The 108470-nt window shown below is 62.2% G+C and carries 124 protein-coding genes and 1 other annotated feature (2 of these 125 cut by a window edge); of the genes, 44 read left to right on the top strand and 80 right to left on the bottom strand.

From position 1 onward, the window contains the following. The 11 genes from IEV82_RS01480 to IEV82_RS01430 all read left to right on the top strand — a co-directional run. Positions 1–2: a 2-nt sliver of a 2-hydroxychromene-2-carboxylate isomerase gene (locus tag IEV82_RS01480; RefSeq protein ID WP_188480175.1), read on the top strand. Its footprint begins 598 nt before the window's first position; a 2-nt sliver of its 600-nt coding sequence is all that appears in the window; the start codon falls outside the window, past its left edge; its stop codon straddles the left edge of the window (only 2 of its three bases are visible, at positions 1–2). Beyond that, positions 2–805, top strand: coding sequence for an alpha/beta fold hydrolase (locus IEV82_RS01475; protein ID WP_188480174.1), 804 nt, complete (start codon positions 2–4; stop codon positions 803–805). Before IEV82_RS01480 ends, IEV82_RS01475 begins: the two co-directional genes overlap by 1 nt. A 70-nt stretch (positions 806–875) precedes the next feature. Then, on the top strand, positions 876–1799 hold the full coding sequence (locus IEV82_RS01470; RefSeq protein ID WP_188480173.1) for a thioredoxin family protein: 924 nt from the start codon (positions 876–878) through the stop codon (positions 1797–1799). A 27-nt stretch (positions 1800–1826) separates the two neighbouring features. Beyond that, positions 1827–2471 carry an LON peptidase substrate-binding domain-containing protein gene (locus IEV82_RS01465; RefSeq protein ID WP_188480172.1) on the top strand — a complete coding sequence of 215 codons (645 nt, stop codon included), beginning with the start codon at positions 1827–1829 and terminating at the stop codon, positions 2469–2471. Then, a complete protein-coding gene (locus IEV82_RS01460; RefSeq protein WP_188480171.1) occupies positions 2468–2650 on the top strand; it encodes a Trm112 family protein in 183 nt (60 codons plus the stop codon). The genes IEV82_RS01465 and IEV82_RS01460 overlap by 4 nt, the downstream gene beginning before the upstream one ends. Positions 2651–2723: 73 nt before the next feature. Then, positions 2724–3632 carry a tRNA pseudouridine(55) synthase TruB gene (truB, locus tag IEV82_RS01455; protein ID WP_188480170.1) on the top strand — a complete coding sequence of 303 codons (909 nt, stop codon included), beginning with the start codon at positions 2724–2726 and terminating at the stop codon, positions 3630–3632. Beyond that, positions 3629–4180 (top strand): DUF1643 domain-containing protein, encoded by a 552-nt coding sequence (locus IEV82_RS01450; RefSeq protein WP_188480169.1) that lies wholly within the window; start codon positions 3629–3631, stop codon positions 4178–4180. Before truB ends, IEV82_RS01450 begins: the two co-directional genes overlap by 4 nt. A 108-nt stretch (positions 4181–4288) precedes the next feature. After that, positions 4289–4747: a hypothetical protein gene (locus IEV82_RS01445; protein ID WP_188480168.1), complete on the top strand. Its 459-nt coding sequence runs from the start codon at positions 4289–4291 to the stop codon at positions 4745–4747. A gap of 109 nt (positions 4748–4856) precedes the next feature. Continuing rightward, positions 4857–5126 carry a 30S ribosomal protein S15 gene (gene rpsO, locus IEV82_RS01440; RefSeq protein ID WP_188480167.1) on the top strand — a complete coding sequence of 90 codons (270 nt, stop codon included), beginning with the start codon at positions 4857–4859 and terminating at the stop codon, positions 5124–5126. Between the two features lie 285 nt (positions 5127–5411). Continuing rightward, positions 5412–7553, top strand: coding sequence for a polyribonucleotide nucleotidyltransferase (gene pnp / locus IEV82_RS01435; RefSeq protein WP_188480166.1), 2142 nt, complete (start codon positions 5412–5414; stop codon positions 7551–7553). Positions 7554–7632: 79 nt separating this feature from the next. Continuing rightward, a complete protein-coding gene (locus IEV82_RS01430; protein WP_188480165.1) occupies positions 7633–8172 on the top strand; it encodes a CIA30 family protein in 540 nt (179 codons plus the stop codon). Between the two features lie 172 nt (positions 8173–8344). Here IEV82_RS01430 and IEV82_RS01425 read toward each other — a convergent pair whose 3' ends face one another. Further along, positions 8345–9031, bottom strand: coding sequence for a response regulator transcription factor (locus IEV82_RS01425; protein WP_188480164.1), 687 nt, complete (start codon positions 9029–9031; stop codon positions 8345–8347). A 159-nt stretch (positions 9032–9190) separates the two neighbouring features. On the opposite strand from IEV82_RS01425, the gene ribA reads away from it, so the two are divergent. From ribA to IEV82_RS01405, 4 genes are read left to right on the top strand one after another with little or no spacing between them, the layout of a single operon-like run. Continuing rightward, the gene (gene ribA / locus IEV82_RS01420; RefSeq protein ID WP_188480163.1) at positions 9191–10279 is read left to right on the top strand and encodes a GTP cyclohydrolase II; all 1089 of its coding nucleotides are present in this window, start codon (positions 9191–9193) and stop codon (positions 10277–10279) included. Continuing rightward, positions 10276–10782: a L,D-transpeptidase family protein gene (locus IEV82_RS01415; protein ID WP_188480162.1), complete on the top strand. Its 507-nt coding sequence runs from the start codon at positions 10276–10278 to the stop codon at positions 10780–10782. The genes ribA and IEV82_RS01415 overlap by 4 nt, the downstream gene beginning before the upstream one ends. 25 nt (positions 10783–10807) lie before the next feature. Further along, positions 10808–11389, top strand: coding sequence for a uracil-DNA glycosylase family protein (locus IEV82_RS01410; RefSeq protein ID WP_188480161.1), 582 nt, complete (start codon positions 10808–10810; stop codon positions 11387–11389). Then, positions 11386–12177, top strand: a complete 792-nt coding sequence (locus IEV82_RS01405) for an SseB family protein (protein ID WP_188480160.1) — start codon at positions 11386–11388, stop codon at positions 12175–12177. The genes IEV82_RS01410 and IEV82_RS01405 overlap by 4 nt, the downstream gene beginning before the upstream one ends. A gap of 35 nt (positions 12178–12212) precedes the next feature. Here IEV82_RS01405 and IEV82_RS01400 read toward each other — a convergent pair whose 3' ends face one another. The 11 genes from IEV82_RS01400 to IEV82_RS01350 all read right to left on the bottom strand — a co-directional run bounded on the left by IEV82_RS01400 (position 12213) and on the right by IEV82_RS01350 (position 23949). After that, entirely contained in the window at positions 12213–13220 is a 1008-nt protein-coding gene (locus tag IEV82_RS01400) for a P1 family peptidase (protein ID WP_188480159.1), read from the bottom strand. Positions 13221–13305: 85 nt separating this feature from the next. Next, positions 13306–14046 carry an SDR family oxidoreductase gene (locus IEV82_RS01395; RefSeq protein WP_188480158.1) on the bottom strand — a complete coding sequence of 247 codons (741 nt, stop codon included), beginning with the start codon at positions 14044–14046 and terminating at the stop codon, positions 13306–13308. Between the two features lie 15 nt (positions 14047–14061). Beyond that, complete coding sequence (locus tag IEV82_RS01390; protein ID WP_188480157.1) at positions 14062–15507, bottom strand: aldehyde dehydrogenase family protein; 1446 nt, start codon at positions 15505–15507, stop codon at positions 14062–14064. Then, complete coding sequence (locus IEV82_RS01385) at positions 15485–17101, bottom strand: ABC transporter ATP-binding protein (RefSeq protein WP_188480156.1); 1617 nt, start codon at positions 17099–17101, stop codon at positions 15485–15487. The genes IEV82_RS01390 and IEV82_RS01385 overlap by 23 nt, the downstream gene beginning before the upstream one ends. Next, complete coding sequence (locus IEV82_RS01380) at positions 17098–17913, bottom strand: ABC transporter permease (RefSeq protein WP_188480155.1); 816 nt, start codon at positions 17911–17913, stop codon at positions 17098–17100. Before IEV82_RS01380 ends, IEV82_RS01385 begins: the two co-directional genes overlap by 4 nt. Beyond that, the gene (locus tag IEV82_RS01375) at positions 17910–18857 is read right to left on the bottom strand and encodes an ABC transporter permease (RefSeq protein WP_188480154.1); all 948 of its coding nucleotides are present in this window, start codon (positions 18855–18857) and stop codon (positions 17910–17912) included. The genes IEV82_RS01380 and IEV82_RS01375 overlap by 4 nt, the downstream gene beginning before the upstream one ends. Positions 18858–18947: 90 nt before the next feature. Continuing rightward, complete coding sequence (locus IEV82_RS01370; protein ID WP_188480153.1) at positions 18948–19238, bottom strand: 4a-hydroxytetrahydrobiopterin dehydratase; 291 nt, start codon at positions 19236–19238, stop codon at positions 18948–18950. Next, entirely contained in the window at positions 19235–20434 is a 1200-nt protein-coding gene (locus tag IEV82_RS01365; RefSeq protein WP_188480152.1) for a GNAT family N-acetyltransferase, read from the bottom strand. Before IEV82_RS01365 ends, IEV82_RS01370 begins: the two co-directional genes overlap by 4 nt. Positions 20435–20482: 48 nt before the next feature. Then, on the bottom strand, positions 20483–21238 hold the full coding sequence (locus IEV82_RS01360) for a glycerophosphodiester phosphodiesterase family protein (RefSeq protein ID WP_188480151.1): 756 nt from the start codon (positions 21236–21238) through the stop codon (positions 20483–20485). Beyond that, on the bottom strand, positions 21235–21696 hold the full coding sequence (locus IEV82_RS01355) for a RidA family protein (RefSeq protein WP_188480150.1): 462 nt from the start codon (positions 21694–21696) through the stop codon (positions 21235–21237). The genes IEV82_RS01360 and IEV82_RS01355 overlap by 4 nt, the downstream gene beginning before the upstream one ends. 81 nt (positions 21697–21777) lie before the next feature. Then, on the bottom strand, positions 21778–23949 hold the full coding sequence (locus tag IEV82_RS01350; RefSeq protein WP_188480149.1) for a transglycosylase domain-containing protein: 2172 nt from the start codon (positions 23947–23949) through the stop codon (positions 21778–21780). Between the two features lie 250 nt (positions 23950–24199). On the opposite strand from IEV82_RS01350, the gene IEV82_RS01345 reads away from it, so the two are divergent. The 3 genes from IEV82_RS01345 to IEV82_RS01335 all read left to right on the top strand — a co-directional run bounded on the left by IEV82_RS01345 (position 24200) and on the right by IEV82_RS01335 (position 26688). After that, complete coding sequence (locus tag IEV82_RS01345; protein WP_188480148.1) at positions 24200–24538, top strand: P-II family nitrogen regulator; 339 nt, start codon at positions 24200–24202, stop codon at positions 24536–24538. Between the two features lie 36 nt (positions 24539–24574). Next, positions 24575–25891 carry an ammonium transporter AmtB gene (gene amtB / locus IEV82_RS01340; RefSeq protein ID WP_188480147.1) on the top strand — a complete coding sequence of 439 codons (1317 nt, stop codon included), beginning with the start codon at positions 24575–24577 and terminating at the stop codon, positions 25889–25891. 155 nt (positions 25892–26046) lie between these two features. Beyond that, entirely contained in the window at positions 26047–26688 is a 642-nt protein-coding gene (locus IEV82_RS01335; protein ID WP_188480146.1) for a TetR/AcrR family transcriptional regulator, read from the top strand. On the opposite strand, the gene IEV82_RS01330 is transcribed toward IEV82_RS01335, so the two are convergent. The 4 genes from IEV82_RS01330 to IEV82_RS01315 form a co-directional block, all read right to left on the bottom strand. Further along, a complete protein-coding gene (locus IEV82_RS01330) occupies positions 26652–27467 on the bottom strand; it encodes a cobalamin B12-binding domain-containing protein (protein ID WP_188480145.1) in 816 nt (271 codons plus the stop codon). The genes IEV82_RS01335 and IEV82_RS01330 overlap by 37 nt on opposite strands. 118 nt (positions 27468–27585) lie before the next feature. Continuing rightward, positions 27586–28296: an NYN domain-containing protein gene (locus IEV82_RS01325; protein WP_188480144.1), complete on the bottom strand. Its 711-nt coding sequence runs from the start codon at positions 28294–28296 to the stop codon at positions 27586–27588. A gap of 107 nt (positions 28297–28403) precedes the next feature. After that, entirely contained in the window at positions 28404–30209 is a 1806-nt protein-coding gene (gene ggt / locus IEV82_RS01320) for a gamma-glutamyltransferase (protein WP_188480143.1), read from the bottom strand. Between the two features lie 108 nt (positions 30210–30317). Continuing rightward, complete coding sequence (locus tag IEV82_RS01315; RefSeq protein ID WP_188480142.1) at positions 30318–31430, bottom strand: S-(hydroxymethyl)glutathione dehydrogenase/class III alcohol dehydrogenase; 1113 nt, start codon at positions 31428–31430, stop codon at positions 30318–30320. Between the two features lie 87 nt (positions 31431–31517). Between IEV82_RS01315 and IEV82_RS01310 the strand changes: the two genes are divergently transcribed. The 3 genes from IEV82_RS01310 (at position 31518) to IEV82_RS01300 (ending at position 34132) form a co-directional block, all read left to right on the top strand. Continuing rightward, positions 31518–31784 carry an I78 family peptidase inhibitor gene (locus IEV82_RS01310; RefSeq protein ID WP_188480141.1) on the top strand — a complete coding sequence of 89 codons (267 nt, stop codon included), beginning with the start codon at positions 31518–31520 and terminating at the stop codon, positions 31782–31784. Between the two features lie 101 nt (positions 31785–31885). After that, positions 31886–33553 carry a DUF6504 family protein gene (locus tag IEV82_RS01305; protein WP_188480140.1) on the top strand — a complete coding sequence of 556 codons (1668 nt, stop codon included), beginning with the start codon at positions 31886–31888 and terminating at the stop codon, positions 33551–33553. Positions 33554–33676: 123 nt separating this feature from the next. Further along, a complete protein-coding gene (locus tag IEV82_RS01300; protein WP_229747629.1) occupies positions 33677–34132 on the top strand; it encodes a DsrE family protein in 456 nt (151 codons plus the stop codon). Positions 34133–34313: 181 nt separating this feature from the next. Here the strand turns inward: IEV82_RS01300 and IEV82_RS01295 are convergent, their stop codons facing one another. Continuing rightward, on the bottom strand, positions 34314–34496 hold the full coding sequence (locus IEV82_RS01295; protein WP_188480139.1) for a hypothetical protein: 183 nt from the start codon (positions 34494–34496) through the stop codon (positions 34314–34316). A 266-nt stretch (positions 34497–34762) separates the two neighbouring features. On the opposite strand from IEV82_RS01295, the gene IEV82_RS01290 reads away from it, so the two are divergent. Together IEV82_RS01290 and zapE are read left to right on the top strand one after the other, a co-directional pair. Continuing rightward, a complete protein-coding gene (locus tag IEV82_RS01290; protein ID WP_188480138.1) occupies positions 34763–35104 on the top strand; it encodes a DUF2794 domain-containing protein in 342 nt (113 codons plus the stop codon). 41 nt (positions 35105–35145) lie between these two features. Next, a complete protein-coding gene (zapE, locus tag IEV82_RS01285; RefSeq protein ID WP_188480137.1) occupies positions 35146–36204 on the top strand; it encodes a cell division protein ZapE in 1059 nt (352 codons plus the stop codon). A 337-nt stretch (positions 36205–36541) separates the two neighbouring features. Here zapE and IEV82_RS01280 read toward each other — a convergent pair whose 3' ends face one another. Both IEV82_RS01280 and IEV82_RS01275 read right to left on the bottom strand, forming a co-directional pair. After that, the gene (locus IEV82_RS01280) at positions 36542–37198 is read right to left on the bottom strand and encodes a LysM peptidoglycan-binding domain-containing protein (protein WP_229747628.1); all 657 of its coding nucleotides are present in this window, start codon (positions 37196–37198) and stop codon (positions 36542–36544) included. Further along, positions 37198–37608 carry a rhodanese-like domain-containing protein gene (locus IEV82_RS01275; RefSeq protein ID WP_188480135.1) on the bottom strand — a complete coding sequence of 137 codons (411 nt, stop codon included), beginning with the start codon at positions 37606–37608 and terminating at the stop codon, positions 37198–37200. Before IEV82_RS01275 ends, IEV82_RS01280 begins: the two co-directional genes overlap by 1 nt. A 34-nt stretch (positions 37609–37642) precedes the next feature. Here IEV82_RS01275 and IEV82_RS01270 point away from each other — a divergent pair, with 34 nt between their 5' ends. Next, complete coding sequence (locus IEV82_RS01270; protein WP_188480134.1) at positions 37643–37876, top strand: hypothetical protein; 234 nt, start codon at positions 37643–37645, stop codon at positions 37874–37876. A gap of 12 nt (positions 37877–37888) precedes the next feature. On the opposite strand, the gene IEV82_RS01265 is transcribed toward IEV82_RS01270, so the two are convergent. From IEV82_RS01265 to IEV82_RS01205, 13 genes are all read right to left on the bottom strand, one after another. Further along, positions 37889–39166 carry a bifunctional folylpolyglutamate synthase/dihydrofolate synthase gene (locus tag IEV82_RS01265; protein WP_188480133.1) on the bottom strand — a complete coding sequence of 426 codons (1278 nt, stop codon included), beginning with the start codon at positions 39164–39166 and terminating at the stop codon, positions 37889–37891. Beyond that, complete coding sequence (accD, locus tag IEV82_RS01260) at positions 39166–40095, bottom strand: acetyl-CoA carboxylase, carboxyltransferase subunit beta (protein ID WP_188480132.1); 930 nt, start codon at positions 40093–40095, stop codon at positions 39166–39168. The genes IEV82_RS01265 and accD overlap by 1 nt, the downstream gene beginning before the upstream one ends. Before the next feature lie 66 nt (positions 40096–40161). After that, a complete protein-coding gene (locus tag IEV82_RS01255; RefSeq protein ID WP_188480131.1) occupies positions 40162–41076 on the bottom strand; it encodes a DMT family transporter in 915 nt (304 codons plus the stop codon). An 84-nt stretch (positions 41077–41160) separates the two neighbouring features. Next, a complete protein-coding gene (locus IEV82_RS01250; protein WP_229747627.1) occupies positions 41161–41901 on the bottom strand; it encodes a sulfite exporter TauE/SafE family protein in 741 nt (246 codons plus the stop codon). 96 nt (positions 41902–41997) lie between these two features. Next, positions 41998–42375 (bottom strand): hypothetical protein, encoded by a 378-nt coding sequence (locus IEV82_RS01245; protein WP_188480130.1) that lies wholly within the window; start codon positions 42373–42375, stop codon positions 41998–42000. Between the two features lie 10 nt (positions 42376–42385). Beyond that, entirely contained in the window at positions 42386–43159 is a 774-nt protein-coding gene (locus tag IEV82_RS01240; RefSeq protein ID WP_188480129.1) for a DUF6478 family protein, read from the bottom strand. A 62-nt stretch (positions 43160–43221) separates the two neighbouring features. Continuing rightward, entirely contained in the window at positions 43222–43824 is a 603-nt protein-coding gene (locus IEV82_RS01235) for a dihydroxy-acid dehydratase (RefSeq protein WP_188480128.1), read from the bottom strand. A gap of 83 nt (positions 43825–43907) precedes the next feature. Continuing rightward, positions 43908–45671 (bottom strand): dihydroxy-acid dehydratase, encoded by a 1764-nt coding sequence (gene ilvD, locus IEV82_RS01230; RefSeq protein ID WP_188480127.1) that lies wholly within the window; start codon positions 45669–45671, stop codon positions 43908–43910. A 123-nt stretch (positions 45672–45794) separates the two neighbouring features. Beyond that, the gene (locus tag IEV82_RS01225) at positions 45795–47117 is read right to left on the bottom strand and encodes an NAD(P)/FAD-dependent oxidoreductase (RefSeq protein ID WP_188480126.1); all 1323 of its coding nucleotides are present in this window, start codon (positions 47115–47117) and stop codon (positions 45795–45797) included. Further along, entirely contained in the window at positions 47114–47932 is an 819-nt protein-coding gene (locus tag IEV82_RS01220; protein WP_188480125.1) for an ABC transporter permease, read from the bottom strand. Before IEV82_RS01220 ends, IEV82_RS01225 begins: the two co-directional genes overlap by 4 nt. After that, on the bottom strand, positions 47929–48819 hold the full coding sequence (locus IEV82_RS01215) for an ABC transporter permease subunit (protein WP_188480124.1): 891 nt from the start codon (positions 48817–48819) through the stop codon (positions 47929–47931). Before IEV82_RS01215 ends, IEV82_RS01220 begins: the two co-directional genes overlap by 4 nt. Before the next feature lie 3 nt (positions 48820–48822). Continuing rightward, entirely contained in the window at positions 48823–49947 is a 1125-nt protein-coding gene (locus IEV82_RS01210; protein WP_188480123.1) for an ABC transporter ATP-binding protein, read from the bottom strand. A 68-nt stretch (positions 49948–50015) separates the two neighbouring features. Further along, positions 50016–51101 carry a polyamine ABC transporter substrate-binding protein gene (locus tag IEV82_RS01205; protein ID WP_188480122.1) on the bottom strand — a complete coding sequence of 362 codons (1086 nt, stop codon included), beginning with the start codon at positions 51099–51101 and terminating at the stop codon, positions 50016–50018. A 179-nt stretch (positions 51102–51280) separates the two neighbouring features. Here IEV82_RS01205 and IEV82_RS01200 point away from each other — a divergent pair, with 179 nt between their 5' ends. After that, entirely contained in the window at positions 51281–51952 is a 672-nt protein-coding gene (locus IEV82_RS01200) for a GntR family transcriptional regulator (RefSeq protein WP_188480121.1), read from the top strand. Positions 51953–52016: 64 nt separating this feature from the next. Continuing rightward, the gene (locus IEV82_RS01195) at positions 52017–53420 is read left to right on the top strand and encodes an aspartate aminotransferase family protein (protein ID WP_188480120.1); all 1404 of its coding nucleotides are present in this window, start codon (positions 52017–52019) and stop codon (positions 53418–53420) included. 6 nt (positions 53421–53426) lie between these two features. On the opposite strand, the gene IEV82_RS01190 is transcribed toward IEV82_RS01195, so the two are convergent. The 17 genes from IEV82_RS01190 to folK form a co-directional block, all read right to left on the bottom strand. Continuing rightward, the gene (locus tag IEV82_RS01190) at positions 53427–54197 is read right to left on the bottom strand and encodes an FCD domain-containing protein (protein WP_188480119.1); all 771 of its coding nucleotides are present in this window, start codon (positions 54195–54197) and stop codon (positions 53427–53429) included. 58 nt (positions 54198–54255) lie between these two features. Further along, positions 54256–54702: a molybdenum cofactor biosynthesis protein MoaE gene (locus IEV82_RS01185; RefSeq protein WP_188480118.1), complete on the bottom strand. Its 447-nt coding sequence runs from the start codon at positions 54700–54702 to the stop codon at positions 54256–54258. Next, positions 54702–54947 carry a molybdopterin converting factor subunit 1 gene (moaD, locus tag IEV82_RS01180; RefSeq protein WP_188480117.1) on the bottom strand — a complete coding sequence of 82 codons (246 nt, stop codon included), beginning with the start codon at positions 54945–54947 and terminating at the stop codon, positions 54702–54704. The genes IEV82_RS01185 and moaD overlap by 1 nt, the downstream gene beginning before the upstream one ends. Before the next feature lie 4 nt (positions 54948–54951). Beyond that, complete coding sequence (gene pgsA / locus IEV82_RS01175) at positions 54952–55611, bottom strand: CDP-diacylglycerol--glycerol-3-phosphate 3-phosphatidyltransferase (protein WP_188480116.1); 660 nt, start codon at positions 55609–55611, stop codon at positions 54952–54954. 90 nt (positions 55612–55701) lie between these two features. Beyond that, positions 55702–56448: a DNA repair protein RecO gene (recO, locus tag IEV82_RS01170; protein WP_188480115.1), complete on the bottom strand. Its 747-nt coding sequence runs from the start codon at positions 56446–56448 to the stop codon at positions 55702–55704. A 9-nt stretch (positions 56449–56457) separates the two neighbouring features. Beyond that, entirely contained in the window at positions 56458–56796 is a 339-nt protein-coding gene (locus IEV82_RS01165) for a DUF1491 family protein (RefSeq protein WP_188480114.1), read from the bottom strand. Beyond that, positions 56789–57697, bottom strand: a complete 909-nt coding sequence (era, locus tag IEV82_RS01160; RefSeq protein WP_188480113.1) for a GTPase Era — start codon at positions 57695–57697, stop codon at positions 56789–56791. The genes IEV82_RS01165 and era overlap by 8 nt, the downstream gene beginning before the upstream one ends. A gap of 28 nt (positions 57698–57725) precedes the next feature. Then, a complete protein-coding gene (locus IEV82_RS01155) occupies positions 57726–58625 on the bottom strand; it encodes a DMT family transporter (RefSeq protein WP_188480112.1) in 900 nt (299 codons plus the stop codon). Beyond that, a complete protein-coding gene (gene rnc / locus IEV82_RS01150; protein ID WP_188480111.1) occupies positions 58622–59311 on the bottom strand; it encodes a ribonuclease III in 690 nt (229 codons plus the stop codon). Before rnc ends, IEV82_RS01155 begins: the two co-directional genes overlap by 4 nt. Beyond that, entirely contained in the window at positions 59311–60147 is an 837-nt protein-coding gene (gene lepB / locus IEV82_RS01145; RefSeq protein ID WP_188480110.1) for a signal peptidase I, read from the bottom strand. Before lepB ends, rnc begins: the two co-directional genes overlap by 1 nt. Positions 60148–60218: 71 nt before the next feature. Continuing rightward, on the bottom strand, positions 60219–60617 hold the full coding sequence (gene acpS / locus IEV82_RS01140) for a holo-ACP synthase (RefSeq protein ID WP_188480109.1): 399 nt from the start codon (positions 60615–60617) through the stop codon (positions 60219–60221). Further along, the gene (locus IEV82_RS01135; RefSeq protein WP_188480108.1) at positions 60614–62098 is read right to left on the bottom strand and encodes an alpha/beta hydrolase; all 1485 of its coding nucleotides are present in this window, start codon (positions 62096–62098) and stop codon (positions 60614–60616) included. Before IEV82_RS01135 ends, acpS begins: the two co-directional genes overlap by 4 nt. A 9-nt stretch (positions 62099–62107) precedes the next feature. Then, entirely contained in the window at positions 62108–62860 is a 753-nt protein-coding gene (locus tag IEV82_RS01130) for a pyridoxine 5'-phosphate synthase (protein WP_188480107.1), read from the bottom strand. 39 nt (positions 62861–62899) lie between these two features. After that, positions 62900–63541 (bottom strand): DUF2062 domain-containing protein, encoded by a 642-nt coding sequence (locus tag IEV82_RS01125; RefSeq protein WP_188480106.1) that lies wholly within the window; start codon positions 63539–63541, stop codon positions 62900–62902. Between the two features lie 20 nt (positions 63542–63561). Continuing rightward, positions 63562–65700 carry a RelA/SpoT family protein gene (locus tag IEV82_RS01120; protein ID WP_188480105.1) on the bottom strand — a complete coding sequence of 713 codons (2139 nt, stop codon included), beginning with the start codon at positions 65698–65700 and terminating at the stop codon, positions 63562–63564. 39 nt (positions 65701–65739) lie between these two features. Further along, on the bottom strand, positions 65740–66093 hold the full coding sequence (gene rpoZ / locus IEV82_RS01115; RefSeq protein WP_188480104.1) for a DNA-directed RNA polymerase subunit omega: 354 nt from the start codon (positions 66091–66093) through the stop codon (positions 65740–65742). 73 nt (positions 66094–66166) lie between these two features. Beyond that, entirely contained in the window at positions 66167–66730 is a 564-nt protein-coding gene (gene folK / locus IEV82_RS01110; protein WP_188480103.1) for a 2-amino-4-hydroxy-6-hydroxymethyldihydropteridine diphosphokinase, read from the bottom strand. 153 nt (positions 66731–66883) lie between these two features. On the opposite strand from folK, the gene IEV82_RS01105 reads away from it, so the two are divergent. Both IEV82_RS01105 and IEV82_RS01100 read left to right on the top strand, forming a co-directional pair. Then, positions 66884–67456: a LabA-like NYN domain-containing protein gene (locus IEV82_RS01105; RefSeq protein WP_188480102.1), complete on the top strand. Its 573-nt coding sequence runs from the start codon at positions 66884–66886 to the stop codon at positions 67454–67456. Between the two features lie 25 nt (positions 67457–67481). Further along, positions 67482–67919, top strand: a complete 438-nt coding sequence (locus tag IEV82_RS01100; RefSeq protein WP_188480101.1) for a YqaA family protein — start codon at positions 67482–67484, stop codon at positions 67917–67919. A gap of 2 nt (positions 67920–67921) precedes the next feature. Here the strand turns inward: IEV82_RS01100 and IEV82_RS01095 are convergent, their stop codons facing one another. Beyond that, positions 67922–69154, bottom strand: a complete 1233-nt coding sequence (locus tag IEV82_RS01095; RefSeq protein WP_188480100.1) for an MFS transporter — start codon at positions 69152–69154, stop codon at positions 67922–67924. Between the two features lie 87 nt (positions 69155–69241). Continuing rightward, positions 69242–69712, bottom strand: coding sequence for a c-type cytochrome (locus IEV82_RS01090; protein ID WP_188480099.1), 471 nt, complete (start codon positions 69710–69712; stop codon positions 69242–69244). Between the two features lie 136 nt (positions 69713–69848). Here IEV82_RS01090 and ispH point away from each other — a divergent pair, with 136 nt between their 5' ends. Next, positions 69849–70799, top strand: a complete 951-nt coding sequence (gene ispH, locus IEV82_RS01085; RefSeq protein WP_188480098.1) for a 4-hydroxy-3-methylbut-2-enyl diphosphate reductase — start codon at positions 69849–69851, stop codon at positions 70797–70799. A gap of 30 nt (positions 70800–70829) precedes the next feature. On the opposite strand, the gene IEV82_RS01080 is transcribed toward ispH, so the two are convergent. Further along, positions 70830–73145 carry a DEAD/DEAH box helicase gene (locus IEV82_RS01080; protein ID WP_188480097.1) on the bottom strand — a complete coding sequence of 772 codons (2316 nt, stop codon included), beginning with the start codon at positions 73143–73145 and terminating at the stop codon, positions 70830–70832. 223 nt (positions 73146–73368) lie between these two features. Between IEV82_RS01080 and IEV82_RS01075 the strand changes: the two genes are divergently transcribed. From IEV82_RS01075 to IEV82_RS01060, 4 genes are read left to right on the top strand one after another with little or no spacing between them, the layout of a single operon-like run. Beyond that, entirely contained in the window at positions 73369–73821 is a 453-nt protein-coding gene (locus tag IEV82_RS01075; RefSeq protein WP_188480096.1) for a DUF3429 domain-containing protein, read from the top strand. Beyond that, complete coding sequence (locus IEV82_RS01070; protein WP_188480095.1) at positions 73818–74408, top strand: class I SAM-dependent DNA methyltransferase; 591 nt, start codon at positions 73818–73820, stop codon at positions 74406–74408. The genes IEV82_RS01075 and IEV82_RS01070 overlap by 4 nt, the downstream gene beginning before the upstream one ends. Then, on the top strand, positions 74401–74862 hold the full coding sequence (gene rnhA / locus IEV82_RS01065) for a ribonuclease HI (RefSeq protein ID WP_188480094.1): 462 nt from the start codon (positions 74401–74403) through the stop codon (positions 74860–74862). Before IEV82_RS01070 ends, rnhA begins: the two co-directional genes overlap by 8 nt. Beyond that, the gene (locus tag IEV82_RS01060) at positions 74859–75482 is read left to right on the top strand and encodes a trimeric intracellular cation channel family protein (protein WP_188480093.1); all 624 of its coding nucleotides are present in this window, start codon (positions 74859–74861) and stop codon (positions 75480–75482) included. Before rnhA ends, IEV82_RS01060 begins: the two co-directional genes overlap by 4 nt. Positions 75483–75484: 2 nt before the next feature. On the opposite strand, the gene IEV82_RS01055 is transcribed toward IEV82_RS01060, so the two are convergent. Further along, positions 75485–76663 (bottom strand): MalY/PatB family protein, encoded by a 1179-nt coding sequence (locus IEV82_RS01055; RefSeq protein ID WP_188480092.1) that lies wholly within the window; start codon positions 76661–76663, stop codon positions 75485–75487. A 103-nt stretch (positions 76664–76766) separates the two neighbouring features. Between IEV82_RS01055 and def (IEV82_RS01050) the strand changes: the two genes are divergently transcribed. The 6 genes from def (IEV82_RS01050) to IEV82_RS01025 are packed head-to-tail and all read left to right on the top strand — an operon-like array spanning position 76767 to position 79688. Then, positions 76767–77285, top strand: a complete 519-nt coding sequence (def, locus tag IEV82_RS01050) for a peptide deformylase (protein ID WP_188480776.1) — start codon at positions 76767–76769, stop codon at positions 77283–77285. Continuing rightward, on the top strand, positions 77282–77779 hold the full coding sequence (gene def, locus IEV82_RS01045) for a peptide deformylase (RefSeq protein ID WP_188480091.1): 498 nt from the start codon (positions 77282–77284) through the stop codon (positions 77777–77779). The genes def (IEV82_RS01050) and def (IEV82_RS01045) overlap by 4 nt, the downstream gene beginning before the upstream one ends. Next, entirely contained in the window at positions 77776–78273 is a 498-nt protein-coding gene (gene def / locus IEV82_RS01040) for a peptide deformylase (RefSeq protein WP_188480090.1), read from the top strand. The genes def (IEV82_RS01045) and def (IEV82_RS01040) overlap by 4 nt, the downstream gene beginning before the upstream one ends. 3 nt (positions 78274–78276) lie before the next feature. Continuing rightward, positions 78277–79188: a methionyl-tRNA formyltransferase gene (gene fmt / locus IEV82_RS01035; protein ID WP_188480089.1), complete on the top strand. Its 912-nt coding sequence runs from the start codon at positions 78277–78279 to the stop codon at positions 79186–79188. A gap of 2 nt (positions 79189–79190) precedes the next feature. Then, positions 79191–79451 carry a hypothetical protein gene (locus tag IEV82_RS01030; RefSeq protein WP_188480088.1) on the top strand — a complete coding sequence of 87 codons (261 nt, stop codon included), beginning with the start codon at positions 79191–79193 and terminating at the stop codon, positions 79449–79451. A 3-nt stretch (positions 79452–79454) separates the two neighbouring features. Continuing rightward, complete coding sequence (locus tag IEV82_RS01025) at positions 79455–79688, top strand: GlsB/YeaQ/YmgE family stress response membrane protein (protein WP_188480087.1); 234 nt, start codon at positions 79455–79457, stop codon at positions 79686–79688. Between the two features lie 11 nt (positions 79689–79699). On the opposite strand, the gene IEV82_RS01020 is transcribed toward IEV82_RS01025, so the two are convergent. Next, positions 79700–80557: a universal stress protein gene (locus IEV82_RS01020; protein ID WP_188480086.1), complete on the bottom strand. Its 858-nt coding sequence runs from the start codon at positions 80555–80557 to the stop codon at positions 79700–79702. Positions 80558–80569: 12 nt separating this feature from the next. Then, positions 80570–82060, bottom strand: coding sequence for a SulP family inorganic anion transporter (locus IEV82_RS01015; protein WP_188480085.1), 1491 nt, complete (start codon positions 82058–82060; stop codon positions 80570–80572). A gap of 65 nt (positions 82061–82125) precedes the next feature. Beyond that, positions 82126–82182 (bottom strand) — a sequence feature (sul1 is cis-regulatory element that is thought to sense ions involved in sulfur or methionine metabolism; They are found in Alphaproteobacteria). Between the two features lie 177 nt (positions 82183–82359). Between IEV82_RS01015 and IEV82_RS01010 the strand changes: the two genes are divergently transcribed. Then, a complete protein-coding gene (locus tag IEV82_RS01010; RefSeq protein ID WP_188480084.1) occupies positions 82360–83349 on the top strand; it encodes a glutathione S-transferase family protein in 990 nt (329 codons plus the stop codon). Here IEV82_RS01010 and IEV82_RS01005 read toward each other — a convergent pair. From IEV82_RS01005 to smc, 3 genes are all read right to left on the bottom strand, one after another. Further along, the gene (locus tag IEV82_RS01005) at positions 83346–83708 is read right to left on the bottom strand and encodes a response regulator (protein ID WP_188480083.1); all 363 of its coding nucleotides are present in this window, start codon (positions 83706–83708) and stop codon (positions 83346–83348) included. The genes IEV82_RS01010 and IEV82_RS01005 overlap by 4 nt on opposite strands. A 184-nt stretch (positions 83709–83892) precedes the next feature. After that, complete coding sequence (locus IEV82_RS01000; protein WP_188480082.1) at positions 83893–84249, bottom strand: hypothetical protein; 357 nt, start codon at positions 84247–84249, stop codon at positions 83893–83895. 41 nt (positions 84250–84290) lie between these two features. Further along, positions 84291–87746 (bottom strand): chromosome segregation protein SMC, encoded by a 3456-nt coding sequence (smc, locus tag IEV82_RS00995; RefSeq protein ID WP_188480081.1) that lies wholly within the window; start codon positions 87744–87746, stop codon positions 84291–84293. 241 nt (positions 87747–87987) lie between these two features. Here smc and IEV82_RS00990 point away from each other — a divergent pair, with 241 nt between their 5' ends. After that, positions 87988–89205 (top strand): TsoY family (seleno)protein, encoded by a 1218-nt coding sequence (locus tag IEV82_RS00990; protein ID WP_188480080.1) that lies wholly within the window; start codon positions 87988–87990, stop codon positions 89203–89205. 41 nt (positions 89206–89246) lie between these two features. On the opposite strand, the gene IEV82_RS00985 is transcribed toward IEV82_RS00990, so the two are convergent. From IEV82_RS00985 to IEV82_RS00890, 20 genes are all read right to left on the bottom strand, one after another. After that, positions 89247–90023: an aldolase/citrate lyase family protein gene (locus tag IEV82_RS00985; RefSeq protein ID WP_188480079.1), complete on the bottom strand. Its 777-nt coding sequence runs from the start codon at positions 90021–90023 to the stop codon at positions 89247–89249. 51 nt (positions 90024–90074) lie between these two features. Beyond that, complete coding sequence (locus tag IEV82_RS00980; protein WP_188480078.1) at positions 90075–90272, bottom strand: hypothetical protein; 198 nt, start codon at positions 90270–90272, stop codon at positions 90075–90077. 66 nt (positions 90273–90338) lie between these two features. Next, positions 90339–91148 carry a division plane positioning ATPase MipZ gene (locus IEV82_RS00975; protein WP_188480077.1) on the bottom strand — a complete coding sequence of 270 codons (810 nt, stop codon included), beginning with the start codon at positions 91146–91148 and terminating at the stop codon, positions 90339–90341. 145 nt (positions 91149–91293) lie between these two features. Next, entirely contained in the window at positions 91294–92340 is a 1047-nt protein-coding gene (locus IEV82_RS00970) for a hypothetical protein (protein WP_188480076.1), read from the bottom strand. Next, the gene (locus IEV82_RS00965) at positions 92337–92648 is read right to left on the bottom strand and encodes a hypothetical protein (RefSeq protein ID WP_188480075.1); all 312 of its coding nucleotides are present in this window, start codon (positions 92646–92648) and stop codon (positions 92337–92339) included. The genes IEV82_RS00970 and IEV82_RS00965 overlap by 4 nt, the downstream gene beginning before the upstream one ends. Before the next feature lie 187 nt (positions 92649–92835). Next, positions 92836–93057: a 50S ribosomal protein L31 gene (rpmE, locus tag IEV82_RS00960; protein WP_188480074.1), complete on the bottom strand. Its 222-nt coding sequence runs from the start codon at positions 93055–93057 to the stop codon at positions 92836–92838. Between the two features lie 11 nt (positions 93058–93068). Continuing rightward, a complete protein-coding gene (gene rplS / locus IEV82_RS00955; RefSeq protein ID WP_188480073.1) occupies positions 93069–93452 on the bottom strand; it encodes a 50S ribosomal protein L19 in 384 nt (127 codons plus the stop codon). Positions 93453–93711: 259 nt separating this feature from the next. Next, the gene (trmD, locus tag IEV82_RS00950; protein ID WP_188480072.1) at positions 93712–94524 is read right to left on the bottom strand and encodes a tRNA (guanosine(37)-N1)-methyltransferase TrmD; all 813 of its coding nucleotides are present in this window, start codon (positions 94522–94524) and stop codon (positions 93712–93714) included. Positions 94525–94584: 60 nt separating this feature from the next. After that, entirely contained in the window at positions 94585–95133 is a 549-nt protein-coding gene (locus IEV82_RS00945) for a hypothetical protein (RefSeq protein WP_188480071.1), read from the bottom strand. A 107-nt stretch (positions 95134–95240) separates the two neighbouring features. Then, positions 95241–96041 carry a hypothetical protein gene (locus IEV82_RS00940; protein ID WP_229747626.1) on the bottom strand — a complete coding sequence of 267 codons (801 nt, stop codon included), beginning with the start codon at positions 96039–96041 and terminating at the stop codon, positions 95241–95243. Continuing rightward, positions 96038–96544 (bottom strand): ribosome maturation factor RimM, encoded by a 507-nt coding sequence (gene rimM, locus IEV82_RS00935; RefSeq protein WP_188480070.1) that lies wholly within the window; start codon positions 96542–96544, stop codon positions 96038–96040. Before rimM ends, IEV82_RS00940 begins: the two co-directional genes overlap by 4 nt. Positions 96545–96619: 75 nt before the next feature. Next, on the bottom strand, positions 96620–97447 hold the full coding sequence (locus tag IEV82_RS00930) for a MipA/OmpV family protein (RefSeq protein WP_188480069.1): 828 nt from the start codon (positions 97445–97447) through the stop codon (positions 96620–96622). Between the two features lie 221 nt (positions 97448–97668). After that, positions 97669–98058: a 30S ribosomal protein S16 gene (rpsP, locus tag IEV82_RS00925; protein ID WP_188480068.1), complete on the bottom strand. Its 390-nt coding sequence runs from the start codon at positions 98056–98058 to the stop codon at positions 97669–97671. Positions 98059–98099: 41 nt separating this feature from the next. Continuing rightward, positions 98100–98399 carry a chorismate mutase gene (locus IEV82_RS00920; protein WP_188480067.1) on the bottom strand — a complete coding sequence of 100 codons (300 nt, stop codon included), beginning with the start codon at positions 98397–98399 and terminating at the stop codon, positions 98100–98102. 13 nt (positions 98400–98412) lie between these two features. Next, positions 98413–99021 carry a GNAT family N-acetyltransferase gene (locus tag IEV82_RS00915; RefSeq protein ID WP_188480066.1) on the bottom strand — a complete coding sequence of 203 codons (609 nt, stop codon included), beginning with the start codon at positions 99019–99021 and terminating at the stop codon, positions 98413–98415. Continuing rightward, a complete protein-coding gene (locus IEV82_RS00910) occupies positions 99018–99533 on the bottom strand; it encodes a GNAT family N-acetyltransferase (protein ID WP_188480065.1) in 516 nt (171 codons plus the stop codon). The genes IEV82_RS00915 and IEV82_RS00910 overlap by 4 nt, the downstream gene beginning before the upstream one ends. Further along, on the bottom strand, positions 99530–100057 hold the full coding sequence (locus IEV82_RS00905) for a GNAT family N-acetyltransferase (protein WP_188480064.1): 528 nt from the start codon (positions 100055–100057) through the stop codon (positions 99530–99532). The genes IEV82_RS00910 and IEV82_RS00905 overlap by 4 nt, the downstream gene beginning before the upstream one ends. After that, the gene (locus IEV82_RS00900) at positions 100054–100590 is read right to left on the bottom strand and encodes a GNAT family N-acetyltransferase (protein ID WP_188480063.1); all 537 of its coding nucleotides are present in this window, start codon (positions 100588–100590) and stop codon (positions 100054–100056) included. Before IEV82_RS00900 ends, IEV82_RS00905 begins: the two co-directional genes overlap by 4 nt. Before the next feature lie 6 nt (positions 100591–100596). Next, the gene (gene ffh / locus IEV82_RS00895; RefSeq protein WP_188480062.1) at positions 100597–102099 is read right to left on the bottom strand and encodes a signal recognition particle protein; all 1503 of its coding nucleotides are present in this window, start codon (positions 102097–102099) and stop codon (positions 100597–100599) included. Between the two features lie 240 nt (positions 102100–102339). Next, positions 102340–102921 (bottom strand): FMN-dependent NADH-azoreductase, encoded by a 582-nt coding sequence (locus IEV82_RS00890; protein ID WP_188480061.1) that lies wholly within the window; start codon positions 102919–102921, stop codon positions 102340–102342. A gap of 114 nt (positions 102922–103035) precedes the next feature. On the opposite strand from IEV82_RS00890, the gene IEV82_RS00885 reads away from it, so the two are divergent. Beyond that, entirely contained in the window at positions 103036–103923 is an 888-nt protein-coding gene (locus IEV82_RS00885) for a LysR family transcriptional regulator (protein ID WP_188480060.1), read from the top strand. A 1-nt stretch (position 103924) separates the two neighbouring features. After that, on the top strand, positions 103925–104836 hold the full coding sequence (locus IEV82_RS00880) for a DMT family transporter (RefSeq protein ID WP_188480774.1): 912 nt from the start codon (positions 103925–103927) through the stop codon (positions 104834–104836). Here the strand turns inward: IEV82_RS00880 and IEV82_RS00875 are convergent. Continuing rightward, positions 104825–105820 carry a TraB/GumN family protein gene (locus IEV82_RS00875; RefSeq protein WP_188480059.1) on the bottom strand — a complete coding sequence of 332 codons (996 nt, stop codon included), beginning with the start codon at positions 105818–105820 and terminating at the stop codon, positions 104825–104827. The genes IEV82_RS00880 and IEV82_RS00875 overlap by 12 nt on opposite strands. An 81-nt stretch (positions 105821–105901) precedes the next feature. Here IEV82_RS00875 and IEV82_RS00870 point away from each other — a divergent pair, with 81 nt between their 5' ends. Then, a complete protein-coding gene (locus IEV82_RS00870) occupies positions 105902–106567 on the top strand; it encodes a DUF2161 domain-containing phosphodiesterase (RefSeq protein WP_188480058.1) in 666 nt (221 codons plus the stop codon). A gap of 11 nt (positions 106568–106578) precedes the next feature. Here IEV82_RS00870 and IEV82_RS00865 read toward each other — a convergent pair whose 3' ends face one another. After that, on the bottom strand, positions 106579–108470 hold the 3' portion of the coding sequence (locus IEV82_RS00865; protein ID WP_188480057.1) for a vWA domain-containing protein. 337 nt of this gene lie beyond the right edge of the window; only the last 1892 of its 2229 coding nucleotides appear in the window; its start codon lies beyond the right edge, outside the window; it ends in the stop codon at positions 106579–106581.

The following is a 108470-nucleotide window of genomic DNA, read 5'->3' as shown; positions in this document are numbered from 1 at the left end:
GATGCTGGATGCTCTTAGGGGCGGGTTTCCGGTCTACACCCGGTCTTTCGGGACCGGTCCGGAACCGGCCCTCCTCCTGCATTGCGCTCTTGCCCATTCAAAGATCTGGTTGCCTCTTGCAACGCGATTGTCCGACCGTCTGACGATGGTTGCACCGGATATGCCCGGGCACGGTCGCAGCGCGCCATGGGACGGCCGGAGCGATCTGCTTGGTCAGGTGACAGCCATCGCGCGGGATTGTCTGGGCGACGGCGGGCATGTGATCGGCCACAGCTTCGGGGCGACAGTCGCGCTCAGGCTGGCGATGGAGATACCCGAAAAGGTGCACAGCCTGACGCTGATCGAACCGGTGCTTTTCGCGGCTGCCCGAGAAAGCGATGAAGCAGCGTTTCAAACCTACCTCGACACATCGCGCGGGTTTGGCACCGCTTTGGAGCAGGAAGACTGGGCGACAGCGGCGGCTGAGTTCATTCGTATCTGGGGCGACGGACGCCCGTGGACCGAGTTGAGTGAAAAGGAGCGCAGCCAATTCAGTGCGCAGATGCCGTTCATTCGGGAAACCGAACCCTGTCTGGTGGAGGATTCCAACGGGCTGCTGGCGGCCGGTCGACCCGAAGCGATCCGCTGTCCCACGCGCTTGATCCGGGGGGCAGAGTCCGAACCGGTGATCGCGGCAATCCATGCGACGCTTGCGCGGCGGATACCCGGTGCAAATGACAGCGTCGTCCCCGGAGCGGGGCATATGGTGCCGATCACGCACCCGGATGCGGTTGCGGCCCTGATCGACGACCTGATCACGGGCTGACCCCTTGCAAGACGGGGTCCGGTGCGCCATTTACGCCGTGACCGGACGGTAACCGCGACAGGAGATGCAGATGATCGAACTCGGACAAAGCCCGGCACAGGCCGACCTGATCAAGGACGTATCCCAAGAGGACTTCATGGCCGAAGTGATCGACGGCAGCATGGAGACCCCTGTGATCGTCGATTTCTGGGCGCCGTGGTGCGGACCCTGCAAGACGCTTGGACCGATGCTCGAAGCCGAGGTGACGGGCGCACGCGGCGCGGTCAAGATGGCCAAGGTCAACGTGGACGAGGCGCAAGGCCTCGTGCAGGCGCTGGGGCAGCAGGGTCTGCCGATCCAGTCGATCCCGACCGTCGTGGCCTTTGTCAAAGGGCGTCCCGTCGACATGTTCCAGGGCGCGCAGCCCGGATCAGAGGTCAAGGCTTTTGTCGAACGTGTCGTCAAGGCGGGTGGTGGCGATGCCAGCGGTGGTCTGGATGACGCTGTCGAGGCTGCAGAAGACATGCTCGAGGCCGGTGCCGCAGCGGATGCGATGCAGACCTTCGCGGCGGTACTCGAAGAAGACCCCACACATGCCCGCGCCTATGCTGGTCTGGTGCGCTGTGCGATTGCCGCAGGCGATCTGGAACAGGCCGAAGCCATCCTGAACGGTGCCCCCGCGGAGATCTCCGGCAAGCCGGAGCTTGAGGCGGTGCACGCGCAGCTCGAGCTTGCCAAGCAGGCCAGCAACTCCGGCCCGGTGGCCGAATTGGAGGCGGCGGTCGAGGCTGATCCCGACGATCACCAGGCGCGTTTCGATCTTGCGCAGGCGCTTTATGCCAAGGGCGATGGGCAGGCCGCTGTCGATCACCTGCTCGAGCTGTTCCGCCGTGATCGGGAGTGGAAAGAGCAGGCTGCAAAGGCACAGTTGATGACGATTTTCGAGGCGCTGAAACCGAATGATCCGATTGCCCTGAACGGACGTCGTCGTTTGAGCTCGATGATATTTGCCTGATCGTATCCTCAGGCTAGGTCGTCTCGCATGATACGAGTCACCGAATTGCCGGGGTCCATCCCCGTGTTCCCGCTGCCCGGGGCGCTTTTGCTGCCCCGCGCACGGCTTCCGCTGCATCTGTTCGAGCCGCGCTACCTGCAAATGCTTGAAGATGCTCTCAAAACCCCTGCTCGATTGATCGGCATGGTGCAACCGAACGCCCGCCCCAAGGGCGACAAGGATGCACTGCACCGGATCGGCTGCGCCGGGCGGGTCACGCAGTTTTCGGAAACCGAAGACGGCCGCTACATGGTGACCCTGTCGGGCATCTCCCGGTTTCGGCTCGGTTCCGAGGTGGAAGGCTTCACGCCCTACCGCCGCTTCGATGTGAATTGGGACGGGTTCGACCGCGATCAGGGCGGGCCCGAGCATGACCGCAATTTCGACCGGGACAAGTTTCTGAACCTGTTGGATCGGTATTTTGCGGCGCGCGATCTGTCTGCAGACTGGGACACCCTCAAGGACGCGGACAACGAGCTGCTGATCAACTCGCTGTCCATGCTGCTGGATTTCGAACCCGAAGAGAAACAGGCACTGCTTGAAGCTCCGTCGTTGTCGACACGGCGCGAAACGCTTGTGACGCTGATCGAATACGCCCTGCGCGGTGGCCAGTCCGAGGACATCCTGCAATGACAGAAACGCCGGGATATGACCGCAAGATGCTAGAGGCTCTGGTCTGCCCGCAAACGCAGGGGCGGCTCGAATACGATGCCGCCCGGCAGGAACTGATCAGCCGCTCCGCGCATCTGGCCTATCCGATCCGCGACGGTATTCCGATCATGCTGATCGACGAGGCCCGCGAGATCGACTGAACGACCCTTGCCGAATTGACAGGACTTGCCCCCTGCGATACCTCGCCGGTCTTTCAGGCAGGCAAGGGGCAGTATGGGACGCAAACGCAAGGGCCGTGACATTTCCGGATGGCTGGTGGTGGACAAGCCGGCGGGCCTGACTTCGACCGCCGTGGTCAACAAGGTCCGCTGGGCGTTCGACGCGAAAAAGGCGGGTCATGCCGGAACGCTTGATCCCGATGCGACCGGTGTGCTGGCCGTGGCACTGGGCGAGGCGACCAAGACCGTTCCCTATATCACCGACGCTCTCAAGGCCTACGAGTTTACCGTACGGTTCGGGCAGGCGACCCGTACGGATGATGCCGAAGGTGACGTGATCGCCACCTCCGATCTGCGCCCCACGGATGACGAGATCAAGGAAGCGCTGCACAAATTCGTTGGCGACATCCTGCAGGTGCCGCCCCAGTTCTCGGCTGTCATGATCGACGGCGAACGCGCCTATAAACGTGCCCGCGATGGCGAAGAAATGGACATTGCGGCGCGCCCCTTGTTCGTCGACGAATTGACTCTTCTGGACCGTCCCGATGCAGACCATGCGGTGCTCATGCTGGTCTGTGGCAAGGGTGGATATGTCCGGTCCGTCGCCCGCGATCTGGGTGAGGCGCTTGGCTGCCTTGGCCACGTGCTGCGGCTGCGCAGGGTGTGGTCCGGCCCGTTTGACGCCGAAGACGGTCTGACCCTCGACCAGATCGACGCGATGGCGCGCACGGCGGAACTGGACAGCTATCTCAGACCGTTGGAGCAGGGGCTTGTCGACCTGCCCGAACTGACCTGCACGCCCGAGGCAGCGGTAAAACTGCGCAACGGCAATCCGGCGATGGTGATCGCCTCGGGTGTCGAATACGGGGATGAGTGCTGGGTGTCCTGCGGCGGGGTGCCTGTGGCGGTCGGGCAGTACAAGTCCGGCGAAGTGCACCCGTCGCGAGTGTTCGTCATCGAATGACGGACCTGCCGCGTGCCATTCACGAGTCCTTGGTCCACCGCGCGCACGAGGCGGATGGGTGTCTGTCGCGGGTCTGGTATTCGAAGTGTGACCTTTATCGCTATGGTCTCTCGCGGGTCTGGGATGTTGCCCAACCAGCTGTCTTGTTCATCATGCTCAACCCCTCGACGGCGGATGAGCTCACCAATGACCCGACCGTTGCGCGCTGTGAAACCCGGGCGCGGTCCATGGGGTTCGGCGGCGTCATGATCGCCAATCTTTTTGCCTATCGCGCCACGCGCCCGCAGGATCTCAAGCGTGCTAAAACGCCTGTGGGTGAGGCGAATGATGCAGTTTTGGCGCACTGGACAGCGCGCGCCGGTCTGACGATCGCGGCATGGGGGGTGCATGGCGGGCATCAGGGCCGGGCGGCAGCCATGGCGCGCGGGCTGGACGGGTCGATGTCTCATCTGGGCCTGACCAAGGACGGACACCCGCGCCATCCGCTCTACGTGTCTTTTGCCACCGCACCTCGGGAATGGCGGTTGGCGGATCGCTATCCGGAATGACAATCCGTCGAATTTGAAGGGGATTTCCCCTTGGCGGTGGCTGGCGACAATCGTTTCTTTACGGCTTCGGACTAACGTGGATCGGCACAGTTCACGGTGTTGGTCTCCATGCTTGTCTTCACGCTCTCCCTTCTTGGTCTGGTCGGCCTGTCGTTGCTGACCTTCCTGGCCCCGGCTCCAATACGGATGCCGGGGCGCGCCAAGTATGCCCGGCCGCCCGCGGATTGGCCTGACATTCCGGTGGACACCCTTGGTCTGTTTCGGGCCTCCGGCCGGATCAATCAGCCCGGCGCGCGACCGTCCCCGCCCATTCGGCTGGCGTCGTTCGATGCGGCGCAGGATCATGTGCTCGGTCTGGTGAACCCAAGCGCGCCCGATCCGCCACGCATTGCCCTGCGCCTGTCCGCTGACGGGCCTGACTGGACGGATGTGCTGCTGGATGACATCTGTGTCGCGCAGGTCGCAACCGGCAGTCTGATTGCGCGACAAGGGCAGATGGCCGCCTGCACGACCAGCAGCGAAAAGCGCAGCCTCAATCGGAACGCAAAAGGCTTTCCAAGGGTGTGATTATCGCCTATACGCCCGCATCCGCACTGGCTGCGGAGATTCTCCATGGGCCCTGCTGGACGACATCCCGGCTTGCGCCATTCACTCCAACCTTCGAAAGGAGATCCCGATGTCGATCACCGTTGAAGAAAAGAACCGCCTGATCAAGGAATTCGCGACGAAAGACGGCGACACAGGGTCGCCCGAAGTTCAGGTCGCCATCCTGACCAGCCGCATTTCCACCCTGACCGAGCATTTCAAGACCCACAAAAAAGACAACCATTCGCGTCGTGGTCTTCTCAAGCTCGTTGCCCTGCGTCGTAAGCTGCTGGACTACACCAAGGTCAAGGACGAAGCGCGCTATCAGAACCTGATCCAGCGCCTGGGCATTCGCCGCTAAGGCTTGCCGACATAACATTTCGAAGGGGCTCGCTGTGCGGGCCCTTTTCTTTTTCGCACGCTTTGGCTGCGACCTTGTTTTGCCAAGATTTCGCGCCGGATCACCCTTCAGTGCAGCGACAAAAGGAAGTGTTTTCTTTGATCCCGATTTCCTGTAAGGCCCACCTATCTGAGACGTGACGCTTCGACCTTGGCGCATGGCATGATGAAAGGGTCGGCGGCAATGGGGCCGCCATGAAAACGGGAGACCCGGAGGGCCGGGAGTGCTCCCTTACAGGAAACGATGATGTTCAACATTACGACGAAAACAATGCAGTGGGGCGAGGAAACGCTCACGCTGGAAACGGGCAAGGTTGCCCGTCAGGCCGATGGCAGCGTGATTGCCACCCTCGGTGAGACCTCGGTCATGGCCAACGTGACGTTCGCCAAGCAGCCGAAACCCGGTCAGGATTTCTTTCCGCTGACCGTCCACTACCAGGAAAAATACTATGCTGCCGGCAAGGTGCCGGGTGGCTTCTTCAAGCGCGAGGCGCGTCCTTCCGAAAAGGAAACGCTGACCGCGCGCCTGATCGACCGTCCGATCCGTCCGCTTTTCGTGCCGGGCTTCAAGAACGAAGTGCTGGTCATGTGTACCGTGCTGAGCCACGATCTGGTCAATGACCCGGATATCGTGGCGATGATCGCCGCCTCCGCCGCGCTGACCATTTCCGGCGCGCCGTTCATGGGCCCGATTGCCGGTTGCCGCGTCGGTTATGTCGATGGCGAATACATCCTCAACCCCGAAGTCGAGGATATGGACCAGCTGCGCAACAACCCCGAGCAGCGGCTCGATCTGGTTGTCGCGGGCACCAAGGACGCCGTGATGATGGTGGAATCGGAAGCTTACGAGCTGACCGAGGACGAGATGCTGGGTGCCGTAACCTTTGCGCACGAGCAGATCCAGCCGGTGATCGACCTGATCATCGACCTGGCCGAAGACGCCGCGAAAGAGCCGTTCGATTTCCAGCCGCCGGATTATTCGATCCTCTATGCCGATGTGAAAAAGCATGGCGAGGACAAGATCCGTGCCGCCTATGCAATCGCGGACAAGCAGGAGCGCACCAGCGCCGTGTCCAAGGCCAAGGAAGAGATCGTCCAGGCGCTGAACGAAGAGCAGCGCGAAGATGCGAACCTCGGGTCGGCGTTGAAAAAGCTCGAAGCCTCCGTGCTGCGCGGCGATGTCGTGAAAACCGGCAAGCGGATCGACGGTCGTGCACTTGATAAAGTGCGCGACATCGTGTGTGAAACCGGCCTGCTGCCGAGGACGCACGGGTCTGCCCTGTTCACCCGAGGTGAAACGCAAGGGCTCGTGGTGACCACGCTGGGCACCGGCGACGATGAGCAGATCATCGACGCGCTGCACGGCAATCACCGGTCGAACTTCCTGCTGCATTACAACTTCCCGCCCTATTCGGTTGGTGAAGCCGGTCGCGTGGGCCCTCCGGGACGTCGCGAAATCGGTCACGGCAAACTCGCATGGCGCGCGCTTCAGGCGGTTCTGCCTGCGACTACGGATTTCCCGTATACCGTGCGTGTGGTGTCCGAGATCACGGAATCCAACGGCTCGTCCTCGATGGCGTCGGTCTGCGGTGGCTCCCTGTCGATGATGGATGCGGGCGTTCCGCTCAAATCCGCGGTGGCCGGTGTCGCAATGGGCCTCATCCTCGAAGAGGATGGATCCTATGCGGTTCTGACCGATATCCTGGGTGACGAAGACCACCTTGGCGACATGGACTTCAAGGTGGCCGGTACCGAGAACGGTATCACGTCGCTCCAGATGGACATCAAGGTGGCGGGCATCACGCCCGAGATCATGAAGAAGGCCCTTGCGCAAGCCAGGGAAGGCCGTCTGCATATCCTCGGCGAAATGTCCAAGGCCCTCACGGGTGCCGCGGAATTCAGCGTTCACGCGCCGCGCATCGAGACCATGCAGATCCCGACCGACAAGATCCGTGAAGTGATCGGGTCGGGCGGCAAGGTCATCCGCGAGATCGTCGAGGTTTCCGGCGCCAAGGTCGACATCAACGATGACGGCATCATCAAGATCGCGTCCCCGAACGGCGAAGCCATCAAGACGGCCTATGACATGATCTACTCGATCGTGGCAGAGCCGGAGGAAGGCAATGTCTACAAGGGCAAGGTCGTGAAGATTGTCGATTTCGGCGCCTTCGTGAACTTCTTCGGCAAGCGCGATGGTCTGGTGCACGTGTCCCAGATCGAGAACCGCCGCCTGAACCATCCGTCGGATGTTCTCAAGGAAGGTCAGGAAGTCTATGTGAAGCTTCTGGGCTTTGACGACCGTGGCAAGGTTCGCCTTGCGATGAAGATGGTCGATCAGGAAACCGGCGAAGAAGTCGAGCAGGAAAAAAAGACCGAAGACGCCGAATGATCGGCTGATCAGGTTACGTTTGAAAGGCGTCCCGACCGGGGCGCCTTTTTTCGTTGCGGCTTTGTGCTAGGTTCCGGCCATGCGGATGATGACACTGATCTTTGCGACAACACTGGCGGGGCATGCGATGGCGGACGTGATTTTTGACGACTTTTCCGGTGATGCCGGGACGCGATGGGATTATGTCGCGGACCGCGTGATGGGCGGGGTGTCGTCAGGCCGGGCCGAGATCAACGGGGCCGGAGCCGATGCGCAAATCCGACTGATGGGGACCGTGAGCACCGACAACAATGGCGGCTTCATCCAGGTCAGGCGCAGGTTCTCCGATCCGTGGCCAAGTTCCGCACAGGGGCTGGAATTGCAGGTGCGCGGCAATGAAGAGACCTATTTCGTCTTTCTCAAGACACCCAACCTGTCACGCGTCTGGTATTCCTACCGGGCGTCTTTCGTTGCCGCCGAGGGCTGGCGGACCGTTAAGCTGCCGTTCCGGGACTTCATGGCGTCCCACGACGGGATGCCGCAATCCTTCGACCCGTCACAGGTGAACAGCCTTGCCATCGTCGCCTATGGCGCGGATTACGAGGCGGATGTGACGGTGGGCCGGATCACGCTCTATTGAGGCAACGGCAGACGCCGAGCCTCCGCAAAAAAAAGACCCCGGATCAAATCCGGGGCCAGGTCCAACAGGGAGGTGCATATGATAACCCGCATATGCGACGGGAACTGTCAGGCTCCAGATAAAAGATGTGCATCCCATGCTTCTTTGATCTGGATCAAAATAGACCAAGGTCTCATGACACGAGGCGATAGCCACCTGACTCTGTGACCAGCAAACGCGCGTTGGAGGGATCTGGTTCAATTTTCTGTCTCAGGCGGTAGATGTGGGTTTCCAGCGTGTGGGTCGTGACACCGGCATTGTAACCCCAGACCTCGTGCAGGAGCGTGTCGCGGGCCACCACACCATCGGTGGAGCGATAGAGGAACTTGAGGATGTTGGTCTCTTTTTCGGTCAGACGGATTTTCTTGTCGTCTTCGGTCATCAACAGCTTCATCGAAGGCTTGAACGTGTACGGCCCAAGCGTGAACACCGCGTCTTCGGATTGCTCGTGCTGGCGCAACTGGGCGCGGATGCGGGCCAGCAACACCGGGAACTTGAAGGGCTTGGTCACGTAATCATTGGCCCCGGCATCCAGGCCCAGGATCGTGTCCGCGTCCGAATCGTGGCCGGTCAGCATGAGGATCGGAGCCTTGACACCCTGCTTGCGCATCAGGCGGCACAGCTCGCGGCCATCGGTATCGGGAAGGCCGACATCAAGGATGACGAGGTCGTAAAGCTGTTCCTTGATGCGGCCCATGGCGGCGGTGCCGCAATCGGCTTCGAACACTTCGAAGTCTTCGGTCATCACAAGCTGCTCGGCCAACGCCTCGCGCAGATCGTCGTCGTCGTCGACCAGAAGGATATTCTTGAGCTGTGCCATCGTGTTGTCTCTCCGTCGGTTTCAAGACAGATGGTCAAGACGTTGCACGTGGACAAGAATTGCTGCAAGTGTTTCACGGCCTCGTGTATGCAGGGGCCAATTGTTACATAAATCTGGGTCTTTTGTTGCAAACGGCCCCTCTGGGAAGCCTTGGATTTCATGACACTTGCGCCTGACATCACCGATCTGCTGGCCCGTGCGCGGTCTGATCTGCGCATGGGCGTGCCGATCGTGCTGGGCGGTGTGCACGGTCTTCTGGTGCTGGCTGTCGAATCTCTTGGTGCTGAACGACTGGCGGATGTGATCGCTTTGGGCACCGAGGCCGATCTGGTGCTGACCGGACGCAGGGCGGCAACGCTCAAGGCGCGGGCTTATGATGGTGACGTCGCACGGGTGGCGCTGCCCAAGGATGCGACGCTGCGCTGGGTACAGGCGGTCGCGGACCCCGCCGATGATCTGTCGCATCCGATGAAGGGGCCGCTGGTCACGCGCCGCGAAGGCGATCCGACGCTGCACCGTCTGGCGGTCACCCTTGCCAAATCGGCCCGTTTGTTGCCGGCGGTGATCGTGGCACCTCTGACCGACGTGAGGGCGTTCGCGGCGGACCATGCGCTGACCCTGATCGATCCCGTTGCTGCCGCGCCGAGGCTCGGGGCATCGGTGGTCTTTGACAGCGTCGTGTCGGCACGGGTGCCGCTGCGTGCGGCGCAGAACGCGCGGTTGCACGTGTTTCGCCCCGAAGACGGATCGGAAGAGCATTACGCCATCGAGATCGGACGCCCGGATCGCGCCAAGCCAGTGCTGGCGCGCCTGCATTCCGCCTGTTTCACCGGGGACCTGCTGGGCAGCCTGAAATGCGATTGCGGGCCGCAACTGAACGGTGCCTTGGCAGCGATGGGGGCTTCGGGCGAAGGCGTTCTGCTCTATCTCAACCAGGAAGGGCGCGGCATCGGTCTGGCCAACAAGATGCGCGCCTATGCGTTGCAGGATCAGGGCTTTGACACGGTTGAGGCCAATCACCGCCTCGGGTTCGAGGATGACGAACGCGATTTCCGCATCGGGGCCGAATTGTTGCGCAAGCTTGGCTTTGGCGCGGTGCGGCTGATGACCAACAACCCTGCAAAGATCACGATGATGGAAAAGCACGGCATCACCGTTGCAGAACGCGTGCCCCTGAAGGTTGGCGAGAACCCGCACAACAGCGGCTATCTGGCCACCAAGGCCCGCAAGTCCGGGCATCTGCTGTGACGCGGTCCGACATGGTCCTGAAGCGGCAGGGTCTTCGCTTCATGGGGCGGATGTGGCCCTGTAGCATCGGCAAGGGGGGCATCCGTGCTGACAAGCGCGAGGGGGATGGCGCAACGCCAGTTGGCGTGCACCGGATCGTCGGCCTGCTCTACCGCCCCGACCGCATGGCGCGGCCTACCGATTGGGCGGTGCCGATCCGGCCCGGTGACCTGTGGTCGGACGATCCGACCCACGAGGATTACAACCTTATGGTCCGCGCGCCTTATCCGCACAGCTTTGAGGCTCTGCGCCGGGGGGATCGGCTTTATGATCTGGTACTCTTGACCGACTGGAACTGGCCGCGCGCGGAAAAGGGCCGGGGATCGGCGATCTTTCTGCACCGCTGGCGCAGGCCCGGCTATCCTACTGAGGGCTGCGTCGCGTTTCGCCCCGATCACCTGCTGCGGATCGCGCAATTGATCCGCTACGAGACACGTCTGATCGTGCCCGCATCTTTGATCTGAGCCTCGGCACATTACATCTGACCGCATGACCGTTCAGCAACGACTTACCAACTGCGTGCTGTGCGCAGACCGCTTTGCCGCAACCGCCACCCGTCACAGGCCGAAACCCGTTGTCTGGTTCCGACCCGGAGCGCGGCTCATGATCTGTTCGCAGGCGCCGGGGCTGCGCGCCCATACCAGCCGCATCCCGTTCGATGACCCCTCGGGGGACCGCCTGCGCGACTGGCTGGGGCTGGACCGGGATGCGTTCTACGATCAGGATCGCGTGGCGATCGTGCCGATGGGCTTCTGCTTTCCCGGCTATGACGCAGCTGGGTCGGACCTGCCACCTCCCGCGATCTGCCGGCAGACCTGGCATTCCGAAGTGCTGGATCATGTTGGCGATGTCCCGCTGAAGCTCGTGATTGGCGGTTATGCGCAAAAGTATCATCTTGGCACCAAGGCGGGTGTGACCGAGATTGTGCGCAACTGGCGCGACCATTGGCCGGGCGTTCTGCCCTTGCCGCATCCAAGCTGGCGCAATACCGCTTGGCTGAAGAAAAACCCGTGGTTCGAGGCCGAGGTCCTGCCTGCCTTGCGCGCGCGGGTACAAGAGGTGATGAGATGATGTTGCAAACCCCGCTGGATCACGCCCATGCGGCAATGGAGGCGGCACCCGACGCCGATGCTCCGCGTCTGCGGTTCTACGACCGGCTGGCCGAGGCGGAACTGTTCCTGATGCTGGCGCGCGAGGCCGAGGGGGATCAGGCAGAGCCTGAGCTGTTCGATCTGGGCGATGCCCGCTTCGTGCTTGTCTTTGATACCGAGGACCGGCTGAGCGGATTTGCCGGGCGCGCCGTGCCCTACGCAGCGCTGTCCGGGCGGTCCGTTGTCGGCATGCTGGCCGGGCAGGGCATCGGCATCGCCTTGAACCCCGAGGTGGCACCCTCGTCGATCCTGTTGCCGTCGGAGGCGGTGGATTGGCTGGCGGAGACCGTCGCGCAAGGCCCATCAGAGGCCGAAGCGCGCCCGGAAGAGTTTCGTGCACCCGGGGGCCTGCCCGACGGGTTGCTGGAGGCAATCGATGCCAAGCTGCGCACAACAACCGGTCTGGCCCGGCGCGGGTATCTGGCCGAAGTGAAGTACGACACCGGAGTGCGCGGGCACCTGATCGGGTTCACGGGCGCTGTGCCCGGTGCGGAAGGCGCCTTGGCGCGGGCCATTCAGGAGGCGCTGGTGTTCTCGGGGCTGGAGGCGGCCGCGCTCGACGTGGTGTTCCTGCGCGACAGCGACCCGGTGACGGCCCAGCTGGCGCGGGTCGGATTGCGGTTCGACCTGCCAGAGCCCGAGCAACCTGTCCGGATGGAGCGGTTGGCCCCGGGCGGTGATCCGGCGAAACCGCCGATCCTGCGCTGACTGCGGCAAGGCGATAGAGTTTGCAAACTTGCGGGTCAGGTTTGCAAACTCTGCTGCCGAAAGATCGGCAAGGCATCCCCGTCGCTCGGCGTGGCTTCCCAGACAGCCCGCGCAATGGCACGGGCCATGCAGACCGCCGCGTAGTGGCCCAGCATCGGCATCACCTCCACTGACGGCGGACCGCGCCGCGCGGTGCTTGAGGCAAAGATCAGATCGCCGTCATAAGGCGTGTGCGACGGCACCAGCGCGCGGGCAAACCCGTCATGCGCGGCCGTGGCGAGCCGTTTGCAGCCTGCCTTGTCGAGTGTGGCATCTGTTGCAACGATGCCGATGGTCGTGTTGCCATGCTGCGCCATCGCGGCGGCTTTGCGACTTGGGCGCAACGGTTGCAAGCCCTTTGCTGTGTCAGGGCCAAGCCCGCCGAACTCCTCCCCGATTTCAAAAGGGGCGGCCCAGAAATGCGTGCCGGATGGTGTTGTCGCGCTTCCTAACGCGTTGACCACCACCAGTGCGCCGATTATGGTGCCACCGGGCAACACGAGGGACGCAGAGCCAAGCCCGCCTTTGAATTGCGCCTCGGTCGCGCCGGTGCCCGCACCGATGGTGCCAAGGGTGAAGTCGTGGCGGGCATGCGCCAGCGCCTTGCGGCCAAGCGCGGGATAGGGGTTTTGTGACCAGCCCTTTTCGCCGTTGTTCAGCAGATCGAAGATGATCGCGGCAGGAACGATGGGCACGCGGGCGGAATGGATCTGAAACCCGCGCCCCTGTTCGGCCAGCGCATCCATCACGCCCTGTGCCGCGGCCAGACCAAAGGCCGATCCACCCGAGAGCACGATGGCATCGATGCCGGGAACCGTCTTGTCCGGCTCCAGCAGGTCTGTGTCGCGCGTGCCCGGCGCGCCGCCCATCACGGCGTAGCTGGTGGTCATGGGGCCGTCTTCGGACAAAAGGACAGTGCTGCCGGATTTGAGCCTGTCGTCCTGTGCATTGCCAACGGCGAGGCCCGGAACATCGGTGATCAGGTTGCGGGCGCCGGGGATCATGCCAGCGTGCCGCCTTTGGTCGCGTCGGAGTGAGGGGCCAGCCCCTCACACTCCCCGCGGTATTTGGGAACCAGAGAAGCCGGGGTCATATGCAGCGGCCCCCGTCCACTTCCATGCAGACGCCGGTGATCATGCTGGCCTCATCGGAGCAGAGAAACGCAGCGGCATTGCCAAGGTCCTCGGGTTGGGAAAAGCGGCCCAGCGGGATTGTGGAGAGGAACTTGGCGCGGATTTCCGGTGTGTCCTCACCCATGAAGCTTTTGAGCAGCGGCGTTTCGCCCGCCACCGGGTTGAGCGCGTTCACGCGGATGCCGTCCGGTGCGAGTTCGACCGCCATCGTGCGCGTCGCGGTGATCATCCACCCCTTGGAGGCGTTGTACCAGTTCAGGCGCGGCCGCGGCGAAACACCTGCGGTGGAGGCGATGTTGAGGATGTTGCCTGATCCGCGGTGCTTGAAATGCGGCACAAGGCTGCGCGCGCTGAGATAGACGGATTTGCAGTTCACCGCAAAGACGCGGTCGAAATCCTCTTCGGTGATGTCTTCCATCCGTGCGGGCAGGTGGGTGATGCCGGCGTTGTTGACCATGATGTCGACATGGCCCATCTGGCGGATCGCCGTTTCGATCATGTCGGCCACCTGATCGCCATTGGACACATCCGTCCTGTGGGCGATGCCGCCGATTTCATCTGCGATGGCCGTGGCCGCGTCGGTGTTCAGATCGACCACCATGACGGTTGCGCCTTCGGCGGCGAATTTGCGCGCGATGCCTGCGCCAAAGCCGGAGGCGCCCCCGGTGACGATGGCGGTTTTGCCGTTGAGCCTCATGTGTTTCCTCCCGATCTATCCGTGTTTCGCGGCGACGGTTTTGAGGGTCGAGAAGCCGTAGAGCGCCTCGAACCCCTTTTCGCGGCCATGGCCAGATTTGCCGACACCGCCGAAGGGCAGTTCCACCCCACCGCCCGCGCCGTAATTGTTGAGGAAAACCTGCCCGGTTTTCAGAGCCTTGGCCAGCCGCATCTGCCGCGCGCCATTGGCGGTCCAGACCCCGGCGACAAGGCCGTAGATCGTGCCGTTGGCGATGCGGATCGCCTCGTCTTCAGTGTCGAAGGGGATGAGCACCTGCACCGGGCCGAAAAGCTCGTCCTGCGCCATCGGGTGATCTGGCGGCACAGGGCCGTAGAGGCGCGGTTGAACATAGGCGCCATCTGGAGGCAGGTCATCCGGCATGGGTGTTTCGGCAAGGCAGGTCAGGTCGTGGTCCGCTTGCAGCAGGCTTTCGAGCCGCGCCTTTTGTTTGGTTGAAATCAAGGGCCCGATATCGGGGTCGCTGCTGGCCGGACCCATGGTCTTGCCGCGGTAGGCGTCGGCCATGCGGCGGGCGACGGTCTCGTAAACACTTCGCTGGATCAGGATGCGCGAGGCGGCTGAACAGGTCTGACCCGCATTCTGAAGGCCTGCATTGACAAGGAAAGGCAGCGCGTCGTCCAGATCGGCATCGTCGAACACGATCTGGGGGGATTTTCCGCCAAGCTCCAGCGTGACCGGCACGACGTTTTGCGCGGCAAGCCCCTGGATCGTCTTGCCGGTCTCGACCGAGCCGGTAAAGCTCAGGTGGTGAACGCCGGGATGGCGGGCCAATGCCGCACCCGCTTCGATGCCGAGGCCTGGAACCACGTTCAGTGCGCCATTGGGAAAGCCAGCCTCCCTGGCCAGATAGGCGAACATCAGCGCGGTCAGGCAGGCATCCTCGGCGGGTTTCAGAACGCAGGCATTGCCCATGGCAAGGGCTGCGCCGACCGATCGGCCGATGATCTGCATCGGATAATTCCACGGCACGATATGCCCCGTCACGCCATGCGGTTCGCGCAGGGTATAGACGGTGTAGCCGTCGAGATAAGGGATGGTCTGGCCATGTACCTTATCCGCCGCGCCGCCGTAGAATTCGCAGTAGCGCGCAAGGGCGATTGCATCGGCGCGGGCTTGGGTGACGGGTTTTCCGACGTCGAGGGTTTCAAGTGTCGTCAGCAGGTCAGCGTGGTCCAGCACAAGCTGGCCGAGGCGGGTGAGGCAACGGCCTCGCTCCAGCGCGCTCATCTTGCCCCAAGGGCCGTCCAAAGCGGTCTGGGCGGCGCTGACAGCAGTGTCCACATCCGCATCAGTGCTGCGGGCGATCCGGCACAGCGTGCTGCCATCGGAGGGGTTGACGAGCGGCAGCGTGTCGGGCGTGGCGCGCCATGCGCCACCGATCAGGACGTGACTGGGGTCAAAGGGCAGGCTGGGGAGCATCTTGGGCCTCCGGGAATTCGGGCAAGCGGGGGGCGGCCTCCATCAGGGTCCGGGTGTACGGGTGCTGGGGCGCGTCGAAGATGGCCTTTGTGGGCCGGTCCTCTACGATCTCTCCCGCGCGCATCACCATGACGCGGTCGGTGATCGAACGCACGACGCTCAGGTCGTGGCTGATGAAGAGATAGGTGAGGCCATAGGCGCGGCTGAGCTCTGCCATCAGGTCTAGGATCTGTGCCCGCACGCGCACGTCGAGGGCCGACACGGCTTCGTCGAAAACGATCAGGTCAGGCTTGATGATGAGCGCGCGGGCGATGGCGATGCGTTGACGCTGACCACCCGAGAAAGCGTGGATGTGGCGGTCGGCATCCTCGGGTTTCAGGCCAACGGCGGTAAGGGCCTCGGCAATCGCGGCATCCCGTGCGGCCCCTTGGGGTGGATCGGGCAGCAGGTGGAAAGGTTCGGTGATCAGGCGTGCCACCCGGTGGCGGGGGTTGAAGCTGCCATAGGGGTCCTGGAACACAACCTGCATCTTGCGGCGTACAGTGAGGTTGGGGTGGCCGTCCTGCCAGACCGGGTCGCCGTCGAGCGTGATCTGTCCCTCCTGCACCGGCTCCAACCCAAGGATGGCGCGGGTGAGGGTGGATTTGCCACAGCCGGATTCGCCCACGAGGCCAACACGTTCGCCGCGACGGATCTCGAAGCTGACAGTCTTGACCGCGCGGAAGATCGGGCGGGGGCCGAAGGGGGATTTGCGGGGCAGGGGATAATCACGGCTGACGTTCTGAACGGAAAGCATAGGGGCATCGGCTTTGGCGTCGCCCAGATCGGCCTGATGGCGCGATGCTTCGAAGAGTTGCCGGGTATAGGGGTGGCGCATCTCGCGCAGCACGTCTGAGGTCGGGCCGCTTTCGACAATCTCTCCGTGGCGCATGACGTTGAGCCTGTCGGCCATGTCGCTGACCACGGCCAGATCATGGGTGATCATCATCAGGGCCATGCCGTCTTCCTTGACCAGCCGCTTGAGCAGGTCGAGGATCTGCGCCTGTGTCGTGACATCGAGGGCGGTTGTCGGCTCATCCGCGATCAGCAGGCGGGGGCGCAAGGCGATGGCCATTGCGATGACCACGCGCTGACGCTGACCGCCGCTGAGTTCGTGCGGGTAGCGTGACAGGGGAAACCGATCAGGCGGCAGACCGACACGGTCCAAGACCTCGCGGGCGCGCTCTTCCGCCCTTTCGGGCGTCATCGCTTTATGCACGAGGATCGTCTCCATCACCTGCGCACCGATGGTCTGGACCGGGTTGAGCGCGGTCATCGGTTCCTGAAAGACCATGCCGATCTCGCGACCGCGCAGGTCGCACATCTTTGGTTCGGGCAGGGTGAGCAGGTTGGTGCCGTCGAAACGAATGGCGCCACTGGTCGTCGCGCCCTTGGGCAACAGGCCCATCGTGGCAAACGCGGTCATGGATTTGCCCGACCCGCTTTCGCCGGTCAGCGCGGAGATTTCGCCTTCACCGATCTTCAGCGATATACCATGCAGGATCGGCGTGCCGTTTATCGCAAGGGACAGATCCTCAATGCTCAGGAGGCTCATGCGCGCACCACCTTGAGGCGGGGATCAAGCGCGTCGCGCAGCCCGTCGCCCAAAAGGTTGAGCCCCAGCACCATCGCCACGATGGTCAGGCCGGGGATCAGCGCCACATGCGGGGCGAGCGACGCCATGGTCTGCGCATCGGCCAGCATGCGCCCCCAGCTTGGGGTCGGGGGCTGTGCGCCAAGGCCCACATAGCTCAGCCCCGCTTCGGCGAGGATGCCAAGGCTGAACTGGATGGTGCCCTGCACGATCAGCAGGTTGGCCACGTTGGGCAGAATGTGTTCGACGCTGATGCGGGTGCGGGTCTTGCCTGCCACCCGTGCTGCCATGATGAATTCGCGTTTCCAAAGGCTGAGCGCTGCACCGCGCGTGATGCGGGCGAAGACGGGAATGTTGAAGATGCCGATGGCGATGATCGCGTTGGTGGCCGAGGGACCGAACACGGCGGTGATCAGGATCGCGATGACCAGCGACGGAAAGGCGAAGATCAGGTCGTTCAGGCGCATGATCACCTCGTCCAGCATCCCTCCGCGCCGCGCGGCGGCGGCAAGTCCCACAGGCACGCCGAGGCCCATGCCGATGCCCACCGCCACCAGTGCCACGGCAATCGATGTGCGCGCGCCGACCATCAGCATCGACAGGATGTCGCGTCCGAAATGGTCAGTGCCCAACAGGTTGTCGGCGCTGGGCGGTTTCAGGCGGCCCGCGATGTTCATCGCCTCGACGCTGTCGGGCGTCCAGACGAAGGACAGAAGCGCCGCAATGACAAAGACGCTGGTGAGCAGTCCGCCAAGGACAAGATTGCGGCTCATGTGCGGGTTCTCAGCCGGGGATCAACGGCGGCATAGGCCAGATCGACAAGGAAATTCACCATGATGACGGCAAAGACGAGCAGCATCACAACGGATTCCACCACGATCAGGTCGCGCTGGGTGATGGCCTGAAAGATCAACCGCCCGAGGCCGGGCAGAAAGAACACCTGTTCGATGATGATGGCCCCGGCCATCAGGAAGGCGAATTGCAGCCCGATGATGGTCAGCACCGGGATCAGCGCATTGCGCAGCCCGTGCCGCCAAAGCGCCTGCCGCGCCGTAAGCCCCTTGGCGCGGGCGGTGCGCATGAAATCCTCGCCCAGAATGTCGAGCAAGGAGGACCGCATCACCCGCGTCAGGATCGCGGCTTGCGGCAGCGCCAGCGCGATGGCGGGCAGGGTCAGCGCTTTCATCCCGGCCCAGAACCCCGCCTCCCAGCCGGGAAAGCCTCCGGCGTTGAACCAGCGCAGATTGATGGCAAAGATCAGGACCAGCATCATGGCGAACCAGAAATTCGGGATCGCGACGCCAAGCTGTGTCGCCCCCGTGACCGCCAGATCGCTCGGAGCGCCCCGACGCGCGGCTGCGAAGATGCCTGCCGGGAAGGCGATGAGCGTCGACAGCGTCAGCGCGAAGAGCGCCAGCGGCAGCGACACCCACATCCGGTCCGCGATCATCTGGGCGACGGGCGTGCGGTATGTGTACGACGTGCCGAAATCGCCGGTCAGCATTCCACCGACCCAGCTGAGGTAGCGTTCGACTTTCGACTGATCGAGCCCCAGTTCAGCACGCAGCGCCGCAACCGTGTCGGGCTGTGCGTTGAGGCCCAGCATGAAGCTTGCCGGATCGCCGGGGGCCACTTCGACAACGACAAAGATGACCACCGAGGCCACGATCAGGCTGATGGCAAGTGAGACCAGTCGTTTGACGATGTAGCCCAGCATTGCGCGCAGGTTAGGCCAAGCGAGGTCCGATGGGAACGGCAAAGAAATGGGGTCCGCAGCGGACCCCGAAGGCGCCAGACCTGCGCCTTCTCAAAGCGCGTCGAGCTTGCGCGCCAGTTTCGCATCGAGCGAGGACAGACCGTCCACGTCATGCGTCGTCAGCGTTACCTCGACGCGGTTATAGACGTTGGACCATTCCGGGTGATGGTTCCATTTTTCCGCCCACATCGCGGCCCGTGTCATCCAGCCGAACGCCTCGGTGAAATCCTCGAACTTGTACGTCTTGGAAATCGCATCGCGGTCTTCCAAGAGCGTCCATCCGGCCTCCAGCAACGGGTCCAGAACGGTCTTGCGGGCTGTGTCGGATAGCTTTTCGGTCATTGGTCGTCCTCCGTGGTGACTTTGCGGAAGGGGCCATAGCTGGTGAGGACTTCGATGTCCTGATCCACGGCCTCTGCCTCTGCCTCAAGATAACGCGCGATGGCCTCGGTGAAACCGGGGTCGCGGATCCAGTGCAGCGAATGGGTGTAAACCGGCAGATATCCGCGTGCCAGCTTGTGTTCCCCCTGCGCGCCCGCCTCGACGCGCGAGAGGTCATGCGCAATCGCGTAATCCATCGCCTGATAGTAGCACAGTTCAAAATGCAGACAGGGATGGTCTTCGGTGCAGCCCCAGTAGCGCCCGTAGAGCGTGTCGCGTCCGATCACGTTCAGCGCTCCTGCGACCCATGCGCCATCGCGTTCGGCCAGCACCAGAAGGATGTCGTCGCGCAGATGCTCCTGCGCGATGTCGAAGAACTTGCGCGTCAGGTAGGGCGTGCCCCATTTGCGCGCGCCGGTGTCCTGGTAGAACTCCCAGAACGCATCCCAGTGATCGGGCTTGATCTGGTCTCCGGTGAAGTGATGGATGGTGCCGCCGAAAGCTTGTGCGCGTTCGCGTTCCTTGCGGATGGTCTTGCGTTTGCGCGAACTCAGGTCGCCCAGGAAGCCGTCGAAATCGGCATAGCCCCGGTTTTCCCAATGGTATTGCTGGGTGCGCCTTCGCAGGAGGCCGACCCGTTCACCGGCAATCGCCTCGGCTTCTGTGCAGAAGGTGACATGCAGCGAGGACAGCTGGTTCTCGGAGGCCACCTGAACAGCGCCCTGCACCAGCGCGCTCATGCCTTCGACCTCGAAACCTGGACGGGTCAGGAACCGGCGTCCAGTGGCAGGGGTGAACGGCACGGCGATCTGCAGTTTGGGATAGTAGCGCCCGCCCGCGCGTTCCCACGCATTGGCCCAGTTGTGGTCGAAGATGTATTCGCCCTGACTGTGGCTTTTCGCGTAAAGCGGCGTGCAGGCGATGATCTGACCGTCCATCTCGGCGGTCATGTAACGTGGATCCCAGCCGGTGCCTGCGCCCACGGAGCGGCTGTCCTCGAAGGCCTTGAGGAACCTGTAGGTGGTGAACGGGTCATGGGCCCGCCCGCCATCCGCGACCTCGGGGCAGGCGCAGGCATCCCAGTCCTCCGGTGCGATCTGCGACAGGGAGCCGTGCATCGAAATGGCGATTGTGGGCGCGTCGGTTGGGTCGGACATGTCCGTTCCTTGGTTACGCAGGTTTACTTGGTTTGCTTCAGCCGAGGATCAAGCCGCGTAATTCTCGAAGGTGATGTTATCGGCGATGCGGCGCGCCTGCTGTTCCTGCTCCGGGCTGCGAATGGTCCAGCACAGAATCTGCACGCCACGGGACTTGAGTTGCTCGACCCGCGCCGCATCCAGATTGGTGTGATCATGGCTGAGGAAATCCGCGCCGACACGGTCGAAATCCGGGATCGTCGCCAGTTCGGCGCGCCGGTCCACCGAAACATCCGGCTCGTCGATCTTGCGCCAGGCGCATCCGATCAGACCGCGTGGAATGTCCGGAGACAGCTCCGCCACCTTGGCGACCATATGCGGATTGAACGACATCAGCGCCACGGGGCCGCGATAATCGTCGAGGGCGCGCAGAGTTGCCGTTTCCAGCGCACCATCTGTTTCGCCCATCGCGCCATGCTGGTCCTTGAGTTCGATCAGCAGGGGGACTGCACCGTTCACCTGTTTGAGAACGGTGGCAAGGGTGGCGATCCGGTCGGTCCCGCCCTTGAGCCCCATCGTTTCCAGTTCGGCGGCATCCCGCGCGCGGACAGGGCCGGTTTCGGATGTCAGCCGGTCCAGCCGGTCATCGTGAAACACCATGGCCACGCCATCGCGGGACAGTTGCAGGTCCAGTTCGATCGGATAGCGCGCCGCAATAGCCGCAGCAAATGCCGAAAGGCTGTTTTCGACAACCCCCTCGGCCTTGTTGTGATACCCGCGATGCGCAATTGGGCGCGTCAGGAAATCGGTTGGCAACCGTGTCATAGAAGTTCGAAGATCCCTTCGATCTCGACCGCGACGCCAAATGGCAAGGATGCGGCGGACACGGCAGACCGCGCATGACGCCCGTTTTCGCCCAGCACGTTGACCATCAGGTCGGACGCGCCGTTCACCACCTTGGGCTGGTCTCCGAAATCGGCGGTGGAGTTCACGAAGCCCACCAGCTTGACCACGCGCACCCGGCTCAGATCGCCCCCCGCTGCCTTGCGCGCCTGCGACAGAAGCGCGAGGGCACAGTATTTCGCGGCTTCGGCACCTGCCTGAGCGTCCAGATCATCGCCCAGCTTGCCCTTGATCAGCCCGTCCGGGCCGGTCGGCAACTGGCCCGAGACATAGATCTGCGCGCCGGTCTGCACGAAAGGCACGTAGTTCGCGGCCGGTGCGGGCGCGTCGGGCAAGGTCAGGCCAAGCTCTGCAAGGCGGGCTTCGATGGCGTCGGTCATGGTGTCTCCCCTGTTCATGTGCCGGGACGCTATTGCGCGCGGTACGAAATGGGAAGAGGCGATTCCACCGAGGGGCCGATCTCAGTTCTGGCCAAAGATGCTCTGCAGCAAGTCGTTGATCGTGTTCTCGAGAGCATTGCCGCCCTGCGATCCCGGCTGGGCCGGTTGTTGCTGCTGCTGGGGCTGAGGTTGCGCGACCTGTCGCGGCGGCGTGGGTTCGATCATCGGCAAGGGGCGCACCGGCAATCCTTCGTGAACGCGCAGCATCGCTTCGTGCCAGATCTCGGCAGGCAGGCCGCTTCCGGTGACGCCCGCCAGCGGCGTGTTGTCATCGTAGCCCATCCAGACACCGGCCACGTAATCGGCGGTAAAGCCGATGAACCACGCGTCGCGCGCCTCTTGGGATGTGCCGGTCTTGCCCGCGGCCTGGCGATCCGGCAGCTTGGCCCGCCCCCCTGTGCCCTGGGTGATGACCTTTTCCATCATCCAGATCAGCTGGCGCGCCGCCTCTTCGTTGATGACCCGTTCCCCAATGCCGCCGCCTGCACCCATCATCGGCTGGTCTTCACCCACAAGCCGCAATTCGCGCAAGCCGTACGGCGTGACCGATGATCCGCCATTCAGAATGCCCGCATAGGCACCGGTCATTTCCAGCAGCGATGCCTCGGACGCACCAAGTGCGAGGGCCGGTGTGTCCCTCAGGGCGCTCACGATGCCAAAGTCTTCGGACACTTTGCGCACGAGGTCGCGGCCGACGGATTCGGACACCTTGACCGCCGGGACGTTCAAGCTTCTTGCCAGCGCATCGAAAAGCGTCACCTGCCCGTAATGCTGGTTGGAATAGTTCCCCGGGCACCATCGACCCGAGCCGGGGATGTTCATGCAGAACGGCTCATCCAACACCGTGTCATAAGGGCTGTATCCAAGCTCCAGCGCGGTGGCATAGACGAAGGGTTTGAAAGCCGATCCGGTCTGTCGCTGAGCCTGCGTCGCGCGATTGAAGACACCGGACACGTTGGTCTCTCGTCCGCCCACCATGCCCCGCACGGCGCCATCGGCGGACATGACGACAATTGCGGCCTGCGCCTTCGATCCTTCACGGACCTTTGTGGCGAAGACCTCCTTTATGGTCTCGTCGAGCGCTTTCTGGATACGCTGGTCGAGCGTCGTCGAGATGATAACGTCCTCGGTCGTGTCGCGGGTAAAGAAATCCGGCCCGGACTGCATCACCCAATCGGCAAAGTACCCGCCGGTCTGGGTCTTGGCCTTGTCCGACAGCATCGCGGGATTGGCCTGCGCCGCGCGGGTCTGCTCGTCCGAGAGATAGCCTTGCTCATTCATCAACCGCAACACGGTGGCGGCCCTTGCCTGCGACCGTTCGAGGTTCGATGTCGGTGCCAGCGTTGACGGGGCGGTCAAAAGACCCGCGATCATCGCACCTTCCTGCGGGGTCAGCGCCGATGCCGGTTTCGAGAAATACCGCTCTGCGGCCGCCGAGGCACCATAGGCACCGCCGCCCATATAGGCGCGGTTCAGATAGATCGAAAGGATCTCGTCCTTTGTGTATTTCAGTTCCATCGCAATCGCGTAGACCGCTTCTTTGCCTTTGCGGTAAAGCGACCCCCGACGGCAGTCGGCAATGTACTCAGCCTCGTTTGTCCAATTGTCTGGATCGTACCTCACTCCCAGGCACAGCAGTTTCGCTGTCTGTTGCGTGATCGTCGACCCGCCATGCCCGGACAAGGGCCCGCGCCCTTCGGACAGGTTTATCCTGACGGCAGACGCAACGCCGCGCGGGGAAATGCCGAGATGGCTGTAGAACCGTTGGTCTTCGGTGGCGATCACCGCGTTCTTGAGGTGTGGCGAGACCGTATCCGCCGTCACGACGCCGCCGAACTGGTCCCCGCGCCACGCAAATGCCACGCCGTCCCGATCCAGAAGCTGAACCGAACCGCGGGCGCGCCCGTCCAGCGCTTCGCTGACATTTGGCAGCGTCGAGTATTCGTACCCTACAAAGGCCGCGAGGATCAGGCCCGCGACGATCCCGGCGCGAATAAACAGGCGCAGGAAGAAGCGGAAGACCCAGCCGATGATGCCGGTGAAAAACCCGATGATCCCGCCGCGCTTTGGTGTGGCACGCCGCGTCCGGCGCTTGGCGGGGGCCGCCTTGCGTGACTTGGACGTCTTGGTCTGTGTCTTGGAATAACGTCGGTCCGCGACCAGACGACTTTTCCCGCGTCGTGAATCAGTCATGGCGCCCGCCTGTATTGCTGCTCTTTTTTATCAATTTAATGACTTTTGCTGTCGATGTGGACCGCTCAAGAAGACGTTATCTTGTTTTTTAATCGCACAAAAAAGCATCAAACTTATTAAATTGTGCAAAATTTGTGCAATTTACCGATGTGCGGCCCGATCCTCCTGGTCCCAGACCTTCCCTTACCCTCCCTTGTGCCTCTTTTCTGCGCTTGCAAACAAGATCGACCTGCAAGGGAAAGGGACCAAGGTGAAGTTCATCATAGCGACGATCAAGCCGTTCAAGCTTGAAGAAGTCCGCGAGGCGCTCACAGACATTGGCGTCCGCGGCATGATGGTAACCGAGATCAAGGGGTTCGGCTCTCAGTCCGGCCATACCGAGATTTACCGTGGCGCGGAATATGCCGTGAACTTCGTGCCGAAAATCAAGCTCGAAATCGTGGTCGCCTCGGACATGGCGGATCAGGTGATCGAGACCATCACCAAGACAGCCCGGACCGGCAAGATCGGCGACGGCAAGATCTTCGTACTCGATGCGCAGCAGGCCATCCGCGTGCGCACAGGCGAAACCAATGGGGATGCGCTCTGAACCGGCGCTGTGACAGAGATTAGGGGACACATACAGATGAAACTACTCAAGACACTCCTGCCCGCCGCTGCGCTGATCGCGTTGCCGGTCATGGGCATGGCTCAGGAAGCTGAGGCCGCCGCGCCGACAATGGACGAAGTCGGTCCGTATATCTTCACAACGCTGCTGTTCCTGATGGCAGGCTTCCTCGTGTTCTTCATGGCCGCAGGCTTTGCGATGCTCGAAGCGGGCCTCGTGCGCTCCAAGAACGTGGCGATGCAGCTGACCAAGAACATCGCGCTCTTCTCGATCGCGGCCATCATGTACTGGCTCGTTGGCTTCAACACGATGTATCCGGGCGACTTCAACGGCTACTTCGCCATCGGCGGCCAGACCGTGCTTGATGCGGTGGGCGTCTCGGCAGCCGATGCAGCACTTGACTATGCGTCCGTCGGGTCCGACTTCTTCTTCCAGTTGGTTTTCGTTGCCGCAACCGCGTCCATCGTGTCCGGTGCCGTGGCCGAACGCATCAAGCTGTGGCCCTTCCTTGCCTTCGTGGTTGTCCTGACCGGCCTCATGTACCCGATCTCCGGGTCCTGGCAGTGGGGTGGCGGCTGGCTGTCTGAAATGGGCTTCTCCGACTTCGCCGGCTCCACCATCGTGCATTCGGTCGGTGGTTGGGCAGCCTTGGCTGGCGTGATCGTGCTTGGTCCGCGTCTGGGCAAGTACAAGGACGGTCGTGTGAACCCGATCCCGGGTTCCAACCTGGCCCTTGCAACCCTCGGCACATTCATTCTGTGGCTGGGTTGGTTCGGCTTCAACGGCGGCTCGCAGCTTGCAATGGGCACCGTTGGTGATGTCTCTGACGTATCGCGCATCTTTGCCAACACCAACATGGCGGCTGCGGCGGGTTCCGTGACGGCGCTGATCCTCACCCAGATTCTCTACAAGAAGGTCGACCTGACCATGGTGCTCAACGGCGCTCTGGCCGGTCTCGTTTCGATCACGGCAGAGCCGCTTGCTCCGACGCTCTTTGGTGCGCTCTGGATCGGTGCCGTCGGTGGTGTGATCGTGGTCTTCGCCATCCCGTTCCTTGACAAGCTCAAGATCGACGACGTTGTCGGTGCGATCCCGGTCCACCTGTTCGCAGGCATCTGGGGTACCATCGCCGTGATCTTCTACGGTGAGGCAAGCCTGATCACCCAGCTGATCGGTATCGCGGCTTACGGTGTCTTCACCTTCGTCGGTGCGCTGATCCTGTGGTACGTCCTCAAGCTGACTGTCGGTATCCGCGTCAGCGAGGAAGAAGAGATCAACGGCCTCGACATGGCGGAACTGGGCATGGAAGCCTATCCCGAATTCTCCAAAGGCTGATCTCCTCCTTCCTGTCAGTCTTTAGTGACCAACTGCCCGGGCGTTCGCGCCCGGGTTTTTTGTTTGCCGCTTCGCCGGGATTGACCTGCCACACTTCCCCACTTGCGGCACTAAACCGATCTGTTTAGATTTTGACCACGATGAACGGGGGGCAGATGACAACAGCGCAGGCGCAAATTCGGAAAGGTCGAAAGTTCGACCAGGTGGTCGAAGGCGCGCGTGAGGTGTTCCTGCGGGATGGCTTTGAAGGGGCCAGCGTCGATGACATCGCGCGCGCCGCAGGTGTGTCAAAAGCCACGCTTTACAGCTATTTCCCCGACAAGCGGCTTCTGTTCATGGAGGTCGCAACGCGCCAGTGCAAGGAACAGGCCCAGACGTCGATCGAGAACATCGACAGCTCCCACCCCCCGCGCGAGGTGCTGTCGCGCGTCGCCGAGCAGTTCCTCGGCTTCATCTATTCCGAGATGGGCCAGCGCATTTTCCGCATCTGCGTCGCCGAAGCGGATCGCTTCCCGCAACTGGGGCAGGAGTTCTATCATTCCGGCCCGATGATCATGCGCACTGCCGTGGTCGATTACCTGCGCGAGGCGGTGGACCGCAACGAGTTACGAATTGCCGATTTCGACTTGGCGGCTGACCAGTTCGCCGAACTGTGCAAGGCCGACCTCTGGCCCAAACTGGTGTTCGGCATCATCCGCACCGTGTCAGAAGCTGAAAAGGCGCGCGTGATCGACGGGGCCGTCACGACGTTCCTCGCCCGCTACGGTACTGCGGACGCTGCACCCATGACGGCCTGATACAGCGACTCGAGGGTTTCCAGGGATTGATCCATCCCGGATGCCGCCGCATCGGCACCGGTGCGGATCGCGATGTCCTTTTCGATCTGCACGATATTGCCGCTGATGAAGATCAACGACCGTGGCGCGGCGATCCGCAGCTCGACAATGGTGCGTGCCAGCGCGCGAACACGGTCCGCACCCGAGGCGGACAGGCCGATGATCGGATAGCCGCCATCATGCGCGATCTTGCACAGTTCCGCTTCGCTCCGCCCGACCTGCAGGTCGATATGCCATCCCTTGCCGCGCAGGATCTCGGCCGCCATCGTCACGCCCAGCACATGCTGTTCGCCGGGCACCGTTGCAAACAGCGCCTCGCGGTGCCCCCGGACAGGGATATGTGGCGTGGCGATTCGCAGGTCGCGCAGCATGTGGAGCATCCGCCCCGCCGCGATGGCCACATCGCTGAAATGGATGATGTCCTGTTCCCACCATTCGCCCAATCGGCACGCGGCGGCGGCAATGTAGGACAGGCACAGTTTCTGGTGGCTGGCCCCGCGCTCATGCGCGCGCAGGATGATGCGCTTGGCGTCCTCGGCAGTGGGCTCGACGAGCGCAATGCAGAACGCGTCCAGGTCGACATCGCTGATGTCGAGATTTGACTGCCGCGAGATATGCGACAGACGGTTGATCACCTCTTGTGCCATGGCAAGAAGGGATGCGTCGGATAGCCGTTTTTCCTGGCCGCGCGCATTGTCATCAATGGCACGCACCAAGATCGGTGTGTCGATAATCAGCATAGTCAGGTCTCCAACGCGTAGAACGCAGAAACCCCTCGTCCCCGAATTGAGAATGACATGAGGCTGTCAAATCCGCAATGGTTGTTCTTGTAGGCTCGGGAAAACCACGAAATGTACGTCAGTCCCGGCGTCGGACCATCAGCTGATTGTTGGACCCGCGCTTGACTTCGAGCACTTTCATATCCGCGACCAGATCGCTCAGCTTGCGCTTGCCATAGGTGCGGGTGTCGAAATCGGGATTGGCCGACACGATGTTCTGACCCAACTGCCCCAGCCGGTACCATTCGTCATCCTGGTCGATCGCGTCCATCGCCTTGAGGATCAGGTTGCGCGCCTCGTTCAGGTTGCCCTTGGGCGTTGGCTTGGCCGCGGTATTGTCCGCATCCGGACCGCCTTCGAGGTTCTCGAGGAAGATGAAGCGCTTGCAGGCCCGGCGGAAGGCCTCGGGTGTTTTCTGCATCCCCATCCCGTAGACTTCGAGCCCCTGTTCGCGCAGACGCTGCGCGAGGCGGGTAAAATCGCTGTCGGAACTGACAAGCACAAACCCACCGAAGCGTCCCGTGTGCATCAGGTCCATCGCGTCGATCACCAGCGCAATGTCGCTGGCATTCTTGCCGACCGTGTTGGCCGGCTGGTGGTGCGGGACAAGCCCGAACTCGGCCTGCACCTTGGACCAGCCCGACATCTGCTGGCTCGAAAAGTCGCCGTAACAGCGCCGTACGCTTGCTTCTCCCAGAGAGGCGATCTCGTCGAAGATCGCGGATGTGTATTTCGGGGAGGTGTTGTCTGCGTCGATCAGAACGGCCAGCAAAAGAGGAGTGTCGGACATGTCTCAGAAACCTTGTTCGGCGTGATCTGGTTCCCTGAGGCAGTCACCAGCTTGATCGTCAGGATCGGCGAACAATGCTGTCCGCCGATCCCGTTTCCTTTGGCAGATCATTCGCCAAGTGCAATCCCTTCGCGGCGCGGATCCGCCCCGCCGGTCAGGACATCACCCACCGCGATGGCGTGCAGGCCGGAATTCAACCCTTGTACGCTGACCTCGAACCCCAACTCCGTCAACGCGGTTTCCAGATCCGCTGCCGATGTGCCTGCCTCGATGTCGAACGGTCCAAAGCGGTTGACCAGATGCGGCATCGCCACTGCCTGTTGCACATCCATGTCCCAGTCGACATGCGCGATGATCGCCTGTGCGACGTAGCCGATGATGCGGCTGCCACCCGGCGATCCGATCACCAGCGACGGTGCGCCGGCCGTCATCACGATGGTCGGGGCCATCGACGAGCGGGGCCGCTTGCCCGGCTCCAGCCGGTTGGCGATGGGCCGCCCGTCAGCATGGGTGCGGAACGAGAAATCGGTCAGCTCATTGTTCAACAGGAACCCCCGCACGAACAGCCGCGATCCGAACCCGTTTTCGATGGTCGTGGTCATCGACAGCGCGTTGCCCTGGCTGTCCACGATCGAGATATGCGAGGTCGAGGGCAGTTCGAGGCTCTCGTCCGGTGCCAGCAACATCGCGTGGTCCCATTCGGGATTGCCCGGTGCCACCTCTGGCAAGGCATCATCCCCGCTCAGAAGCTGGCGGCGTTCGGCAAGATACTCGGGCGCAACAAGACCCTTGGTCGGCATCGGCACGAAATCGGTATCGGCCATGTAAAGCCCGCGATCCGCAAAGGCGAGCCGCGACGCATCCCCGATCAGGCGCCACGCCTCGGCGCTGTCCGGCCCGAGGGCGGCAAGGTCATAGCTGTCCAGCATCCCGAGGATCTGACCGACGGTCAGCGCACCGGACGAGGGTGGACCCATGCCGCACACCTCATGCGCGCGGTAGGGCACGCAGACCGGATCGCGCTCCTTGACTTCGTAGAGCGCCAAGTCAGCCGCAGACAGTACACCCGGATTGCCCGCCGCCGTGCGCACGGTGGCCACGATGTCGGACGCGATGGGGCCGGTGTAGAACGCCTCTGCGCCATGCGCCGCGATCAGGCGCAGCGTGTTGGCGTAATCCGGGTTTGCCAGCGTATCGCCCGCCACGATCGGGGTGCCGCCGGGATAGAAATACTCCTGCGTGGCGCGGAACCGCCCCAGCCGGTTGGCATCGCCCAGCACCAGTTCGGCCAGACGCGGCGACACGGTAAACCCGCCTTCGGCCAGTTCAATCGCCTCGGCAAACAGCCCGGCCCAGTCCGAGCGCCCCCACTTGTCATGCGCGGCCTGCATCAGCGCCGGTGTACCGGGAGTGCCGACAGATCGTCCGCCGACAACCGCGTCGAAAAACCCCATAGGTTCGCCATCGTCGGTTTGGAACAGCGTCGGTGTCGCCTCCAATGGCGCGGTCTCGCGCCCGTCCATCGTTGTCACCTCGCCACTGTTCGCATCGTACCAGACCAGAAACGCGCCACCGCCAAGCCCCGAGCTTTGCGGCTCCACCAGACCCAGAACCGCCTGCACCGCGACCATCGCGTCGGCGGCTGTCCCGCCCTCGCGCAGCACCCGTGCGCCGGCTTCAACGGCCAGCGGGTGCGCTGCGGTCACCATCCACTCCTGTGCCTCGACCGGACGCCCCGCGCCCTTGAGGATCAGCGCATCCGTCGCCGCTTGCGACAGGCCTCCATAGGCGGTGGTGGTGTCGGTCACCGCCTCGGGTGCGACCGCGTCGGCGGTCTGCTGTGCAAACCCTGTCGTTGTAGCCAAGCCGAATCCCAGCGTGACTGTCAAAACCCAGCTTGAGTAACGTGACATGAGTCAAACTCCCTTTGTGAAATGGAAAATCCCCGCGCGGAACGACCCGCACGTGCACAAAACCGGAACTCTGTCTGCGCGGGGGCGCAGGGCCCCCGGACACAAGGCTTAGTAGATCACGACCGACCTGATGCTTTCACCTGCATGCATCAGGTCGAAGCCCTTGTTGATGTCCTCGAGCGGCATGGTGTGGGTGATCATCGGATCGATCTCGATCTTCCCGTCCATGTACCAATCCACGATCTTGGGCACATCGGTGCGCCCGCGCGCGCCACCAAACGCCGTGCCTTTCCATGTCCGTCCGGTGACAAGCTGGAACGGACGTGTGCTGATCTCGGCGCCCGCAGGGGCCACGCCGATGATGATCGACTCGCCCCAGCCCTTGTGCGCGCATTCCAGCGCGTCGCGCATCACCTTGACGTTGCCGGTGGCGTCAAAGGTGTAATCCGCGCCGCCCTTGGTCAGGTTGACGAGATACGGCACCAGATCGCCCTCGACCTCCTTGGGGTTCACGAAATCCGTCATGCCAAAGTGCGTGGCCATCTCGACCTTGTCGGGGTTGATGTCGACACCGACGATCTGATCCGCACCGGCCAGGCGCAGGCCCTGAATAACATTGAGGCCGATGCCACCCAGACCGAACACGATGGCGCGGCTGCCGATCTCGACCTTGGCGGTGTTGATCACCGCACCGACCCCGGTGGTCACGCCGCAGCCGATATAGCACACCTTGTCGAACGGCGCGTCTTCGCGGATCTTGGCCAGCGCGATTTCCGGCAGGACCGTGTGGTTGGAAAAGGTCGAGCAGCCCATGTAATGCAGGATGGGTGTCCCATCGAGCATCGAGAACCGGCTGGTGCCATCCGGCATCAGGCCCTGTCCCTGCGTCGTGCGGATCGCCTGACAGAGGTTGGTCTTGGGATGCAGGCAGTAATCGCATTCCCGGCATTCCGGCGTGTAAAGCGGGATCACGTGATCCCCCGGCTTGAGGCTTGTCACACCTGCGCCCACCTCGAGAACCACGCCCGCGCCCTCATGGCCGAGAATCGCCGGAAAGATACCCTCGGGGTCGGCACCGGAGCGGGTGAATTCGTCGGTGTGGCAAATGCCCGTGGCCTTGATCTCGACCAGCACTTCGCCGGGGCGGGGGCCGTCGAGGTTCACCTCCATGACTTCCAATGGTTTTCCGGCTTGAATCGCGACTGCGGCACGTGTGCGCATGTTTTTCTCCCTCGATGTCTTTTGCGGAACCTTGCGGGAAAGCGTCTGGTTTGCAAGCATTGGCATGAATAATGGAAAGGTTTCTTCATGCGGATTTATTCTATTCTTGGTCTTTGTCTTGGTCTCGCGGCCTGTCAGGAAGTCCCTGTCGAGGAACGACCGGCCGAGTCCTGTGGTGCCGAAGAGATGTCGCACCTGATGGGGCTGCAACGTGCCCAACTGGAAAACATCGCCTTCTCGCAACCCCACCGCATCCTTGGCCCGGACGACGCGGCAACGATGGATTTCCGCGGTGAACGCGTGAATTTCCTGCTGGATGACAGCGGCACGGTGGTGCGCATCTATTGCGGCTGATCCCGTAGGGCAGATGTGGCGGTCCCGTACTCTCTGATCTCGACTCGTCGGGGGCCTAGGATATATAGAACAAAGGAAGAACAAACGCTGCCGCGAGTCGCATGATCAACCGTCGTATCCTGTCCATCTGGTTTCCCCGGCTGGCCGCCGAACGCCATATCCGGCGCGACCCCAATCTGGGGACGGTGCCCTTTGCCGTGGTGCGCGACGCAGGGCAGGCGCAGGTTCTGGCGTCGCTGTCGCCCTTGGCGCAGGCGGCGGGGCTCTACGAAGGCCAGCCCCTGCGCGATGCCCATGCGATGTGCGCCGACCTGCTCACCCGGCTGTCGAACCGCCATGCCGAGGCGGCGTTCCTGGGCGTGCTGCACCGCTGGGCGGGCAAGTTTTCGCCCTGGGTCGCGCGCGAGGCACCCGATGCACTGGTGGTCGATCTGACCGGCTGCGCGCATCTCTTCGGCGGCGAGGAACAGCTGGCGCTTCAGGTCGAAGAGGATTGCGTCGATCTGGGGCTGTCGGTGCAGCTTGGCATTGCCGACACGCTGGGCGGGGCCTGGGCGCTGGCGCGGTTCGGCGGCGGGCAGGGGGGTGATCATCACCGCAACGGCGACGCCATTGACCAGGAGGCGTGCGCGACCCGCTCCCGTGCGGGCAAGCGGCGGCATTGGGAACGCGGCGGGGCAGCGCCTCTGGTGGCGCTTGGCCCGGTACAAAGCCGCGCCCGCATCGCGGCACCCGGCGAAACCTACGCCGCGCTGGCCCCCCTGCCCATTGCCGCGCTGCGGCTGGAAAGTCACACGATGGCGCAGCTGTCCCGGCTTGGTCTGCGCCGGGTGAAAGACCTTGTCGATCAACCCCGCGCGGGACTGGTCCGCCGGTTCGGGCGCGGGCTGGTGGCGCGGCTGGATCAGGCGCTGGGCGCGCTGCCCGAACCGGTCAGCCCGGCCCCGCCGCCCGATCGCTTTGCCACCCGCATGAGCCTGCCCGACCCCATCGGCCTGGAGGACGATGTGATGGCTGCCATCGACCGGATGCTGCCCCGGCTATGCGCGTCGCTGCGCAACAAGGGACGTGGCGCGCGCACGCTGCGGTTCGAGGCCTATCGCGCCGACGGGACGATGCAGTGGATGAACGTCACCATGGCCAAGCCCTCGGACGATCCGGATCACATCCGCCCGCTGTTGCGGCTCAAGGTCGAGGATCTGGATGCGGGTTACGGCATCGACATGCTGCGGCTCGAGGCGGTGCTGCACGAACCCATCCACCTGCGCACCGCGTCAGGTCATCTCGAGGCGGCCGAGGCGGGACGCGCGCGCATGGCCGGGCCGAAACCCGGATCGCTGGACACGCTGATCGGACGACTGGGCACCCGGCTCGGGGTCGAGGCGATCACCCGCGTGCAGCCCGCCGACAGCCACATTCCCGAAAAGACATGGATCACCGTCGCAGCGGCATGGTCCGACCCGGTGTCGGTCTGGCCACAGCGCAACACGTCGCGTCCGTTGCGGATGTGGGCACCCGAACCGGTGATGATCCCGGATGTGCCGCGCCTGCCCGACGCCTTCCGCTGGCGTGGGCGCGATCACAAGGTCCACAGCGCACGCGGTCCCGAACGCATCGCGCCGGAATGGTGGCTTGATGACCCCGCATGGCGCAGCGGCCAGCGCGACTACTGGGACGTGATCACCGATGAGGGGCATCGCCTGTGGTTGTTCTATGCCCACGGCGCCGCGAAATCCTCGGGCTGGTTCTGTCAGGGGGCGTTTGCGTGAGGACCCATTCCGATGCGAAGTCGTCGGCCGGGAAAATGATATTCTCAGATATGAATATTTATTGCGGATGAGGAGCGAGTTTGACAGGCTGGGACACGCAAACGTCTCAGGGAGGAAAACGAGATGACACTGAACCCAACGCAGATGATGGCGCGGCTTGCCATGGCGGTCGCCGCATTGATTCTGGGCGCGCATCTGGCCCATGCCGAAACGGTCAACAAGGTTGCCATTCATGTTGATGAAGAAAGCATCCAGACCATGAACATGGCGCTCAACAACGCCCAGAACATCGCGGCCCATTACGAAGCGCAAGGCGAAGAGGTGATCATCGAAATCGTCACCTACGGACCGGGCCTGCACATGCTGCGCGCCGACACGTCGCCCGTCGCGCAGCGTATTTCGGTCATGGCACTCGAAATGGACAACATCTCGTTTTCGGCCTGTCTCAACACGGTCGAATCCATGAAGCAGAAATCTCAAAAGGATGTTCCACTCCTCAGCGAAGCTGTCGTGGTCCCCTCTGGCGCAGTCCGCTTGATGGAACTGCAACAGCAAGGGTATTCCTATCTCAGACCGTGAAGCGGGATCGGTTCGCAGGCAAGTCCTCACGCTCATGGCCCTTGTGGCGCGAGGCGGGAAATCTTGCGAAAGCCAATTGTTAACAAACGCTTAAATGGTCCGTTCCGGTCCTTTTGTTTCGCGCGCGAAACATTGGGGCCGGAACGGACCTAAGCCGCATATCCTGACGCTGCGGTTTGCCTCAGCTTTCGTTCGCGCCGCGCATCCGGCGGATGCTGCCCCGGATCGCCCGCCAGTATCCCGCCTCCTCTTCGTTGCCGGCAGCGGTGAAGTCCTGCTCCCGCTGGGCAGCTTCGTACTCCGCCCGATCACCGCGCACACGATACAGCGCATGTGCAATCTCGCTTGCTTTCATGGCATCCATGGGTTCCTCCTTTGCTGCCTCAGCGATAGGCTGCGCAAAAGGCTTTCGCCGTCTTGTCGTCAGAGCCTTTGGGGCTTGTGCCCCGCGCTCCGGTCATCGCCGAGGGAATGCAACCTATACACCATTTGCGGTTTTCGATCAAATCCGCGCCTTCGACCCGTTCGCAGCGAAACACAATTCGTCATGAGCGGATGAATTTGCAACGGCGGTCAGGGACACCTGTCAAAACGCTTGATTTACACGCCACCCTGACCACATCATGAAATATGAACAGTATCACACCGTTCCAAACACACGCGTCCACGCCCGAGCAGGTGGCCTTCCACCGAACCGAGCTGAACGAGATATTGTCGATCTACGGGCGCATGGTGGCCGCCGGGGAATGGCGGGATTACGGCATCTCGACCCTGCGTGACGTTGCGGTGTTCTCGGTCTTTCGTCGGACGGCGGAAAACCCGCTCTACCGTATCGAAAAGCGCCCCAAGATGCGCAACCGCCAGGGACAATACGCTGTCATCGGCATCGACGGTCAGGTGCTCAAGCGGGGCCATGACCTGCGCATGGTGCTCCGGGTGCTTGAGCGCAAATTGATCCGCGCCGTCGAATAACGCCTCTCCACAATCGCTCGAAGACGCGGTAATCGGCGGTCATGACGACATTGCCCGAGATATACGCCGCCCGTGTTGCGGACGGGTCTCTGACCCCTGACCCCGCGCAAGAGGCGGTGCTTCCTGAATTCGAGCGTATCCGTGCGGCACTGGCCGCGCCGGTGCGGAAAGGCCTGTTTCGCAAGGCACCCGAACCGCCCAAAGGGCTTTACCTGTGGGGCGGGGTCGGGCGCGGCAAGTCGATGCTGATGGATCTGTTCGTCGAAAGCCTGAACGCCCCTGCGCGACGGGTGCATTTCCATGCCTTCATGCAGGAAATCCACGCGGCCATTCACCAGGCCCGCAAGGACGGGGTCGAGGATGCGATCAAGCCGGTGGCGAAATCGGTTTCGGGTTCGGTGCGTCTGTTGGCGTTCGACGAAATGCAGATCACCGATATCACCGACGCGATGATCGTCGGACGCCTGTTCGAAAAGCTCTTCGCTGCGGGTGTGGTGGTTGTCACCACATCGAACCGTGTGCCGGACGATCTCTACAAGGACGGGCTGAACCGGCAGATTTTCCTGCCCTTCATCGACATGATCAAGACCCGGATGGTGGTGCATGAACTGACCTCGCCGACCGACTACCGACAGGACCGTCTGGCGGGAGAGCAGGTGTATTTCGCACCCAATGATTCACCGGCCAAAGAGGCGATCAACCGCATCTGGACCGAACTGACCGGCGGCGAACAGCACAGCCTGACGCTGCATGTGCAGGGCCGCCAGATCGAGCTGCCCCGGTTCCACAACGGGGTCGCGCGGGCGAAGTTCTACGATCTGTGCGGGCGCATGCTGGGTCCGGCGGATTACCTTGCGCTGGCGGATGCGGTGAGGGTGTTGATCATGGAGGACATTCCGCGACTGAGCCGCCAGAACTTCAACGAGGCCAAGCGGTTCGTCACGTTGATCGATGCGCTTTACGAGGCGAAGGTGCGGCTGATCGCGTCTGCTGCGGCAGAGCCCGAGATGCTTTATGTCGAGGGGACCGGGACGTTTGAATTCGAACGCACCGCAAGCCGATTGCGCGAGATGCAGGCCGAGGGCTGGGGCGAGGTCTGAGCGAAAAAAAGAGGTCCCGAAGGACCTCTGAGGCTGCTCGATCATTCTCGCCTGTGTTCAGGTCCTTGCTATACCTTACGTCGATGGAGGCGCGAGGGAGCGCCAGAGGGGTCTTCGAGGTATGGGTCGTTCTGGTCGGTTCCGAGCATTGTGCCGGAGCTTTGGCAAACCAATTCAACACGAACTGGGATACCGTGTAATCTCCTGTTCCGTGGTCACTTTCAAAGCAAGTCACGAACTCTGTGAATGTTGTGCCACAGTGATTCTCTCTGGTCAATATTTAGATAGTCATTCGCATCAATTTTGCAAATGTTGAGGGTTTACCCAGATGTTGCGGCTAATGCGCAGGCAAATTCAACACCATTCCGGGCTTGAGGCTGTCCGGGCTGGACATGGTGCTCGCGTTCTGACGGAAAATCTCGGACGACATGGAGGTGTCGCCGTAGAGCTTGATCGCGATGCTCAGCAAGGTGTCGCCGGGACGCACGAAATACGATCTGGTCGAGGGTGTGCGCGGGGTGCCTGTGCTGACCGGCTCGATCAGGGTGACGGGGCGGGTTGCCGTCGGCGCCGGGGTGCCGTTGGCGATGCTGCGCTGCACGACGCTGTGCAGCAGGCTGCCCGGTTGACCGGGGGCCGGGGTCTCGCCGGTGGTGACGGATTTCAGGTTCGAGATTGCGCTGAACGTCATGTCGCGCATGTTGGTCGGCTGACCGCTCGTTTCGCCCAAGCTCTGGACAGGGATGGCGATCTGGGATTGCACCGTGGATGCAGGCGCTTGTGCAAGGGGCGCGACAGTGACCGGCTGAGCGATCACGGCGGGCTGTGCCAGCGGATCGGCCCGCGTGACTGTGGGGGATGTGTCGGGCTCAAAGCTGCTTTGCGCGTGGCGCGGAGAGCCCGGCTGGAACACGATCAGAACGATGGTCAGCGCAATGAAGGCGGTGCCCATCAGGGCCATCCGGATCAGACCGGCATGTCTGGAGCTGTGCATCATTGTCCCACCGATATGTTGAGGCCAAGCGCGCTCCAGGTCGATGCACCGCCCCGGTAATACTTGATCTTGGCTGCCGGATATCCTGCCCCCAAAAGATGCTGGATCGCGTCGCGCGCGGTGCTGTCATCGGGGCCGTTGCCAAAGATCGCAAGCGTGAAGGCCCCGGCAAATCCGGGTGCCGTTTCAGGGTTGCTCACACCGAGGGCAGACAGCAGGTCCGCGCGATAGGGGTTGTCCGGCAGGAAGGTGGCGACAGGCACATTGACCGCACCGGGCACCGAACCCGACGAGAACGTCCCGGGCATGCGGACGTCGATCAGAAGGCCGGAGCCAGCGCTGACCGCGCTCTGCAGGAAGCCGATGACTTCGAGTTCGCCAAGCGTTTCGACGCCAGCGGCTGCCGTCATGGGTTGGATGCAGGAGGAGGGGCAGGACGGGCCGATGCGGGAGATCGTCAATTCCGCGCCATTCATGGTAAATGAGAACGCGCTTGCGCTTTCCGTGATCGCTGCGGATTGCGCGATCACCGGGCTGCCTGCAGCAATCCATGCTGCACTGACGGCGCACCGTGCTGATACCATTAAGCCACCTATTTGCCCCTTTAATGTGGGCACTGCTCTTTTTTATCGATATATAGGCGATTTGGGGCAATTTGGTCAATATAAAGTGACCTGATCGAAATTTGGGTCAACCGATCCGGCGCAGCACATGCCCGGCAAGGTAGAGCGATCCGCAAATCAACACGCGCGCCTGCGGTTCATTTGCTGCAATCTGCGTCAGCGCGGTTTCCACACTGTCGGCCTGATCTGCCTTCAGACCGACATCGCGCGCCGCTTGTTCAGTGTCTTCCGCACTCAGGGTGTTGGCCTCTCCGGGAATGGAGATTGCGGTCAGGTGGTCGGCGATACCGGCCAGGGGCCGCAGGTAGCCGCGCACGTCCTTGGTGTTGAGCATGCCGCAGATCAGATAGGTCGGACGTTTGGGAAGGCTGCGCAGGTGGGTGGCCAACGCCTCGCCTGCCGAGGGGTTGTGCCCGCCATCGAGCCAGAGGTCGGTTTGCGGTGCCAGATCGTTCAGGGATGTGCCCTTGAGGTGCTGCATCCGTGCAGGCCAGCGCGCATTTTGCACCGCGCCGTCAAACGCGGCCTCGGGCATGTTCAGATAGCGCAACGCTGCAAGCGCCGCACCTGCGTTCTGGATTTGGTGCTGTCCCGGCAGGTTGGGCAGGTCGAGGTCCAGCAGGCTGGTTTCGTCCTGATAGACCAGCCGGCCCCGCTCTTCGCCGACATGCCAGTGCTGTCCGTAGGCCAGCAAAGGCGCGCCAAGTCGGGCCGCCTGCGCCTCGATCACGTCCATCGCGTCGTCGTGCTGTGGACCGACGATGCAGGGCACGCCGCGCTTGATGATCCCGGCCTTTTCGCCCGCAATCTTGGCAAGAGTGTCACCCAGATAGCTTTCGTGATCCATGGAGACAGGGGTGATGATGGTCAGCGCGGGTGTGTCGATCACGTTGGTCGCGTCAAGCCGACCGCCCAGTCCAACCTCCAGCAGCGTGTAATCGGCAGGAGTGCGTGCAAAGGCCAGCAGGGCGGCGCAGGTTGTGATCTCGAAATAGGTGATCGTCGCACCGTCATTGGCGCGGTAGCATTCGTCCAGAATATCGGTCAGGTGCGCTTCGGAAATGAGATCTCCGGCGAGACGGATGCGTTCGTGAAACCGCGCAAGATGCGGCGAGGTATAGGCGTGAACGCTGTTGCCCACGGCCTCCAGCCCGGCGCGGATCATCGCCTGTGTCGATCCCTTGCCATTGGTGCCCGCGATATGGATCACCGGCGGCAGCGTGCGTTCGGGGTGATCCAGCGCTGCCAGAAGATGCCAGACACGATCCAGGGTGAGGTCGATCACCTTGGGATGCAGAGACATCATCCGTTCAAGGATGACGTCCGACCCGGTTTGTGTGTTCATCATTTCTGTTCGGAAGGGGCCGGGGGCACCGGCGTGATGTCGGCAGGGCCGGGTGCGGGCAGATCGCCCGACACGGGTGGGGGCATGTGCATCAGCATCCGGATGATCTGCACCAGTTCCTTGGGCATCTTGCGGCGGTCTGTCACCCGATCAAGCATTCCGTGTTCCAACAGGTATTCCGCGCGCTGGAACCCTTCGGGCAGTTTCTCGCGGATCGTCTGTTCGATCACGCGCGGACCGGCAAAGCAGATCAGGGCACCGGGTTCGGCGATCTGGACATCGCCCAGCATCGCGTAGGAGGCGGTCACGCCGCCGGTCGTGGGATGGGTCAGGATTACGATATAGGGCAGGTTCGCCTCTTTCAGCATCTGCACCGCAACGGTGGTGCGGGGCATCTGCATGAGGCTCAGGATGCCTTCCTGCATGCGTGCGCCGCCGGCTGCGGAAAAGAGCACCAGCGGTCGGCGCAGTTCGACGGCCTTCTCGGCGGCGGCGATGATCGCGTTGCCGACATACATGCCCATGGAGCCTGCCATGAAGCTGAAGTCCTGGGCTGCGGCCACGATGGGCGTGCGACCGATTTCGCCGGTGGCGACCAGCATCGCCTCTTTTTCGCCGGTGGATTTCTGGGCAGCCCGCATCCGGTCGGGATATTTCTTCTGGTCGCGGAAATGCAGTGGATCGTTCAGCGGTTCGGGAACCTCGACCTCGGTAAAGATACCGCCGTCGAACAATCCCTCGAAGCGTTCGCGGGGGGTGATGTTCATGTGATGGCCGCAATTGGAGCAGACATTGAGGTTGTCCGACATTTCGCGGTGGAACAGCATCGTTCCGCAATCGTCACACTTGACCCAGAGGTTCTCGGGGATCTCGCGGCGCGAAAAGATCGAGTTGATCCGGGGTCGGACGTAATTCGTGATCCAGTTCATGCAGTGCGGCTCCCGTCACCCTGTCTTAGCTGCGTGTGATCTAAGGCCCTTGCCGTGGAAATGCAATCAACCGTGCGGCGTGAGGTTTGACCGGGCCGGGCCGCGTTTGACGCCCAGTTGACGTTCCCGCCAGATGATCAGGACACCCGCCCCTACGATGACGACAGAGCCGATCATCGTGTGGATGGTCGGGATTTCGCCAAAGACCGTGTAGCCGATGATCAGGGCAAAAAGAATCGACGCGTAATCGAAGGGGGCGATCACCGCGGCCTCTGCATTGCGGTAGGCCTCAGTCAGCAGGATTTGCGCAACCCCACCTATGAAGCCCGCGCCGATCAGCTGACTGGCCGTGATCGCGTCTGGCATGACCCAGCCGAAGGGCGAGGTGAGCAGCGACAGGCAGGTTGCGGTGACGGCGAAATAGAACACGACAGACGATGTGGTTTCGTGCTGGACCAGCTTGCGGATATGTACATGCGCCAGAGCCTTGAACGCGGCAGAGGCCAGAACCAATGCCACACCCCACTTGGCGCTCGTTCCCATCGACTCGTTGCCCAGTTGTGGCAACATCACGATCACGACGCCAACAAGACCGATGACGACGGCTGACATCCGCACCAACCGTATCTTTTCCCCCAGCAACAGCGCGGCGAAAACCACGGTCATGATCGGCGCGGCATAGCCCAGGACCGTGACCTCGGGCAGGGGCAGGAGACCAAGTGCCGCAAATCCGCACGCCATGGCACTGACGCCGATCAGGCCGCGCCAGAAATGCCCCGCGGGGTTGCGGGTGCGCAAGCCGGTGCTGAGGTCACGCCGCAGGATCAGCCAGCCGATGATCACGGGAAGCGCGAAAAAGGACCGGAAGAACACCGCTTCGCCGGGCGGCACGACGTCAGAGCTGGCCTTGATCAGGGCTGCCATGAAGACGAATAGCAAGACGGCGCTGAGTTTCAGCACCATTCCGCGCAGCGGGGACATACGTTCTCCGGGTTCAGGTTATCATCACAACCTGCCCGCGTGGCGGGGGAAGGTCAATCCGGCGATCTTGCGCTGTTGCTCGGTTCAGGTCAGCAGCACTTCGTAGAGCAGTTTGAACGACACCACTGCAAGCGCGATCTCGATCAGGATGAAGAATGCACGTTCGGGCAGCGCGCGCGAGATCATCGACCCGCTCCAGGCACCGGCAAGGGCAAAGGGCGCGAGCCAGACCGCCTGCGAGACGCTGTCCCAGGTGATCTGCCCGGCAAGGATGAAGGGCGGGACCTTGATCAGGTTCACGATGGAGAAAAAGATCGCCGTGGTGCCGAGATAGACCATCTTGTCGAGCTTTTGGGGCAGCACATAGGCTTGGTAGGGCGGCCCCCCGGCATGCGAGATATAGCTGGTCAGCCCGGTCACGGTGCCCCAGAATAGGCCGCGCGGCACATCGGCGGGGCGTGCCACCACGGGGGTCTTGGAAAACCGACCCCGCAGCGCCGTGGCCAGGTAGTAGAGCCCGATGCCCGCGACCAGCAGCTTGCCCGCATCGCCCGGCACGAAGGACACGGCGGCAAATCCCACGAGGATGCCGACGACCGCACCCGGCAGGAGGATCTTGATATTGCGGAGCGAGAACGCCTTGCGGAAGAGGTAGACGGCATAGACATCGGCCACGATGTAGATCGGCAGCAACAGGCCAGCTGCGCGGGCCGGGTCCATGAAAAGGGACATCAACGGCACCGCGAGGATCGCGATCATCGGCACCCCGCCTTTCGACAGGCCCATCAGGAACGAGGCCAGCCCCGCGACGATCCAGAAATCCACTCCACGCCCCGCGTCATTGTTCCACGCACAGGTCGCATGTCGGATGGGGATTGCCAAGCTGCGGTGGGATCACCGCGCGCCAATTGTAGCAGGTGATTACGCCGTTTCGCGGCAATGCCTGCGGAAGGATCGTTTGAGCATGTCCAGTTCCGCACGCAGCAGCGACATTTCTGCGCGGATGTCTTCTCCGGCAGCATCACCCGCGATGATCGAGAAATTGCCGAGCGCCTGACCGAGCGTGGATTCCGAGATCATGAAGGTATGCACCCCGTCCGCCAGGAAATGCGTCGGAACCGGCACCTTGAGCAGCCATGAGCCGGGGTCCGGCAAAGGGTCGAGCGAGACGTCCGGAACGGGTTTGTCCTGCACCCGCACCTCGATCTTGGGGGTGGGGCTGTCGTCGCTGTCGCCTGCGATCACGCCTTCCCAGACACCTTCGAAGAAACGGGCTTTGGACATGGAATAGGCTGTCATGATCGGCTTCTCACATTTCGGCCCGGGGGCGACGGCTGAAATACAGGTCCCGCAGGATCACCTGGCTCATCTCTGGGTTTTCGAAGATCAGGTCAATCCAGACCTTCTCGACACGTTTTTCATTCAGCTTGGTATAGGCAAGGTCGAATTCCACCGCGAGTTCGCGGTCGTTGAGCGGCAGTTCGCGGACGATCTGTTCGGTGTTCGGACCGTGCTGGATGTTCAGACGGGCGAAGATCTCGAGCGGCCGTTCCAGTTCGACGATCAGGTCGCAGCGGATCAGGTGCTTGCGCTTGAGATTTACGGTGGCCTGCGGCGGCAGGTCGATGACCAGCGACAGGTAGGAGCCGTCAAAGCGGAACACGTCCAGCCGCAGTCCGTAGGCCGCCAGATCATCGGCGCTGGTGTTGCGCAACTGGCGCAGGGTCAGTTCGGATTGGGCGCAGTCGTGAAACAGCGTGACCTCGCGCCCGAGCATCGACTTGTTCTCGACCGAGGAAATGCCCTGAACCGGCAGGGGGCCGCACCAGATTTCCGGCCGCCAGGACCAATCCGCATCGTACGGGATCGGTACTGACTGGTTTCCGAGGACCGGCAGCGCAAGGCGGTCATCCGCGACGTGCAAAAGTTCATCCAGAAAGTACTTGAGCCGTCGTGCCGCGGCACGGTTCCGGCGCAGATCGCGCAGGTCCATGCTGCGCGCGGTCTCTGCCCAGCGGCGAAACCGTCTGAGCGCGGATTGCTGGATCACACGATCAAGAAGACCGGGTTTCATTTCCGTCATGAGCTGCTCGCCCCTGATGATGCCCTGTGTCCGTCACTGTTCCGTTCCGGTTGCCATCCATATTACAGATCGCGGCTTTCAAATAAACGGTCAAGTCGCGCTTCCAGAAGTTCCGTCGAAGGTTGCGACTGTTCTGCACTTGCGCGCGCGTCAGGAATCGCAGTAGCGCGAATGGCTGAAGAAACCGTGTTCAGGAACGCGGCCCCCTGCGCACCCAGCATCGGGCTGCCTTGCGGCGCGTAAAGCGTGACACCGATCAGGTGGCTGCCGATGACAAACGCACCGCGCCAGTGCCTGGGATCGCTGCCGTCGAAGGCGGATTCCCCTCCGGAAGCCATCTGACCCACGGCAAGCGCGCTGAGTTCGCGGTCCTGCAAGAGCGTGGCGCCCAGTGCATCCGCGAGGTCTGCCGGGCTTGGGGCCGCTCCCGCAGCGGGGCTGACGGTCACGGTCATCAGTGCGGGTTCGACGATCGGACCGTCCTGCCCGCCGGACATGATGTTGCAGCTTGCAATGGCCGCGAACCCGCCCAGCGTCGTGCTGCGCAACGTGGTGGGGTCGATGCAATAGCCATCAGGTCCGGAGACGGTGATCGCACCGCCCGCAAGCCGGGTCGAAGTGACCAGTTCAGGTGTCGCGGCCGCATCTGTCGCGAGCAAGGACATGCGACCGGATGCGCCTGTTTCACCGCATCCGGTCAGGTATGCCGCACCCAGAAGCGCGGCATACAAGCTATGACGTGACCTGATCAAAGATCCGAATACACGTGTTTTTCGCCCTCGGCCCCGGGATGGGTGACAGCCCCCTTGTAGGTCGGGCCGACAAGCTTGGCGAATTTCCAAACCGCACCCGACGTGTAGATCGTTTCACGCGGTCCGGCCCACTCTGACTTGCGCTTGGCCAGTTCCTCGTCCGACACATCGACCGAGAGCGCGCCCTTCACGGCGTCGATGGTGATCATGTCGCCATTCTTGAGCAACGCGATCGGGCCGCCCTGTGCTGCTTCGGGGCCAACGTGACCCACGCAGAAGCCGCGCGTTGCACCCGAGAATCGCCCATCGGTGATCAGAGCGACCTTCTTGCCCATGCCCTGACCCGACAGGGCCGCGGTGGTGGACAGCATTTCGCGCATGCCGGGGCCGCCGGCGGGCCCTTCGTTGCGGATGACAAGAACCTCGCCTTCCTTGTAGTCGCGCGCCTTGACGGCGGCAAAGGCGTCTTCCTCGCATTCGAACACGCGTGCCGGGCCGGTGAAGACCTGGCCCTCGGCCGGAATGCCCGCCACTTTCACGATGGCCCCTTCGGGAGCAAGATTGCCCTTGAGGCCGACAACGCCACCCGTCTTGGTGATCGGTGTCTCGATCGGGTAGATCACCTTGCCATCCGCAACGCGTTCGATGCGGTCAAGTTCTTCGCCGATGGTGCGGGTGGATGCGGTGATGCAGTCTTCGTGGATCAGGCCGGCCTTGCGCAGTTCCTTCATCACGACGGGAATGCCGCCCGCGTCGTAGAGATCCTTGGCGACATAGGCGCCACCGGGCTTGAGATCGACGAAATAGGGCGTGTCGCGGAAGATCTCGCACACGTCCTCGAGGTAGAACTCGATCCCGGCTTCATGCGCGATGGCAGGCAGGTGCAGACCGGCATTTGTCGAGCCACCGGTGCAGGCGACAACCCGCGCTGCGTTTTCCAGCGCCTTGCGGGTGACCACGTCACGTGCGCGGATACGCTGTTCGAGCAGGTCCATGACCGCGCGCCCGGACGCTTCGCCATATTGGTCGCGGGATTCGTAGGGAGCTGGCATGCCCGACGAATTGAACAGCGCCAGCCCGATGGCCTCGGAGACGCAGGCCATTGTGTTGGCGGTGAACTGACCACCGCAGGCACCGGCCGAGGGGCACGCTACGCGTTCCAGCATGTCGAGCGCCTTGTCGGACATCTCGTTGTTCTGATGACGGCCAACCGCTTCGAACATGTCCTGCACGGTCAGATCGCGCGAGCGGAAATCCTCGGGGATCTCGTCGACCTGCGGGGCACGGCCGGGCAGGATCGACCCGCCATAGATGAAGACGGACGGTACGTTGAGACGCACCATCGCCATCATCATGCCGGGCAGGGATTTGTCGCAGCCCGCAAGGCCGACAATCGCGTCATAGGAATGGCCGCGCATGGTCAGTTCGACCGTGTCGGCAATCGCCTCGCGCGAGGCGAGCGAGGAACGCATGCCTTCGTGACCCATCGCGATCCCGTCGGTGACGGTGATGGTGGTGAATTCGCGCGGCGTGCCCATCGCTTGTTTCACGCCCATCTTGACGGCTTGCGCCTGACGGCTCAGTGCGATGTTGCAGGGCGCGGCCTCGTTCCAGCAGGTGGCGACACCGACAAGCGGCTGATGGATTTCTTCCTCGGTCATGCCCATCGCATAGTAATACGACCGGTGCGGCGCGCGTTCCGGGCCTTCGGTGACGTGACGGCTGGGCAGTTTCGACTTGTCGAATGGACGCTTGAGCATGACGCTCCTCCCTGAATTCCTTGCTGCTTTCGGAATAGCGAACCGGGCAAGATGGCACAAGACATAGGGAAGGTTTGAAACCATTTCGAAATGGCTTGTGCCAAGCGCGTTCGAAAGGCTGCTCTAGAGGTCGAGCACCGCCGCGGCTGCATAGGTCGGGGCAAGCAGCAGACGGCGCAAGGGGCCAAGCGGAAAGCGGTCGGGCGGGCTGGCGAGAAACGCCGGGAACGGGCTGTTTTGCGGGCGTCCCAGAACCGTGTCGGCCAGCCGTGCGCCCAGATAACTGCCCATCGCCACGCCATTGCCGTGATAGCCCATCGCAGCAAAGAGGCCGGGCTGGTCAGGGACCGTGCCTGCAAAGGGTGTAAGGCTGCGCATCAGGCAGACGAGACCGGACCATTCATGAGTGATCTCGACATCTCGCCATTCGGGAAACAGAGTGTGGAAATCCGCACGGATCTTGCGGGACAATGCGGCTTCGGCCCGTGCCGTGGCGCGCAATCCGCCGCGCATTCCAAACAGGAACCGTCCATCCGGCATGAGGCGGAAATAATGCAGCAGGTTGCGGCTGTCATAGCACATCTGAAGGCTCGTCCAGCCCTGACGGGCTTGCTCGCTTTCGGTGATCGGACGGGTGACGATGATCGAGGATTGCACCGGCAGGTAGCGGGCGCGCAGCCAGTCAGACATGTCTTCGGACGAGTAGCCATTGGTCGCCAGAATGACCTTGTCGGCGGTGATCGTGCCTTTGGGGGTGGTTATGCGCCACGCAGCGCCGGTGGGCGTGATCGACAGCGCGGGGCTCTGGCCGAAAAACCGGACGCCTTGCTCCTTCACGGCGCGAGACAGCCCGGCATGGTATTTCGCAGGGTTGAGCGCAAAGCCGATGGGCAGGGTGACACCGCCGTGAAATTTGCCACCAAGGCCGCGCTGACAAAGCTCTTCGGCGCGGATGATGTCGGGGGCCACACCGTGGATCGCGGCTGTCTCGGCACTGGTTTCAACCATGTCTCGCATGGCCTTGGGCGTGTGCGCCAAAAGCGTTTCGCCCTCGGAATGGCGGTCTGCGTCGATGTCGTTGTCGGACAGCAGCGCGTCCACATGATCGACCGCCGCGCGTTCGGCCTTGTGCCATTCGGCGCGCTGATCCTGACCAAACCGACGGGCAATCACCCCTCCGCTCAGCTTTGCCCCGCCAAGACAACAGAACCCGCCATTGCGCCCCGAGGCGCCCCAGCCGGGTTGTTCGGCGTCGATCACAGTGGTTTCTGCACCTGCATTGGCCAAAGCGAACGCGGCGTTCAGCCCTGTGACTCCGCCGCCGATGATGGCGATCTCGGTTCTGTGGTCGCCCTCAAGCTGCGGATGATCTGCGGGCGGTGCGGTGTCGCGCCACCAGCAGCTTTGCGGTGTTCGGTAAGCCGCTTCCTCGTAGATGCGCTTCATGCAGGGCGTTCGGCCATACGTTCGTCGCGTGCCTGCCGGACCGCCGCTTGTTTGGTGATCAGGGATGCCGTGATAACGCCGACGGTGACAATGGCGATCATGATCGTGGAGAGCGCGTTGATTTCCGGGCTGACGCCAAGACGCACCGCGGAGAATATCTTGATCGGCAGCGTCGTGGCCGAGGGGCCGGTGGTGAAGCTGGCGATCACCAGATCATCCAGCGACAGCGTAAAGGCCAGCAACCAGCCCGAGATCACCGCGGGCGCTATGATCGGCAGGGTGACAAGCCGGAAGGCGTCGAAGGCGGAGCAGCCAAGATCAAGCGCCGCTTCTTCCAGCGATTGGTCAAAGCTGACGAGTCTCGAGGAGACGACAACCGACACGTAGCACATCGAGAAGGTGGTATGCGCGAGCACGATGGTGAGCACGCCCCGGTCGAGCCCGATGCCGATGAAGAGCAGCAGGAGCGACAGACCGGTGATGACTTCGGGCATCACAAGGGGCGCGTAGATCATGCCGGAAAACAGTGTGCGCCCCGAGAACCGTCCTGCGCGGACCAGCACATAGGCAGCCATCGTGCCCAGCACCGTGGCGATGGTGGAGCTCATCACGGCGACCTTGATCGTGACCCACGCCGCGTTCAGGAATTCCTCGTTGCGGATCAACTCTCCATACCATTGGGTCGAGAACCCGGCCCAGACGGTCACCAGTTTCGACGCGTTGAAGCTGTAGACCACGAGGATGATCATGGGGATGTAGAGGAACGCAAACCCCAGCGAGAGCGCGGTGGCGTTGAACCATGAAAAACGTCTCATCCTTCGGCCTCGCGCTGTTTCTGTTCGTTGCGCTGGAACAGGATGATCGGGATCACGAGGATCAAAAGCAGGATCACCGCAACAGCCGAAGCAACGGGCCAATCGCGGTTCGAAAAGAATTCTTCCCACAAAACCTTGCCGATCATCAGCGTGCCCGATCCGCCCAGCAGCGACGGGATCACGAATTCCCCGATCACCGGGATGAACACGAGGAAACAGCCTGCGATGATGCCGTTCTTCGACAGCGGGATGGTGACCAGCCAGAAGGCCGACAGGCGCGAACAGCCTAGATCTTCGGCAGCTTCGAGCAGGCTGTCATCCATCCGCTCGAGCGCGGAATAGATCGGCAGGATCATGAAGGGCAGGTAGGTGTAGACGATGCCGATATAGACGGCAGTGTTGGTGTTCAGAATGGTCAGCGGCGTGTTGATGACGCCCAGCCAGAGCAGGAACTGGTTCAGCAGACCCTCGTTCGCGAGGATGCCCATCCACGCATAGACCCGGATCAGGAAGCTGGTCCAGAAGGGCAGGATCACCAGCATCAGCAGCGTTGGCCGCCACTCGGGGGCGGCGCGCGCCATGGCATAGGCAATGGGATAGCCGACGATCAGTGTCAGTACCGTCGAGACCAGTGCGATCTGGAGCGAGCTGAGATAGGCCTTCCAGTAAAGGTCATCGGTGGTCAGGAACCAGAAATTGTCGAAATCGAGTTCGGCGAAGAACGAGACGAGTCCGCTCCACCCAGCCGCGAAATCGAGCTGCGGCATGTAGGGCGGACGCGCCAGCGCCACGTCCGACAGCGAGATCTTCAACACGATCACGAAGGGGATCAGGAACAGCGCGACCAGCCAGAGATAGGGCACCGCGATGAGGATGAAGCGGCGCATCCCCTAGCGCTCCAGAAGGACACCGGCGGTGTCGGTCCAGCTGACCCAGACCGGGTCTTCCCAGGTGATCACGCGCCGCGACAGGCGGCGGGTGTTGGCGGTCTGCGCCTTGACCACATGGCCTGTCGGAAGTTCGACGTGATAGGTCGAGATGTTGCCGAGATAGGCGATATCCAGCACCTTGCCCTTGGTCTTGTTGGCTGCGTCCGCCGGTTCCTCGGTGCTGATGGCGACCTTTTCGGGGCGGATGGCGAAATGGATCTCCTGACCCGCCTCGAACTTGGTGGCGGTGGTGCCGATGATGTCGGGTTGCCCCTCGGCCCAGTGAATGGCGACCTTCTCACCATTCGGTTTGGCGCGGCCCGAAATGATGTTCACGTCACCGATGAAGTCCGCGACATAGACCGAATTCGGCGCTTCGTATATCTGCGCCGGGGTGGCGACCTGAATGATCTGGCCTTCGTCCATCACCGCCACGCGGCTTGCCACGGTCATCGCCTCTTCCTGATCGTGGGTCACGATGACAAAGGTGGTGCCGGTCTTTTCCTGAATGTCCATGAGTTCGAACTGGGTGTCTTGGCGCAGCTTCTTGTCGAGCGCGCCCAGAGGTTCATCCAGCAAGAGTAGTTTCGGAGCCTTGGCAAGCGAACGGGCAAGGGCCACGCGCTGCCGTTGACCGCCGGAAATCTGGTGCGGCTTTCGTTTGGCGAACTTGCTCAGCCGCGTCAGGCGCAGCATCTCGTCGACGCGCGCCGCGATAGCGTCCTTGTCCTTGCCCTCGCGCTTGAGGCCAAAGGCGATGTTGTCCCAGACCGACAGGTGCGGAAACAGCGCGTAGGACTGGAACATCATGTTCACCGCGCGCTTGTTGGGCGGGATGCGGGCCATGTCCTGCCCGGCGATGAAAATCTGGCCCTTGGTCGGTGCCTCGAACCCCGCCAGCATCCGCATCATCGTGGTCTTGCCGCACCCCGATGGCCCGAGCAGGGCAAAGAATTCCTTTGCGTAGATATCCTGTGTCAGGTTGTCGATCGCTATGAAATCACCGAACCGCTTGGTGACATTGCGAAACTGGATGAGCGGTTTTTCGTCGGGATCGTTCCACGGAGCGAAAACGGTTTGTGACACTTCAGGCACCTCCACGTCATGACAATACCCGGCGGGAACGTCCCGCCGGGTAAAAACAGCCGTCTGGATCAGGTACCCGACTTGACCTTGGTCCACATCCGCGTCAGCGACCGCTGTTCGGCTGGCGGGAACGGTGTTGTGGTGTAAAGTTTTTCGAGTGTCGCTTCGTCCGGATAGATCGCCGGATCGCCGATCACATCCTCGACCAGGAATTCCTTGGAGGCCGCGTTGCCGTTGGCGTAATAGACATAGTTCGACGCCGCCGCCATGTTCTGTGCATCCATGATGAAGTTCAGGAATGTGTGCGCAGCTTCCGGGTTCGGAGCGTCAACCGGTATGGCCATCTGGTCGAACCACATCAGCGCACCTTCGACAGGAGCGTTAAAGACCACTTCGACGCCATTGTCTGCTTCGGCAGCGCGGTCGCGGGCCTGCAGGATGTCGCCGGACCAGCCGAACGCCACGCAGATATCCCCATTCGCCAGCGCGTTGATGTATTCAGAGCTGTGGAACTTCTGGATATAAGGACGTACGGCCATCAGCACTTCTTCGGCTGCGGCCAGCGCCTCGTCATCCTTGCGGTCGGGGTCGAGCCCCGCATAGGTCAGGGCAGCCGGGATCATCTCGGTCGGCGCGTCCAGCACATGCACGCCGCAGGATGCCAGCTTTTCCATGTTCTCCGGGTTGAAGATCAGGTCGAGCGATGCGATCGGTGCATCTTCGCCAAGGACTTCCTTGACCTTGTTGATGTTGGCGCCAATGCCGGTGGTGCCCCACATGTAGTTGATCGAGTATTCGTTGTTCGGATCGTATTGTTCGGTTCGCGCTTCGATCACGTCCCACATGTTGTCGAGGTTCGGCAGCTTGGACGCGTCCAGTTTCTGGAAGGCACCGGCCTGGATCTGGCGTTGCAGGAAGGTGCCTGTCGGCACGACGACATCGTAGCCCGATCCACCGGCCAGCATCTTGGTTTCCAAGAGCTCGTTGCTGTCGAACACGTCGTAGATCAGGTCGATCCCGGTTTCTTCCTCGAACTTGGAAAGCAGCGCTTCGTCGATATAGTCAGACCAGTTGTAGACGCGCACTTCCTGAGCATTGGCGAGTGAAGCCAGAAGTACGGCACCTGCGGTCATTGTCAGCAGATGAGTTTTCATGAAAGTCTCCCGTTGATCCCAGGGCACTTGCGGCCCTATGGATTTGAATTTGATCAAATCTTGCCCGGTCTGGCAATAGAGATGATGTTTTCATGCCCGCCGAGAACGTGCAAGATGACTTGTCAGGGGCAGACAATCGGGCATTGTGCCCAAAGTCGCAGCAGTTCACGAGGACAGACATGGCCGGACGCATATTGATGAAGCCCGTTGCCGACACCTTTCGATTGCCAGCGCATGAACTGGTCTATCGCCAATTGCGCGATCAGATTCTGTTCGGGGAGTTTGAGCCGGGACAGCCGGTGACCATCCAGGGATTGACCGAAGCGCTGGGCGTCGGGATGACCCCGGTTCGGGAAGCGCTGCGTCGGTTGACCGCTGCGGGCGCGCTTGAGTTTCTGGGCAACCGCAGGATTGCGGTGCCGGTTCTGGATGCACATGCGATCGACGAATTGAGCATTGCGCGCAAGGCGCTCGAGCCGGAACTGGCGCGTCGGGCCGCACAACGCGCGACATCGCAGGATGTCCTCAGGTTGGCCGAAATCGACCAGCGTCTGGACGCCGCGATCCGGCGTGGAGATGTGCAGCGATACCTGGTCGAGAACCACAGCTTTCACGCCGATCTCAACACGCTCGCGCAGGCTCCGATCCTGACCGAAATGGTGGACCGCCTGTGGTTGCGCTTTGGTCCGTCGCTGCGGGTTGTCTGCGGCCAATTCGGCACGCGCAACCTGCCGGACCGTCACAAGGATGTGCTGGCTGCCCTTGCGTCAAATAACGGTGAGGCCGCAGCCGAGGCAATGATGGGGGATGTGGCGCAGGGAATGGAACAAATCCGGCAGGGACTCGCCTGATTCGATTGACTTGAAATAATTTGATCATATTTTGACGGCAAGCTTCGAATAAGGATCTGTTCCAATGGCCGTCATCACCAATCACATGCCCACATCCGAATTGCAGGCGCTGGACGCCGCGCATCACATGCATCCGTTCACGCATGGTACCGGTCTTGCCGGCAAGGGCGTGCGGGTGATCACGCGCGCGAACGGGGTGTGGCTCACCGATAGTGACGGAAACCGCATTCTTGACGGGATGGCCGGGCTTTGGTGCGTGAATATCGGCTACGGTCGCAAGGAACTGGCCCAGGCCGCCGCGCGTCAGATGGAAGAGCTGCCATTCTACAACACGTTCTTCCAGACGACCCATGTGCCCGCAATCGCGCTGTCTCAAAAGCTGGCGGAACTGGCGCCCGAGGGCTTCAACCACGTTTTCTTCGCAGGCTCGGGTTCCGAGGCGAATGACACCAATCTGCGGATGGTGCGCACCTACTGGGCCGAAAAGGGTCAGCCCGAGCGGAACATCGTGATCTCGCGCTGGAACGCTTATCACGGGTCGTCGGTGGGTTCCGGTTCACTGGGCGGCATGAAGGGCATGCACATGCAGGGCGGCATGCCGATCCCGGACATCCATCATATCGACCAGCCGAACTGGTGGGCCGAAGGCGGCGACATGACACCCGAGGAATTCGGCCTTGAACGGGCGCGTCAGTTGGAAACAGCCATTCAGGAGTTGGGGCCTGAACGGGTCGGTGCCTTTATCGCAGAGCCGGTGCAGGGCGCCGGTGGCGTGATCGTCCCGCCCGAAACCTACTGGCCCGAGATCCAGCGCATCGTCGACAAGTACGGCATCCTGCTGATCGCGGACGAGGTGATCTGCGGATTTGGTCGCACCGGCAACTGGTTCGGCAGCCAGACCATGAACATTCGCCCACATATCATGACCGTCGCCAAGGGGCTGTCCTCGGGATATCAGCCCATCGGGGGCTCGATCATTTGCGACGAGGTTGCCGAGGTCATCAACGGGGTCGAGTTCAACCACGGCTATACCTATTCGGGGCACCCGGTGGCCTGTGCGGTGGCTCTGGAGAACCTGCGCATCCTTGACGAAGAGGGCATCGTGACCCGCGTGCGCGAAGAGACCGCGCCCTATCTCAAGGAAAAGTTCGAAACCCTGACCGAGCATCCGCTGGTGGGCGAGGCGAAGATCGTCGGCATGATGGGCTCCATCGCGCTGACCCCGGACAAGGCGTCGCGTGCCGCGTTCGAGTCAGAGGCGGGAACTGTCGGGTTTATCTGCCGCGAACGGTGCTTTGCCAACAACCTTGTCATGCGCCACGTCGGGGATCGAATGATCATCTCTCCGCCGCTGGTGATCTCGAAAGACGAAATCGACATATTGATTGCGCGGGCTTGGCAGTCGCTCGACGAGTGTCATGCAAAGCTCAAGGAAGACGGTCTGATGAAGGCGCGCGTGGCCAGCTGACGCAGCTCAGCCCTTTGCCAGCGTGTGTTCGTATCTCTGACGCGCCACTTCCTCATGCGCCTCTGCCTTGCGGCTGTCCGCGAGGCAGGTTTCCACGTAGGACAGGTGATCGACCACGGCCTTTCGCGCGGCGTCCGGGTCCCGCGCCTGTAGCGCGTCGTTGATCGTGCGGTGCTGGTCCAGCAAGGTCGCGCGGGTGGTCTTCTGGCGGAACATGATCTGGCGGTTGTAGAACACGCCTTCGCGCAAAAGCTGGTACATCGACCGCATCATGTGCAGCATGATGACGTTGTGGCTAGCCTCGATGATCGACAGGTGAAACTCGGCATCAAGCGCCGCCTCATCCCCCGGATTGCGCTTTTGATGCGCGGCTTCCATGCGTTCGAACACCGTGTTGATGACCTTCAGATCGGTGTCCGACGCCAGCCTTGCAGCCCGTTCGGCAGCCAGCCCTTCCATGTCCTTGCGGAAGGACAGGTAATCGAGCACGGCTTCGTCATAATTGGCGAACAGCTGGATCAGCGCATCGGAAAACGCCGATCCCAGCACATCGGCCACGTAGACACCCGCACCGGCACGGCTGGTCAGCAGACCGCGATCCGACAGGTCGGCGATGGATTCCCGCAGCGACGGGCGTGACACGGCCAGACGCTCGGCCAGTTCCCGTTCGGACGGCAGGCGTTCGCCGGGGCGCAGGATGCCCTGTAGAATCAGTTTTTCGATCTGCCGCGTGACCGAGGTCGACAGCTTTTCAGGAGTGACGGGTTGGAAGGGCATGATGCTCGCAACGGGTTTGATTGGTCAAATGATATGACCGATTTACCCCATGAGCAAGTTACCACCGCGTGAGCGCATCCTCGTCTTCGTCCTTGGCGGCGACCCAGCTTGTCTCTCCGGTCGCGGCATGTTCCTTTTTCCAGAACGGTGCGCGGGATTTGAGATAGTCCATCAGGTATTCTGCCGCCTCGAACGCGTCCTTGCGATGGGGTGCGGCGGTGGCAACCATCATGATCTTTTCGCCCGGCTCCATCCGCCCGTAGCGATGGATCACCAGAACGTCGCCCAAAAACCAGCGGTTGCGCGCCTCGTCCGCGATGGCCTCCAGCGCCTTTTGGGTCATGCCGGGGTAATGTTCGATCTCCATCGCATCGAGCCCGCCCTTGCCGAAATCCCGCACCACGCCGGTGAAGGTGACAATCGCGCCCATGTCGTGACGGCCAACCGCAAACGCCTCGGCCTCGGCGCCGAAATCGAACGGTGCCTCCTGAACGACGACCCGCATCAGCCGCCCGTCATCGGGGGGAAAAACGCCACTTCCCGCGCGCCCTTGATCGACGCGTCGAAATCGGTGAGTTCCTGATCCACCGCCACGCGCAGCGCGCTCAGGTCGGAAAAGGCGAGATCATAGCGATCCTCGCGGGCCCTCAGTTCCGCCACCAGATCGGCCACGGTTTCGGCGTCGGTTGTCACCTTTTCCTTGGGCAATCCGATCCGTTCGCGGACCCATGCGAAATAGAGAACGTCCATCCGATCAATCCTTCAAAAATGGCAGCGCCTTGCGGAAATAATCCCAGCCGGTGATCAGGGTCAGGAACGCCGCCAGCCACAGGAGCAAGAGCCCGACATTGCCGGTCCAGACAGTTCCCGCGTGTTTCCACCAAAGCCCGTGCAGGTCTTCAATGTCACCCATCATCACGCCCTCGAATATCTCGGGGCTCATGCCCATGGCAGACATACCAAGGTAGTGTTCGAAGACGCCCTGAGCGAACAGCACGGCGATGGCGACCATCTGCAGCGTGGTCTTCCACTTGGCCAGTTGGGTCACTTTCAGCGTGCCCGCCGTATCGCCCAGAAATTCGCGCAGGCCAGAGACGAACACTTCGCGGAACAGGATGAAGGTGGCGGGCAGGACAAGCCAGGGCGACATCGACGAATAGCCCACGATCACCATCAGCGCGATCACCACCATCGCCTTGTCGGCAATCGGGTCCAGCATCGCGCCCAGCTTGGTTTCCTGCTTCCATTCTCGGGCAAGATAGCCATCGACCCAGTCGGTGACCGCCGCCAGAACGAAAAGGATCAGAGCGAACCAATCCGCAGCAGGGCGCGAGAAGTAGAGAAACATCAATGCCAGTCCCGGCGCAGCCAGAAGTCGCAGAACAGTCAGGATATTTGGCACCGTCATGGTCATGCCCTTTACCTATCGTGCCTTCCGGAGACTGAAAAGGCGGCGTTTTGGTGTTTTTCGGAACTCCACCCAGTGACGCGGCTGCGCTTTTCCTCAAAACTGGGGTCTGGGGGCGGCTGCTTGCCTGTTCAAGATGTCCAGAAAGCGCGCCCGCGCATCGGGCAGCGGCTTGCCGACCTGGTCTGCGGCCAGCTTGTGTTCGAGAAAATAACCCGTGAGACCAAGGGCTTTGACGATATCGGAATTTTCGGTAGCTCCATTGTCGCGCAGGGCGTCGGGCATGGGCAGCAGCCGGTCCGCCCAGTCGCCCGCGCCCTTGGCCGACACGGCGCGCCCCGATTTCGGCGAAACATAAATCAGGTCGTCGGTCGCGCCCGTCACCGCGCACCGAGCCAGATCGAGGCCATACCCGAGATCCTCCAGAAGCGCGGTTTCCCAGCGGAGATAGGCCAGCGGCCAAAGGTCGGTCTGGTCCAGCAGGTCCAGAAGGTTCTGCGTCTGCGCATAGAGGGCAGGATGCGGTTCGCGTTCGGGCAGCACAAACGCCAAAAGAGAGAGGGTGGCGTTCAGACCCGCCAGCGTTGTCCGGTTCTGCATCGCAATCGCCGCGCGCGAGCGTTGAAGCTCCACCGTAAAGCTGCCCAGGTGATCCTCTAGCCGCGCCCGCCATGCCAGATCAAGCTGTGCGCCCGGTTGCAGGGTCGGGGCCACCTTGCGTGATGCTCCGCCACGGACCACACCGGCGTGCCGTCCGCGATCCGGGGTGAACACGTCGATGATCATCGAACTTTCGCCGTGTCGGCGGCTGCTCAGAAGGATACCTGTGTCGCGCCAGTCCATGCCGCGATGTTAGCCCGACAGCCCGTCTTCATCCAGAAGATGCCGCCCGGTGCGATCCTCGACCTCGATCACCCAGAGATCGCTGTCAAAGCTGCGCTGCCTCGCGATGCTGGCGTCGACATCCGCCTCTGTGCCATCCGCGAGAACCTGCCAGCTGCGGTCGCCGCTCATCAGATCGTACTGGCGCACGAACGCCTTTGCCTGGCCGTCAAGCGTGTTGAGCTTGACCAGAATGGCCCCTGCCGTGTCGTCGCCATGAGCGGTGACAAAGGCCGGTATATCGAACAGCGACAGACGGCGCAGATAGGCCTGCACCCAGAACCCGCTGGCCAGCCTTGCCTCAGCCATTGCCGTCCTTGAAATCGAGACCCATCTCGGAATAGCGCTCGGCCTCGTCGAGCCATTTCTCTCGAACCTTCACCTGCATGAACAGGTGGATGCGACGGCCAAGGAACTCTTCAAGCTCCTCGCGCGCGGCCTTGCTGATCGCCTTGATGGTCTCGCCCTTGTTGCCAAGCACGATGCCCTTGTGACCATCGCGGATCACGTAGATCACCTGATCGATCCGCGCCGACCCGTCGTCGCGCTCTTCCCAGTGCTCGGTCTCGACCGTCAGTTGGTAGGGCAATTCCTGATGCAGGCGCAGGGTCAGCTTTTCGCGGGTCATCTCGGCGGCGATCATGCGCAGCGGCAGATCCGCGATCTGGTCTTCGGGATAGAGCCACGGGCTTTCGGGCAGTTCCTGCGCCAGCCATGTGCGCAGGGCTTTGACGCCATGGCCCTTTTCGGCCGAGATCAGGAAGGTCTCGGTAAAGGGAAACTTTTCGTTCATCTTCTGCATCAGCGCCAGGAGCCTTGGCGCTTCGACACGGTCGATCTTGTTGATGGCCAGCGCGACAGGGCGCTTGCCCACGACTTCGCCGAGGTTGTCAAGAATCGCCTCGACCCCTTCGGTGATCCCGCGATGCGCTTCGATCAGCAGCACCACGATATCGGCATCCGATGCCCCGCTCCAGGCGGCAGCGACCATCGCACGGTCCAGACGGCGGCGCGGCTTGAACAGGCCCGGCGTGTCCACCAGAACGATCTGCGCGTCGCCTTCCATGGCAACACCACGGATGCGCGCGCGGGTGGTCTGCACCTTGTGGGTGACGATGGACACCTTCGCGCCGACCATCTGATTGGTCAGCGTGGATTTGCCCGCATTGGGCTCTCCGATCAAGGCGACGAAACCGGCGCGGGTGGTCATAGCAACATCCATATCCTGAAGTCCGGCTTCATACGCCAGATCGCGGCACAGAGCCAGCCCCGACTTTGCGGCCGCTGCGCACAAGGGTGTAAACGCCGCTGCCGACGATCAGGGTGGCCCCGATCAGGGTCAGCGCATCGGGGCGTTCCCCGAACACGAAATAGGCGAAGACCAGCGCGATCAAGAGGCGCGAATATCGGAACGGGGCCACGACAGACACTTCGCCGGTGCGCATCGCCTTGGTCAGCGCGCTGTATCCCACCAGACCGGCCAACCCTGTGCCCATGAGCAAAGTCAGCGCAGGCAGGCTTGGGGCCGAGAACGGCGCTGTTTCGAACAGGGTGATCACGCAGCCGGCGATAAACACCATGAGAAAGCCAAGGATGCCCAGCTGCGTCGCGGAGACTTCGGGCGGGCTGGCGCGGGTCATCAGGTCACGTCCGGCAAATCCGATCATGCCCAGCACCGCAAAGATCGCCGTCGCATCGAACCCCGACGGTGTCGGTCGCAGGATCAGGATCACCCCGGCAAAGCCCACGGACATCGCCATCCAACGGCGCAGTCCGACCTTTTCCTTGAGCACCAGCGCCGCCCCCAGCGTCACGACCAGAGGTGCGGCCTGAAGGATCGCGGATGTGGTCGACAGGGGCGCAAAGGCAAGTGCCAAGGCAAAGAACAGCCGCCCGAGGATCTCGAAGGCCGAGCGGATGAGCAGCGGTCCCTCGATATAGGCGTGACTGACCAGTGGTTCCTTGCGCCAGAGCGCGTAGAGCACGAAAAAGCCGGTCCCGAACACCCCGAACAGCATCGTTCCCACACCGGCAGACACATCACCGGTGCCGGTGGCCGCCTTGAAGAACACGTCTTCGATGGCAAAGCCCAGCATGGCCAGCACCATGAACAGGCTGCCGCGCAGGTTGTCGGTCAAGACCCGCTCTTTTCGACGGTGGCAAGAAGCGTTTTCGCCGCCGCCTGTTCGGCCAGCCGTTTTGACCCGGCCTTGGCCTTGGCGCTTTGGCCATCAGCCAAACGCACTTCGATGACGAAAACCGGCGCGTGATCCGGTCCGTCTCGGGACAGCTCGACATAGCTGGGCGGTGGCATGGTACGGGCCTGCGCCCATTCCTGAAGCGCGGTCTTGGCATCCCGCGCATCGTCCTCGACCGATCCGATACGCTGGCCCCAAAGCCGCAGCACCAGCGTCTTGGCCGCGTCGAACCCGGCGTCCAGATAGACCGCGGCAATCACCGCTTCCATGGCGTCACCCAGAAGCGCCTGCTTGCGCCGGCCCCCGGACAGCATTTCCGACCGTCCCAGTTTCAATGCCGCTCCAAGGTCGATCTCGCGGGCGACATCAGCACAGGCTTCCTTGCGCACCAGCGCGTTGAATCGCGGTGCAAGCTGGCCCTCGGTGGCACCTGTGTCGCTGGCCAGCAGCGCCTCGGCCATGACAAGGCCAAGGACCCGGTCGCCCAGAAATTCCAACCGCTGGTTGTCTTCGCGATTGGCTCCGGCGCGCGACGAATGGGTCACGGCGCGAACGAGCAACTCGGGGCGGTCGAACCGATGCCCCAAACGCTCCGACAGCGCTTGAAGGTCAGCCGAGAGTTTCACTATTCGATCTTCTCGAAAAAGCGGTCGCCGCGCCATGTCCAGAAGAACAGCATGGAATTCCCGGCGGACGAGAACATCACGCGGTTGGCCTTGCCGATCAGGTTTTCGAAGGGAACAAAGCCGACACCGCCCGCCACGCTGGGGACGCGGCTGTCCGAGGAATTGTCGCGGTTGTCACCCATCATGAAGTAATGGCCTTCGGGCACATTGTAGACCGGAGTGTTGTCCGACCCCTGGTTGCCGATGTTCAGGATCGAATACGACCGGCCATTGGGCAGCGTTTCCTCGAAGCGTTCCTTGATGCAGGTGCCGCCGGTGCCGACCGGACCGTTGGCGCAGCGCGGGCGCAGCCCTTGCGGACCTTGCGGTGCGGCGTCTTCCACGAAATCCGGTTGCTGGTCCAACTCGACAGGCGTGCCGTTGATATGCAGTACACCGCGGATCATCTGGATCTGGTCTCCGGGCATCCCGATCACGCGCTTGATGAAATCGCGCCCGGTCACAGGGTGACGGAACACCGCGACATCGCCACGGTCCGGTTCAGAGCCGAACAGACGGCTGTTGTCGCCATCGGCCCATCCGCACAGGTCCTTGGCGTCGATATCGATGCCGACGGCGGGCAGATAGAGCGAGGGGCAGGAGGCGTAGGAATAGCCGTAGGACATCTTGTTGACGAAGAGGAAATCCCCGATCAGAAGCGTTTCTTTCATCGATCCCGAAGGAATCCAGAAGGGCTGGAAAAACAGGGTCCGGAACACGCCTGCGATCAGCAGCGCGTAGACGATGGTTTTGATCGTCTCGACGATCCCGCCGCTTTTCTTGGATTCAGACGCCATGTTCCTGCCTTTTGCTCGATTGTCCCGCGCTTCATGAGCGGGGGCGCAGCGGGTGTCAAGCCAAGGGGGCGTTACTTGGGCCGCGCCTCGATCAGCACGGTGGCCTGCGCCCAGGGGTGATCGTCGGTCAGGGTGACGTGGATGATTGCTACGTGCCCCGCGGGGGTGAGATCGTCGAGGCGTCGTTTGGCCCAACCGGTGACCTCCATCACGGGTTGGCCGGTGTGCAGATTGCGCACCGACATGTCCTTCCAGGCGATGCCCATGCGCAGCCCGGTGCCAAGCGCCTTCGAGCACGCCTCCTTCGCGGCCCAGCGTTTGGCATAGGTGCCCGCCACATCGCGGCGGCGTTCGGCCTTGCGCTGTTCGGTCTCGGTGAAGATGCGGTTGCGGAACCGGTCACCGAACCGCTCCAGCGTGGCCGCGATGCGGTCGATATTGGCCAGATCCGTTCCGATCCCGATGATCATGCGCCACCTCCGGTCGGGGCGAACATCGGAAAGCTCACGCCAAGCGCCCAGGCGAGGATGATGCCGAGGGCGATGCCCGCCACGAGCGGTCCGGCGCGTTTGCCGAAGGCCCGGCCCATCGCGCCGTGAATGAAGAAAAATAGAACGATCACCGGAGCAATGATCAGTAAAAAGAACAATCCCTCAAGATCGAGGGCCACCGCGATCCCGAGCGACACTAATAGTGCCAGCCGTGCCGCGATGCGCCGCCAGATCGAGGCCTTCCAGACCAGTTGCGCATCCGCCACCATGAACGGGATCGCCCCGATCACCAGTGCCGCGATGATGGGCAGCCGTTCCGCGATGGGAAAGAAATTCGCCCCATACCGGTCCAGCGCAAAGCCGAACACGCCAATACCCCAGGCCAGCAGCGCCAGGAGGGCGATGGCAAAGGGGCCAAATCCGGCCCAGCCAAGGGCAAGTGGTCCCCACAGCCAGCGCTGCAACATCAGGCCAAGCAGGCCGAACACTCCCAGATGAATGGCGAGGTAATCCGCGACGAGCACGGGAAGAACGCCGAAATCCAGCGGCAGCGCGATGAACGGCGTGACGAGTGCGGGCACAGCCAGCGTTGCGGCAAAGCGCGCGGTGCCGGGTTGGTGGCTGGGGGGCAGATCGACCCTGGGAACCAATATCCCTGCCACAGCGCCGGCCAGAACGGTGATCGCCGCCATCAGCGCCAGAAAGGCCCAGCCGGTGGGCGGGGCTGAGACAATTCTGTCACGGTCATAGGCGCGGTTGAACCAGTCCAACGTAGCCTCGCGCCCGGCACGGGAGTGCAGAATTGCAACATGCTCGGTCCACGGGGCAACCATTGCTGCGCGGATCACCTCGCCCTGTTGCACGATCTCCCCTTCCTGCGCGTCGGGTCTGACCATCTGAACGGCATCGACCCCGAAGTCGCGCAGGTGCGGTTCCCACTGACCGGCGATCAGCAGCATGTCCTTGGGCTGTTCCGGGGTCACCGCCTGCGAGAAAGCAGAGAGCAGGACAAGCGGCCCGGTCTCGGTCTCGACGGCCACGCGGATCAGCACATCCGTCGCCATCGAATGCCCCAGCAGGGCCACCGGCGTGCCGTCTGCCACGTCGTCGATGACCGCCCGCGTCTGGTCGACAAGCAACCGGGTCGTCCCTTCGATTTGGGTCACGTCGCCTGACATCGGCAAAGGGTGCGCGCCATGGCCTTCGAAGTCGAACATGTGCACCCGGTAACCTGCCTGCGCGAGGATCAGGCCGTAGCCCTGCATCATCTCGCGCGAGCCTGCAAAGCCATGCGCGATGACCACATTGGGACCGTCCGCGCCGTCCTGGGCCAGTGTCGTGACAGGCGTCTGACCGACAAAGCGGTCGGTGAACGCCACGCCGGAGCGCGCCGTTTCCAGAACGTAAATCGCGATACCGGCGATCAGGATCGCCAGAAAGGTCAGGACCGGGCGCGCCATGGGTTTGCGTCAGGCCCGCGCGGCATCCATGAGGCGACGCATTTCGGCAATCGCCGGGCTCAACCCCCGGAACACCGATTCCCCGATCAGGAAATGCCCGATGTTCAACTCGACAACCTCGGGGAAGGCGGCAACCGGGGCGACGGTCTCGTAGTTCAGGCCGTGACCGGCATGCACTTCGAGGCCCAGCGAATGAGCATAGGCGGACATCTCGCGCATCATCTTCAACTCGCGGTCGCGCGTTTCGATGTCGCCCTCGGCATGGGCATCGCAATAGGCGCCGGTGTGCAGTTCGATGACCTGCGCGCCGATGCGGTGTGCTGCGGTGATCTGGCGTTCATCGGCACCGATGAAGATCGACACCCGGCAGCCCGCCTCGCGCAGCGGCGCGATGAAACCCGCCAGCTTGTTCTCCTCGCGCGCGACCTCGAGCCCGCCTTCGGTGGTGCGTTCCTCGCGTTTTTCGGGGACGATGCACACGGCATGGGGTTTGTGGCGCAGCGCGATCTTCTGCATCTCGTCAGTCGCGGCCATCTCGAAATTCAGCGGCACGCGCAGGGCATCCATGAGACGGTCGATATCGCTGTCGATGATGTGCCGGCGGTCTTCGCGCAGATGCGCGGTAACGCCATCAGCCCCGGCCTCTTCGGCGAGTTGTGCCGCGCGCACCGGATCGGGAAGGTCACCGCCGCGCGCATTGCGCAGGGTGGCCACGTGGTCGATATTCACACCGAGCCGCAAGCGGCCTGCATAGTCAGTCATCTCTGCCTCCATCCATTGAGGCTGAACCTAGTCCGCCGCCTAACCGTCGTCAGCCTGTTTCTTCTTTTTCTTCAAAGAGGCCAGTTTCGCCTTGAGCGCCCCCTTGCGGCGGTTCTGGTAGGCACGGATCAGCGGCACCGACAAGTAGTAGGCGATCAGGCCGCAGATGATGCCGGGAAGGATGCCGCCGACCAGCCAGGGAAAGAACACCTCGTCATAAAAAAGGTGCAGGCCTTCCCAGTTCGCCTTGGCGTCGGTGAAGATGGCCATGAAGTTGCGCCACAGGTCTTCTCCGGCCTTGGCGAACTTGTAGCCAATGCTGCCATGCGCGTGCCGGATTTCGCCAAGCCCCAAAAGCCAGTAGCCGGTTTGCAAGGAGGCCACGCTGATCGGCACATAGGTCAGGGGGTTGCCGAAAAACGTCGACAGCAAAGCGGCAAGGATGTTCCCGCGCATCACCCAGGCAATGATGCCGGCGGTCAGGAAGTGCAGGCCGTAGAAGGGGGTGAACGTCGTCAACACGCCGGCAAAGATGCCGCGCGCGATCCGTTCCGGAGGGTCGGGCAGGCGGTTCAGACGGTGCTGGACATAGCGGGCCGCACGTGTCCAGCCGCCGCGCGGCCAAAGCGCCTCGCGGAGCGTGATCAGGATCGATCGCCTGTCCCGCCGTTTGAATACCAACTCGCGTCCCTTCGATCTTCTTACTCGGCCGCGGCCGCTTGCATCGACAATGCAGGATCGCGCCGACGCACCACGGACGCAACATCGCTTTCCGCTTCGAGCGCCGACATGACCGCGTGCAGATGATTTGCATCACTCAGGTCGATGTCTAGTAGCAGTTTGTAAAAGTCAGGTTTGCGATCCACAAAAATCAGGTCTGAAATATTTGCCTTTTTTTCCCCGATCAATGTGCAAATCCGTCCCAGCACGCCCGCATCGTTGCCAATCGTCAACTCAAGTGAAACGGCATAGACCGGCGCGTGGTTCCCTGCGGCCCAGTGCAGATCGAGCCACCGCGACGGTTGGTCTTCATATGCGGCGAGTGCGCCGCAATCGATCGAATGGACGATCACACCCTTGCCGCGCTGCACGATGCCGACGATCCGTTCGCCGGGAAGCGGCTGACAGCACGGGGCGCGGTCGAACCCCTGCCGCTTGTCGAGCCCGATGACCGCGCTTTGCAGTTCGATGAAGTCTGACGGTTCTGGTGCGAGATCGGGATAGACGGCAGCAACGACGTCGCGCGCCGACATTTCCGCACTTCCCAGACGGGCCAGCAGTTCCTGCGCGTCTGAAATCCGCAGGTTGCGGGCGGCCATTTCGAGCACCTTGTCGCTGGCCTTTTTGCCCACATTCTCGAAGGCGGAGCGGGCCAGTTCACGGCCAAGCTGGGCAAACCGTTCGCGCCCGGCCTCACGCAGCTCGCGGCGGATGGCCGACTTGGCCTTTCCCGTCGTGGCGATGTCCAGCCATGTCGCCTGCGGGGTCTGGCCCTCGGCGGTGACGATATCGACGGATTGTCCGTTCTTCAGACGGGTCCAGAGCGGCACGCGGAGGCCATCGACCTTTGCGCCGACGCAGCCCGAGCCGATCCGGGTGTGGATGGCATAGGCGAAATCGAGCGGCGTCGCGCCGCGCGGCAGTTTCACCACATCACCCTTGGGGGTGAAGCAGAACACCTTGTCGGGATACATCTCGAGCTTGACCGCCTCGAGGAAATCCTCGTGGTCGTCTTCGCCGACGAATTGTTCGGTCAGCGATGCGACCCATTTGGCCGGATCAACCGCAAAGGGGTTTTCGCTGCGCACGCCGTCGCGGTAGGACCAATGGGCGGCCACGCCAGTTTCGGCAACATCATGCATCTGGCGGGTGCGGATCTGCACCTCGACGCGCTTGCCGTCGCGGCCCGAGACGGTGGTGTGGATCGATCGGTAGCCGTTTGATTTGGGTTCGCTGATGTAATCCTTGAATCGTCCCGGAATCGCGCGCCACCTCTGGTGAATGACGCCCAGAGTGGCATAGCAATCGGCCTTGGAGTGGGTGATGATCCGGAAGCCGTAGATGTCGGAGAGACGGGAAAACCCGATCTCCTTTTCCTGCATCTTGCGCCAGATCGAAAAAGGTTTCTTGGCGCGACCAAAAACCTCGGTCTCGAGCCCGGCCTTTTCCAACTCGTGCCGCATGTCACCGGTGATCCGGTGGATCACGTCGCCGGTTTCCTTTTGCAGGGTGATGAAACGGCGGATGATGCTGGCGCGGCCTTCGGCGTTGAGGACGCGGAACGCCAGATCCTCAAGCTCTTCGCGCATCCATTGCATGCCCATGCGCCCGGCGAGCGGCGCATAGATGTCCATGGTCTCGCGCGCCTTCTGGATCTGCTTTTCGGGCTTCATCGCCTTGATCGTGCGCATATTGTGCAGACGGTCGGCGAGCTTCACGAGGATGACGCGCAAGTCCTTGGACATGGCCATGAACAGCTTGCGGAAATTCTCGGCCTGTTTGGTCTCGGAACTGGACAGCTGGAGGTTGGTCAGCTTGGTGACCCCATCGACCAGCATCGCGACTTCGTTGCCAAAGCGCAGGGCCACTTCGGCATAGGTGGATTTGGTGTCTTCGATGGTGTCGTGCAAAAGGGCGGTGATGATGGTGGCATCATCAAGCTGTTGTTCGGTCAGGATGGCGGCAACGGCGACAGGATGCGAGAAATAGGGCTCTCCGGAATGGCGGAACTGACCCTCGTGCATCGCGCGGCCATAATCATAGGCCGCGCGGATGAGCGTCTCGTTTGTCTTCGGGTTGTAGTTGCGCACCAGCGCAACAAGGTCGTCAGCCGCGATCATCGGCGCCTCATTCACATGCGGCCCGCATCGCAGCGAACCTTAGCCCTGACCCTGCGCCTCCATCAGCGCACGGAGCAGTTTTTCCTCGGAAAGATCGTCGTCGGCGGGCTTGTCGGGTTCTGCACCCATAAGCAACGCCATCGCGTCTTCTTCCGGCTCATCGACTTCGATCTGCGTCTGGTTCGATTCGATCAGACGTTCGCGAAGTTCGTCCGCCGATTGAGTTTCGTCCGCAATTTCACGAAGCGCAACAACGGGGTTCTTGTCGTTGTCGCGATCGACCGTGATTGCAGCACCGGCAGTCACTTCGCGGGCGCGATGCGCCGCGAGCATCACAAGCTCAAAACGATTTGGAACTTTGTCAACGCAATCTTCAACCGTCACGCGGGCCATGGGAACTCCAATTCATCGGGCAGCCTTAGAGGAATAACAGATATCCATCCGATCCGACGAATACAAGTCGATATCAGGATTCCAGCATAACAATCTCGGCCAGAGCCTCTGGCGCGAGTGAATTGCACATCTCGGTCACGGTCAAACCTAGAACCGGGTGACGCCACTGTGCCGCAATATCCCTGAGCGGCACAAGAACAAAAGCGCGGTCCTGCAAACGGGGATGCGGCAGCACCAGTTCCGAGGGCGCCGCCTGCCTTTGCCGGTCGGGCGAAAGTTTGCGCCACGTCTCGTAAGTCGCCAGATCCGGCAGCACCGAGTCGCCGCAGGCGATCAGGTCAAGGTCGAGCGTGCGCATGCCCCAGCGCTCCACACGCTCGCGGCCATGCTTTGCCTCGATTTCGTGAAGTTGCGCGAGGATATCTTTGGAAGGCATGTCCGACTTAAGATGCGCGGCGGCGTTGATGTAATCCGGGCCCGTCCCGGCCGGGAAACACGGCGTTCTGTAAAACGCGCTGATGGCTTGAACAGCCATGTTTTGTTGGCTCAGATCGTCAATTGCCGCCTTGAGCGTGTCGCTCGGCAAAGACCCGCCGGAGGGCAAATTTGCACCCAAAGCGATATAGAAATCGTTCATAAATCTGTCATATCTGCGAGACTGCCGGGAATTCTCACCTTGCGATGCTACCTCAAGTCATTAAATCACCTGACGCGGCTTTGCCAACAGGGTTCGGAACCACCACTCCCGATCACTGGTTAAGTCGTTGCTTTATTTCGAAAGGCTCAATTCATGTTTTACAAAGACGAGCGTTTGGCGCTGTTCATTGACGGCTCGAATCTCTATGCGGCTGCAAAATCGCTGGGGTTCGACATCGACTACAAGCTGCTGCGGCAGGAATTCGTACGTCGTGGCAAACTTCTGCGCGCCTTCTACTACACGGCTCTGCTGGAGAATGACGAGTATTCGCCGATCAGACCCCTGGTCGATTGGCTGCATTACAACGGTTTCAACATGCGGACGAAACCGGCCAAGGAATACACCGACAGCCAGGGCCGCCGTAAGGTCAAGGGCAACATGGACATCGAACTCACTGTCGATGCCATGGAACTCGCGGATCACGTCGATCACGTGGTGCTGTTTTCCGGCGACGGCGACTTCCGTCCGTTGATCGAAAGCCTGCAGCGCAAGGGTGTCCGGGTGTCGGTCGTGTCCACGATCCGCAGCCAGCCGCCGATGATCGCGGATGAATTGCGGCGTCAGGCCGACAACTTCATCGAACTGGACGAACTGCGTGACGTGATCGGGCGCCCACCGCGCGATCCGATGCCAGAGCGTCAGCCGGTTGCGGCTGAACAGGACTGAGTGTTGATCCCGCTTCGAATGCCTCATGTGGAGTGACCTGCTTGCGTTAAGCGGTCTTTTCATCGTGGCGTTCGGAGCGGCAACAATCCTGCCGTTCCAATCCGAGATCGTGTTCGTCGCGCTCCAATTGCGCGGAGACATCCCGATCGGATGGATCATCCTCTTTGCAAGCGTCGGAAATATCCTCGGCTCAGGGCTCAATTACGTCATGGGCCGGGTGCTGGAACGGTTTCGGGGCCGACGCTGGTTTCCGGTGACCGATGCTCAGCTTGAGCGGGCCCGCGAGTGGTACCTCAAATGGGGGGTCTGGACGCTGCTGCTGAGCTGGGCACCTCTCGGGGATGCGCTGACAATCGTGGCAGGGGTCATGCGGACCAATGTCTGGCTGTTCTTCCTGCTGGTCGGCATCGCCAAGACGGTCCGCTATATCATTGTCGCGTTGGCGACGGCTGCGGTGTTCTGAGATCAGACGATGTTTTTTGCCAATGGCAGATCGCGGGCGGCGCGCGTAATGCCCAGGATCATGAGCGCGGTGGCGGCGCAGAAATACCCCGCAACGCCCACGAACTGCGTTTCTATCCCGACCCCTAGGTCGATCAGCAGCCCGGTCAGGCCCGGACCGATGGCCGATCCCAACACCATGACAGCGGTGGCCATCGACTTGATCGCACCGATGTGCGCGGTGCCGTAGAATTCCGCCCAGAAGGCGTTGGGCAGGGTGGAATTCGCACCCGATGTGATCCCAAGGAAGACAAAGCCCAAGGCAAGCCCCCATGCGCTGTCGCTGACTGCGAACAGCAGGAACGCGACAACCATCGGCAGTTGGTAGAATGGGGTCAGTCGCGCCGTTCCAAGCCTGTCCAGTGCCCAGCCCGACACCACCATCGAGGTGATCCCGATGAGGGTGTAAAGCGGGAAGAAGCTGACGAAGACGAGGTGTTCGAGCCCCTTCACCTCGGCGATATGGACCTGGTGAAAGAAGAATGCGGTGTTGAAGGCGGCGGGGCCAAGTGCTGCGGGCACCATGCACCAGAAGAGCGGATGCCGAAGCACCTCCATCCGCTGCCAGTGCCGCCCGGACATCCCGAGTGCCACATCCGTTTCTGCATGTGACGCGGGGGTCCGTTCCTGCGCCAGCAACCTTGCCAGAACGGGTACAGCACCGAGGCAGATCAGAGCGCCGACAATCCAGAGGTTTTGCCACGCGATCACGGTCATCGCCGCCACTACCGCCATCGGTGCCAGGGCTTCGCCAACGGCAAAGCCCAGCGTGGCGATGGACAGCGCGCGCCCGCGTGTGGCGACAAACCAGCGCGCCATCGCGATCACCGCGATATGCGAACACATGCCCTGACCGAAGAATCGCAGCGCGAAGATGATGACGGGCAGCGCCCAGACCCAGGGGTTGAACGCCATCGCCAGACACGACAGCGCAAGGCCGACCAGAACGACGGGGCCAAGGAGTCGGACACGGAACAGATCGGTCAGGCCTCCTGCCCAGACCATCACCGCTGCCGACACCATCGTGCCGACCATGTAGATCCCGCCCCATTCTCCGTGACTCAGGTCAAAGGCAAGGCGGAGTTCCCCGGCAAAGAGAGAGATGAAATAGGTCTGGCCGAATGACGACAGGAAGGTGAGCATCACCCCCGCGGTCAGAAAGGGCGCATTGGCACGGATGAAGTCTGTAAGGCGCATTCCCACGCCATGCCCCCAACATCGCATCAAGGCAAGCGGCAAAGCAGGCGGGATGCCCGTCGCGACTATTCCCGGTAGAGTCCCGTGTCAGGGCAGGACGCGCGCGTTGATCTCGTTGTGGATGTCCTGAACCTGTGCGGGCCAGGTGCTTTTGATGTAACCCAGAATGCTTGCGATCTCATCGTCGCTCAGCACATCGCCAAAGCCCATCATGTTGGATTTGTAGCTGCCGCCGACGATGGCCTCTGTGCCCTCGCGCACGATCCGGATCAGAAGCGCATTGTCATGATGCCAGGTGTGGCCTGTTTCGTCATGCGGTGGCGCGGGCAGGTATCCGTCCGCATCGCGATCCTGCCAATTGGGTTGCTGCCCTTCGAGGTTGGTGCCGTGGCAGCTGGCACAATAGTCGGCATAAAGCACTTTGCCTTCGGCGATTCGCGCGGGGTCGGTATAGGGCAGGGTGGGACGTGCCGCGTCGGCGGTCCATGCCGGGGCGATCCAGACAGCACCTCCCAGAATCAGGGATGTCGCCACGCCTGCGATGAGGGTCTTCTTCATTCGGAATCCTTGGGTCTTTCTGCCGGACATCACGGGGTTCCCGCACAGGAAGGTCAAGTCACGGCGCGGTGAACCCCGCATTGCACTGGAAACGCGCGTCCCGAGGCTTTAGGTCTTGGGCATGACGGAGACAGACATGACCAAACCGCCCCTGACACTCTACCTTGCCGCGCCGCGCGGCTTTTGCGCCGGTGTGGACCGCGCCATCAAGATCGTCGAGATGGCGCTCCAGAAATGGGGTGCGCCTGTCTACGTGCGCCACGAGATCGTGCACAACAAATACGTGGTGGATTCACTGCGCGACAAGGGTGCGGTGTTTGTCGAGGAACTGGATGAATGCCCCGATGACCGACCGGTGATCTTTTCCGCGCATGGCGTGCCCAAAGCCGTGCCCGCCGAAGCGGCCAAGCGCGAGATGATCTATGTCGACGCGACCTGTCCCTTGGTGAGCAAGGTGCATATCGAGGCGGCGCGGCACCATGAGAACGGTCTCCAGATGATCATGATTGGCCACGAAGGCCATCCCGAAACCATCGGCACGATGGGGCAATTGCCCGAGGGTGAGGTGCTTCTTGTCGAAACGGTTGCGGATGTGGCCAAGGTGGATGCGCGCGATCCCGAACGTCTGGCCTTTGTCACGCAAACGACGCTTAGCGTGGATGACACGATCGACATCGTGGCGGCACTGCATGCCCGCTTTCCCAAGATTGTCGGCCCGCACAAGGAAGACATCTGCTACGCCACCACGAACCGCCAGGAGGCGGTCAAGGCGATGGCCCCGAAATGTGATGCGATGCTGGTGGTCGGTGCGCCCAACTCGTCCAATTCGCGGCGTCTGGTCGAAGTGGGCAGCAAGGCGGGATGCGCCTATTCCCAGCTTGTCCAGCGCGCCCCCGATATCGACTGGCGCGCATTGGACGGGATCGCCAGCATCGGCATCACCGCCGGTGCCAGCGCGCCCGAAGAGCTGATCAACGAAGTGATCGACGCCTTCCGGGATCGCTATGAGGTCACGGTCGAGATGGTCGAAACGGCAGTCGAGAACGTGGAGTTCAAGGTGCCGCGCGTTTTGCGGGTGCCTGCGTAAAGGTGCGTGCTTGCACGCACCGATCATGGCTCATTTCTTTCCGCCGGGTTTCCCGCTGAACTTGCCCGCGGGTTTGCCGGTTGGCTTTCCCCCTGGCTTGCCGCCAAACTTTCCGCCCGGTTTCGCGGCACCTGCACGCGGCTTGCGCATGCTTTGCGACGGATCGCTCGCATTGGCGCGGGTGGCTGCACGGGCAACGTTCTTCTTGCTGTCCGGTCTGCCTTCGGGCGGCGGCGGACCCTTGGGTTTTCCCTTGCCCTTGTAGGGCTGCGCCTGAAATTCGCTTTCGGTGCGACGCGGCGGACGCTCTCCGCTGGGCTTGTCGCCATAGGGCTTGCGCTCGCGCGCCGGGCCGTCGGATTTGCCCTGATAGGGTTTGCGCTCGCGGGCAGGCCCGTCGGATTTGCCCTCGTACGGCTTGCGTTCGCGCGCCGGGCCATCGGATTTGCCCTCGTAGGGCTTGCGCTCACGCGCCGGGCCATCGGACTTGCCTTGGTACGGCTTGCGCTCACGCGCCGGGCCATCTGACGAACGGGCATACGATCCAGCAGGTTTGCCCGCTGGCTTGCGGTCCGCAGGTTTCGGCTTGCGCGCACGGGGCGCCGGATCGTCATTCCAGTCGATCGGTGCCGAAGACGATGGCGTCGGTTTCGCGGGGGCCTCGGTTCTGGCCTCCGGCACGTCGTGCCGGGCCACAGGCTCGGCTTGAGGCGCATCGCGGTACGGCTTGCGCTCTGGCTTGGGGCCGCGATTGGCCGCGGGCCGCGCGCCACGGTCAAAATCGGGTGCCTTGTCGAGCCGGGTCAGGGTCACGCCCTTTTCCAGCTCCATCTCGGGACCAACGGCATTCAGGAAGCGTGCAACCGACGATTCCTTGATCTGCACCAGTGAATGATCCTGCTGAATACGGATCGCGCCGATGTCGTCCTTGCTCAGATCGCCAGCGCCGCAGACCATCGGCAGAACTCGCCGGGGTTCGGCGTCGGCATCGCGGCCACCGGATACGGCGAACCAGACGCTCGGGCCGAACTCCTCGCGCTTTTCGGGTTTGGCACCGGGGTCCGACAGTTCTTCAGGCGCGGTGTGCTGTTCGCGAAACATGCGCAGATAGGCCGCCGCGATCTGCTCGGGCGTCTTTTCCGCCACAAGCCGTGTCACCACGGTTTCCTCTGATTCGCCCACCGGAGTGTCCCATGCCGGATCGGCGAACATGCGGTCCTCGTCCCGTTCAAGCACCTCTTCGGCCGAGGGTGCAGACCCCCAGTCGGATTTCAGCTTGGCCATACCCAGAATGCGCTCGGCCTTCTTGCGCACTTTCGGTGTCACGATCAACGCAGACACACCCTTGCGCCCGGCGCGCCCCGTTCGGCCCGAGCGGTGCAGCAGCGTTTCGTGGTTCGACGGCAATTCGGCATGCACAACCAGATCGAGGTTCGGCAGGTCGATGCCGCGTGCGGCCACGTCTGTGGCCACGCAGACCTGTGCCCGTCCGTCGCGCATCGCCTGCAGCGCGTGGGTTCGTTCGGTCTGCGACAGCTCGCCCGACAGGGCGACCACCTGAAATCCGCGATTCGACAGGCGGGTCGTCAGGCGGTTCACCATCGCGCGGGTGTTGGCAAAGACGAGGGCGTTGGGCGCCTCGTAGAACCGCAGCGTATTGATCACCGCGTTGTCGGTGTCGCGGTCATTCACCTGCATGACGCGGTAGGCGATGTCGGCGTGCTGGCTGGTTTCGGATTTGGTGACAACACGGATTGCATCGCGCTGATAGCTTTTCGCCAGCTTGGCGATCTGCGGCGGTACGGTTGCCGAGAACAGAAGCGTCTGACGGTCCTCGGGCGCTTCACCCAGGATGAATTCCAGGTCTTCGCGAAAGCCCAGATCCAGCATCTCGTCCGCCTCGTCCAGAATCACGGCGCGGCATTGCGACAGATCGATCGAGTTGCGCATGATGTGGTCGCGCAGACGCCCCGGCGTGGCGACGACGATATGCGCCCCCCGCTCCAGCGCACGGCGTTCATCGCGCATGTCCATGCCGCCCACGGTCGAGGCCATCACGACACCGGCCTGCGCATAGAGCCAGGACAGTTCGCGTTTCACCTGCATCGCCAGTTCGCGCGTCGGCGCGATCACCAAGGCCAGAGGCGCACCTGCAGGGCCAAATGTTTCGTCCTCGAGGATCGTCGGCGCGATGGCAAGGCCAAAGCCCAGCGTCTTGCCCGATCCTGTCTGGGCCGAGACCAAAAGGTCCGCTCCAACATATCCGGGATTGAGTACCGCCTCCTGAACCGGGGTCAGCGTTTCATATCCACGGGCATCAAGGGCGTCTTGCAGGGCTTTTTTCACGAGTGTCGTCTTCTTTGTATCAGCAGCCCGTCAGTGGGCCAAAGCGCGCGTCTAGATCATTGGGACGCAAATGTATAGCGTCATCACAGCACACCCAGCGAGGACCCGCTATGCATCGCTCGCAATCCTGCATCGACACGATTTTTGCCGTCTTTGTCGGACGGTTGGCGTTGGAACGCGCCTGAGCTAGGTCAAGGTGCGTCACCAGAACAACGGACCCAGCATGACCCAAATTCCCCGTTCCGCCCTGATCCTTGGCCTTGCCGGCGTGATCCCCTTTGCCTGGGGCGCGCTGACCTTGCTGTCCGATGCGGTGGCCCAATGGGGGCTGGACACGCTTGGCCCCCGGTTCATCGGGCCCTATGTGCAACTCAGCTACGGCATGGTGATTCTCAGCTTCATGTCCGGCGTGCTGTGGGGTTTTGCCACCAAGGCGCAAGGCGGGCAGGCGGCGACGGGCTATGCGCTGTCGGTGATCCCGGCGCTCTGGGCGTTTTTCATGACCGGCGGCGGACCCGTTTCGGCGGGCACCAATCTGATCTTCGGATTTCTGGGCCTGCTGGTGCTGGACTTTGCGTTCTGGACCTGGGGGCTTGCGCCGAAATGGTGGTTGCACTTGCGCGGGCTGCTGACGGCGCTTGTCATCCTTTGGCTGTCGGTGGGCGTGTTCCTGTGACCGACCGCGAGACGATCGCTGTCTACGATGCGCGCGCAAGCGACTATGCCGGGCTTGATCCCTCGGGCACCCCAAGCGACACATTGGCGAGCTTCATCGCAGACTTGCCAACAGGCGCGCGTGTTCTCGATCTGGGTTGTGGCCCCGGCACCTCGGCGCGTCACATGGTTCGGGCGGGATGTGCAGTCGACGCGATTGACGCATCCGTTGCGATGATCGAACTGGCCTCTGCCATAGAGGGCGTCACCGCGTGGCAGGCCAGTTTCGACGACATCACCGGCACTGCGATCTATGATGGCGTCTGGGCGAATTTCAGCCTGCTGCACGCGCGCCGCGCCGACCTGCCGCGCCATTTATCGGCGATACACACAGCGCTGAAATCCGGCGGCCTGTTTCACATCGCGGTCAAGGAAGGCACCGGTGAGGGGCGTGACAGGCTCAACCGCCATTACACCTACTACACCGAGGCCGACCTGACCGACCTGCTGCAACAGGCCGGTTTTACCGTCGGCCCCTATCGACGCGGGCGTGACAAAGGGCTAAGCGGCGAGGAAACCGACTGGATCTCCGTAACTGCCCATGCCTGACCTTTTTGCCTACACCGACGGAGCCTGTTCCGGAAACCCCGGACCCGGAGGCTGGGGCGTGCTGATGCAGGCCAAGGACGGCGAAACCGTGGTCAAGGAACGCACGCTTTCGGGGGGCGAGGCGAACACGACCAACAACCGCATGGAACTGCTCGCGGCGATCCACGCGCTGGAAACGCTGGCACGCCCGTCGGCGCTGACCATCATCACCGACAGCGCCTATGTAAAGAACGGCGTGACCGGCTGGATCCACGGCTGGAAACGCAACGGCTGGAAGACCGCGAACAAGAAGCCCGTGAAGAATGTCGAACTGTGGCAGCGGCTTGACGAGGCGCAGGCGCGGCATGACGTGACATGGGAATGGGTCAAGGGCCATGCAGGTCATCCCGAGAACGAACGGGCCGATGAACTGGCCCGCGAAGGCATGAAGCCCTTCAAAAAAGGTTCCGCGTGAGCCTCATTGCGCTGCTTGACCATGCGGCGGTGCTTGTCTTCGCCCTGACCGGGGCGCTGGTCGCCAGCCGCGCGCAGTTGGACATCATCGGCTTTGCGTTTCTCGCGATCCTCACCGGCGTTGGCGGCGGGACGATCCGCGATGTCCTGCTGGACCGCAACCCGGTCTTCTGGATGTCCGACCCGACCTATCTGGGCGTCGCCGTCCTGGCCGCCTTGGTGGTTTTCTTCACCGCGCATCTGTTCGAAAGCCGGTACAAGGCGATCCTCTGGCTCGACGCCGCTGCCCTGTCCTTTGCCGTGGCTGCCGGGGCCAATATCGCCGCCGCTCTGGGGCAAAGCGCGCCCATCGTCGTCGTCATGGGTGCCGTGACCGGCTGTCTGGGCGGCCTGATGCGCGACGTGGTGGCCAACGAAGTGCCGCTCGTTCTCAAGCAGGGCGAGCTTTACGTGACCTGTTCGGTCGCGGGGGCTGCGGTGATCGCGTTCGCGCCTGTTGCGGGCCTTGGCCCCACCCTCACCGTCCTCGTCGCCGCGGCGATCACCTTTGGCCTGCGCGCAGGCTCCATCGCCTTCGGCTGGAGCCTGCCGGTCTACAAGTCGCGCCCACCACGCAACTGATCCTATTGCAGGTCGCTGAACGCCTCTTGCAGGCGTTTGACAGCTTCTTCGACGCGGTAGCGCTGTGTCGCGAGGTTGAAGCGCAGGAAGCACGCGCCACCGGGGCCGAATTCCGGACCGGGGCTGGGGGCGATGCGGGCCTCCTTGCGGACACGGCGGCTGATCTCGTCAAACTCCATCCCGGTGCCGGAAAAATCGACCCAGGCGAGATAGGTCGATGCCAGCGGAAGGGACCGCACACCGGGGATGGCGTTGACCGCCTCATCAAAAATTCGGCGGTTCTCGATCAGGTGTTCGATCTGCGCATCGACCCACGCGGCGCCCTCGGGCGAATAAGCGGCGGTCACCATCTTGAGGCCCAGAGCGTTCGGCGAATAGTCCAGCGACCTTAGCCGCTGCGCCATAGTCTCGCGCAGTTTCGCATCGGGGATGATCATGTTGCCGGTCTTTTGCCCCGCGATATTGAACGTCTTGGACGACGCGGTCAGGATCACGGTCCGGTCGCGCGCCTCGGGGGCGGCGATGTCGAAGGGCACGAAGGTTTCGCCGGGATAGATGAAGTCGTGGTGGATTTCATCGGCCACGACGATCAGATCGTTGCGCCTGGCGAACTCGGCCACCTTGCGCAGTTCCTCGGCAGTCCAGATGCGGCCGGAGGGGTTCTGGGGCGAACAGAAGATCAGCATGGTTTCGGTGCCATCCAGCCGCGATTGCGCGTCCTCCAGATCGAGATGATAGGTGTCGCCCTCAAGAGTGAGTGGGCATTGCACAGGTTCGCGGCCCGCACGGCGGATCTTGAATTCGAACTCGTGGTAGACCGGGTTGAACGTCACGATCCGGTCGCCCAGTTGCGACCAGACGTCGAGGCACAAGGCAATCGCGTTGCCCAATCCCTGCGCGGTCAGGATCCAGTCCGTGTCGATGTCCCAGCCATGTCGGGTCTTCATCCACCACTGGATGGCGGCGTTGTAGTCGGTGAAATCGGTGAAATAGCCGAAGACCCCGTGATCCACCGCGTCCTGTAGTGCTTTCAACACACAGGGCGCAGTTGGGTAATCGCTGTCGGCGGTCCACATCGCGATGCCGTCTTCGCTGGACACGTCGAACTTGCTGTCCAGAATGTCCCACTTGGAACTGTGCGTGCCGCGCCGATCATTGGGTGTGTTGAAAAGATCATGCATATTCTGCTCCGATGGTTGGATTTTTCGCGACGCTACCCCAGTGACCGTCAGGTACAAGCCCCGGTCACTTGCCCTTGGCATGGGGATTGCCTAAATGCCTGCCATGAAATTGCCGATCCTCATCCACCCGGACCCGCGTCTGAAGAAAGCCTGTGCGCCCGTGCCCGATTTGTCGGACGATTTGCGCAGGCTGGCCAAGGACATGCTGGAAACCATGTATGACGCGCCGGGCATCGGGCTGGCCGCGCCTCAGGTGGGCGTGTTGTCGCGTCTGATCGTCGTCGATTGCATCAAGGACGACAGGGACACGCCGCGTCCGCTGGTGATGTTCAATCCCGAGGTCCTCGCGTCGTCCGACGATCTCAATGTCTACGAAGAAGGCTGCCTGTCGATCCCGGACCAGTTCGCCGATGTCACCCGTCCAGAGGCGGTCAAGGTTGCGTGGATCGACGAAAAAGGCAATCCGCGGGAAGAAGAGTTCGACGGTCTCTGGGCGACCTGTGTGCAGCACGAGATCGACCATCTGAATGGCAAGCTGTTCATCGACTATCTCAAGCCGCTCAAGCGCCAGATGATCACCCGCAAGATGGTCAAGCTCAAGCGCGAACAGGCGCGGGCATGAGCGTTCTGCCCATCGTCAGATGGCCCGATGCCCGGCTGTCGCAGGTCTGCGCGCCGGTCAGTGATCCGGCGGCTCTGGCCGATCTGGTGCAGGACATGTTCGACACCATGTACCACGCCCCCGGTCGCGGGCTGGCGGCACCTCAGATCGGTGTGATGCAGCGGCTGTTCGTCATGGACCCGACCTGGAAAGACGGCGACCGCACACCCTATGTCTGCATCAATCCGGAAATCGTGGCCTCCGGCGATAAAGTGGCCGAGAAAACCGAAGCCTGCCTGTCCATTCCCGGAGTCTCTGCCGATGTGATCCGCCCGACCGAGATCACGCTGGCCTATACCGATCTCGAGGGCGCACGGCAGGAAAGCCGCCTGACGGGGTTTGCTGCAACCTGCGCCCAGCACGAGCTGGATCACCTGAACGGTGTGGTGATCTTTGACCGCCTCGCGCCGGAGACCAAGGCAAGGCTCGAAACCGAGTACGCGGCGCTGTCATGACCAGCCGCACTTGCCTGCCCTGGCCACACAAATGCCTGCGCACCGCCGCCGCCCCGGTGGATGAGATCACCGACGAGATCCGCGCGATCTGGCAGGACATGATCGACACGATGGAGGCGATGCCGGGTGTCGGACTGGCCGCGAACCAGATCGGTATTCTCAAACGGCTTGCGGTTGTCGATGCGTCCGAGGAACGCGGCAAGGCCGTGCGCATGGCGAACCCCGAGATCCTGCACGCCTCGGTGCACCTGCGCCCGCATGAAGAGGCCAGCCCCAACCTGCCCGGAGTTTCCGCCACCATCGAACGCCCCCGCGCCGTGACCGTACGGTTCACGGCGTCGGATGGTACGGTGCGCGAACAGGACTTCGTGGGCCTCTGGGCCACGTCGGTGCAGCACCAGATCGACCATCTGAACGGCAAGTTGTATTTCGACCACCTGAGCAAGACCAAACGGGACATGCTATTGCGGCGCGCGAAAAAGCTGAAAGGCTAGGACATGCGGATCATCTTCATGGGCACGCCCGATTTCTCGGTTCCGGTGCTGGATGCTTTGGTCAAAGCGGGCCACGAGATTGCCGCTGTCTATTGCCAGCCGCCGCGCCCTGCCGGACGCGGCAAGAAGGACCGCCCGACACCGGTGCATGCCCGCGCCGAGGCCTTGGGTCTTGAGGTGCGCCACCCGACCAGCTTGCGGAATGCCGACGCACAGGATGCGTTTGCAGCGCTGGGCGCGGATATTGCCGTGGTGGTGGCCTATGGCCTGATCCTGCCGCAGGCGGTGCTGGACGCGCCGAAACACGGCTGCCTGAACATCCACGCCTCGCTCCTGCCGCGCTGGCGCGGAGCGGCGCCCATTAACCGCGCGATCATGGCAGGGGATGCGGAGACCGGCATCTGCATCATGCAGATGGAAGCGGGACTCGACACCGGGCCTGTGCTCTTGCGCCAGGCGACCCTGATTGGCGCAACCGAGACCACGGGCGCATTGCACGACCGGCTGAGCGCAATGGGCGCGGACCTGATCGTGCAGGCGCTGGCCCGGATCGACGATCTGACCGCCGAGGCGCAGCCGGATGCGGGCATCACCTATGCCCAAAAGATCGACAAGGCCGAGGCGCATATCGACTGGGCCCGCCCGGCCATCGAGGTGGATCGCCAGATCAGGGGCCTGTCCCCGTTCCCCGGTGCCTGGACGATGATCGGTCCGGAGCGGGTCAAACTGCTGGGCAGCGCCCTGTCCGATCAAAGCGGCTTCGCCGGAACTGTCCTCGATGACGCCTTCACCATTGCTTGTGGAACAGGAGCGGTTACCATTACCCGAGCGCAACGCGCAGGCAAAGGCGCGCAGGACAAGGAGACGTTCCTGCGCGGGATGGCTGTTCCGAAGGGCACACGGGTAGGAGAATAGCCATGTTCATGGTCCTGATGGGTACCGTCGTGATCGCCGGCATCGTCGGCTATATCTCGGAAAAAACCGGCTTTACCAATAACGGCATCCTGCAAAGCATCATCATCTGCGTTGGTGGGGCGTTCCTCGCCTATTTCGTGCGGATCATGTTCGGTATCGGCTTCGGGTCACCGGGCATGAACGCCATCGTGTCGTCGCTGGGTGCGCTGATCATCGTGCCGACCCATTGGCGCGCGTCGGTGCGCGACCGGCGGAGGAGATAGACCGTGGGAATCCTGGTTCTGTTGGTGATCGGCGCTGCTGCGGGTTTCCTCGCGACGCGCTTCATGCGGGTTGAGATGGGAACGCTTCAGACCGTCATGGTCGGTGTGGCCGGAGCCTTGATCGGAGGTCTGCTGATCCGGCTGCTGCTGGCCGCCACGGGTGCGGTGGCGGGGCTGGTCGGTGCGGTTCTGGGGGCGATGATCGTGATCTGGATCGTGCAAAAGCTTCGGTCCTGAGGCGCGAGGCCTCAGCGCATGATCAGGACCGGCACCTTGCAGGAGCGCAACATTTCCGTGGTGGTCGATCCGATGATAAAACTGCGCACCCGGCTGTGGCCATAAGCACCCATCACCAGCAGATCGTGGTCACCGGTCGAGGCCATCTGAGCCAGAACCTTTTCAGGCTCGCCGCTTTGAATGACGGTATCCGCATCGAATCCCCCCGCCTTGAGCGTTGCCGCCGCATCCGACAGGGATTTCTCAATGGTCGCTGTCTTCTTGCCTGCAAAGACAAGCGCGACCGACAGGCCCGCAAACACGGGGCTGCGGGCGATGTAATCGACGGCCTTGAGCGATGACGGACCACCGTCGAAGGCAACGAGGATCGACCGGATCGGCTTGAATGCACGGCTGGCGATGAAGACAGGCTTGTGGCTGGCGCGGACGATCCGTTCGAGGTTCGACCCCAGATGCTCCATCGCAAGGCCAGCCGCTTCGCCGCGTTTGCCGATGACGATCATGTCGCCGCTGTCTTCCTTGGCGGTCACGGTCTCGACCAGATCGCCCTGACGCAGGCGGGTTTCGACAGCGATGTCTCCTTCCTCCTTGATGATCGTCTTGGCATCTTCGAGGATGGCGCGTCCGTGTTCGTGGGCCAGCTTGGCGCGGGCGGCGTCCAGTTCAGAAAGCTGTTCGAGCAGCGCGGTGCGGGCCCCCAGCTTGATCGCGCCGGAGAGATCCTGCTTTTCGACGGCGTCGCGACGCCCCATGACGTGGTAGACCTTGACGGCCCAGTCGTTTTTCTTGGCAATCCAAGCCGCGTGTCGACAGACGCTTTCTGAATAGGCCGAGCCATCGACAAGGGCGATGAGTGTGTTGGTTGTCATTGTGCAGTCCCCCTAGTGGCTCATCAAGTCATCCATCGCGCCGGGCTTGTCATGGATGGCAAGCTTGTCGACGATGGTTTCCGAGGCTTCGTTCAGGCCGATCAGTTCGACCTCTGCGCCTTCCCTGCGGAACTTGAGCACAGCCATGTCCAACGCTGCAACCGATGAAATGTCCCAGATATGGGCGCGGCTGAGGTCGATGGTGACTTTCTCGGGCGCTTCCTTGAAGTCGAAGGCCTTCATGAAGTTTTCGGAGGACGCAAAGAACAATTGTCCTTCGATGATGTAGGTGCGGTGGTTGCCGTCCGGTGTGATTGTCGAGCGGACGCGGAACAGTTGCGAGATTTTCCAGGCAAAGAAGATGCCGGACAAGAGCACGCCGACCAGAACGCCAATGGCGAGGTTGTGGGTGTAGATGACGAAGAACACGGTCGAGAGCATGACGATGGACGACGATCTCGGGTGATCGCGCAGGTTCTTGATCGAGGACCAAGAGAACGTGCCGATGGAAACCATGATCATGATCGCGACAAGTGCTGCCATCGGAATGATTGCCACGATATCACCCAGCGCCACCACCATGATCAGCAGGAACACCCCGGCTGCAAAGCTGGACAACCGTCCGCGCCCGCCGGATTTCACGTTGATGATCGACTGCCCGATCATCGCGCAGCCCGCCATGCCGCCGATGAAACCGGTGGCGGTGTTGGCAAGCCCCTGGCCGATGCACTCCTGGTTGCGGTTCGAGGTGGTGTCGGTCAGGTCATCGACGATCTGCTGGGTCATCAGGCTTTCGAGCAGGCCGACGACGGCAACGGCGACCGAGTAGGGGAAGATGATCTGCAATGTCTCGAAGGTCAGCGGGATGTCGGGGATCAGGAACACCGGCAGCGTATCGGGCAGATCGCCCATATCGCCGACAGTGCGCACATCCCAGCCCATCGCGACCACAATGGCGGTCAGGACGATGATCGTCACCAGAGGAGAGGGAATGGCTTTGGTGAGCAATGGAAACAGATAGATGATCGCCAGCCCGGACGCCACCAGCGCATAGGTCAGCATCGGTACGCGGCTTGGATCAAGTTCAGGCAATTGCGCGATGAAGATCAGGATGGCGAGCGCGTTCACAAAGCCCGTCATCACCGATTTCGACACGAACCGCATGACGTATCCGAGCCGCAGAAAGCCGGCGGCGATCTGCATGAGCCCTGCGAGCACTGTCGCGGCAAGCAGGTATTCCAGCCCGTGATCGCGCACGAGTGTGACCATCAGCACCGCCGTCGCGGCCGTTGCCGCCGAGATCATGCCGGGCCGTCCGCCCGTTATCGCCGTGATGACGGCAATCGAGAACGACGCATAAAGACCCACCTTGGGGTCAACGCCCGCGATGATCGAGAACGCGATCGCTTCGGGGATGAGGGCCAGCGCCACCACAAGACCGGAGAGAAGGTCGCCGCGGATGTTGTCCGTCCACTGGTGACGGTATTTTGCGATAGAGATCATGAACAGTTCTTTGCCCGTAGGCCGCGATGGGAAGGCGCGGTCTTTGTCCGTGTCGTCGTTTGACGGTTTGTCCGGCGGATCGGCGGCCGGAAGAGCCAGCAGGGTCGCAGCCCCGCTCCATGTTCGAGGCAGCGCTTACACCGGTCTTCGCTCAAAGCCAAGGTCTCTGGGTCCAAAGGTGAGGACAAGTGGCCGCCTGCAAGGTCTGTGCGCAAACCCGGACCTGTCTGCGCGGGTGTGGGCGTTTCCGGGAACGCACCGTGGGCCTAGATTGTTGGGCAACAGGAAGGGAACATGATATGGGATTGTTGGTAGACGGCGTCTGGAAGGACCAGTGGTACGACACGAAAAGCTCTGGCGGCAAGTTCGAGCGCAGCACGGCAAAGTTCCGCAACTGGATCACCACGGACGGAAGCGCGGGACCGTCAGGCGAGGGCGGGTTCCCGGCCGAGTCCGGTCGCTATCATCTTTATGTCAGCCTTGCGTGCCCTTGGGCGCATCGCACGCTGATTTTCCGCGCCATCAAGGGGCTGGAAGACCACATCGGTGTGTCGGTTGTACATCCGGACATGCTTGGGGACGGGTGGACGTTTGACAGCGATTTTCCGGGCGCCACGGGCGACACTCTCCATGGTCTGACCTTTGCCCGTGACATCTATCTGAAGGCGGACCCCGAAATTTCGGGTCGCGTCACCGTGCCGATCCTTTGGGACAAGCAGCGCGAGACCATCGTGTCGAACGAAAGCTCGGAAATCATCCGGATGCTGAACTCGGCCTTCGACGGGATCACCGGAGACACGCAGGATTTCTGGCCGGTGACGCTGCGCGAGGAGATCGAAAGGGTGAATGCCCGCGTGTATGACACGGTCAACAATGGTGTCTACAAGGCCGGTTTTGCCACCAATCAAGAGGCTTATGACGAGGCGGTTGTGCCGCTGTTCGAAAGCCTGGACTGGTTGGAGGGCATTCTGTCATCGCAGCGCTATCTGGTCGGGCCGAACATCACGGAGGCTGATTGGCGGCTGTTCACCACGCTTGTCCGCTTCGATTCGGTGTATCACCTGCACTTCAAGTGCAACAAGCGGCGGATCGTCGATTACCCGAACCTCTGGGGGTATACCCGCGAGCTCTATCAATGGCCGGGAGTGACGGGCACCGTGAGCCTTGATCACATCGTGCGCCACTACCATTACAGCCACGACACCATCAATCCAAACCGGATCATTCCGATCAACCCTGTGCTTGATTTCGATGCCCCGCATGGACGAGAGCATCTGGCCTCAATCTAGCCGGTCTTCGCGTAATGCTCGACCATCGCGGCCAGGTCTTCGGGCTGGGTCGCGATGGGCACAAAGGCGCAGGCGTTCGCGCAGAGCTGGAAAATCGACCCGTCCGAGAAAAAGCTCGTGTTGGTGACAAAGATCACGCGGGCGTCGGGATGCCGGTAACTTGCGTAATCCGCCACCGCGATGGCGCTGCCGCCTTCGAGAACCACATCAAGAATGATGATCGGGTAATAGTGTTCGTGCAGGTGGTTGATCGCGCTGTCCTGATCCAGCGCCACATCCGCAACATGGTCGTGCCGTTGCAAATGGCGTTGCCAGATATAGCCAAGCTTGGCGTCGTTTTGCACGATCAGCACGTTCATGGGGTCAGGCGGTCTTTCATGGTGTGTGGTCCCTGAGGGCACAGAGTCCGCTCCGAGTAGATAACAAACGGTTAACTCGCGGGTAATGAATGTCATCAATTGGTTAAATTAAGCGGAAACTGGCCGAAAAGACGCGCTGATGCCCCATCGTCACAGTGTGGGCACCCGCTCCAGTTGTCGTTGATCAGGGACGTGTGGGAAACCGATCACCGGAAGCCGTGATAACGATCAGTCGCCCCGACGCATCCGTGACGTAAAGATCACAGCGCGAGAAACCCGTGACGAATTCGACACAGATCGTGCTGTCCTCCATGACGGTGAAATAGCCGTACCCGGTGCCGTCATTGTTTGCGTAGGTGTAGGTATATCGGCCATCCGCAAAGAACTCCGATTGGCCCTCGTCGAAAAAGGTGATGGTCGTCCCCCGCAACAGGCTGTCCAACGCGGCCTGCTCGAACAGCGCGTCGGTGTCCCGAGGTTCCCATTGCTGGGCGCTCAGAACGGCGGGGATCAGGGCAAGAGCCAAGGCAAATCGTGTCATGCGAGCAGCCTAGCTGAATAAGCCCACACGAGGAGACACGTTTACGCGACGAGGCGTTCCGCTTTCTTGAGGTCGACCGATACAAGCTGGCTGACGCCCTGTTCCTGCATCGTGACCCCGAACAGCCGGTCCATGCGAGACATGGTGACCGCGTGGTGCGTGATGATCAGGAACCGCGTTTCCGTCCGGCGGCACATCTCGTCCAGCAGGTCGCAGAAGCGCGTGACGTTGGCATCGTCCAGCGGCGCGTCCACCTCGTCCAGCACGCAGATCGGCGCGGGGTTTGCAAGGAACACCGCAAAGATCAGCGCCAACGCGGTCAGGGTCTGTTCGCCACCTGACAGCAGCGACAGGGTCGACAGCTTCTTGCCCGGCGGCTGGCACATGATTTCCAGTCCGGCTTCGAGCGGATCGTCGCTTTCCACCATCACAAGGCTGGCCTCACCTCCGCCAAAGAGATGGGTGAAGAGCAGGGTGAAATTGCTGTTCACCTGCTCGAACGCGGTCAGAAGGCGTTCACGCCCTTCGCGGTTGAGGCTGGCTATGCCGGATCGCAGCGTCTTGATCGCCTCTTCGAGGTCCAGCTTTTCGCTCAGAAGCGTATCATGTTCTTCCTGCACCTCGCGGGCGTCTTCCTCGGCGCGCAGGTTCACGGCGCCCAAGGCGTCGCGCTGTCGCTTGAGCCGGTTCACATCGGCATCAATCGCTTCGGCGCGGGGCAGGTTGTCCGGGTCCGCGCCCAGTTTCTGCAAGAGGCTGGTCGGGCTGGTTTCCTGCTCGTCCGCGATCCGCACTGCCGCCGCGTTGACCGCATCGCGCGCGGCTTCGGCACGGGCCTCTGATCGAGCACGGGCTTCGCGGGCCTCGGACGCGGTGCGCTCGGCTTCGCGTTCCACCTGATCCGCCGTGCGGAGTGAAGCTTCGCCGGCGGAGAGCGCGTCTTCTGCCGCGGACTTGCGGGCATCGGCCTGAGTGATCTCGTATCCAAGGCTCTCGCGCTGGGTGGCCAGTTCTTCGGGCAGGCTTGAAGCGTTGTCGAGTTCGGCCTGCGCGGCTGCGCGGCGGTCCGCCAGTTCCGCGCTGCGTTTTTCGGCGGTCTCAAGACGGTGACGCCAGCCGCTGAGTTCCTTGGTGACCTGTTGCGACCGACCCTTGCGGGCATCGCCCTCGCGGCGCAATTCATCTTGCGCAGACCGGCGCGACATCATCGTCATGCGCGCGGCTTCGACCGTCATCTTGAGATCTTCGACCTCGGCGCGGGCCGAGTCCAGATCATCAAGGTCGGCAACAGCGCGCTGGGCCTCGACAAGTTGCGCCCGCGCCGTGGTCGCTTCGTCCTCGTAGCGTTTGACGGCCATCGACAGGCTTTCCAGCTTGCCCTCGGCCATGTCGCGGTCAGCCTCTGCCCGGCTGAGCTTGCGCGCGGCGTCTGTGACCGCGGCATCGGCATCACGCCGCGCCTGCCGTGCGGCTTTTTCCGCCATCGCCAGATCGGTCATCCGCTGGGTCAGGCTTTCATGTGCGGCACGCGCACCATCGACACGGGCAGAGGCGCGGGCGGTTTCCTGCTTGAGCGATTCCAGCCGGTTCAACTGTTCAAGCCGCAGCGCGGTGGCAGAAGGCGCATCCTCGGCCCATGCGCGATACCCGTCCCAGCGCCACAGATCGCCTTCAAGGCTGACCAGCCGTTGACCGGGTTTCAACAACGGTTGCAGCCGCGCGGCATCGTCCGGGTCAGCCAGACCGATCTGTGCCATGCGCCGTTCCAGCACTTCGGGAACGGACACGTGGTTGGTCAGCGGGGTGATCCCCTGCGGCAAGGGCTGATTGGTGTCGTAGCGCGGCAGCGCCGTCCAGCCGGTCGGGCCATCACCCTCCACTTCGGGGGCCCGCAAGTCATCGGCCAAAGCCGCGCCAAGCGCCTTTTCGAACCCCTGTTCGACCTGCAAACGGTCAAGGATTTGCCCACCCTCGGCGGTGTCCCGATCCAGCAGCCGGGCAAGCGCGGTGGTCTCGGCGCTCAGCGCGTTCATCTCGCCTTCGGCTTCGGAGCGTTCGGCGCGGGCATCGGCCTCGCGTGACTGGGTTTCTGCGCGGGCGGCTTCGGCCTCGGTCAGCACCTGATCAGCGCGTTCGGCCAGATCCTGCGCCGCTGCCTGTTCGGTCTCGGCTATGGCGGCAGTTTGGTTGGCGTGGGTCAGGGCCTGTTTCGCAGCGGCCATCGCATCGCGCGCGCGCACCGCATCCGCCTCGTTGCGGTCGAGCGTTTTCTGGCTGTCGGACAAGAGCCTGTGCGCCGACTGGTGCCGCGCGGCTAGGCGCGCCACGTCTTCAGTCTGCTGGCTCAGATCGGCTTCGCGGGCTTGCAGCACCGCGCCTGCTTCCTGCGCCGCTTCGATTGCTGCCGCCAGCTTGTCGTCGTGACCCTCTGCCGCTTTGGTCAGTTCGCGCGCTTCCCATTCAAGCTGCTGGATGGTCTCGCCCGCGTCGTGGTTCAGGCCGCTTTCGCGCTCCATGTCCTTGGTCATCTGGTCGATGCGGCGGGTCAGTGTTTCGATGGTATCTGCCGCGCGGCGTTCCTGTTCGGACAGCGTGTCACGCTGGAGCGAGAGGCGTTGCACGATGGCCGCAGCAATGGCGGCTTCCTCGCGCAATGCGGGCAGGGCGGCATTGGCCAATTCGCGCGACTTGGTCGCTTCGCGCGCGGCGGCTTCGGCGCGGGCGGCCTCGGTGGTGCGTTCGCGCAGCTGCGCATCGGCCTCGGCGCGGGAGAGGTCAGCGTCTTTCCAGCGGCGATACAGAAGCAGCCCCTCGGCATGGCGCAGTTCTTCGCCAATCGCACGGTAGCGGGCGGCCTGTCGCGCCTGTCGGGCCAGTTGGGCCAGCTGCGCGGCCAGCTGCTCGATCACGTCATCGACGCGCAACAGGTTCGCCTCGGTGCTGTTGAGCTTCAGTTCCGCTTCGTGTCGGCGCTGGTAGAGGCCGGAGATCCCCGCCGCCTCTTCGAGGATGCGGCGGCGGTTCTTGGGCTTGGCGTTGATCAACTCGCTGATCTGGCCTTGCCGCACCAGCGCGGGCGAATGCGCGCCGGTGGAGGCATCGGCGAAGAGCATCTGCACATCGCGGGCGCGCACATCCTTGCCGTTGACCTTGTAGGCGCTGCCCACGTCGCGGGTGATGCGGCGCACAATGTCGATCTGGTCCTGATCGTTGAAACCCGCCGGGGCCAGCCGGTCGGAGTTTTCGATCTGGATCGACACTTCGGCAAAATTGCGGGCAGACCGCGTGGCGGCACCGGCAAAGATCACGTCTTCCATGCCCCCGCCGCGCATCGCGGTCGGACGGTTTTCCCCCATCACCCAGCGCAGCGCCTCGAGCAGGTTGGACTTGCCACAGCCGTTCGGCCCCACAACGCCGGTCAGACCATCGGAAATGACCAGATCGGTGGGGTCAACAAAGCTTTTGAAACCTGTCAGACGGAGTTTGGAAAAGCGCACCCGTAAAGCCTGCCTGATTCTGATGTTGGCGGACAGTGTGTCGCGGGCTATGGCGCTGAGTCAACGCTTTGCTTCCGCATATGGTTGGGTGGCTGTGTTTATCCACAAGATATTGCGTTTCTTGTTGAGTGTTTTTCAACCAAGGCGCCGCTTTGTTTGGGGCCACTCAGAGCAAGGGTCTTTACATTCCGTAATTTGAATGTATTTATATTCTGAAATCGGAATATAAAGGAGGCTCGCCATGGACCGTTCCGTCACCAGACCCGCAGACAGCTATTCACCGATCTACTTCCTTGCTTCACTCGGGGCCGGAGGGATCGCGGTGTCGTTCTTCATGTTCCTGATGTTCTGGGTGCCGCATCCCGGTCAACCCGTCCCGGTGTTCGAGGACATCGCGGCCGCATTTGCAACGGGTGGATTGCCGATGCAAACCGCAATTGCCGTGGCGGTGATCGGCATTGCCGTCTTTGCCTTTCTCAACATCAAGTCGCTGATCTGGAACCTGCAATCGCTGTCGGCCTTCAAGAAAACCGACACCTACGCCAAGCTTCGGAACACCAATGCCGAAGCGACGCTTCTGGCGATGCCGCTTGCGCTGGCCATGAGCGTCAACGCGATGTTCATCGTCGGTCTGGTCTTCGTACCGCAGCTCTGGAGCGTGGTGGAGTACCTTTTCCCGATGGCGCTGATCGCCTTTGCCGCCATCGGTGTGCTGGCCTTCCGCATGATCGGAGCCTTCCTTGGGCGCGTCCTGTCGACAGGCGGCGTGTTCGACGTGACCGCGCATAATTCCTTTGCCCAGCTTCTGCCCGCCTTCAGCATCGCCATGGTCGGCGTCGGCTTTGCAGCACCTGCCGCGATGAGCACTTCGGCCACCACCGTTGCCGTTGCGTTGATCCTGTCGACCTTCTTTGGGGTTGCGGCAATCCTCTACACCGTGATTGCAGCCATCACCGCGTTTGCGTCGATGCTTCAGAATGGCACCGCGCGTGAGTCCGGCCCGACCCTGATGATCATCGTGCCGATCGTGACCGTTCTGGGCATCCTGTTCCTGCGCCAGAGCCACGGTCTTCACGTCGCCTTCGACGTGCACGAACAGGCGGGTGAAACCATGATCTTCCTCGCGCGGCTCGTGTCGGTTCAGGTCGTGTTCCTGCTGCTGGGGGCCGTCGTGATGATGCGTCAGGGCTATTTCAGCGACTTCGTGATGGGCAGCAAGACCTCGCCCGGGTCCTATGCGCTGGTGTGTCCCGCCGTGGCCTTGTCGGTGATGCTCCATTTCTTTGTCAACAAGGGGCTGGTTGGTGCAGGTGCCATCGAGAAGTTTGGCGTGGCTTACTGGGGCGTGACCGCCATCGCCATCGCGGCGCAGATCGTCGCCATCGCCCTGGTGCTGCGCCTCAACCGTCAGCACTTTGCACGTCGCTCCGTGACGGCGGCTGCCGTACCGGCGGAATAAGGCAACCCGCTACTGCTCAGACAAAAAAGGCAAAGCCCGGATCAGGCGGTCCGGGTTTTCCACGTTCTGGTCAGACCGCGCATGGCATTTGCCAGCAACAGAACATCCGCTCCCAAAGCCACGAAATTCGCGCCTGCGTCGATGTCCTGCTGGATCAGCGCGGGATCCGCGTCGATGATGCCCGCCGCCTTGCCGGTGGCGCGGATGCGGCGCAGTCCGTCCTGAACGGCGGCGCGCACGTCAGGGTGGGTTATGTGGGGCAATAGCCCCATATCGGCGCACAGATCGGCAGGGCCGATGAACACGCCGTCAATGCCCTCGACTGCACAGATCTCTTCCAACGCGTCCATTGCGGCGGTGCTTTCAGCCTGAACAATAAGACAAATCTGATTTTCAGCCGTTCCCAAATAATCCGGGATGCCGTTGAACGCCGACGCCCGGCCCAGCATATGCCCGACGCCGCGAATGCCGTTCGGCGGATAGCGCGTCGCCTGCACGATGGCGCGCGCCTCGTCGGCGGAGTTCACCATCGGACAGAGCAGCGATTGCGCGCCCAGGTCGAGCACCTGCTTGATCAGGGCGGGATCATTGTGCGGGATGCGCACCACCGGAGACACGTCATGGCCGGACAGGGCCATGAGCTGTTGATGGATCGTCACCAGATCGTTTGGCGCATGTTCGCCGTCGATCAGCAGCCAGTCGAACCCGGCAGAGGCCGCGATCTCGGCGGCGTATCCGGTACCCAGCGCAAGCCAGAGTCCCAAGGTTGGCGTGTCCGAGGTCAGGGATGCTTTGAAACGATTGAGGGGGGCTGGCATGGCACTGTCCTTTTTTCCTCGATCAGACACCAGCCGTTCGGCCAAGGCAAGTCAGTCGCGGTGACGCCAGAGCCTGAGCGCGCACCAGATCGCGGTACCGCCGAAAAACGTCCCGGCGATGCCAACAACTTCGATCAGCGCGGCGGCATTGGAGATGCCACGCACGAAGACGGTCACGAGCAACAGCCCAAGCCCAGCAAGGCTGAACAGCAGGCGGAACCACAATTCATTTCGGGTTGGTCCGGTCATGCCCTGCGCGTTGCCTGTTTTGTGCCTTGCGCAGAGATAGGCTGCGCGCGACCGCGGACCAGTGGCCTAGAACGTTACCGAAACACCCGGCAGGTTGAGCGACTTGATGAGGTCCCGCAATTCCTGCCGCGCGGCAATGTTGGAGATGTTGAGCTGTTTGACACCGGCTTCCTTGAGATCGAGCAGGGTCATGCCACGGTTGAACAGTTCGCGGAAGATCACACGTTCGTTGAAGCCCGGCGCGACACGGAAGCCGATCCGTTTGGACAGGCGTTCGAGCGCCTTTTCCATCTTGGCCTTGTTGACCATCTGCTGTGCCCCCAGACGGTTGCGCAAGACCACCCAATCGATCGGGGGCAGTCCGGCCTGCGCGCGCAACTGGCGGGCATTCCAGACCATTTCGGAATAGACCGATGGACCTTGGATCTTTTCGCCGGTTGTATCGGTATGTGCCAGCAGGTCGAAATCGACGAAACTGTCGTTGAGCGGCGTAATCAGCGTGTCGGCCAGCGAATGCGCCACCTGGCTCAGCCGCGTGTGCGATCCGGGGCAATCGATCAGGATGAAGTCGCTGCCGGGTTCAAGTTCGGCCACGGCGGCTGACAAACGGTGATCATAGATGTTTTCACCCGGTTGCAGAGTGTCGGGATCGATTTCGGGCAGTTCGAGATAGCGCGGGGTTGGCAGGTCCATACCTTCGCTTTCGAGCGACTTCATTCGGTTGGTGATGTAGCGGCCCATCGTCTTTTGCCGCAGATCGAGGTCCAGCGCGCCAATGTTGTGGCCCATCCGTGCAAGCGCTGTCGCGACGTGCATCGAAACGGTGGATTTACCCGCTCCGCCCTTTTCGTTTCCGACAACGATGATATGCGCCATGTTTTGTGCTCTTGCATCCTTTTGTTCAGCTATGCGCATAGACGCTGGCGGTTGCAACGCCGGATGCGCGAAAGGTTGTAATCCGTTGCGGAACGGTGCACGTGCGACTCACAGGCGACGGTTTTTGTGAAAACGCCTCGTCACCCTAAGGCACGGTAGAAGCCCCCCAGGTCAGCCCCATCATCATGGTCACTGCCGTCAGGAAGGCAGAGTATGCGGCCAGTTTCCACGGCGAAAAAGGGCGTTCCCCAAAGGTTCGTCCATCAATGCCCGAAACCACCACGCGCTTGGGTTTGCCACCGTACGTATAGTGCATAATCCAAACGGGTAGCAGGATGCGCCGGTAGTGAATCCCACTGGTATCTGTCCTGTACCGATCGACTCGCGTCCCGGATTTGCCCACGTGTTTCTTGATCCTGTTCCGGATGAGCAGATCCTTGTCCTGGGCATTCATCCGCAACCCTTTGCCCACCGTCCAATGATGCCTCTCAGCTGCAAAGCCCGCGAGGTATCCCGCCCTGTAAGGCCGCAGATAGCCCGGTTGAAAGTCATGCAGGATACCGTCCCGGATGAGCGGTGTGACATGCTCTGACGCGGGCACCAGAAGGTCGTCAAAATGCACGTTCATCTTGTTTGACACATGGTGCCTGCGACGCTTGTCACCGGATCCGGTCGTGTAGGAGGCCCAGTATTGGATCGCTTCTTTGGAATCGAAGGTCCAGAACGGAGCGTAAATCCCGGCGACGCTGCCTTTGGATATGACGTGACCAAGATCATTGGGCGCGGCGAAACGATGGCGGATCCACTCTGTCACAGAGCGTTCTGCAACGGCGCGATCTATGCGGAACGGGACAAGTGCCATGGTCTCGTAGGCCTTTTCCTCGGTCGCAAGAACGACCGGCCCATTGCAATAAGGGCATCGTTCCGAAACGGTCGGACCGGTAAAAACGACCGCTCCACCACAGGTTTCGCATTGATGCACATGGTCCCCAAGCAAGCTTGGGGGTTCGCGTTGCGGTTTGTCCGGATCGAATGGAAATTCCAACGCCGCTTCGTGATCGGTGTCGCTGGCCAAAGGCCATAATGTTCCGCAGTTTTGACACAGCAGATCTTGTTGCGCTGGGTCAAAGGCGCATTGGCCGCTGCAGTTCCGGCAAAGCAGATCAGATTGGCTGGCGACGGTTTCGGTCATGAATCTGATTCGAGCACGGCCGAAATGATTTCGATCATCACCCACAACCGCAGTTCGGCCCGTGCCATCGCGCCCTCGATATCGCCGCTGATGTACCAATCCCCGATGACGGTGGACAGGAACCAGGTGACGAGAACCCAGATCACGATCAGCGACCAGCCAGAGATCGCCCTGATCCACCCTGCCGATCCTTGCCTGAGTTCGTGTTTGGCTTCGTAAATCGTGATGATTTTGACGACGTTGAACATGCCGACCGCCATTGCCAGCCCAAACAGGATGAGCGCTGCAATAATCGGCGCAGGGTCCAATCGACAATTCCTTCAAGCGAAATCAAGGCAGTGTAAGCCTAGATCACTGGTTCGAAATACAAAAGGATCGTAACGACGGATCATCCAACAAGAAACGGTCGCATGCCCGCTCATTGTGCACATTGCAGGCAACAAAAAAGCCGCTCCAAGGCGGAGCGGCTTTTGAGAACTGCGCGAAAAGCGTGGCTTAGAAGCCCAGGCCTTCGTACTTTTTCTTGAACTTCGTCACGCGGCCGCCGGAGTCGAGCAGGCGCGAGCTGCCGCCGGTCCAGGCCGGGTGCACTGTCGGGTCGATGTCGAGCGACAGCGTGTCGCCTTCCTTGCCCCAGCACGAACGCATCTCGAGCATCGTGCCATCGGTCATCTTGACGTTGATGACGTGGTATTCGGGATGGATGTCTTTTTTCATCTCGGCAATCCTTACGCGTCTGCGCCCTTGGTGGGCTTGTAGTTGGCATCTTCCGCGATACGGGCCGATTTGCCGCGACGCGAGCGGAGGTAGTACAGCTTGGCGCGACGGACGCGGCCACGGCGGACAACCTCGATGCTGTCGATGTTCGTGGAATAGAGCGGGAACACTCGTTCCACGCCTTCACCGAACGAAATCTTGCGAACCGTGAACGACCCGGCGATGCCGGAACCCTGACGACGGCTGATGCAGACGCCCTCGTAGTTCTGGACACGGGTACGGGTGCCTTCGGTCACTTTGTAGCCGACACGGATGGTGTCGCCTGCTTTGAAATCGGGAATGGTCTTCCCGAGGGCGGCAATCTGTTCCGCCTCCAACTGAGCGATCAGGTTCATCGCTTCTCTCCTAAATTTGCTTGCGGTTGCTCCGCAAAGATGTGCGCGTCCTCAGAGCTCTTGGTCTTCGTCCGGGTCCGCCTGTTCCGAATGATCGGAGCGCCCGCCAGAGATCAGGTCGTCTTTGTCTTGTCATGTTCGGGAAGGGTGCGATTTTGCCATGTCCGAAGACCACACGGAATCACCGCACCGGGCTGACACCCAGAACACGCGCCGTAAACCAGAAGCATCGTCTTAAATCAAGGACCGAATGTGGCGTCTAGTCCGTCTTGCGCCGCGCCTGGTGGGCCTCCCAGAGGTCCGGGCGTCGATCACGGGTCAGGTCTTCGGATTGCGCGCGTCGCCACTTGGCGATTTCGCCATGGTGACCCGACATCAGGACAGGCGGGATCTCCATCCCGCGCCAGATGGCGGGGCGGGTGTATTGCGAATGTTCCAGAAGCCCGTCGGAAAAGCTTTCTTCCTCGGTCGATGCTTCGTTGCCCAACACACCGGGCAACAGACGCACGATGGCGTCGATCATGGCCTGAGCTGCAATCTCGCCGCCGGTCAGGACAAAGTCGCCAAGGCTCACCTCGATGATGTCGTAGTGGTCAATCACCCGTTGATCCAACCCTTCGAACCGCCCGCAAATGAGCGTCACACCGGGACCGGCGGCAAGCTGTTGCGCCAGCTTCTGCGTGAGGGGCCTGCCACGTGGGCTGAGATAAATCAGCGGTGCCATCGGGGCGATGCGGACGCGGGCATGGTCGATGGTGTCTGCCATGATGTCGGGCCGCAGCACCATCCCCGCGCCACCCCCGGCGGGCGTGTCATCGACATTGCGGTGCTTGCCTTCGCCGAACTGGCGCAGCGGCACGGTTTCCAGTTGCCACAACCCGTCTTTGAGCGCTCGACCGGTCAGCGACAGTCCCAACACACCGGGAAATGCCTCTGGAAGCAGCGTGATCACCTGTGCCTTCCAGACGCTGGCCAGTTCCGGCGCGTCTTCCATCAGGTCGCGTGGGACCAGGGTCGGGCGCATGGTCTTGCGGCCATGGGATCGTTGCGGGGGGGATTTGGGCTCATCCATCTGCGCTGCCTTTTGGTGACCCAAACGGCTTTAGTGGCTTGTTGCCGGAAAGGCCACAGGTCAGGCCAGCACGGGGGCCGCAAGAACGTCCCGCATCGCGAGCATCGCAGTCGGTGAGGCGAAAAAATGGGCCAGCGCACCGGCTTCCGCCGGGCTGGCGCGCATCAGCCGTTCCACAAGCCAAAGCTCGCGGACCTGATCGTCGCTCAGCTGCGACAGGTCCGTTGCGTCCCACCGCGCGATGATCTGGGCGAGCACCATCGCGATCTGGTCCTCGTCGGTGACAAAACCGGGCGCCCTGTGCGTGGGGTTGATCAGCGTCTGAAGCGTCGTGCGGATCACCAGCGGATCGGGCGCCATGTTTCTCAGGCTGGCAAAAGCCGAGGATACCAGAAGCGACGGGTATGTCTTTTTCGGTGTATTGCTGGTCAGGGAAGAGGGACCGATCTGCGGAAAAACGGCGATGGTCGCCGCTGCAATGCTCAGGGCGCCGAAGAGGCCAAGGAGCATGAAGGCAAGTGAAAACGCGAATTCCTGCAGCGTGATTGTTACCACACCCGGAGAGAGCGCGGCAGACACCAGCAACAATCGACGTTTCACGCGATCCACGGCAGCTTCCCCAAGTGCAACTCAAGAGAATTACCGACAGGGAGTGGCAAATTCTTGCCTCAAACGGGGCAGGTGTGCGGCGATTTCAGGGCGAAATCAAGGCAATGTCAGGGGTCAAGTCGCCGCGCCATCTTGCGCACGATCCGCTTGGCCTCTTGCACGTCCTTTTCGGGCAACGCGCTTTGATTGAGCGCAAGGAACACCGCGTCGACGCCCAGATCGGGCTGCACGTTTTCCGGTGGCAGCACCGTCAGCGTGGCGCGGTCAAGGTCGGTCAGGTCGAGCAGCGTCAGCAATGGATCAAGCGGTCCAAGCGGCAGGTCCGTGGCCTCTTCGAGCAGGAACGAGGTTACGTGGGCCGGGGCCACGTCTACGGCTATTTCCTCGAGGATGTCGTCAAGGCTGCGCGCCGCGTCGAACTGGTTGCTGTAAGTCTGAAAATCGTCAGTCAGCCGGGTGCTGCGCAGGTTCTGCCACCACGTGCTGCGCAGCCACGGCTCCCGCGTTCGGGTGGAAAAGTAGAATGTCAGATCGGTTTCCTTGCCAAAGCGCAGGAAGGCGGCATCGCTGAGGGCCTTCATCACGAGACCGGCGCTGTCATAACATTCCAGCCCGTGTCGGCCGGGCATGTGGCCTGCCAGATCTTCGGAGGACATGAGGATCGGTCGTGGATCGTCCAGCGCGATCTCGTTGAAAAACGCGGTGGAAAAACGTGCGACCGCCGCCAGTGTTTTCTTGGTGGGGTCTAAGGAAAAGCTGCGGGTGCTTTCGGTCAGCCCCTCGAACGCGTCCTTGAGATAGACCCGAACATGCGGTTCCAGCAGGGCGGCGTTCTCGCGCAGCATGGATTGAACGCTGGTCGTCCCTGTTTTGTGAAAGCCCGCGTGAATGACGATCCGTGTCGTCACGAAAACAGGCCCTCGGGGGGATCGGCCACGATGCGGCCATGCGCAAGATCCACCGTCGGAACGACAGCCTTGTTGAAGGGCAGCAGCACGGTCTGTTTCTGGCCCGGCGCGCTGAGTTCAAGCAGGTCGTCCGCACCATTGTTGATCACCGACAACACCTTGCCCAAGGGCGCACCGCCTGTGTCCGTCACCTCGAGCCCGATCAGGTCCGTGTGGTAGAACTCGTCATCGGGAAGCGACGGCAACCTGTCGCGCGGCACGAAAAGCTGTGTCCCGCGCAACGCGTCGGCCTCTTCTTTTGTGGTGATGCCGGACAGGCGCGCGGCCAGACCGTTCTTGACCTGCCGTGTGACCTTGACCGAAAAGCTGCGCGTGCCGTCTTCGCTTTCCAGCGGGGCATAGCTGGCGATGTCTTCGGGGATGGCCGTAAAGCTCTTGAGGCGCACTTCGCCCCTGACCCCGAAGGCCCCGGCAATTGCTCCGACACAGATTTTTTCACTCACCGATCTTGCTCCCGGTCGATTTGAACGACTGGATAGACCAGACCGGCATGCAGAGGCAATTGCCTGCGGACGAGATCAGCCGCCGATGTTGAACACGCGGGTGACGCCAAAGCGCACGCCCCATTGTTCGTCCGAGCCCTGTTCGACAATCGGGCTGTCGCCGGCATCATCGGTGAACTTTTCCCATGTCACGGCGCCTTCGAGGCCCCATACGTCGTTGAGCTGGTAGCGCGCGCCGAATTCCACACCTGCCGACACCATCCCACCCTCGGGATCATAGGCGGGAAGGGCCGCGCTTGCTTCGGCTGGGGTGATGCCGAAATACGTGTCGCTGTAGGCGTCGTCGCCGAAGAACAGCCGCGGTCCCACGGACAAGCGCAACCGGTCGGACGGACGCAGGGTCGCGTCGGCCCCAACCTCGCCGACCCAGCCTTCATGCCCGCCGAACCCGCGGCGCACTTCGCCGAAAGCCGCGAAATTTTCGGTGCCATAGCGCATGGACACACCCAGTTCGACTGCCGCGTCGATGTCGTCGAGTCCGGCCAGTTCGCTGAAATCGTCGGTCTTGCGTTCCTGGATGAACCGGAACGTGCCACCCAAGGTCAGACCCATGCTGTCGGCCCAGGGATCAGGATTGCCAAAGCTGCGGCCATTGCGCAGCGACAGGAAATTGAAGCGAAACCCAAGATCGGGACCAACGGCGTACTCGTCCGACCCGAAATATTCCGGTGCAGAGGCAACGCCGCCGCGCAGGGTAAAGACAAGCTGTGGACGCGGCGACACGGTCACGGGCGCAGGGGCCATCACATCCGTCTGGGCGCTGGTTTGGCCGGGACCGGCGGCATAGGCCGGAACCGCAAGACCAAGGGCAAGGCTGGAGACAGTTGCGAGGCGCGCGATCATGATGTGTGTCCTGAAAATAAATTGCAGTTGCCCTTGGACATGGCGCGACGGCGTCACGGGGTCAAGCTTTGTGGCAGATTTACAAGCATACACGCGCAGACACGCTCACCCTAGGGTGGTGTTGTGGCACGATGACAACAGGCGAAAGACGGGTGCTGTCTTGTGACAGTCAAAAGTGCAGATGACCGGGTGGGCCGGTCATCTGCAAAGGCACTGCGCGATTATTCCGCGCTTGCCTCTTCGGGGGCCGGAGCAGCGTCTGCTTCGGCAGCGGCTGCTGCCTTGGCGGCCTTGGCGTCGGCACGTTCCTGAGCGGCTTTGCCCGGGACGGCTTTCTTGGGGTTGCTGCGCTCTTTCTTTTCAACAACGCCAGCCGCTTCGAGGAAGCGCGCAACGCGGTCGGTGGTCTGGGCGCCCTGGCTCAGCCAGTACTGGACGCGCTCGACATCCATCTTCACGCGCTCTTCGCTGTCTTTGGCCAGCAGCGGGTTGTAGGTGCCCAGCTTCTCGATGAAGCGGCCATCGCGCGGCATGCGGCTGTCTGCGGCGACGATACGATAGAAGGGGCGCTTTTTGGAGCCGCCGCGGGAAAGACGAATTTTGATAGACATGGGGTATTCTCCTAAGGTTGTCCGACCGACAGGCTGTGCTGTCAGGATTGTTTTTGTTCGTGGTGCTTGATGACTTCCTGAATGATGAAATTCAGGAATTTCTTGGCGAACTCAGGGTCAAGGTCGGCCTGGGTCGCAAGCTCTTCGAGCCGCGCGATCTGTGTCGCTTCGCGCGCGGGGTCTGAGGGCGGGAGGTCGTGTTGCGCTTTTAGCACACCCACGGCCTGTGTGTGTTTGAACCGTTCAGCCAGAGTGAACACGAGGATCGCGTCCAGCCGGTCGATGCTTTCGCGGTGACCCTTGAGCAGCTCTGCGGCATGGGTCACGGGGTTGATGGTCATGTCAGTCCCAATATCAGTCAATGGCCCAGCCTTTCGGTTTGAACAGGGGGTCTTGGTAATGCGCGATTTCCATGTCGATCCCGTGCGCCAACTGACTGCCGCGCAGCGCGTCGGGGCTGGGGTGACGATAGACCACGTCGCTGCCGTCAACGGTGCGCGCCTCGGGGTCCTTTTTCGCGCCAAGCCGCTCGGCGAGGCGGATGCTGTCGAGGTTCTTGGGGTCGAGATAGCTGACCGCGGTCTCCCATCCCTTGTCCTCGTAGAAGTACCGGCGCACGCGCACCGTCGCCTCGAGCGCATAGCCCTTGCCCGCGCGATCCGGCCAGATGATCCACGCGATCTCGCGCTCGGGCCATTTCGCCGGGGACCAGCCACCGGCCATGCCGACGGTCTCATCGGTGTCCTTGAGGTGCACCATCCACATGCCGAAGCCGCGGATTTCCCAATGGCCGATCTCGGCAGCATAGAGCATCCATGCCTCGTAGCCATTCAGCGGTCCGCCCATGAAACGGGACCGGTAGGACGCAAAGGTCGCCTTGAAGTCAGGGTAATCCTCGGCCTTGGGGCTGCGCAATGTCAGGCGTTTGGTTTCCAGAACCGGAATGTCGCGGTGACCTGTCATGCGACCTCCTGCCGGGGATGGCGGTAGACATGGCAGGGATGACCGGCAACGGTTCCGTTGCGCTCGTATGTTGCGCCTAGCCGTTCTGCCAAAGAGATGGACCGGGCGTTTTCCGGATCGACATAGGAGATGACCCCATTCAATCCGAAATGCGCGGCTCCAAAGGCCCGCGCTACCGTTGCGGCCTCAAAGGCGATGCCCTTGCCTTCGAACGGATCGTACACATGCCAGCCCAGTTCGGGTTCGTCCCAGCTTTCGTTGAAGATAAAGCCGATACGACCCGCGGTTTTGCCGCTGCTGCGATCTTCCAGCATCCACATGCCGTAGCTGCGCAGCGCCCAATGGCCGTAGGTCGCAAGAAACCCGCCCCAGGCGCGATGACGCGGGTAGGGTCCGCCGACAAAGCGCGCGCGGTCGGATGCGGCAAATTCCGCGAATGCGTCGAAATCGCTTTCGCGAGGACCGCGCAGGATCAGGCGGTCTGTTTCGATCACCGGAATGTCCAAACTCATGCCAGCGCCTCCGGACCAGGGTGGCGGTAGAGCATGTCTTCGCCCATGTTCGGGTTGTCGTAGGTCCGCTCGTAGACAGCACCCATGCGCTCGGCCAGCCGGATCGACCGGGTGTTGCCGGGCACGATGTTGGAGGTCAGCGTGGTGAAGCCCAGATCGTCATAGGCCCATCGACGCGCGCGGGTCGCGGCCTCATAGGCGACGCCCTTGCCCTCGAACCCGTCGAACACGACCCAACCGACTTCGGGTTCCGGCCAGCCTTCGGGGTTCCAGATGCCGGAGATGCCGGCGGGTTTGCCCGTCGCCTTGTCTTCGATCGTGAAATACCCGTAGCCGTGCCAGTGCCAGTGCCCCACGTTCAGCGCGAACCAGCGCCACGAGTCCGAGCGGTTGGTGTAGCCGCCAAAGCCTGCCGCGCGGGTGTCGTCCATCAGGAACGCGATGACCGCGTCCGCGTCGGCCTTTTCGGGGCCGCGCAGGGTCAGGCGTTCTGTTTCAAGAATGGGTGCGTTGGTCAGGCTCATGCGTAGGCCTCTGGACTGCCGTCGATGTCCGGGCTGTGGCGGTAGACAACGGTTTCCTCGGCGGTTTCGCCCTCGGGCAGTGGCGCTTCTGGGTCCAGTGCGGCACCAAGCCGTTCGGCCAGAGCGCGCGAGCGCGTATTTTCAGGCGTGATGTAGCTTACCAGCGTGTCGAAACCCTGTTCCCACGCCCAACCCAGAGCGGCGGTTGCTGCCTCGGTCGCGTAGCCTTTGCCTTCGGCCTGTTCGAAAAGGGTCCAGCCGATCTCGCGCTCTGGGAAATGCGGCGGCTGGGTGATCGCCACCTGGCCGATAAAATCACCCTCAGCCGTATCGATGGCCCACGCCCCGTGCCCCATCCAGTCCCACGCGACCACTTCGGACGACAGCCCGTAGAACAGGTGTGTCCTGTCCTTGGGCGCGCCGATGAAGACCGCGCGCGACGTTTGGTAGAAGGCCCAGAAGGCTTCCATGTCGTCCATGCGATGTGGACGCAGCCGCAACCGCGGCGTGTTTATGACGGGGGCTTCACGCATCAAGTGTTATTTCTTCTTGCCGAATCCGCTGAGGCCCGGCGGCAGACCCATGCCACCGCCCATGCCTGGCATGCCACCCTTGGCGCCCATGGCCTTGGCCGCCTGTTCCAGCGCTTTCGGGTCCATCTGGCCCATCATCTCTTCCGGGCTGCCGCCGCCCTTGCCGAACATGCCTTTCATGGCCTGTTTCAGCATGCCGCCTTTGCCCATCTTGCCCATCTTCTTCATCATGTCGGACATCTGCCGCTGCATCTTGAGCAGCTTGTTGAGCTCGGACACTTCCATGCCGGCCCCCTTGGCGATGCGCTTCTTGCGGCTGGCCTGAAGGATCTGCGGGTTGGCGCGTTCCTTCTTGGTCATGGAGTTGATCAGCGCGATCTGATGGCGCAGCATCTTGTCGTCGATACCGGCGCCGTCCATCTGCTTCTGCATCTTTGCGGCACCGGGCATCATGGCCATCATGCCTTCCATGCCGCCCATCTTCATCATCTGTTCCAGCTGCATCTTGAGGTCGTTCATGTTGAACTGACCCTTCTGGAAGCGCTTCATCATGCGCTCGGCCTGTTCGACCTCGAGCGTCTGCTGCGCCTTCTCGACCAGCGCCACGATGTCGCCCATGCCAAGGATACGGCCCGCGATCCGGTCCGGCTCGAAGGTTTCGAGCGCGTCCATCTTTTCGCCCAGGCCGACAAAGCGGATCGGCTTGCCGGTCACGGCGCGCATCGACAGGGCCGCACCGCCGCGCCCGTCGCCGTCCATCCGGGTGAGGACCACACCGGTGATGCCGATACGCTCGTCGAAATTCACGGCGGTATGCACGGCGTCCTGACCCGTCAGGCCATCGACCACCAGCAGCGTTTCGCGCGGATTGGCGACATCGCGCACCGCTTCGACCTGCGCCATCAGCTCTTCGTCGATGGACAGGCGACCCGCGGTGTCGAGTATGTAGACATCATATCCGCCAAGGCTGGCCTGCGTCTTGGCACGCTTGGCGATGGCCACGGGGTTTTCGCCCTTGACGATGGGCAGCGTGTCGACGCCGATCTGCGCGCCGAGGATCTGGAGCTGCTCCATCGCGGCGGGGCGGTTCACGTCGAGCGAGGCCATCAGCACCTTCTTGCCCTCGCGCTCTTTCAGGCGCTTGGCGATCTTGGCCGTGGTGGTGGTCTTGCCGCCGCCCTGCAGACCGACCATCAGGATCGGTGCAGGCGCGTTGTCGATCTTGAGCTTGCCGGGGTCTTCGTCGCCGCTCAGCACATGCTTGAGTTCGTCATGCACGATCTTGACGACCTGCTGGCCGGGCGTGACCGATTTGGTGACAGCCTGACCCGTGGCCTTTTCCTGCACCGCCTTGATGAAGTCGCGGGCGACCGGCAGGGACACGTCGGCTTCGAGCAAGGCAACGCGCACTTCGCGCAGCGCCGTCTTGACGTCATCCTCGGACAGCGCGCCCTGCTTGGTCAGCCGATCAAAGACGCTGCCTAGGCGGTCGGACAGATTTTCAAACATGGGCTTTCGCCTCCTTTGCCGCTGGTTTGGTCCTGATGTAAGGACCAGCGGCGAATATACCAAACGACACTCCAAAGGAGTGCCGCAAAACACGTGCGCCCCCACGGGCGTGACACGCTGGTGGAGGGCGATCCCGGACGGAGTCCAAGGGACCGGAAAGTCAGGCTTCCCGGAGTTGATCGGCCTTTAGGCCAATTTGGCGCGCAGAGTCAAGCCGCGCGCCTGTTTGCTTGGCAACGTTCAGGCTGCGAGGTCCTCAAGAGCGGCGTTCGCCTTGGCGTGCGAGGCGTCCGCGTCGATCATCAACTGATCGGCAGCCACGACTTGCACATTGGTGATGCCGATAAAGCCAAGCACATGGCGCAGGTAGCCGCTGGCAAAGTCCACATCGGACCCGACCTGCGTGCCGCCCGAAGCGATGGCGATGATCGCGCGCTTGCCGGTCATCACGCCCTCGGGGCCGGCTTCGGTGTAGCGGAACGTGATCCCGGCGCGGGCAATCTGATCGATCCAGGCCTTGAGGTTGGCCGGAATGCCGAAATTGTAGATCGGTGTGCCGATGACCAGCGTGTCGGCTGCCTTGATCTCCTCGATCAGGCTGTCGGACAAGGCCAGTGTGGCGCGCTGTTTGTCCGAACGCTCCTCTTCCTTGGTCCAATTCGCAGCCAGCCAATCGGCGTCGATGGTCGGGATCGCGACCGCCAGATCGCGCTGGATGATGCTTTGGGGTTCGAGCCGGTCAACAATGCGTTGTGTCAGGGCGCGGCTTTCCGAGCCGTCGCGGCGGGCGGAGGCGTCAATGCGGAGAACAGTGTGGGTCATGAGTGGTTCCAATCACAGAAGTGTTTGTCTTAAGACGCTCATATAGGGCTTGTATTTTTGCACGATATAGAAAGAAATGCGCAACACATGTGAGCATTTGCACAGAGGCCAAGTATGGAGCACTGGGACGAAGTTCGGACGGCATACCAGGTCGCGCGGCAGGGTACCGTGAGCGGAGCAGCCGAGGTTCTGGGCGTTCACCACGCCACGGTCATCCGCCATATCGACGCGCTCGAGGGGCGGCTTGGCGTCAAGCTGTTCCAGCGCCATGCCCGTGGCTATACCCCGACCGAATCCGGCGAGGATCTGGCCCGCGTTGCCCAGACCACCGAGGACCAGTTGCAGCAATTGGTCGGGCGGATCCGGGGGCGTGGCGCTGACGTGAGCGGTGAGTTGATGGTCACCTCCATCGTCGAGTTGTCGAATTTTCTGGTTCCGGTGCTTGCGGACTTCAAGGAGGGCTATCCGGGTGTCGTGGTGCGGTACCTGACCGATGCGCGCGTCTTCCGGCTTGAATATGGCGAGGCGCATGTGGCGATCCGGGCAGGGGCCGTGCCCGATGAACCCGACAATGTGGTTCAACCGCTCACGCGGCTGAAAATCGGCCTTTACGCATCGAAAAGCTATGTCGAAAAACACGGTCTGCCCAAGGATGACAGCGATCTTGCGGCTCATGCCTTTGTCGGCAATGACAATCCCGACAGCCGTGCCCCGTTCCAGGTCTGGCTGCGCAGCAAGGTGCCCTATGATCGCGTGGTGTTCCGGACGACCGACACCTACAGCATGACCCGTGCGGTGCGCAGCGGTGCGGGGATCGGGTTCATGCCGGTGGCCGAAGGAGCGGCTGATCCCGACCTGGTCGAAGTGATGCCCCCCAAGGAGGAATGGACAGCACCGCTTTGGCTGGTCACCCATGTGGATCTGCACCGCACGGCAAAAGTGCAAGCCCTGCTGGCGCATCTCAAGGAAGCGGTCAAAGTCTTCGACGCAGACCATGCCTGACATGACCGAAGCACGTCGCGGCCATCTGGCGATGCTGGCCTTTTCGGCTTTGGTGGCCGGATCGTTTTCGTTGGGGTCGATGGCCGCGCCGCATATCGCGCCCGAGGCGTTGAACGCCGTCCGCTTCGTGATTGCAGCGGTCATTCTGGCCGTTCTTGTTTTTTCGACCGGCGGCATGGACCGATCCGCCTTGCGCGCGCCGTGGCGGTACCTTGTGCTGGCGCTTTTTCTCGTGGCCTATTTCGTCCTGATGTTCGAAGGCCTGAAAACCGGGGCGCCGGTGTCTATGGCTGCCGTGTTCACGCTCACACCCCTGCTTGCTGCCGGGTTCGGCTGGATGCTCTTGCGGCAGGTGCTGACGGGCCGCATGGCAATTGCACTGACCATCGGAGGGATCGGGGCGCTTTGGGTGATCTTCCGGGCGGACCTGTCGGCGCTTCTGGCCTTCGGGATCGGCCGCGGAGAAATGGTCTATTTCGTGGGCTGTGTCGCGCATGCGGTCTATGCCCCGCTGGTGCCCAAGCTGAACCGGGGCGAACGGCCTGCAGTCTTTACCTTTGGCGTTCTGGTGGCGGGGGCGGCGTTGCTGTTGATCTTCGGCTTTCCGTCCCTGATGAACACGGACTGGGCGGCCTTGCCTCCGGTTGTCTGGGTGACCATCGCCTATACGGCGGTGTTCGCCAGTGCGCTGACGTTTCTGTTGCTGCAATATGCCACCATGCGGATCCCGTCGGCCAAGGTCATGGCCTATACCTACCTGACGCCAAGCTGGGTGATCCTTTGGGAAATGGCGCTGGGCCGCCCCTTGCCGCCTGTCCTGATCCTTGTTGGCGTCTGCATGACGATGGCGGCGCTTGCGCTCTTGCTCAAGGATGACAGCCAGGTGCGTGGGCGCGTCGCGTCAGAAGGGTAGCCGCTCGAGCGTGAACCCTTCGGCTTCGAGCAGCGCAAGCACGCCATCCTGACCGGGCAGATGGGCTGCCCCGAAAGCGGCGATGACCGTGCCATGGGCCTGCGTCGCCTCGAGCAGAACCGGAATCCATGCGCGGTTCCGGTCGATCAGCAGTTCCTGTTCCATCGTGTCAAAGATATTGGCTGCCGCCTCCGCCGCGATGGGGCTGTAGCGTGCGGCAAGGATCGACGACATGGCCCAGCCTTCGGCAGCAGCCTCGTCGAAATAGCTTGCGAGCAAAGTCGCAAAGAGATCCTCGCTGATCGCCGGATCGACCAGTGCCGACAGCATCATGTCGATCTGCATCGCGCGCGGCTGATCGGCAAAGGCGGCAAAGATGGTTTCGACATCTTCCAGCGCCGCACGCGGGACATCGGCCGCGATCGCGATCTCTTCGATCCGGGCATCCATGCCGCCCTCGGACAGATCGGTTGCGGATGCACAGGGCGGGATCGCCAGAAGAACAGACACGTACCACGGCTGAAACCGCGCCGCCATGAAGGGCGGCAGACCGCGGGCGTTCAATGCCTCTGACATCTGGTCCCAGTCCGCTTCGTCCAGCAGCTCGGGCAGGGTGGTGTCTTGCATCAGCAACAGGCTGGGATCGGTCATCAGCCGGTCTTGCAGCGCAAGCTCGTCTTCACTGGTCATTTCCAGCAGCAACAGGTCTGCGTTTTCGATGGTGTCTCGCAGGCGGCTCACCGGACCATCGAGGCGCGGATCGGCCAGATGCATCGTCCCGATCAGGTGCAGCGTCGCCGCTCCGCGCGTCGCTTTCCAGTGGTTGCCTTGCGCAAAAGGCGTGTCCCTGATTTCGGCGTCCAGACGCGATTGCTCCTCAGGACCAAGCGTCTGGCGCAGATCGTTGCCGGAACAGGCGGCAAAGGCAGGCTGTGTCAGACCCAACCCAAGGCAGCACAGCAGCGACAGCAGACGTATGATCATCGAGGCATCCTTTCGTCTTCGTTCCTGTCAAAGCTAGGTGTTGCGCTTGTCAGCAGCAAGACAGTCACGCATTTATGGCGGATGGAGCGTGAAGCCGATCTCTATCCGCATGTGAAGGCCTTTTTCGAGGCGCAGGGCTATACCGTGAAGGGCGAGGTTGGCCCGGTCGATCTGGTGGCACTGCGTGGTGACGAGGAGCCTGTCGTGGTCGAACTCAAGCTGCGGCTCAACCTGACGCTGTATCATCAGGCGGTAACGCGGCTTCGGCTGACCGACCTTGCCTATATTGCTGTGCTCAAACCCTCCGGCCGCATGGCGCGCCGTGCCCTGCGTGAAAACAGGATCATGTGCCGTCGCCTTGGTCTGGGGTTCCTCACGGTCCGCGCGGATGGTGTCGTCGAGGTGCACTGCGACCCCGGCCCCTACGTTCCGCGCCGCACCAAGGCCAAGCGCGATGCGCTGTTGCGGACGTTTCACAGGCTCGAGGGCGACCCGAACGCGGGCGGCGCAACGCGGCACGGGATCGTCACCGCCTACCGGCAGGATGCGCTGCGCTGTGCGATGTATCTGGCCGAAACCGGAGCCGAGAAAGGTGCCATCGTGGCCAAGTCGACAGGGGTGCCGCATGCCACAACGCTGATGCGCGACAATCACTACGGCTGGTTCCGCAAGGTCGAGAAAGGCGTCTATGCCCTGACGCCGCAAGGGCGTCAGGGGTTGGCGGATTGGGGCGAAAGCCTCGGCTAAAGAGGACCGCTTTATTCGACCTTGATCGGGCGGGATGCGATGCTGTCCCGGTCCTGACGGATGAAATACTGCACCACATAGTCACCCGGCGTGTCGGGAAGCGTGATCGACACCGGGCTGCCGTCGCGGGTATAGGCCCAGCTTTGCCACTGCGCGCCGCCGCTTGCACCGACAAGACCAACGCCGATGTAATCCTCCTTGTAGTCTGGCCCGGTCCATCCAATCTCGATGGTCGATCCTGCGGCTGCCGTTTCGGGCGCGGTCAGCGTGGCGGTGACAGGGGTCACCGTGATCGGAATTTCCGCAATTGCACTCCTGTCCTGACGGACGAAATACCGGATGAGGTACTCACCGGGTGTCGCCGGCACCAACAGCTTGGTCGGGGAACCGTCGCGCGTGTAGGTCCAGTTTTCCCACTGGGCACCGCCTTCCGCATCCGCCAGCCCGATCCCGATATAATCCTCGCGATAATCCGGCCCGGTCCAGGCCACTTCGATGGTCGATCCCATCGGGGCCTCGGCCGGTGCGTCGAGCGTTGCCTCAACCGGTCGCAGAGAGATGGGCACCGACACCAGAGGCGTACGATCCTGACGCTGGAAATAGGTGATCAGGTAGTCGCCGGACTCTGTCGGCATGACGAGTTTGAGTGGGTTGCCCTCTCGGGTGTAGGTCCAGTTCTCCCAGGATGCGCCGCCTTCCGCGTCGACGCGCCCGATGCCGATATAGTCATCGGTGTAATCCGGCCCGGTCCAGCCAATCTCGATTGTCGATCCGGCCTCGGCCTCGCTCGGGGCGATGATCTGGGCGGTGACGTCGGTGGCTGTAAAGGCGATGGTGGTCAGGGGCGTTCTGTCCTGCCGCATGAAGTAGGTGATGGTGTAGTCGCCGGGTTCTGCCGGAACGGTCAGTTTCAGTGGCGATCCGGTGCGGGTGTAGGTCCAGTTCTCCCAGGTTGCGCCGCCTTCGGCACCAACCTTGCCGATGCCGATATAGTCGTCTTGGTAGTCCGGACCTGTCCAGTCCACCAGGATCTCGGATCCCGCAGGCGCTTCGGCCACGGTCTGCAGCGTTCCTGTGGCCGGTGCGACCATGATTTCGGCCTCACCCAGCGGTTCGCGCCCGTCGCGCTTGAAATAGCGGATCAGGTGCGGGCCGGGCGTTGGCGGCACCAGCAGGTCAACCGGGTTGCCATCAGCGGTGCGGGTCCAGTTCTGCCATTGTGCCCCGCCTTCCGCATCTGCGGCACCGATGCCAATATAGTCGTCCTTTTCGTTCGGCCCGACCCAGCCGACCTGGATCGTGCTGCCGGCAACGGCCTCGGCCGGGGCAAGAACGCGGGACGTTTCCTTGGGTTCGGGAAAGGCGATCTGAACGGTTGCCGTTTCTCCGATGGCCACGAATTGCCGGCTCATCTCGGTCTCGAGCGACAAGCTGTAGGCGATGGCGGTGTAGGACCCCTCGGGCAATTGCAGATCGAGCGGATTGCCTTCGGTATCGCTCAGCACGGTTTCAGTGTTGCTGGTCAATTCCCAGAGAACCGGGCCCGACACGAGATTGTCGCTGCCTTCGATCACTGCGGAAAGCGCGGTTTGCACCAAAACGGGTTCCGGCTCGGGTTCGGGCGCTGCGGCGACCTGCGTCAGGGCGGCGGTCAGCTGGTCGGCAGTATCAGCGGTCAGGAACTGCCCGCCGGTTTCATCCGCGATGCACTGCATCTGGGCCAGCGCCTCGGCATCCGATCCGATATCGAAGCCGATCACATGGGCGGTGAAATCAATGCCCGCCTCTTCGAGAAGCCGTGCCGCGGCGCAGGGATCGGGATTGCAGGTTTCGACCCCGTCACTGACAAGGATCACCGTTGCCTTTTCCTCGGTATAACGCAGCGCCTGCGCGGCAGCGATCA

The sequence above is a fragment of the Marivita lacus genome (genome assembly GCF_014637725.1).
Lineage (GTDB): Bacteria > Pseudomonadota > Alphaproteobacteria > Rhodobacterales > Rhodobacteraceae > Marivita > Marivita lacus.
Note: the sequence above shows the minus strand (reverse complement) of the source record. Positions and strands in the feature narration are given on the sequence as shown.

What these genes read in the sequence shown, in the direction of transcription:
- IEV82_RS01165 (WP_188480114.1), bottom strand. Translation starts at nt 56,796, where the DNA reads ATGGCTGAGGCAAGGCTGGCCAGCGGGTTCTGGGTGCAGGCCTATCTG.
- IEV82_RS01385 (WP_188480156.1), bottom strand. Translation starts at nt 17,101, where the DNA reads ATGAGCCTCCTGAGCATTGAGGATCTGTCCCTTGCGATAAACGGCACG.
- IEV82_RS01325 (WP_188480144.1), bottom strand. Translation starts at nt 28,296, where the DNA reads ATGTCCGACACTCCTCTTTTGCTGGCCGTTCTGATCGACGCAGACAAC.
- IEV82_RS00890 (WP_188480061.1), bottom strand. Translation starts at nt 102,921, where the DNA reads ATGACCCACACTGTTCTCCGCATTGACGCCTCCGCCCGCCGCGACGGC.
- ribA (WP_188480163.1), top strand. Translation starts at nt 9,191, where the DNA reads ATGACACTTGCGCCTGACATCACCGATCTGCTGGCCCGTGCGCGGTCT.
- IEV82_RS01020 (WP_188480086.1), bottom strand. Translation starts at nt 80,557, where the DNA reads ATGACAACCAACACACTCATCGCCCTTGTCGATGGCTCGGCCTATTCA.
- def (WP_188480091.1), top strand. Translation starts at nt 77,282, where the DNA reads ATGAGCGTTCTGCCCATCGTCAGATGGCCCGATGCCCGGCTGTCGCAG.
- IEV82_RS01295 (WP_188480139.1), bottom strand. Translation starts at nt 34,496, where the DNA reads ATGGATGCCATGAAAGCAAGCGAGATTGCACATGCGCTGTATCGTGTG.
- lepB (WP_188480110.1), bottom strand. Translation starts at nt 60,147, where the DNA reads ATGGCGTCTGAATCCAAGAAAAGCGGCGGGATCGTCGAGACGATCAAA.
- IEV82_RS01375 (WP_188480154.1), bottom strand. Translation starts at nt 18,857, where the DNA reads ATGCTGGGCTACATCGTCAAACGACTGGTCTCACTTGCCATCAGCCTG.
- IEV82_RS01055 (WP_188480092.1), bottom strand. Translation starts at nt 76,663, where the DNA reads ATGCATGATCTTTTCAACACACCCAATGATCGGCGCGGCACGCACAGT.
- ggt (WP_188480143.1), bottom strand. Translation starts at nt 30,209, where the DNA reads ATGTCACGTTACTCAAGCTGGGTTTTGACAGTCACGCTGGGATTCGGC.
- IEV82_RS00930 (WP_188480069.1), bottom strand. Translation starts at nt 97,447, where the DNA reads ATGATCGCGCGCCTCGCAACTGTCTCCAGCCTTGCCCTTGGTCTTGCG.
- IEV82_RS01350 (WP_188480149.1), bottom strand. Translation starts at nt 23,949, where the DNA reads ATGACTGATTCACGACGCGGGAAAAGTCGTCTGGTCGCGGACCGACGT.
- IEV82_RS01235 (WP_188480128.1), bottom strand. Translation starts at nt 43,824, where the DNA reads ATGTCCTTGCTCGCGACAGATGCGGCCGCGACACCTGAACTGGTCACT.
- IEV82_RS01030 (WP_188480088.1), top strand. Translation starts at nt 79,191, where the DNA reads ATGTTCATGGTCCTGATGGGTACCGTCGTGATCGCCGGCATCGTCGGC.
- ilvD (WP_188480127.1), bottom strand. Translation starts at nt 45,671, where the DNA reads ATGCTCAAGCGTCCATTCGACAAGTCGAAACTGCCCAGCCGTCACGTC.
- IEV82_RS01095 (WP_188480100.1), bottom strand. Translation starts at nt 69,154, where the DNA reads ATGCGCCTTACAGACTTCATCCGTGCCAATGCGCCCTTTCTGACCGCG.
- IEV82_RS01465 (WP_188480172.1), top strand. Translation starts at nt 1,827, where the DNA reads ATGATACGAGTCACCGAATTGCCGGGGTCCATCCCCGTGTTCCCGCTG.
- IEV82_RS01195 (WP_188480120.1), top strand. Translation starts at nt 52,017, where the DNA reads ATGGCCGTCATCACCAATCACATGCCCACATCCGAATTGCAGGCGCTG.
- IEV82_RS01425 (WP_188480164.1), bottom strand. Translation starts at nt 9,031, where the DNA reads ATGGCACAGCTCAAGAATATCCTTCTGGTCGACGACGACGACGATCTG.
- IEV82_RS00870 (WP_188480058.1), top strand. Translation starts at nt 105,902, where the DNA reads ATGGAGCGTGAAGCCGATCTCTATCCGCATGTGAAGGCCTTTTTCGAG.
- IEV82_RS01405 (WP_188480160.1), top strand. Translation starts at nt 11,386, where the DNA reads ATGATGTTGCAAACCCCGCTGGATCACGCCCATGCGGCAATGGAGGCG.
- IEV82_RS01240 (WP_188480129.1), bottom strand. Translation starts at nt 43,159, where the DNA reads ATGACGGAAATGAAACCCGGTCTTCTTGATCGTGTGATCCAGCAATCC.
- IEV82_RS01010 (WP_188480084.1), top strand. Translation starts at nt 82,360, where the DNA reads ATGGGATTGTTGGTAGACGGCGTCTGGAAGGACCAGTGGTACGACACG.
- def (WP_188480776.1), top strand. Translation starts at nt 76,767, where the DNA reads ATGAAATTGCCGATCCTCATCCACCCGGACCCGCGTCTGAAGAAAGCC.
- IEV82_RS01185 (WP_188480118.1), bottom strand. Translation starts at nt 54,702, where the DNA reads ATGCGGGTCGTCGTTCAGGAGGCACCGTTCGATTTCGGCGCCGAGGCC.
- rpmE (WP_188480074.1), bottom strand. Translation starts at nt 93,057, where the DNA reads ATGAAAAAAGACATCCATCCCGAATACCACGTCATCAACGTCAAGATG.
- IEV82_RS01335 (WP_188480146.1), top strand. Translation starts at nt 26,047, where the DNA reads ATGACAACAGCGCAGGCGCAAATTCGGAAAGGTCGAAAGTTCGACCAG.
- amtB (WP_188480147.1), top strand. Translation starts at nt 24,575, where the DNA reads ATGAAACTACTCAAGACACTCCTGCCCGCCGCTGCGCTGATCGCGTTG.
- rpsO (WP_188480167.1), top strand. Translation starts at nt 4,857, where the DNA reads ATGTCGATCACCGTTGAAGAAAAGAACCGCCTGATCAAGGAATTCGCG.
- pnp (WP_188480166.1), top strand. Translation starts at nt 5,412, where the DNA reads ATGTTCAACATTACGACGAAAACAATGCAGTGGGGCGAGGAAACGCTC.
- IEV82_RS01390 (WP_188480157.1), bottom strand. Translation starts at nt 15,507, where the DNA reads ATGCTCCCCAGCCTGCCCTTTGACCCCAGTCACGTCCTGATCGGTGGC.
- IEV82_RS01330 (WP_188480145.1), bottom strand. Translation starts at nt 27,467, where the DNA reads ATGCTGATTATCGACACACCGATCTTGGTGCGTGCCATTGATGACAAT.
- IEV82_RS01270 (WP_188480134.1), top strand. Translation starts at nt 37,643, where the DNA reads ATGCGGGAGATCGTCAATTCCGCGCCATTCATGGTAAATGAGAACGCG.
- IEV82_RS01135 (WP_188480108.1), bottom strand. Translation starts at nt 62,098, where the DNA reads ATGGCGCGCCCGGTCCTGACCTTTCTGGCGATCCTGATCGCCGGTATC.
- accD (WP_188480132.1), bottom strand. Translation starts at nt 40,095, where the DNA reads ATGAACTGGATCACGAATTACGTCCGACCCCGGATCAACTCGATCTTT.
- recO (WP_188480115.1), bottom strand. Translation starts at nt 56,448, where the DNA reads ATGGACTGGCGCGACACAGGTATCCTTCTGAGCAGCCGCCGACACGGC.
- IEV82_RS01205 (WP_188480122.1), bottom strand. Translation starts at nt 51,101, where the DNA reads ATGAAAACTCATCTGCTGACAATGACCGCAGGTGCCGTACTTCTGGCT.
- IEV82_RS01315 (WP_188480142.1), bottom strand. Translation starts at nt 31,430, where the DNA reads ATGCGCACACGTGCCGCAGTCGCGATTCAAGCCGGAAAACCATTGGAA.
- IEV82_RS01310 (WP_188480141.1), top strand. Translation starts at nt 31,518, where the DNA reads ATGCGGATTTATTCTATTCTTGGTCTTTGTCTTGGTCTCGCGGCCTGT.
- IEV82_RS01460 (WP_188480171.1), top strand. Translation starts at nt 2,468, where the DNA reads ATGACAGAAACGCCGGGATATGACCGCAAGATGCTAGAGGCTCTGGTC.
- IEV82_RS01290 (WP_188480138.1), top strand. Translation starts at nt 34,763, where the DNA reads ATGAACAGTATCACACCGTTCCAAACACACGCGTCCACGCCCGAGCAG.
- trmD (WP_188480072.1), bottom strand. Translation starts at nt 94,524, where the DNA reads ATGGATGAGCCCAAATCCCCCCCGCAACGATCCCATGGCCGCAAGACC.
- IEV82_RS01105 (WP_188480102.1), top strand. Translation starts at nt 66,884, where the DNA reads ATGTTTTACAAAGACGAGCGTTTGGCGCTGTTCATTGACGGCTCGAAT.
- era (WP_188480113.1), bottom strand. Translation starts at nt 57,697, where the DNA reads ATGACCACCCGCGCCGGTTTCGTCGCCTTGATCGGAGAGCCCAATGCG.
- IEV82_RS00990 (WP_188480080.1), top strand. Translation starts at nt 87,988, where the DNA reads ATGGACCGTTCCGTCACCAGACCCGCAGACAGCTATTCACCGATCTAC.
- IEV82_RS01450 (WP_188480169.1), top strand. Translation starts at nt 3,629, where the DNA reads ATGACGGACCTGCCGCGTGCCATTCACGAGTCCTTGGTCCACCGCGCG.
- IEV82_RS01075 (WP_188480096.1), top strand. Translation starts at nt 73,369, where the DNA reads ATGACCCAAATTCCCCGTTCCGCCCTGATCCTTGGCCTTGCCGGCGTG.
- IEV82_RS01280 (WP_229747628.1), bottom strand. Translation starts at nt 37,198, where the DNA reads ATGCACAGCTCCAGACATGCCGGTCTGATCCGGATGGCCCTGATGGGC.
- ffh (WP_188480062.1), bottom strand. Translation starts at nt 102,099, where the DNA reads ATGTTTGAAAATCTGTCCGACCGCCTAGGCAGCGTCTTTGATCGGCTG.
- IEV82_RS00975 (WP_188480077.1), bottom strand. Translation starts at nt 91,148, where the DNA reads ATGGCGCATATCATCGTTGTCGGAAACGAAAAGGGCGGAGCGGGTAAA.
- IEV82_RS01305 (WP_188480140.1), top strand. Translation starts at nt 31,886, where the DNA reads ATGATCAACCGTCGTATCCTGTCCATCTGGTTTCCCCGGCTGGCCGCC.
- IEV82_RS00920 (WP_188480067.1), bottom strand. Translation starts at nt 98,399, where the DNA reads ATGACCATCAACCCCGTGACCCATGCCGCAGAGCTGCTCAAGGGTCAC.
- IEV82_RS01120 (WP_188480105.1), bottom strand. Translation starts at nt 65,700, where the DNA reads ATGATCGCGGCTGACGACCTTGTTGCGCTGGTGCGCAACTACAACCCG.
- fmt (WP_188480089.1), top strand. Translation starts at nt 78,277, where the DNA reads ATGCGGATCATCTTCATGGGCACGCCCGATTTCTCGGTTCCGGTGCTG.
- ispH (WP_188480098.1), top strand. Translation starts at nt 69,849, where the DNA reads ATGACCAAACCGCCCCTGACACTCTACCTTGCCGCGCCGCGCGGCTTT.
- IEV82_RS01000 (WP_188480082.1), bottom strand. Translation starts at nt 84,249, where the DNA reads ATGACACGATTTGCCTTGGCTCTTGCCCTGATCCCCGCCGTTCTGAGC.
- IEV82_RS01255 (WP_188480131.1), bottom strand. Translation starts at nt 41,076, where the DNA reads ATGTCCCCGCTGCGCGGAATGGTGCTGAAACTCAGCGCCGTCTTGCTA.
- IEV82_RS00985 (WP_188480079.1), bottom strand. Translation starts at nt 90,023, where the DNA reads ATGCCAGCCCCCCTCAATCGTTTCAAAGCATCCCTGACCTCGGACACG.
- IEV82_RS00880 (WP_188480774.1), top strand. Translation starts at nt 103,925, where the DNA reads ATGACCGAAGCACGTCGCGGCCATCTGGCGATGCTGGCCTTTTCGGCT.
- truB (WP_188480170.1), top strand. Translation starts at nt 2,724, where the DNA reads ATGGGACGCAAACGCAAGGGCCGTGACATTTCCGGATGGCTGGTGGTG.
- IEV82_RS00910 (WP_188480065.1), bottom strand. Translation starts at nt 99,533, where the DNA reads ATGAGTTTGGACATTCCGGTGATCGAAACAGACCGCCTGATCCTGCGC.
- IEV82_RS01130 (WP_188480107.1), bottom strand. Translation starts at nt 62,860, where the DNA reads ATGACTGACTATGCAGGCCGCTTGCGGCTCGGTGTGAATATCGACCAC.
- IEV82_RS01395 (WP_188480158.1), bottom strand. Translation starts at nt 14,046, where the DNA reads ATGAGGCTCAACGGCAAAACCGCCATCGTCACCGGGGGCGCCTCCGGC.
- IEV82_RS01100 (WP_188480101.1), top strand. Translation starts at nt 67,482, where the DNA reads ATGTGGAGTGACCTGCTTGCGTTAAGCGGTCTTTTCATCGTGGCGTTC.
- IEV82_RS01470 (WP_188480173.1), top strand. Translation starts at nt 876, where the DNA reads ATGATCGAACTCGGACAAAGCCCGGCACAGGCCGACCTGATCAAGGAC.
- IEV82_RS01355 (WP_188480150.1), bottom strand. Translation starts at nt 21,696, where the DNA reads ATGACCGACGCCATCGAAGCCCGCCTTGCAGAGCTTGGCCTGACCTTG.
- IEV82_RS01200 (WP_188480121.1), top strand. Translation starts at nt 51,281, where the DNA reads ATGGCCGGACGCATATTGATGAAGCCCGTTGCCGACACCTTTCGATTG.
- IEV82_RS00905 (WP_188480064.1), bottom strand. Translation starts at nt 100,057, where the DNA reads ATGAGCCTGACCAACGCACCCATTCTTGAAACAGAACGCCTGACCCTG.
- rplS (WP_188480073.1), bottom strand. Translation starts at nt 93,452, where the DNA reads ATGAACCTGATCGCTCAGTTGGAGGCGGAACAGATTGCCGCCCTCGGG.
- rnhA (WP_188480094.1), top strand. Translation starts at nt 74,401, where the DNA reads ATGCCTGACCTTTTTGCCTACACCGACGGAGCCTGTTCCGGAAACCCC.
- IEV82_RS01370 (WP_188480153.1), bottom strand. Translation starts at nt 19,238, where the DNA reads ATGACCGAAAAGCTATCCGACACAGCCCGCAAGACCGTTCTGGACCCG.
- IEV82_RS01220 (WP_188480125.1), bottom strand. Translation starts at nt 47,932, where the DNA reads ATGAGACGTTTTTCATGGTTCAACGCCACCGCGCTCTCGCTGGGGTTT.
- pgsA (WP_188480116.1), bottom strand. Translation starts at nt 55,611, where the DNA reads ATGACCATGACGGTGCCAAATATCCTGACTGTTCTGCGACTTCTGGCT.
- IEV82_RS01090 (WP_188480099.1), bottom strand. Translation starts at nt 69,712, where the DNA reads ATGAAGAAGACCCTCATCGCAGGCGTGGCGACATCCCTGATTCTGGGA.
- folK (WP_188480103.1), bottom strand. Translation starts at nt 66,730, where the DNA reads ATGAACGATTTCTATATCGCTTTGGGTGCAAATTTGCCCTCCGGCGGG.
- IEV82_RS01400 (WP_188480159.1), bottom strand. Translation starts at nt 13,220, where the DNA reads ATGATCCCCGGCGCCCGCAACCTGATCACCGATGTTCCGGGCCTCGCC.
- IEV82_RS00970 (WP_188480076.1), bottom strand. Translation starts at nt 92,340, where the DNA reads ATGACCGAAACCGTCGCCAGCCAATCTGATCTGCTTTGCCGGAACTGC.
- IEV82_RS01380 (WP_188480155.1), bottom strand. Translation starts at nt 17,913, where the DNA reads ATGAGCCGCAATCTTGTCCTTGGCGGACTGCTCACCAGCGTCTTTGTC.
- IEV82_RS01300 (WP_229747629.1), top strand. Translation starts at nt 33,677, where the DNA reads ATGACACTGAACCCAACGCAGATGATGGCGCGGCTTGCCATGGCGGTC.
- IEV82_RS01360 (WP_188480151.1), bottom strand. Translation starts at nt 21,238, where the DNA reads ATGACACGGTTGCCAACCGATTTCCTGACGCGCCCAATTGCGCATCGC.
- IEV82_RS00900 (WP_188480063.1), bottom strand. Translation starts at nt 100,590, where the DNA reads ATGCGTGAAGCCCCCGTCATAAACACGCCGCGGTTGCGGCTGCGTCCA.
- IEV82_RS01430 (WP_188480165.1), top strand. Translation starts at nt 7,633, where the DNA reads ATGCGGATGATGACACTGATCTTTGCGACAACACTGGCGGGGCATGCG.
- IEV82_RS01365 (WP_188480152.1), bottom strand. Translation starts at nt 20,434, where the DNA reads ATGTCCGACCCAACCGACGCGCCCACAATCGCCATTTCGATGCACGGC.
- acpS (WP_188480109.1), bottom strand. Translation starts at nt 60,617, where the DNA reads ATGATCATCGGGATCGGAACGGATCTGGCCAATATCGACCGCATCGCG.
- def (WP_188480090.1), top strand. Translation starts at nt 77,776, where the DNA reads ATGACCAGCCGCACTTGCCTGCCCTGGCCACACAAATGCCTGCGCACC.
- IEV82_RS01225 (WP_188480126.1), bottom strand. Translation starts at nt 47,117, where the DNA reads ATGAAGCGCATCTACGAGGAAGCGGCTTACCGAACACCGCAAAGCTGC.
- IEV82_RS00915 (WP_188480066.1), bottom strand. Translation starts at nt 99,021, where the DNA reads ATGACAGGTCACCGCGACATTCCGGTTCTGGAAACCAAACGCCTGACA.
- IEV82_RS01445 (WP_188480168.1), top strand. Translation starts at nt 4,289, where the DNA reads ATGCTTGTCTTCACGCTCTCCCTTCTTGGTCTGGTCGGCCTGTCGTTG.
- IEV82_RS00885 (WP_188480060.1), top strand. Translation starts at nt 103,036, where the DNA reads ATGGAGCACTGGGACGAAGTTCGGACGGCATACCAGGTCGCGCGGCAG.
- IEV82_RS01275 (WP_188480135.1), bottom strand. Translation starts at nt 37,608, where the DNA reads ATGACGGCAGCCGCTGGCGTCGAAACGCTTGGCGAACTCGAAGTCATC.
- zapE (WP_188480137.1), top strand. Translation starts at nt 35,146, where the DNA reads ATGACGACATTGCCCGAGATATACGCCGCCCGTGTTGCGGACGGGTCT.
- IEV82_RS01190 (WP_188480119.1), bottom strand. Translation starts at nt 54,197, where the DNA reads ATGCCCTTCCAACCCGTCACTCCTGAAAAGCTGTCGACCTCGGTCACG.
- IEV82_RS01475 (WP_188480174.1), top strand. Translation starts at nt 2, where the DNA reads ATGCTGGATGCTCTTAGGGGCGGGTTTCCGGTCTACACCCGGTCTTTC.
- IEV82_RS01265 (WP_188480133.1), bottom strand. Translation starts at nt 39,166, where the DNA reads ATGAACACACAAACCGGGTCGGACGTCATCCTTGAACGGATGATGTCT.
- IEV82_RS01245 (WP_188480130.1), bottom strand. Translation starts at nt 42,375, where the DNA reads ATGACAGCCTATTCCATGTCCAAAGCCCGTTTCTTCGAAGGTGTCTGG.
- IEV82_RS01015 (WP_188480085.1), bottom strand. Translation starts at nt 82,060, where the DNA reads ATGATCTCTATCGCAAAATACCGTCACCAGTGGACGGACAACATCCGC.
- moaD (WP_188480117.1), bottom strand. Translation starts at nt 54,947, where the DNA reads ATGGACGTTCTCTATTTCGCATGGGTCCGCGAACGGATCGGATTGCCC.
- IEV82_RS01215 (WP_188480124.1), bottom strand. Translation starts at nt 48,819, where the DNA reads ATGCGCCGCTTCATCCTCATCGCGGTGCCCTATCTCTGGCTGGTCGCG.
- rpsP (WP_188480068.1), bottom strand. Translation starts at nt 98,058, where the DNA reads ATGTCTATCAAAATTCGTCTTTCCCGCGGCGGCTCCAAAAAGCGCCCC.
- rpoZ (WP_188480104.1), bottom strand. Translation starts at nt 66,093, where the DNA reads ATGGCCCGCGTGACGGTTGAAGATTGCGTTGACAAAGTTCCAAATCGT.
- IEV82_RS00980 (WP_188480078.1), bottom strand. Translation starts at nt 90,272, where the DNA reads ATGACCGGACCAACCCGAAATGAATTGTGGTTCCGCCTGCTGTTCAGC.
- IEV82_RS00875 (WP_188480059.1), bottom strand. Translation starts at nt 105,820, where the DNA reads ATGATCATACGTCTGCTGTCGCTGCTGTGCTGCCTTGGGTTGGGTCTG.
- IEV82_RS01410 (WP_188480161.1), top strand. Translation starts at nt 10,808, where the DNA reads ATGACCGTTCAGCAACGACTTACCAACTGCGTGCTGTGCGCAGACCGC.
- IEV82_RS01005 (WP_188480083.1), bottom strand. Translation starts at nt 83,708, where the DNA reads ATGAACGTGCTGATCGTGCAAAACGACGCCAAGCTTGGCTATATCTGG.